This window comes from Citrobacter telavivensis (assembly GCA_009363175.1).
GTDB classification, from domain to species: domain Bacteria; phylum Pseudomonadota; class Gammaproteobacteria; order Enterobacterales; family Enterobacteriaceae; genus Citrobacter_A; species Citrobacter_A telavivensis.
In genome coordinates, this window is sequence record CP045203.1 from 111517 (window position 1) to 222319 (window position 110803).

The following is a 110803-nucleotide window of genomic DNA, read 5'->3' on the forward strand; positions in this document are numbered from 1 at the left end:
TACCGATACAACCGAAAGCCAGCTGATGGCCCGCTTTGAAAACCAGAATGCCGGGCCGTGGTATAGCCATGCGTTTACCATCGCGTTCAGTGTTGAATACCCGGCGAAGAGTAGCGATGACATTCCACCAGCGGAATTACACCGTGCATTGATGAAGCGGGCCAGAGAGTTTACCGGTGATCTGGATGCGCTGGTGGAAGCCTGCGGGGCATCTTATGACAGTTATCAGATGGGGTAACTCCTGCTGGAAATGACCGCATTCTGCTGGCGTTTTCAATGAGATATCGCCAGCCGCTTTGGTAGAGTTTTCCAGATAGCAAGCGAACATCATAGCCAGTGGCAAGAGGTAAACCTATATGAATTCTGTCTGTCTTGATTACGAGAAAGTGGATTTTCTGGCGAATCTCCTGATCCCCACCCTCGCCAGACACCCCATCAGTAACAGTTTCCCGGAGCGCGGCCTCGCACTTAAGGAAAAGCACCCTGAGCTGGTGGGCTGGCCCGAGCGCAAACTGGGTGAAGTGGAAAATTACCAGAATGCACTGTCCAGACAGCTACCGAGCCTGAACAGCATGTCCTTGCCGGAGTTTATCGACTTCATTCTCACCCCGCATGTCGCGGAGTATGTTCTTGAGCAGGTTGGCACTCCGCTTGCTGAAGAAACCATGCAGCTGTTTATGGCGAAAGTGAAGGCATAACGCGGTTTTCAGCCCCATATACTCCAGATCATAACCGGCCTTAATGGTCGGTTTTTTTTGTGAATTTTCTGCCCCGAAAGCCTTCGTCACCTGCGGGGAGCGTGGTTAACTGGTTATGTAAACAAAACGAACAACACACATAACTACAGGGGTCTACCATGTTAAATCCAGCTATCTGCGCCATGTTCATGTTTCAGGGCTTCCAGCATGAAGTCTCCCGTCTGACCGCATTATCAGTGGCTAATCCTATCCCCCTCACCTTCAACTGTGACAGCGTACAGACAATGATCTGTGAAACGCTGGCTGGTGGCGAAATTGAATGTGCTCACTGGATGTTGGATGCCGCAGAGCAGATCTGTAAAGCCTGCGAACCTGCGTATCAGGCATCTGAAGAACCGGGAGTCTGGTACTACGACATTGCTGAACGTCTGGGCGCTGAAGTGGCCTGCCGTTGCGTAAAAGGTGATATCAGCACTGACCAATTGGTCGCTGTTGCAGTTAACCTCACTGAGTCATGGAACACGCTGAGCGAAGACAGCAATCAGGAGCCTGATTGCGGATCATATGAAAATACCGTCAGGACGTTGGTAGAACGTGCTGATACAGCAGAAGCGGCTTGCGTAGAAGCAGTCAGAATCCTTGATGGTGGTGAGCGGCAGGCGTTATCAAAGGCGATAGCAATTCTTCGCCCTGTGGCCGCAACGTTGCAGTAGATAGTGGCAGAACACCAATACACACAACACTCACTACAGGAAAATGACCATGAAACTCACCGTATCGACTCGCCCGGTAAGAATTGAAGGGAATTATGTCTCTGTCGTCTTTAATCGTTCCCATAACTCCATGCCGGAAACAGCAGAGGTTAAAAATGCCGATCAGGCGCGGGCATTCATCAACGATTACATCGCCCGTAATATCAACGAAACGCCGATGCATCTGGTGCTGACAAAAGAGGGCCGGGCATTTGGCGGGTTCGACGCGCTGAATAGTAGCCTTCCGCCCGCGATTGAATCATCAACCCGTTTGTAATGACTGACTGGTGGCGCTCAGTGAGGAGCGTCACCCGGCATCACGGAGGGAGTTGCAAGAGTTCTGATTAGCCTTTCCTGACCCACGCCCAAAGCATCGCACCCGCCAACACCGTCAGCATCAGAGCAAACACGGAACCAACCAGACTCGCATCGCCATTCTTGCCGGAGTAACCGCAGGTTTGAGATGCGTCACCAACTGCCTGACAAATTGAATCGGGATCAAGTCCCCAGTAGACAAAGGCGAACAAGGCAATTACAGAGATAAACGCTTTAGCGACTTTCGCTTTCTGAATCATCAGAGACACCTCAGTTCGTCAATGCCGGGGAGTTGCCTGTGTGTTATTTCAGGCGGGAATCAAACCGGAACGGAATTTTCTTAACCGTAGCCATCAGGTCAAAGAGTTCAGGGTGTGCCGGATTCAGCAAGTAGTTAAATTCAACCGGAGACAACGCACTTGGAATACGCAGCGCGATAGAAGAACCGCTTTCAGCCCAGTTATCACCGTAGAGCGCCAGCTCAGCAGGAGCATCCTCACTCGCCCAGTTATCAGGGAGACGGCTCATGTCGAAGGTCTGGATCTGATCATCCGGTACATCAAGACTCAGCAGTGTAAAGTCGTCCAGTAACTGCGGCGCGTGAATGTGTACCAGCGTTTCAAGCATGGTAAGGCTGGCCGTTTCAGACAGGTAGACCATTGCAGTGCCTACGCTGTTCCAGCGGCCCCCCGCTTCTTTCGCACCCAGACCAGACCACGCAGTCATCAGATAACGGGTCTTGGTCAGTCGGTAAAGGATCACGAGTATACCCCGTGCTCAATACGCGTAATCAGGCGCATCACTTCAAGCGCACCTGTCTCAGAAGAAACAAGCTCTGCCGGTGATTTCCAGCTCAGACCACGGTTCGCTTCGTTCAGCCATTTGTGCGCCGCTTCTTTGTCACCTTCAAACAGCTCTACAGCGCGTTCAATTACGCGGATAATGCGCACCAGACGTTCGCTCTGATCGGCAGTGAAACGGTCTTTGATGCTACGATTAAACGTCGTATTAGGTATACCCGACATTTTGCGCAGCTCAGACGGCGTGATGTTAGCCCATTCAGAAATGTGCTTAGCTACTGTGCCATCGAGACCGTGATTGATTTTATCCATCAGCGCGATACCGTCATTATCCAGCCCAGCAACCTGCCATAAGCAGTGCTGATTCGTTTTGGTAACGTCTGGAGAAAAAACTTTCATCGTCATAACTAGCCCTCCCATTTGGTAATTCAATTATACCATATGGAACACTAACGGCAATCTTTTAACCATCAGACAACCTCAGCGCCCTTCGTCACCAGCCCCACCTGCCAGATAATAGGTCAATAACGACAAAACTATGACAGGGGGCATCATGCCGAATCTCTTACGTTATGACCAACTGGACTCCTCACGTCAGCCAGCAGCGCGGGCATCAGCCGCTAGTGGCGAATTATGGTGTGCCCGCAACAACGTAAAAAAGCAGGCGGCAGCGTCAAAGGCCGCAATTCACCAGGCAATCAATGATCAGCACCGCATTACCCGGCTGCGAAACACCTTTTCGCTCGCGAAGGATATGCGTGAAAAGCCGGTCGTCTGGATTGAAAAGCGCATCCTCGAAAATCTGTGCATGTTCAATGAGCAGGGCGATATGTACCTGTTCACGCAGCAGAACTTTGTCAGCAAACTCTGAACCTCCGGCCCGGCTCGTCGGGCCATTAAAAGGAAACCGATATGACAGACTTCATTGATAAACTGGCAGCGAATGGTGTGGCCTTTACCCTTCAGGACGGACGAATCATCGTTGAAGGCGATCTTCGTGTCGGGTTTACGCTTGAGCCAGAAGATCCGGCAATTCCCTGCGACTATATTCCCGCGAATCTGACCGTGACGAACACCCTGACCATTCTGTCGGGCATTCATAGCATCCCTGCCGGGCTGGTGGCCCGCAATCTGTTTATCAGCTACTCTGAGCTGGAATCTCTCCCTGACAACCTGACCATTACCGGTACGCTCATGGCGAATTCTTCACGTCTTAAGTATCTGCCGGAAAATCTGACGGTGGGCCGCGTTCTGGACATCATGTGTACTGATATCGCCTATCTGCCGGATACGCTGAAAGTAGCTGGCAGTATGATGCTGTCAAACACCCGTATTACCACTTTGCCGGATAACCTGCATCTTGAAGAAAATCTGGCCCTCGAAGCCATGCCGTTGCAAGCGTTGCCAAAAAACCTGAAAGTGGGCCACAGCCTGTATCTGGATGCTGTGGCTCTGAAGCGGATCCCTGAGTGTATATCGTGCCCCGTGATTAACCTGGTTAACCCTGGTAATTTTGAAAATGTCGCGTCAGTCACCGGTATCGGCGGAAAGCCTAACCGCCATGTCTATGCGCTACGTACAGCGCTTGGCGTTCGCGTATGCATGTACGATTTGTCTGTAGACCCGGAAATATTTGGTCTGCTGGTACGTGGCATCTATGATGAACCCACGGCTGAACTACTTGATAAGGCCGCACAACAATGTATTCAGCGTCTGGAGGATATGTATGCTTCTGAAAACGCAGTTCGGCACTGACTCGGGTATGATTTATACCCGGAAGGTGTATCTGCATTACACCGACACTGACGGGCATTCACGCAGCAAGCTGATAAAAGGTTACTACTACCCGGGCGAAGTCCCGGTTGAGTCGTTTTCAGAGCGGGCACTTGCTCCTGGTATGCGCCAGCTGTTGAGTTGCCGCTGCGGCGCAATAAACTGGGTCGCAACTGGTGGTATCAACGAATACCAATGCGACTGCTGCGCAAAGGAAATAACCGTTTACTGACGGTCTGCACGGGGATACCGTTCGACCGGCATACCCATGACAATAAGAGCAGGTGCTAAATGACAAAAGAAGAATCACAATTTTATGCTGGTGCAATCTGGGCCGCATCGACCATTTACCGGATGCATTCTGACTCGGTGGTAGCGAAAGATTTTCTCCGTGAAATTAACGATCTGGATGTGGCAGCAAAATGTGGTGCTGAGTACGACGTTCTCCCATTACGCCTGTTTGTTTTGCGCGATTTACCATTGGGCCACGATGCGGATTATGAAGCCATCAGCTTCGGGCCGGTAGACCGTCACGGCAATATCATCTGCGATCACTCTCAGACTTCGGTCACCGATATCTCCGGCCAGCGAGCGTATGGGGTTTATGCCCGCCGTGCGGGTGAGTCGAATCTGACGCTCATCGACAATCTTGATGATGAAGAAGAAGCCGAACCACTGGCGAAGGTGCTGGCTGAACAGCTCCAGCAAATCAAAGAAGGTCGCTACGATATTTAAGCGTTAGACCACGTACTGCTGGTGGCAATACACTGGCGATTAAGGGGGTTAAGTGACTTAAATGATCCACTGACCTGTCTGTGTAAAGCCTGTTTATCCCAAAGCCGTCTGGTTCACCAGGCGGTTTTTTTATGCCCGGAATAGCAAGCACAACACAAAACGAAACCGATATTATCTTTCTGAAAATACAGGGCTTTTTATGCCCTGGTTTTCTTCGTCACCTGAGTCACTCACCAGATACTGGATACAGAAGCCACAACATGTAACCCGTTATCAGGAGCGACCCATGAAAGCACAAGCTGTTCGTAATCACTCTTTTGGCTCACTGAAGCTCAGCGCAAGCAATGCGGCAGCAGCCGCGCTGGCGCACCCGGTAACCCATTTCTTCATGCTGTTCGCCATCGTGATGTACCTGGTCTATGGCGGTGTAGTACTCGGCATTAAGCCGTAGCATTCCCTGTGGCCGGTCGCCCAACCGGCTTTGCCTCCAACCCTTCTGGAGGTAGTTGTTAACTTCCCCGGTAAACCGGGGATTTTTTTACCCGTAGTTCCAGCGTTCGCCACTGGAGCTAAAACCCACCAGAGCGAATTCCGTAACATAAGCGCTTCTTCTACGTCCGATCAGTACCTTACCCTATGAGCAACCCGTCACACTCTGCTAGCCTTCCTCCCGGAATGAACGACACTCTGATGTCCCTATATATCGAACCGGATATGCCTGGTATCGATGATCTCGTTATAACAATTATTCGGCTTCGGCGTGAGGGCTGGACAGCATCTGAACTGACTTTCCGTATACTTTCGTCAGTTGCATATCAGGTGATTCCTCCAGAGGCGTTTACCGACCCTAAGCATCACCTCCTGAAAGAGTATGTCAGTTTGTCCCGTGAGTTCGGCCTAGTAAGCGGGGCAAGACATAATGCTCACCTCCGTGGTGTCATTCGCAGAGGGATAATGTCGGGAATAGATAGAGCAGAGGTAATACGCCGCGTTCTTTTCTCCCCGCACTATTCAGAACATGAGGAAGATAACCAATCTGATTCGTTCCCTCGTTCGTCGTAACAACCGGGTGGCATTAACGCTTTTTCCCCGAATGTTCCGGTACAAAGCCTTTGGCGTGGTTGAAACAGGATCTGGTTATCCGCGACGGCCTGAACATCAGGAATCCAAAGTTTGTCTACTGGCAGGATATCTCAGAGTCCAGGAAGAAATTCGTGCTTCTCAGGCCCGTCTGGCTTTACTAAATACTGAAATCGAAAAGGAGAATGCTCAGGAGTACGCACGTAACAAAATTCCGGCATCACGGTTGGCTCACTTCAGGCTCTGGTTCACTCGCCGATTTGGTAATGACACATCCCGTTTGATTGAGTCCGTGGACACCTACTGCGAGGAGCAGAATCCAGTAATGGATGAGCAACCGGCTGTATTGCCATTACCACGCGGTCACCTCCCCCATGCAGATATCCGTATGCGCTCCCCGAGCTTCCGCCGAGAGGTTAGCGTTCGCGATGTGCATGTCCAGTCTCAGTTCCGTGAGTTGGTGGATAAGAATTTCGGAAGCCTGTGCGCGGTATCGGGCAAACACCTCAACGGTGTGCTGGAGGCAGCACATATTGAACCAACATCCGTAGCAGGCTGCTATAACGCCAGTAACGGCATTTTGCTATCACCAACATTCCACAGGCTGTTTGACACAAACATGATGGGTATTGATCCTGATACACTACAGATTCACTTCGCCAGCGGTATAGAGTTCCCTGAGTATGAAGGGGTCTGTATAAAACCGTTGTTCTACAATCTGGATAAAAACAGGCTCGGGGCAAGATGGCTTGAATTTAAAGTGAAATCACCTGCGGAGTAAGCCCTCTCCCCTCTTCCATCTCCCTGCCCTATCCAATCTATTTATTGGAAAGGCATAGCAGCATGGAGATAAGTAGCACACAAGTAACTCACCGATAATTCACATAAAAACCATATCAAAACAAATCAATCAGTTTATCGCATTTCCTAGCGCACTTTTAATTCACATTTTATGGACTTTTAATCCAATCCTCTCCTGTTCACTTTGAATTTAAGTGATATCAGTGAATGATAAGGTACGAATAATTCACTAAATAACAACTATGTAAATTCAACAGCATAAAAACCAGAGCGCTATCTTCGGACTGGTTCCAGTAATTGATGGTTTGAGTCCGGCCCGCATGTCATACTGATTTATATCTTTCGTGTAGCCCTGCGGTAGGCACGATTTCATCCCAATACATCCAGTGGCATGTGACTATATGATCGACCAAGCAGAGTTAATGAAGAGTGTTTTAGCGGTTCTGCAAGCCAGAAACGTGTCATTATCAGAGAGCCCTACGCGAATTCTGATGATGCTTCCAACACGGTTACGCGTGAATGTCACTGTAATCGATGCTCAAAATGAACCGTTAACCGCGACACTGATGCTGGATCAGGAAGGTCAAGTGACCTGTAAGCTGGCAACAGACCCCGCTGATACCGTCGTTGATATCAGTCGATATAGAGTATGATTTAAATCTTCGCGTTCCAGCCAGCCGTTCCCAGCTTCGTTGTAGAATATTGCAATAAGCCAATCCCCAGCCAGCCCTGTAATGTAACCGAAGAAAATCGTGCGCAATGCGCACGTAAAAATGTCTGCCCGCCACGCGGGCAATCGCCGTCCAAAAGCTTCGCTCTCAAGCGAAGCAGGCACGACATGTAAATTCGAATAGAGCCCTCACGGGGCGATTAGGCGAATTCGCGGCCCGCTAGGGCAAAGTCTCAAAGCGTATGGGGGTTAACACCCCCAAAACGCTGTGGAGACTGTTGTGGCTTTTCGGAACTACGATCCCGAAGTACTGACTAAGGGTTGCGGCTGCCACCAGCCCGGCTATCAGGCGACCCAACAATTATTTCTCCGTATCACTTCGTCACCTGCTCAAGGTGATTGAAAATAGAATCACAATTAGAAAGCGGGGAACACACAATGAACACTCAGACAAGAATCAAATTGAAAGGCCTCAAAATCTATACTGGCATGAGCCAGGAAACAGTCTGCTTTAACGCTACTGTCCTCTTCGACGGGCTGAGCATAGGTACAGCTGATAATGATGGGCATGGTGGCGAAACTCGCGTACTGTTCGAACCAGGAAAAAAAGAGCTGTTCCGCCAGGCCGAATCATATGCGAAGGGTCTTCTGCCAATCTGCCTTGGCGAACACAATGGCAAGCCATTTCTCATAGACTCAAACCTGATTGAAGTAATCGACCAGCTTGTCAGTGACGAGGAGCGTAACCGGAAAACTAAATCAAGTTTCAAGAAGGTTTACCGCAAGAAAATCTGCGTCTTACGCGAAGGTAGACTTTGGACAGTGGGCTACAAAAGCCAGGCTCAATACGCTTCATACATCGCACAAATCAAAAAAGAACATGGCCCTGATATCGTTATCCTGGACGATTTGGAACATGATGAAGCTTTCGAGCTGTACAGTAAGCACTTATACGCCTGACCATCAAGCGTGGTAGAATTGGATAATTCTAGCGCAGAGGATCACTATGAAAGTTAAAGAGCTTATCGCCCAGCTTCAGCTACACGACCCTGATGCTGTTGTCGTAATTGCCGGATTTGAAACCCAGAGTACTGGACTGGTTGCCGAGGCCGATACTATTAAAGAATGCGTGACAGTTCCTGTCCAAGCGGACAGCATGACGGGTGACCGTTCGTTGGCAAAGGAGGGTTCACCTTCTGTCTGGTTGGGATGGGGGAATGATTACCGCACGGAGTTCTTCGTTAGTGCCATCAACGACCCGGACGAATTAGCCTAACTATATCGAATACCCAAGAGCCTCTACTTCAGAGGCTTTTTTATTTGATGGGTCTTACGGGAAACCTTGTCATTCATTTACCAATAGTTGCAGGGCGTATCCTCCAGCGCTAAGTCACTTAACCCCCTTAATCGCCAGCCAGCATCTCCGGGTTCTGCCCGACCCGTGGATTACTTAACACCCTTAATCGCCAGTCAGCCTCTCCGGGTTCTGCCCGTACCGTGGGTCACTTAACCCCCTTAATCGCCAGCCAGCCTCTCCGGTTTCTGCCCGTACAGTGGGTCACTTAACCCCCTTAATCGCCAGCCAGCCTCTCCGGTTTCTGCCCGTACAGTGGGTCACTTAACCCCCTTAATCGCCAGCCAGCATCTCCGGGTTCTGCCCGACCCGTGGGTTACTTAACCCCCTTAATCGCCAGTCAGTCTCTCCGGGTTCTGCCCGCCCCGTGGATTACTTAACCCCCTTAATCGCCAGAAGAGAAAGATGATGTGTCATTGAACTGCATTTCGAGATCGCAAAATGAAGAAAAAACAAAATAGAATGTTAGCGTCTCAATCTGATTGCCGTTACAATTATACGCATAGAGCGTCATTTTACGCATTATACGTAAAGTATACGCATATGCGTTTAAATTCATAATTCAGGTTTGAGGGTATGACGAGAATGAATCTAATAGATAAAATTGCCCTTGTCGGGCAACGCATGAAGTCCGAACAAATTTCATTGAAAGAATCGTTACTGGCTTCTTCCCGGGTATCTGTATCAGATGACAGTGTGGAGGGGGTAGATCGCCTTATCTATAACCACTGCCTGAATAAAAAAAATCTCTCCGACTTCTTTGGAAAATCTCGAGTTACCTTCAATAAAATTCTCGCTGATCTCGAAGAAAAAAGGCTGGTGGGTCAACCTATTTATCAGAACAAAAACCACCTTTATACCCGCTGGGATGTCCAGAATATTATGGATGCCCTGGGTTATCCGCGCTATAGAGATTACTACCAGAGCCGAACAATCATTGTTCAGAATCATAAAGGTGGGACAGGAAAAAGCACGACCTCAGTGGCTCTGGCTGTAGCAGCAGCACTTGATCTCCAGTTGAATGCCAGAGTTTTAGTAATTGAATGGGATCCGCAAGGCTCTATTGGTAGCGGTATGATTCAAAGCGTATCTGAAGACGACGTATTCCTGACTGCAATCGACGCAATCCTGGGCGTGTATGAAGAAGGTTCTGAATATAAAAAATACCTCGACATGGGTTACTCTGAGGCTGAAATCATTGAGAATATGCCGTTCTCAACCCATCTGCCAAATCTTGATGTAATTACTGCGTTCCCAACCGATGCGAGATTCAAAGATAAATACTGGCAGTGCAGTAAAGAAGAGCGCACTCAGTTGTTGCTACGATTCAAAGAAGTGATAATGCCAGTCCTGAAAGCTAAGTATGACCTTATTATCTTCGATACCCCTCCAGAAGACTCGCCAATTATCTGGGCCGCTGATGAGGCCGCTGACGGTATTCTTGTCGCAGTTTCTCCGCGAGAATACGACTATGCATCCACAACTGATTTTATGCTGACGATCAGTGAGCGATTCCGTCAGTCTCCCAATAAAGGTGAAAATATTAAATGGTTTAAAGTACTGGCCGTTAACGTCGATGATAAAAGCCCATACGAAAAAATAGTCCTCGATAAGTTAATTCGAACCGTTCAAGACCTGTTTATGGCAACCAATATCAAAAACTCTGAAGCATTCAAAGCAGCTGCGTCACGGGGTAGGTCGGTTCTCGATATTAAGAAATCTGAAGAGTTATGTTCACCAAAGCAGCTGGATATTGCCGAAGAATCCGTAATGTCCGTATATCAACAGTTTATTAATGAGATAAAGAGTTTTTCAGCGAAGGAAGGAGTTAACGCATGAGTGATGAACAGCATATCGGAAACGATAAATCGCGTTATCTAAATACGCCAAAGCGAACCGATGTAGGCCACCGTTCCGGGTTAGCTAACCTTAAGAGTCCCCCTCGCATTAAGAAACTCTTTACCCTTCATAACGGGCGAAAACTTGAAGCTGAGCACGTCACTGTAGCAGCTGAAAATGTCGCTACTGAGACCGCCGTTCACCCAATGAACCCGCGAAATCAGGAAGCGCTTACCACAAACGCAGTACGAGATATCCTGCAACAAATTGAGTCAAGGGGTGTTGATACTGAAGGTGTTGCCGTTAAACGTGATGGCGTGTACCTGCTTATTGAAGGTAGCCGCAGACGTTTTTGCTGTATTGCGGCTCAAAAAGATCTGCCTTTATGGGTGCTACCAGATGATCTATCAGCTGAGGACATCAAGGCGATTATTACCGCTGCACAAACATCACGCCGATTCTCATACCGAGAGGTTGGGCTTCAGTATCTGGAACTAATGCAGGAAAAAGGATTCACCAAAAATGAAGAGCTTGCCCTCTTTCTTGGCATAAGCCATGTGTCAGTCTTTAAACGTATTCAGGCGGCGCGTATTGACGGTTCGTTGATAGCTCTGTTCCCGGATTATGAAGGTATACCAAACTCCTTCTACAGCCGGTTGTCCAAACTTCAGAAATACGTAGAGAGCAACCTTTTCATTCTTGCAGATGTAGTTGATAGGGTGAAAGAAGAAATTGCTAATCTGGACATCAGTGACATCCCGGAAGCGCAGAAAATTGTCATGGCGCAGATCACAAAGGCGGTTGAATTACTCGATCAAAAGCCACCTGCAAAAAGTTGGGAAACCCGTGATCTGGCTAATTTTGCTAATAAGGACAAATACGCCCGTATCAGCAAAAATGCATCAGGCCGTAAAGTTCGCTTTGAATTTAACCGAATGAGTACCGAGCTCATGGCAGAAATTGAAGCATTTATTACGGATAAACTGAGTAGCGAAAAATAACAATTCGCCATTGCTTGATTATCGAAACTGCACCTCCTGGTGCAGTTTTTTTTTGGCCGCAAACCTATTCGTCAGGAGGAGACACCGGTTGATAATAGGAAAAAAACAGCTCATGAGGTGGCTATGCTTTCGGAAAAAATTGTAACCCTGTTTTCAAATGACGCATTAAAGCGTTTCACGATTCTTGAGGCTTACGCCGAGCTAAAACGTCAGGGTACTTTTAGCGTTTTCCTTTCGTTCATCGATCCTCGTACTGATTGTCTCGTAGAGGGTAACTTTCAATTCTACCCGAACCCCGTTAAGACCTACTCAAACATGGGAGTATGCTATCTCACTGAACATCTTGGGCTAACGTTAAAAATCCCAAGCTCTATGGAATGGTGGGCTACACATGAAAAGTCAACATTTCATAACCAAGACATCACCTATCTGAAGGAGGGTGAATACGTAAAGGCAACCATTAAACTGGAAATAGGCTCGCGGATCAGAGTTCCTAATGCGTTCGAAGTTGCCCCTTCCATGTGAACTTAAGGCATATCAAAGTAAATTACTGACGAGGACGGCTATGGCACTCACGATAAAAACAGAAACACTAAAAGCTACCACAAGCCCAACATTTGAGGCTTTACGTAATCGTTATAGCCACCGTAGTTCTGACGATGAGATTGCCGTCGATCCGCTATGTTTATCTCGGGATGATCTGAATGAACTTTTACAGGCATGTCGTGGTGATGGAGAGTCAAAAAATCGACGAGCTCTTGAATCGATCATCACTGCACTGGAAGGTGATTTCGATAAGCCTGTGAGCAGTTTTCCGGCATTCGGTCGTGTGTTACTACAGTATCTGAAGTCAAATCGAATTGATGGCTGGATATACCGACGCGGTCATGACGGCAACCTGTACCCCGGTCTTGTTACAGCAATAAAAGAAGTAAAATCAGAAAAAAACTCTGACCGTCCCCCATCACTATTGTTACAAATCAGCTGGTATGGGTTCGGCGAATATTCGCACTCCAAAAAGGTTTACGGAACCCAGCTTACCGCCCTGAATTTCGAGCCTAATGAGGTGGCGCGGCGCAGTGTCGCTAAGACACTGGCCGACCGTGATATCTACCATGAAACGCATGAGCTGAAACAAGAGTACCTGGAACAACTAACGCGGTTTAAGGAAGTGGTCGACGGGCAATTTGGCAATCAGTTTAAAGCAACCGGCAGGGCTGTCAGAATGGAATCGTATAGCTACAGCGACCGGAATCTGGAAATAGCAGGGCATAAACTGATACACGATTTGCCTGATAGTGAGTGCGATGCCTACGGTGCAGAAGTGGAGTCGCCTCTTTTTGAAGATGACCAGTTTGGCCTTTTACCCGAAATTCCTGTGCAGCGTTATTTTGATCTCTCGCTGCAAGACTTTATCTGGATACATGCCAATAACGTAGAACCATACAAGTATGATAAAGAACTGCCAAAAAAGATGGTTTTGCCGGAAGACCACCGTGATTTACTCGATATACTGACCACGGATATCAGCGCTTTCACCAGCGATATTGTTGAAGGGAAAAGCGCGGGTAACATCATCATGTGCGTGGGCTCACCCGGACTTGGGAAGACATTAACTGCTGAAGTGTATGCAGAGGTCATTGAACGGCCCCTGTACTCAATTCATGCTGGCGCACTGGGAACCAACGCCGATGACATTGAGAAAAATCTGCGGACGATTCTGACCCGGGCTAAACGGTGGAACTGTGTCCTGCTTCTGGACGAAGCCGATGTGTTTGTCATGCAGCGTGGAGCATCACTGACTCAAAATGCCATCGTTGCGGAGTTCCTCCGTACACTGGAGTATTTCGATGGGTTGATGTTCATGACAAGCAACCGGGGTAGTGACATCGATGAGGCTATCATACCAAGATGCGCTGCAATCATTCACTATGATGTGCCGGAGAAATCAGATGCCCAAAAGATCTGGAAGATTATGGGTGAGAACTTTGGCGTGAACATTCCTGATGAACTGGTCAGATCACTTGTAAACACTTACCCAGAACTTCCACCACGTGACATCAAGATGTTGCTACGGCTCACGTTGCGAATGAGCGTGAAAGAGCAGGGGAGTGGTAGCATCCCGACACTGGATATTGTGCGGAAATGCGCGATGTTTCGTGGGATAGAACGAAAGGGAAAAGAAAAAGCCCTGTGATAACGATGCCGGGTTCGCCCGGCATACAACCTGCTGGCCCAGCCCAAAGCAATCCGAGTTCTTCAGCAAAAGCAGCAGCGTGTCGGAAATAACTGTGTTATAACAATTCAGGTGATCATGATGAGAAGTTGATAACAATGTTTAAGCTAAGTCCCATAAGAAAAAAAACAAACAAGCTGCATAAACTCCTTAATAACGGCTATCGTTTCGTAATCATGCATGAAGATGAAATTATTGAACCCTTCCGCTACGAAATAGAAGCCAGACGAAAACTATTCTTTGGCAGAAAACTCCTTTCTATTTCCGACCTCATCGACTCAATAAACGATAGTGTAAAAACCCAAGCAAAACGCGCCCCTTAACTATTCGTCACCTGAATAACTCCAGCTATGATAAACATTATTATCAAGCTTAAAGGTGATACTTATGAAACCGTTTGGGATTTTCTATTCAGTAGAAGGCTGCACTTGTTCACTGTGCCGCTCGCGTGGCTATCGTAAAAACAATGCATACGATAGATCTCTTCGTGTAAGCAAACACCGCGCCCGTCAGCAGGCCAAGCGTGAAATCCGCTCCGCCGTATTCAGCATCGACAATTAAGAAAGGTTGATGATAAATAAGAAGAATAACGAGGATAACAAATGACTGATGAAAACCAAATAAAGGTGCTGTTTTGCATTCTGCGTCGTCGATTCGTGGATTATGTCCCTGAGTTTGAAAACTGTGTAGAAGAACGGGAAGTCATCAATGAAACGCCGAAGGGTTACCGTATGTCCGTCTCCTACGGCACATCAGTTTACCTGCACGCGGATTATGAGTTTTTCGAATCACGTCAGGCAGCGTATCAATGGTGCGCCCGCCGTGTGACCGCTAGCATTGAGAAGATGAAACAAAAAATGCAGGCGGCAGAAGCAACAAAAATAAAACTGATAGAAGCATCCGGGAACTGTGGCGAATAAGATGACACCACGTCAAATTATCCTCTCACATATTACAGCTGAGAAAGCACTCCCACGAGGAACGCTGATCTGGTTATTCTACGAGAATGCCGATGATTTAATCAGCCTGAATGAAGTGGGCGATAATCTTGAAAGGTGGCATCAACGAGTTGGGTCGCCTGAAGAAATTCAGGTGATACTGGATATGCCTGATGACGATTCAGAAGTCTGGCTATTCAGCCCAACAAAATTATTCTCCCCACGGGTAAAAACCCCCGTTCTGACAGCCAGAGATAGGGCAGTTGCTCGCTATGGCGTTTCTCGCGTTATGACGGCGGAGAAAGTTGTTTTTCTGTATTCAGGGTATCTTCTGCACCTCTATAGACAGGCATATGGTTTCACCGGCCCTGCGCCTGAAGTTCGGGTCAACTGGAGTGCCAAACATTCATGGGGCGGCAGGAGCTCAATCACTATTTCACCATCGTCCATTTATCCTGACAGTGATACACCGCGCTATCGCTACCATGAGTACGCACATATAGAGCAGCGTAAGGACATCGGAGCATTTTATTCAATCAATCAACTGGATCATATCAAAGGCGTAGTGGCACATGAGCTTGCGCACTTTTGCCAGCGCCACACTGGAAAAGATAATTTTAAATTTGGTTTTCCGGTACTCCCTGAAAAAGATTTCAGAACGGCTCATGGTGATGGGTGGCAGTTCTTGTATGCATTTTTCAGAACAGAATTAAATAAAAGAATTCAGCGATAACCCAAAAAAAGGCATAACCAATGTACCTTCTTTCCATTTTATTATTTACATTTGTTTATCTGTTATCCTTTAATTCTGTTATAGAGGAAAATAGAGACCGCTATTCCATACAGACTTTTGCAATAGTGATGATCACGATATTCCTGATATCAATGCCAGTAACAACAACTTTTGTGTCGTTGATGCTTGAAGAAAACCAGAGAGAGCATCGTGATTTGATTTCCTTCCTGCAAATCAATTCCGTTTGGTTCGCAGGAGCCGGGGGGCTGGTGGCTATCTTCTTGTCAGCCCTGACAATGGTTCGCCTGAAGCAAAAACGTATCCGTCACAAAACATCGAACCTTAACCTCATCGTTGTGGGCCTTTTCGCGGGCGTAGTCTCTTTTGCCAGCGCGTATAAGCATCTAGCTTTCTTCAGTGGGGATGATGCGGGAGTGTTTTTATATGAGGCTATACCAGCCATCGATGACATCGACTGTAACGCGCCAATACTCCTGGTGAAATGGGAACCTGACTCAAAGAAGCCAACTGCATGGCGATGCCCTACGGGCGTTGCATTCAATATCAATAGTCCTACTCCATTCCTACCTTGGGGTTCATATGAGGAAGGGGAGAGTTCAAAACTAAATGAAGTGATGACAATTTTGATGAAAAATGCGGTCAAAATCGAAAAACGTCGCCATCTTGATGTCATCATTACGAGCTAAGGCCTTGTAATCACTGGATTACAGGGCTTTTTTATGTACCCGAAAAAAAAGAGACATTTTGTCCCCAAATACGCTTCGTCACCTGTTTGGTGTGTGTTTAACTGGATTTACAGCAAGCAACGAACCTCGCGACACAATAACTAAAGCGGAGAAACACCATGAACACCGACGTTAAAGCTATCTTCGAACAAAGCCGTACCCTGGAAAATCTGGAAGGCGCTGCGGTACTGATGCGCAGCTTAGACAAAGCGCCATCATCACTCCGAGCACTGAGCGATTTCGTAACCAAAGCGCGTAAAAGCGGCAATACGGAACAGTTCGAAGAAGCCGATATCGGGCGTAACAACGTCTTTGCGGTGAGCCCGTACTGGTTGTTTGTGGAAGAGGGACTGAACCTCCGCGACGTAAATTATGACCGTGCGGTAATGTTCAAACACGCTTATCTGGAACGTCCTCAGTCAGTGCCTGTCATCCGCGTTAAACCAGTAGTAGTGGAAGGCGTAACCCGCCTGAAAATCATTGATGGCCACCACCGTTTTGCTGGCCTGATGATGGCGATTGCTGAGGGCGCGAGCTTCCAGAAAATCACCGTCGAGGAATTTGAAGGCGGCAAGGACGAAGAAGTCTACAACATGATCGAGAGCGCCAACTCCCTTCAGTTGAAGATGGTGGAACGCGCTGAAGGCTTCAAGCGCCTGATTGGCTGGGGTCACACCATTGAGTCGATTGCTCAGCGTCTGGGTGTCTCTCTGGTCACCGTTCGCCGCAGTATCGTGCTGGCAAACGCTGACTTCAGCATCAAGATGCTGGTGAAAGAAGATAAGGTATCTGGTGACGTTGCCGTTGACGTTATTAACGAATGTCAGGGTACTGACCGCGACCCGTATGAAGTCCTGATGGAATCCCTGAAAAAGGCAGAAGGAGCTGGGAAAACCCGCGTCACTGCCAAATTCGTGAGTTCCAAGAAAAAGACTGGCCTGAAACCGAAAGTTATCCGTAAAACCTTCGACAGCCTGTTGCCAACCCTGAGCCAGCTGCGCGACCAGATCCCGCCGCAGCCGGAAGGTGAGCATGAAAATCAGATCGAAATTACGGAAACCGTGCCGGAAGAAGTCGTCTTACGCCTGACTCCTGAAATGGCCCGTACTCTGATGGCTACCCTGGCTGAACTGGAATCAGCAAAACAGGCAGAAGATGCTGAAGCTAATGGTGACAACGACGGTGATAGTGCTGAAAACAACGGCGGTGCTGACGATGCGACTGATGCCGATACCAATGGCGCTAACCAGCAGAATGGTGAAACTGAAGAGACTCAGCTGCACCCGGTGTACTAACCTCCCAGCAGGTCTTTAACAGACCTGCATAAAATTCCTTTTCATTCTGATGGGCCGGATAAACCGGCTCATATTTTTGCACATATAAATGGCCGCATTTTGCTGTCTTAAATTTTTCGATGATAGACAGGAGCGCATTAAAATATCAGGGTTATAGACTTTTTTGGATAGCAATGGGGGTCGCGTTGAATATTCAGACTAATTATATCGAGCTGCAAAATTGGCTCGAAAAGGCAAAAAGTATTTATTCCTCCGCAGGATGCCCGCACGAAAGAGTTGATGATGGCATTTTAAAAATTGCAATGCAGGTAGCGGCTATTAGAAAAACAAAACCAGATATGCTGCATGTATTCCTTCAGGAGTTAATTACTGAGTTCAAGGGTTATAAACTCATTCAGTGCCGATTCAATAAATCCAATTATGAGCATTTTGTTATGACCCCGGAAATTCAGATTCTGATCGGTGGTCTTATGGATAAAGCGTCAGAGGGAATAATGCTGGCTTCTATCTGCCACATGCTACAGGTAGATACGTTATCCGAACTTCTAAGCCTAATCCCAACGGGAATGCCAGACACCGATGTACTGGATGCGCTATGGCGTGATCAGAAGACGCCCGCAGGACTGAACCTGCTTGATGACTTCGTACTTCTGGATACCGTTGCGCTGGCTAATAAGCGGGGGATTGCTGCATGAATGTATCGGCGTTGATTAGTAGCCTCTATGTGACCGTTATCGCCGGGCAGGAGCTGGAAGCAAAAGCTCTGGAGCATCACGAACGCCGTACAGCTGGTCGATTTTGCCGAAAAACACTTTCTGTCCACGCGGTGAAGCGCAAGCCCGGGGTGGAATTTCTGGCGCGGCTGAAAGTCAATTACGCCCGCGCCAACCTGACAAACTGCGACCCCGGTACAGTAGCCGAGCTGAGGCTGGTGGGCCGCTCTGATGAAGCGAATGAGCTCTCTGAAGCAATTCTAAAGGCAATAGCATCCAGTTACCCGGAGTTGGTATCGGAATGCGCACGACAATTACAAAAACAAAAGCTATTCCAGAACCTCTGAGGCCACTTATGACTATGGCGGACATCTCGTTTACCGAAACAGGTGAGACAAAGCAAACAGCTGAATACAGCTTAAAAACCCCTCCGCAATCGATAGAAGCGGAACAGTCCGTGCTGGGCGGGTTAATGCTTGAAAACCAGAGATGGGATGATGTGGCAGAAATCGTTAGTGAGCAGGATTTTAGTTCTCGACCGCATCGCTCAATTTTCTCTGCAATGAGATCGCTCGTTGCGAATCAATTCCCGATTGATTTGATAACCCTCGCTGAGCACATCGAAAACGAGGGAGAAGGTAAGCTGGATAGTCTCGGCGGTTTCGCCTATCTGGCAGAACTGTCAAAAAATACGCCCAGTGCGGCAAATATAATTGCCTACGCGCAGATCGTCAGGGAACGTGCCGTAATCAGGGAAATGATAAAAGTTGCCAACGAAATAACCGAGGCCGGTTACAACCCGGAAGGTAGGACAAGTGACGAATTGCTTGATCTTGCAGAAAGCCGGATTTTCCAGATTGCAGAGCAAAGGGGAAATAAAAGCGGTGGGCCGGAAAATATCAGCAGCATTCTGGACAGAACCGTTACCAAGATTGAAGCCTTGTTCCAGCGTCCCCATGACGGGGTCACTGGAGTTGATACCGGCTACGTGGACGTGAACAAGAAGACAGCCGGTCTACAGCCCTCGGATTTGATTATTATCGCTGCCAGACCCTCAATGGGGAAAACTACGTTTGCAATGAACATCTGCGAGAATGTATCGCTGACAAACGATAAGCCCGTCATGATTTTCAGCCTGGAAATGCCTACGGAACAGCTCATGATGCGCTCACTGGCATCGCTATCACGCGTCAACCAGACCAGCATCCGAACCGGACAGCTCGATGACGAGGACTGGGCCCGGTTATCCGGCACAATGGGACTGCTGCTGGAAAAAAAGAACATTTACATTGATGACAGCTCTGGCCTAACACCTATGGACGTTCGCTCCCGGGCGCGTCGATTGTCCCGCGAACACGGTGGGCTTAGCCTCATTATGATCGACTACCTTCAGTTGATGCGTGTACCGTCGTTATCTGACAACAGAACTCTGGAAATTGCTGAAATCTCCCGATCTCTGAAAGCACTGGCAAAAGAGCTGAATGTACCGGTAATCGCTTTATCGCAACTAAACCGCTCGCTTGAACAACGTGCCGATAAACGTCCGGTAAACTCAGATTTGCGAGAGTCAGGCTCCATTGAGCAGGATGCTGACCTGATCATGTTTATTTACCGTGATGAGGTCTATCACGAAAATAGCGATATGAAAGGTATAGCCGAAATTATCATAGGTAAACAGCGCAACGGGCCTATAGGGACAGTACGTCTCACATTTAATGGTCAATGGTCTCGATTTGATAATTATGGTGGCCCTGAGTATCATGATGACGACTGACCATAAAAGCTACTGACCTTATCCTGATATTTAATTAAAGGTTTTCGACTGTTTAATTTCGCCAGCTGATTGGCCCGATAGATAATGGTTCTACGGACAGCAATCTTTTATATAGGTGTAAAATGAAAACGATACTCTCAGCTTTATTATTCGTTGTTTCATGGAATGCACTGGCACAGGATGAGGGAAATAGTGGTGATAAAAAGCAACAGGCAACGGCAACTATTCAAATTTCGATTACAATTTTACCCGAACCGGTAAAACCAAAGATCACCAAAGAACAGGTGAGTGATACGCTAACCGTCATTTCTTATGAATGGTAGCATCCAGACAACCAACGGTTAAGCCTGCTCCAGCAAAGAAAAGTATCTTTCTGAACATCACTTCGTCACCCGAATGCCTCGTGATTTAATAAGTAAACAAACCGGACAATATTCACGAGGTGTTTTATGACAAATGAAACTCAGAACAACGCATCCGCACCTGAAGAGTTAATCACGCGTATATCGCAGGTCATTAAACGCAAGGATGGATCTGAAGTGAAAATTACTGCTCAGGCTGCGTTCGGTGCAGGGTTAACTCGCTCTATCGATGTATATGTTCTTCGTCGGGATAATGCTGATTCAAACTGGCAAGGTTGCAGTAATCGACCAAAAGCAGGATGGCGGAATATGTCTGTAGATGAATATATCCGTGAAGGGCGCTCTGAAATGCTTAAGGCAGTTACGCCGGGAGAAATTCTAAAGCTCACAAATGCCATTGGCAAACCAATGAGTTGTCTTGATCAATTATTTCCATCCCCGATTACTAAATAAATCATTAAATAATACCGCTGGCCTTATTCGTCAGCTGGTACGCCCGTGTTTAAATAAATATACAAAACGAATAAATAAACAGGTGAACCATGCAACAGGTAATCGACTTTGGCACATCAGAACCGACCCTTGCCCCAATCCTTACCGGGGATAAATGGGATACGGTTTGGCAAACACTGGCTAATGACGAAGACCTGAATTATGTCGATGCCAGCACTGGCACGAGCATGGCCAATCTTATCACCACCGGCACAAACGCCATTTATAAAGCGCTTACTGACGGCTGGACTATGAGCCTGGCGTATTCATCAGGAAAGGACTCTGAGTGCGTTCTGCACCTCTTCCTGATGGCGCTGGTAAGGGCTACCCGCAATGGCACAAACATCAGCCAGCATCACTATGTGATCCACACCGACACGGGCATCGAGAATCCAGCCGTCCGCTGGCTGGCAGACACAAAACTCGCCGAACTTGAGGCATTCGTTGAAAAGCACCAGTTACCGCTGAGCATTGTAATTGGTAAGCCTGGACTGACATCTGGGTGGACTGGCCGCATCCTTTCAGGGCGAGGATTGCCAACATTTTCAAATAGTTCCGCCAGACAGTGCTCGATCGACTTGAAGGTCGATCCTGCACGTCGGGCCCGTGCCGAGTACATGCGAGGACTGCCTAAAGCCGTTCGTCAGCGCGTTTGTCTGCTGCTGGGTTCCCGTGTACGCCCCGCTCTCAATAGCAGATTTAAGGCGTGGGTATTCCACCCATAACACAAAGCTTGCAGACTCTTCATCTACGGTAACTTCGTTATCTTCGCTGAAACTGACAACACGACGGTGGCCGTCTCTTGTCTTGATGACACGTGCGGCGCGTTCGTCATCTCCGCCGTCGAAATAGGTCATTTCCGCAACAGGATCAGCCAGCCCATCAAATAGTGAGTCATCGCCAAATTTCCCCACCTTCAGCCAGACTGCTTTAGGGATTGGGGACTGAGGGACTACAGGCATCGTCGGTTCATCAGTCAACAGATCCAGCTCGCCGTGGGCCCAGACGCGGTGGTAGATCTCCAGTGCCCTAAAAGGCTTGTCATTGAAATGATGGAAAGCCCACATGAAATCGACATGCACAACGGCTTCTTCGCTGACGATGCGGAACTGAGGCCGGGACATGCGACGGTTATGCGCATTGTCTTCCAGCAAGCCGTAAGCGAGTTTCTCGGCAACGTCATCGGCGCGTTGCTGCTCTACGTAGTCGGCGCTACAGCAGATGTGTAACAGACGTTCCAGGAATTTCGGCGAGTATACATCTGGCTGGATCTTAATATACCCACCTTCGTATACCGTGCGGCCCACTGGATGGCGGTCTTCCCAGGCATAACGGCGTTTGGCAATGAAACGCTGAAGCCGGTTCAGGATAGCCATATAGCCATATTTCTCCGGGTCGGCATTCAGCAGGTTTTCCATAGAGCGGTCGAGCCCTACAGCCTGGCAAAGGTAACAGCCAAATCGTGAACCACAGGCGCTTTTTGCTTTTTCAGAACCCGTCCAGACACATTCGCCCGTAGCCTCTTTGTAGAGCTCAGCAGTTTCATTATTGTTAGGCAGGTAACTGGGTAACGCAAAACGAGCCTCATCCCCGGACGATAGCAGGAATTCCTGAAGTGGTTTACTGAATTTGGCCACCTGAACAGAGGTGATATGCTCACCTCAGAACAACACAGGTGTCATAATGAAAAAAAGAAATTTCAGCGCAGAGTTTAAACGCGAATCCGCTCAACTGGTCGTTGACCAGAACTACACCGTGGCAGATGCAGCCAGCGCTATGGATGTCGGCCTTTCCACAATGACGCGATGGGTGAAACAATTACGTGATGAACGGCAGGGCAAAACACCAAAAGCCTCCCCCATTACCCCGGAACAAATTGAAATCCGTGAGCTCAGGAAAAAGCTACAACGTATTGAAATGGAAAATGAAATATTAAAAAAGGCTACCGCGCTCTTGATGTCAGACTCCCTGAACAGTTCTCGATAATCGGGAAACTCAGGGCGCGTTATCCTGTGGCCACTCTCTGCCATGTGTTCGGGGTTCATCGCAGCAGCTACAAATACTGGAAAAACCGTCCTGAAAAGCCAGACGGCAGACGGGCTGTATTACGCAGTCAGGTACTTGAACTGCATGGCATCAGCCACGGCTCTGCCGGAGCAAGAAGCATCGCCACAATGGCAACCCAGAGAGGTTACCAAATGGGGCGCTGGCTTGCTGGCAGACTCATGAAAGAGCTGGGGCTGGTCAGTTGCCAGCAGCCGACTCACCGGTATAAGCGTGGCGGTCATGAGCACGTTGCTATCCCGAATCATCTTGAGCGACAGTTCGCCGTAACGGAACCAAATCAGGTGTGGTGCGGTGATGTGACCTATAGTGTGCCCGGAGTTCAGGGCGGGCATGGATGCTTAAATGAACCGCGAGTCTGTCTGGAATATTGAACCGGTAACTCACGATGAGAAACCCAACAATCCCACCGGGTGTGACGGTGGAGAACCTGAGCGGCAGTGACCTGCGGCATGCCCGCAGGGTGATGTAACCCGCTGACAACGGGGATTGAGGCGAGATCACTAAGCCGAGATGATCCTCAAGGTTAAGTACTGAAAGGCTGAAGAACATGAACCCGTTAATCCGCCTCTGTGGGTTGAAAACGTCACCACGGCCTACGTGATCTGACAGGCCGTGCAGGAGGAACTGGCAGTGATACGTAAGCACTGCCGGTCGAAGGTGTTTTGACATGTATGCGAAACACCGGGGCAGCAGCGTCTATCACGCTTGCGTTGCTGACTTCTGCCAACTTGCGGCAAGCAAGGATAAAGAGTGCGACGGGCAGCCTCCTCAGTATGCCTGAGTCCAGGCAGGTAAACCGGGGAAGGTCAGCGACGGATGTTAAGGGGGCATGGCTCCGATGACGCGCTGGCTGGCGGAGCTTCCGTAGTAGTCCGCGATGGGGAAAGCCCATTACATGGCGAAGGGAAGCAGTTTGAATGTGTTTGCGACGTGAATTAACTGACCTAACGAGGTGAAGACCTTTGATAATCAGCGAAATGCAACGCAAGCTTGCCACATGGGCAGCCACCGATCCGTCCCTACGGATTCAACGGCTGCTGCGTCTGATAACACAACCAGAATGGCTGGCTGAAGCGGCGCGGATCACGCTTTCATCAAAGGGGGCGCATACCCCCGGCGTTGATGGCGTGAACAAAACAATGCTACAGGCCAGACTGGCTGTTGAGCTGCAAATCCTCAGGGATGAATTACTCTCAGGCCACTACCAGCCCTTGCCCGCCAGACGGGTTTACATCCCTAAAAGCAACGGCAAACTGCGACCACTGGGTATCCCCGCGTTGCGGGATCGTATTGTTCAGCGGGCCATGCTGATGGCGATGGAGCCGATATGGGAGAGTGATTTTCATACGCTCTCATATGGCTTCCGGCCTGAGCGCAGTGTCCACCACGCGATCCGCACGGTGAAATTACAGCTCACAGACTGCGGTGAAACCCGGGGACGCTGGGTGATTGAAGGCGACCTGTCCAGTTACTTCGACACCGTACATCATCGACTGCTGATGAAGGCTGTACGCCGCAGGATCAGTGACGCACGTTTCATGACTCTGCTGTGGAAAACCATCAAGGCGGGACATATCGATGTCGGTCTCTTTCGGGCGGCCAGTGAAGGTGTGCCACAGGGCGGTGTTATATCGCCGCTATTATCGAACATCATGCTGAATGAGTTCGATCAATACCTGCATGAGCGCTACCTGAGCGGGAAAGCCAGAAAAGATCGGTGGTACTGGAATAACAGTATCCAACGGGGCCGAAGTACGGCGGTCAGAGAAAACTGGCAGTGGAAACCCGCGGTGGCGTACTGCCGCTATGCCGATGATTTTGTCCTCATCGTCAAAGGCACCAAAGCACAGGCGGAAGCCATCAGGGAGGAGTGTCGGGGTGTGCTCGAAGGCAGTCTGAAACTCAGGCTGAACATGGATAAGACTAAAATCACCCATGTTAATGACGGCTTTATCTTTCTGGGGCACAGGATCATTCGCAAACGCAGTCGTTATGGCGAGATGCGAGTGGTCTCAACGATCCCGCAGGAGAAAGCCAGAAACTTCGCCGCATCGCTGACAGCACTGTTATCAGGCAACTACAGTGAAAGCAAAGTCGATATGGCTGAACAACTCAACCGAAAACTGAAAGGCTGGGCCATGTTCTATAAGTTCGTTGATTTTAAGGCCAAAGTCTTCAGTTATATCGACCGTGTCGTGTTCTGGAAGCTGGCTCACTGGCTGGCCCGCAAATACCGTACAGGTATCGCTTCCCTGATGAGGTGGTGGTGTAAATCACCGAAACCGGGTCAGAGCAAAACGTGGGTTTTATTTGGTAAAACCAATCACGGCAAGCTCAGCGGCGAAATACTGTACCGGTTGGTGGGGCAAGGCAAGAAGCTGTTCCGCTGGCGGCTACCCGAAGGTAATCCCTATCTGAGGACGGAGACCAGAAACACGTATACATCGCGCTTTACAGAAGTGGCAATGGCGTTCGCCAGCATTTAAATGGAGAGCCGGATGCGCTGAAAGGTGCACGTCCGGTTCGGGGAGGAGAGGCAGGGAAATAGTCCGACTACGCCCTGCCTCTTACTCTACTCTGGACGGGTAAGCGCTGGGCGTACCTCGCCGTTGTTCTCGACCTGTTCGCAAGAAAGCCAGTGGGCTGGGCCATGTCGTTCTCGCCGGACAGCAGGCTCACCATGAAAGCACTGGAAATGGCATGGGAAACCCGTGGTAAGCCCGTCGGGGTGATGTTCCACAGCGATCAAGGCAGCCATTATACGAGCAGGCAGTTCCGGCAGTTACTGTGGCGATACCGGATCAGGCAGAGTATGAGTCGGCGTGGAAACTGCTGGGATAACAGCCCAATGGAGCGCTTCTTCAGGAGTCTGAAGAACGAATGGGTGCCGGCGACGGGCTATGTAAGCTTCAGCGATGCAGCTCACGCAATAACGGACTATATCGTTGGATATTACAGCGCACTAAGACCGCACGAATATAATGGTGGGTTAACGCCAAACGAATCAGAAAACCGATACTGGAAAAACTCTAACGCGGTGGCCAGTTTTTGTTGACCACTTCATCCCATACGTTCCCCTGATGCCAGTGACGGATCGGATAGAGCTCACCGCCCTCTTTTGTCTGTTTAACGTCTTCAGCGCTCCCGCCTTTTTTTTCGATGTTCATGGCACGGGTTGTGCTCTCTGCATCACCGCTGGGAGCGCGGCGCAGTTCTACCTGCGTTTCGGCACGGTATCTCTGTGCAAAGGTAAGTCAGCCTTGTATCACAAAATGATGCAGCGTGGTCAAACCTACCATCGACTCGGCCTGACCGGATTCCAGTCGATGGAAGGGATCACAGCTCGAAAAGACCTTCGCATCCTCTCGACCGAGAAATACCAGCATGTTCTGAAAAGAACGCTGGAGGCCCGGATCATTCGTTTTAAATGGTGGGCTATCGCCGGTACGGTGCGATGTCCCGTCCTGATCAGAAGAAATTCAGCGACAGGGTATACTTCAACTGCATGGAGCGGTGTGTCGTCACCGGTGTGAAGACAAAATGCAGGGGAGAAGCAGCACATCTGATTGAGCATCATAAAGCGGGCTCTGACCACTGGAGTAATGGCCTGTGGCTTCGGGCAGACATACATCGGTTATACGACAACGGCCTGTGTGTGATTAATCCCAGCACCCTGACAATCCATTTCCACCCCACTATCCTGGCTAAGGATGACGATCTCATCGCGTATGAAGCTCGGCCAATATTACCGACAAGAAAACCTGTAAACCCTGCCTGGTTAAAATCCCGGTGGGATGAACTTACCTGGCCGAAGTAAGCATCGTGTCTGACAACGGTAGTGAGGCCTAATCATTACCGTTGTCGTAGCAAACGGGCTTCAATGCTTGGCTCATTATCGTTGTCACCAGTCTGGTCAGCTCATAACTATTGCCATCGGCACTGAGATGCCGTCCTGCGCATCGAACTCACATCCATTGTCACTCGATTTTTGAATCTGCCGGGAGTGTAACCAGTGACAATGGTAATGATCACCTTCACATAATTAACGAACCGTTACTACTGGTAAGAGGGTGCATGGTCGACAACGGTAATGACAATTAAGGAAAGTACCTTTCTGTAATGACAACGGTAGTGACTTAATGGTTAACCCTTGTCTGGTTACCGGCAATCAAGTACAGGAACTATGACAATGGTAGTGAGTCATTACCATTGTTATGGCTCATCATACTATCCCTATATACAGCAAGTAGACGGCGTTGCTCACTACCATCGTCATTGGTTGCATGGGTAGCAGAATGTTAGATGACAACAGTAGTGATTCTGGTGCTTCACCATCCGCCTGGTGACAACGGTAATGAGTGATCGAGATCACTATCGTTGTCGCAGCGTTCGGTATGGCTACAACCGGCAAGTTGTGCCTCGACAATGGTTGTGATCCCGCACTCACTTGATTCGTCATCGCCGGAACGACCCCACTGAAATGTACTTGGAAACGATGACAATGGTAGAGACTTGAAAAAATCACATCCATTGTCATTGACCAATCAGGTTAGCTACGACAGCGGTTGGACTCATTTCCATTGTCACCGACAGGCCATGTATTCATACAACGACAACGACAGGGAGTGACGCGGTCACTACCACGGTCATTCATCCCGCCCCTCAAGTACGAGCAGACAGTACGGCGAGTGAATCCTTACCATAGCTACCTGAAAGGCCTGATTAACCTGGAATGCATATGACAACGGTAATGACCAACAGAACTCATTTCCGTTGTCATTGTGCTGGTGGAGCAGTAAGAACTTGGTCTGAATCATGAATGACAACGGTAGTGAGTATTCTTAGTCAATACAGTGGTCATTCAAATGCGCCGGGAGCAAATGACAGCGGTAGTGAGTCAAATCACTCATTACCGTTGTCATTGTGTCATGGGAATCAGCGATAAATCCGTACTGACGATGCCGACAATGGTAGTGAGCGGTATGAGGTCTTCTCCGAGAAGCTGCTCTGGAGAGTTGTCGATGATGACAACAGCAGTGAGCTGCCAAGACTCATTGCCGATGTCATGGTGTCATGGGTATCAGCGATTTGTCTGTACCGGCGATTCCGACAATGGTAGTGAGCGGTGTAAGACCTTCCCTGAGAAGCTGGTCTGGAGAGATGTCGATGATGACAACAGTAGTGAGCTATCTAGTCTCATTACCATTGTCATGAGTGGTCACCCCGCAATGACAACAGTAGTGACCGCGTCACTCAATACCGTTGTCATTAAGCTAAACAGGATTCTCTGACGATGTGCAGGGAGGGAGGGTTCCAGGCCGTCATCTGACAGCCCGGAGGGAATGCTAGCTGGCGGGATTGTTCTTTTTCTGGCTTCTAAGGCTGCGAATGTAGTGAAGTTCTTCAGCTGTTAAGTCATGGATGGTTAACGTTTCATCCCCATCAATGGGCTCATCTGGTGGGCACAATTCACCTTCCAGTGGCTCACCATTATTTTTACCCGACGTGCCATTGTTCTCCTCATCAGCATCACCCTCGCCATCACCATCAGGTGGTGGTTGGATATTGTTCAGATTCAAATCAGGATCGCGTTTGTGGATCTGGAAATAAACCTTCCCATCTTTTTTTACTTCGGTGTACTGAAGGTAACCAATGGATGCCAGCTCCTCCAATGCCTTACGTACTGTGGCGTTCTGGCTGTTGGCACGGGTCTTAAGATTTAATCGGTTCTTAAGTCTCGTTAAGGAGATCGGGATTGGATTTGGTGGAAGTGACTCAATGAACGTGTAAAGCGCCTGTGCGCTCTCTTTTTTCGCCAGTTCCTTGATAGCCTTCAGCTGCATCAAAACCTTGTGGTCGTACTGATACAACTCGAATATCTTAGGGTCTATCTGTAGCTCTACCTGATCAGAGTCCGGGTCAAGCAAGGCAGACTGCACCAGGTGCGTCGTATACACCTTTGACGAGTGGGTGCTGGTGAAGGACAACATCACGGATGCCAGCCTGCGTAACGACGCGTCGATACGCTTACGGGATGCGGTAGAGGAACGATAATTTTCAGGGTTACAGAGCTTCAGAAACTCAGTAAATTTGAGGCTGATCTTATCGTTATCAATCGGATGGTTAGCTAGCGTTCGGATGATTCCCATCCACGTTTTGAAGTCAACAGACATATCGAGGCGCTGACCCACGATCGAGATATTGGTGAAACCCTCGCTCTCCATCAAAGAAAGTGTCTGTAGTTCTTTCGTGGCATCAAAGCCAACAGTTTTGTATTCACGACTCTGACGGCCAACGCTTTTTGGTGATGGCACAAACAACCCAAGGCGCATGAGCGCGATAGACTGAACCGTCCTGCTGCTATTAGGACGTAAAATAATTTCTTTACCTGTCTCTCTCTCTGTTACAGAGAAAGCCCTGGTAACCATCTGGCCTTGCTGCTCAGAATCTTTCTCATTGGTCATAGTGGTTTATCGACTGTATTAATCAACAGATTATTGAATACTATCGCCCAAAGCCCTCAGTGTCACTTAAGGGATCTCTGCGACGATCTCAGATTGTGCATAAGTCCAGGCTAAAAAAACGCCACGACTAAATATAAAACTCTGAAATTCACATAAAAACAAATACATACGTAGTTTATCAACAAAGGATCAATTCCGGTGAAAAAGATCCTTTAAAAAATCACTACCATTGTCGCCGCAATCACTACCGTTGTCAAAAAACTCACTACTACCGTTAAAAAACTCACTACCAATGTCAAAATAATCACTACCGTTGTCACCGATTGGCTTCCAGGCCTTGTGCCGTCTGGCTTCCGAGCTGCGGGGATCTCTTGTGATCTATGGGAACTCGTAAGGTACTAATTATTGGAACTACCTTGTGGAAAATGGGGATAAATTCTCTCTTCGAGTTAAATCAACATCGAATAGCTAAATTGTCGAAAATATGTACGGGCATGAAAGGAAAATGCGTATAGAAAACAGTGGATAAGATTTTAATAATTTTGTTTCATCATACAGGTGATAGATGGTATCTATATGAATTATAATAGAAATATACTCAAAACTCTTTAAGAGTTATACCTTCAGATCACACAATAAAACTCACTACCATTGTCACAAATACTCACTACTAACGTCGAAATAGTCACTACCAATGTCATTTTAATCATTACCAATGTCAAAAAAGTCATTACCATTGTCATAAAATGCCCTTGAGCCCAGTAACCATGCGGCTTGCAGCGTACAGGGATCTCTTTTGTACTCCGTTGCACCTTTGGGATCTCTTTATTGGAACTGTCCTGTGGAAAAGTATCTTTTTTGCCTTCGTCAGCTACTGACTCGGTGCTTTACTGATTGTGTAAACAAAACGATAAGAGGCACTCACATGTACGCAACTGCAAAAGAAATTATCGCAAAGCTGCAAAAAATGAACCCTGACGAAAAGGTGCTAGTCCGTGTCTGGTACAAGTCTGATGTTCAGGAGTTAGCAATAGACCGAAACATGCCGCAGGTTTCAGCTAGCGAAGCTGAGTCGACCTTAGCGTTGATAGACCGAACTCACGATGGTGATATCGGTATCAACTGGGATGTTGTTCAGAGTGGTATTGAGACAGTTCGTAGTGGCCAAATTTAAGCAACCGAGTAACAAGGACGTGACTCAACTAATCCACATATCCACCGGGTAGATCAACAGATCGATCCAGATTAAGACCAAATAGAACCAAAAAGATCCCCGCTCCCGCAAACCCGCAGCTGGTAAGCTCTGAAGACCTGCCCCGGTGGGGTTGAGAGGGAAAAAAGTGAGCTCTGAAGGGCTGTCGGTGGGGTTAGCCTGGTAGCTGGTGGTGTTCAAAGGGAATAACGGTGGGATTGGAAGGGGAAAGGAACTTAATTATCAACATCTGCTGTGCTAATGAAAACATCAAATAAAAACATAATCATACGTAACAAATCTCAAAAATAGGTGATCGGTATTCATTTTTTGTCCACACTGGCAGCAGATCAAAAATTTGATGTCAACGACATTTATCCGATTCATCTCTGAAATAACGTATTGATTTAGTACAAATAAAAACCAATACCCGATAAATGGGGACTAAATGACCCCTATTTCTCATGATCAATAAAAATCACCGTGATACATTCGCCCGGACTGGGCATTCCAAGATACCCGGAAAATAACAATAAAACTGGGGGATCCACACGATGAACTCGAATGAAGTTCTTCTTTTCAAGGACGCTATTCCCGACTTCAATCAGCCGTCGACTGGAAAGCTGACGGTGACAAAAAATTCATCAGTACAACCTGTATCACTGCTCCGCCTGGGCGTTTTTACTCCCAGTTGCCGAACAGAGGCAACGGTCACGCTAAACGTGACGGAAGCGCTATCCAGTCTGGAAATTGCAAAACAGGAAGGGTACACGGACATAAAGATCACCGGCCCGATGCTGAATTATTTCCAGGACTTCCGGTGCTGGACAGCAATCGTCCATTCCTTCAGCGTATCGCCTGATGCGCTGAAAGGTAACCGGATTAAAATGCCCTTTAGTGAATTTGCCAAACTCTGCGGCTACCCATCAAAACGCTACAGCACGAAACTGCGCAATGAGATAGCCGATTCGTTGACGAAGATTCGCTCAAAAAGCATTCGGTTTGAGAAGAACCCGGGGATCACCAAGTTCAAAGTAGCCGGGTTGCTGAAAGAGGCGGAATTTGATGGTGAAAGTGATTACATCATCCTGGAAGCCGACGAACGACTCTGGGATTTGTACCGTTCAGATCATCTTACTCTGTTGCGGAAGAAACCCCTGGAGCTACTTACCAGGAATGAAACGGCTCAGGCGCTCTATACATTTTTTGAAGCGCTACCTCAACATCCAGCCCCGATCACCTTTGACAGACTTCGACAGCGTTTACTGCTCAATGGGCGCATTGCCGAACAGAACCGGAAAATGCGAACTGCTCTCGATGTGCTTGCCAGCATCGGTTACCTGAAATTTTACTACCTGGTGGACACCAGCGTACCCACCATTCAGATCACGGATCGGAATCCCAAACTAACAGGTTCCTGATGTTTGAAACGTCTTTTTGCCCGGTTCCGGGAATGTGCTGTCTCATTCCCACCGGTCAAAAACACTAAGTTGACGTTTCCCTCTCAAACCCACCCGTGATTTTGTAGTCGCTAAAGGATAAATAGTCCCATTTACATCTGAAAAGCTGATGGGGCGCGTCAGGCCTCTATTGAATACAACTTGTATTACCATGAAAAATAAAGAAAATAACACTCCTCTTTATAATTACTGCTGTTCGCCTAATCCCAAAAAGATACTTTTTTAATCTGCACAGTTTTTATCGCCGGTGGGAACGAGAGGGAAGGGGAAAATATACCCGGTGGGATTGAGAGGGAAGGCCTGTAGAAAACAACCCGACAATCTTTTGTCGGCTGGAATGACCAGGGTAAATTAAGTTCTGGAGGATAGTTATGACTTCGACATTTGGTAAGCAGCTGAAGCTTTATGCAGACCGGCAAACGGGCGCAAAACGTACTGCTCTTGATTTTCAATATGTGGTTTCGCCTGGTAAGGATGCGTTTCCCACGGTGAACATCACTATGGCTCCGATTGCTGATGGCGCAAAAGAAGCCCAATGGGAGCTTAAGCGCGTCATCCAGCTGAATCGCTATGAATTAACTCAATGTTGCGCGGTATTGTTCGGGCTGGAAAAGGAGATGAGGGCAAACTTTCACGGAACCGATAAAAACAAAGGTTTTACGCTCATCAACAATGGTGCATCCGGCTGCGGGATAAACTTTTCTCATGGTGGGGATATGCTGACGCATATGTTGAACCATGCCCAAAGAATGGAAGTAGGGGCATTTATTCTGAAACGGCAGGCGGATGCGTGGGATATGAGTGTCAGTGACGTTCTTGCACTTTTGCGTCAGTCCGTGGCCATCAAACGGGCATAAGATCACGAAGCAGGTTCAAGAACAGGCTTACCGTACAACAATTTTCAAATCCAAACTGACCCTACTTAACTTCAACTGGAAGGCGCTATGACAGAACATCAGCAGAATAGAAATGTTTGTGAAGTCGGGTTAGCCTGTGAAGCCATGACGATTGATCCCAAAACCATTCAGTCAGCAGTAATGCGTAAAGAAGCCACGCAAGTTGTTATTCCTCACTTTAAGGGGGTTTGTCCTGCTTTTGTCGAATGGGCTGAACAATGCTTACCTGGCGATAAACTTCCTCGTGGGAAATTTTTTAGGTCACGAGAATGGATGCGTCAGTTCACCACTTGCCAGATAAACTACAAGACAGATCATCCAGATGAAGGAAAGTATGGATGGCTTTTTGAAGGAACCAAATATTGAAAAGTTAAGGAGATATGATTAATGCTAATTTATGCCGCAGATCTGATTTTACCCTTAAAAATTCTGCTGGTGGTATTTGTCGTGACTATCATAGGCGCTACCATCGGGTTGAAATTTGTACGCTCCGAAAACAAGATCGTTTGCATGTGGCTCGTGCCAATAGGCTGTCTTGGGGGAATTTTTGCATTGATGATGTTTCCATCAATTACCACAAATGATTTGTTGCTCGGCAAGAGATGGTCGGAAGATTGTCGCGTGGTCGAAAAATACGAACGCCACGCTTTTGAAGCACCGACGAACCGGCTGATTTGTTCGGGGGTTGATGAGCATGTTAATTCAGAAAGTTATGCGGTATTAACGAAAGCTTACCGGGAGCGGGGGGGAGAACTTATTTCGGGATCCCATAGTGTTGAAAACTAGCCTTCAAATCTAATGCTACGGAGTTTGTTAGCGCCAATGATATAAGACGGTAATTCACCATTTGAATTGTCCGCTCCACCCAACATGTTGTTTCCTTGAGGTTCTCACACCAGAAAGGACATCGACATGCTGAGCAGAGAGGACTTTTACATGATAAAACAAATGCGCAAGCAGGGTGCGTACATTATCGATATTGCAACTCAGGTGGGTTGCTCTGAACGCACCGTCAGACGGTATCTTAAATACCCTGAGCCACCGGCCAGAAAGACGCGCCACAAAATGGCCAAACTGAAGCCGTTTATGGATTATATCGATACACGTCTGGCCGAAAATGTCTGGAATGGCGAGGTCATCCTCGCAGAAATCAAAGCGATGGGTTACACCGGTGGTCGCTCCATGCTGCGCTATTACATCCAGCCCAAACGCAAAATGCGTCCGTCGAAGAAAACGGTCCGCTTCGAAACCCAGCCCGCTTACCAGTTGCAGCACGACTGGGGCGAAGTTGAGGTGGAGGTCGCCGGGCAGCGATGCAAAGTTAACTTCGCGGTTAATACGCTGGGGTTCTCCCGTCGCTTCCATGTCTTCGCCGCGCCAAAGCAGGATGCGGAACACACCTATGAGTCGCTGGTTCGCACCTTCCGCTACTTTGGTGGCAGTGTGAAAACCGTGCTGGTTGATAACCAGAAAGCGGCGGTGCTGAAAAATAACAACGGGAAAGTGGTGTTCAACTCCGGGTTCCTGTTGCTGGCCGACCACTATGACTTCCTGCCGCGTGCCTGTCGTCCGCGCAGGGCCAGAACCAAAGGTAAGGTGGAGCGGATGGTGAAATATCTCAAGGAGAACTTCTTCGTCCGCTATCGCAGGTTCGACAGCTTCGCTCATGTTAACCAGCAACTGGAGCAATGGATGGCTGATGTGGCTGACAAACGGGAGCTTCGCCAGTTCAGACAGACCCCGGAACAGCGCTTCGCGCTCGAGCAGGAACATCTGCAGCCGTTGCCTGATACGGACTTCGATACCAGCTACTTCGACATCCGCCATGTCTCCTGGGACAGCTATATCGAGGTTGGCGGCAATCGCTACAGCGTTCCCGAAACGCTGTGTGGCCAGCCGGTCTCGATACGCATATCGCTGGATGATGAGTTGCGGATCTACAGTAATGAGCAGCAGGTGGCATCACACCGGCTCTGTTCAGCATCATCTGGCTGGCAAACGGTGCCGGAACATCATGCCCCGCTCTGGCAGCAGGTCAGCATGGTGGAGCATCGTCCACTGAGTGCGTATGAGGAGCTGCTGTGATGCATGAACTTGAAGCGCTGCTGAGTCGCCTGAAAATGGAGCACCTGAGTTATCACGTGGAAAGTCTGCTGGAGCAGGCAGCTAAAAAAGAGCTGAACTATCGGGAGTTCCTGTACATGGCGCTGCAGCAGGAATGGAACGGCAGGCATCAGCGCGGTATGGAGTCCCGGCTGAAGCAGGCTCGTCTGCCGTGGGTCAAAACGCTGGAGCAGTTCGACTTCAGCTTCCAGCCAGGCATCGATCGTAAGGTCGTCAGGGAGCTGGCCGGTCTGGCGTTCGTGGAACGCAGTGAGAACGTGATCCTGCTGGGTCCTCCCGGAGTGGGGAAAACCCACCTGGCTGTAGCCCTCGGCGTGAAAGCGGCGGATGCAGGTCACAGGGTGTTGTTCATGCCACTCGACAGACTGGTAGCAACGCTGATGAAAGCGAAGCTGGAAAACCGGCTGGAGCGTCAGCTACAACAGCTGAGCTATGCGCGTGTGCTAATCCTGGACGAAATAGGCTACCTGCCGATGAACAGAGAGGAAGCCAGTCTGTTCTTCCGCCTGCTGAATCGCCGGTATGAAAAAGCGAGCATAATCCTGACATCAAACAAAGGCTTCGCAGACTGGGGAGAGATGTTCGGCGATAACGTGCTGGCAACGGCGATCCTGGATCGGCTGCTGCACCACTCAACCACAGTGAATATAAAAGGAGAAAGTTACCGGTTGAAGGAAAAACGCAAAGCCGGAGTGCTGGCTAAAAACGCAACGCCAATCAGTGATGATGAAATGGCGGAAAGCGGACAACAGAAGTGATCAAATAGCGGACATTAAAAATGGCGAAAAACGGCCATAAATCTTGGCGTTGACAAGTTTTCATGAATAATAATCACAATGTTTTTCCTTGCAATGAATTGGGTATGGGTGATTCCAAATCGGAATTGGAAAGACTCCTTGAATTATGTGAATCCACTCCGCAAACAGGCGAGCCTAACCCCCAGATAGCTAATATGCAAGCATTTTGGAATCGATAACTGGTGGCTCATCTCATATCACTGGCTTCAATTTTTGCTCTCATATTCTTAATGGCCGTAAATTTTCCACACTCAACGATGCAGAGATAAAACAGCTAACATCTCTTCGCAATGAGGGGCGAAAAGACGGTTTTGTGGTCAGAATTCAACCTGTTGATGTAACCCCTGAACTTCAGCTTGAAAGGTATCTTGCGTCAAGTTGGGAAAGCGAAATCGAGATTTATAAACGCGTACCGTCGATTGTCGTGATCTGTAAAATCTCAGGTCTGTCTGCATTGGCAGGCTCGGGGAACAAAATGTTTTTAAATATGGATTACTTAAGTTGCGGAACTGAAACTGATGATCAGGATTGCCAGGATTAAGTCACTGATTGGCGGTTGCAACGAGCTTTGGGTTTGTTAGACTGGCCTGACATACCTTCCCCCATCGCGGGGTGCGTTGTCGGAGTATCAAAATATTGTTTTCCCCTATGCGGGGTTTAATTAGTGAGTAGCGACTGCCCGGGTTAGCGCCTGACCCGTGTCAGACTTCTGAAGGATATTTTGATATTAACCGTCCAGCTGGACGGTTTTTTTTCGTCTGTTTTTAATTTGGATAGTGGTATGGGTAGAAAAAAACAATCAAACCGCAGTGTATCAGCGCCAGCTGTTGATGCTGAAAAAGAAATTATCGACCCGAGATGGAACATCTTTTTCTTTGCGGCAATTGACCGACCGTGGGTGCTTAACCCGCATCTTTTTTACGCTGAACAAGCGCAGGAACGTTTGCTGTCGCAGTTCAGTGATGTGGAGATCAGGAGTGAAGCGACAAAGAAAGGCGAGTCATTTATAGAGTCAGCTGGAGACTGGTTCAATCCTGATTACCACGACGAAAGTGACGTATACGAGAATATTGAACAGATTGAAGCTTGCCACTGGGTTGCGTTGCGGGAAATGAAGGTCACGGTCACGCTTTCCCTGACCGCTGGGATGTACCACCAGTTTGACAAGGCATTACGAGATCTGCTTATCCGGGAGGCCAGAAGCTGGCGGTGGCTCGACATGGTTGTGATATCAGATTTGATCTGGAACCTCAGTTTTCCGAGGCTTATGGATTTGATGGAATGGCTGGGTATTGAAGTACGAAACATGCCATGTTTCCCGTTAATCAGTGCATGTCATCAGGTTGTCAACGTTTATAAACATGGAGATGGTGATGCCCACCAGAAACTGGTTAATGCTCACCCGGAGTACTACTCAGTATGGCAATGCGAAGGTTATCCGCAAGAGAGACCAGCTCGCCACGAAGAACTTGAAGTTTCCGAGGAACAGTTTAGAGAATTTGCCGAGGCGATAACGGTGTTCTGGAAGAGTCTGCCGGAAGGACTATCTTATTCGGGGATGGGAAAAGAGCCTAAGTGGTTTGGCAAGGCTTATGAAAAAGTGAAGTGCGACAAAGAAAAACGCGAGCGTAAAGCGGAAGAATAGTGGGGCACTCTAGCCCCACCGAAACAAAAGGAGAGTCAGACAGCCGGTGACGGTTGCCAGCCTGATTGAGTCTGGATCCATTTGCCTACGGAAATCATGTCGTAACCACCGTTCCCGTAGGACGACTTCACTTCTTCTATTTCGACTGGAACCGCCAGCTCGATGGGGCGGAACCAGCCATCATCACCGACTGTATACCGGCCTTCATGTTCCTTGCTCATTTCGCAGACCCGGCTGGGTGGAAGCCAGAAACCTTCATTTGCTCTTTCGGATGCGATACGAATAGCTTCATCCACGGAAGCGACTTCCCGGATGTGTTCGTTATGCGCGTTTGACATTTTGATCAGAAATGACTTCATAGAACCATTTTCCTCAGCTTAGGCCGGTAACGTTAATCGTCGGGGCGGTCGGTAATATTCCGGCGATAGTGTCCTCATATTGTACTCTGGCATGATGCATAACAGAAATTTGAGAGCGCGGGATTGAGAGGCGAAGTAGTTTGATGATAATCGCTGCGGGTGTACTATCAGCCTGATTCCTGGACTGAAGCCGAACGTCCAGCCGTGGTAAAACTGGTGAACGATGTTAACCTGGCATCGAGATATCGAGACCGTAACCATCTGACTGAATAAGGAGCTTTTATGCCGAATGGGAGAGTGATTTTTAACAAAAGAGGCCGATGGGACTGGCTTGATAGCGGTTGTGATATAGATGAGGATGAATTAAAGCAGGAAGAGTGGTTTGTTGGCGATATGTATTATCCGCCAGACTTTGAATACGATACGTCAATGCATGATCACCAGATTACAGAGTGGTTGTCTAAACCTGAAGAGCTGGTGCGGTATGAGCGAGGGCGTTAACTCAATTTGCTTATCTGAACTGGCTACATGATCTTTCAGCGTGGCCATTTCGGTTCTTCACATTTCCCTGACTCCCTCCTGACAGAACCGACTATTTCATCCATGAACCGCAAGAGCGGTAACTAAATGCCATATCGTGTGGCAGAGTGGTTTGCTCCAGTACCCGTCAAAATAGTCCAACATACAAAAACAGGGTAGCCTGCCCCGGGCTTCACCCGGGCCAGGCTACCCGGAGTCGAACCGTTAACCCGGAGTCGTGGGTGAGTAACGTCGAGTGCCCGCCTGAATTCCGTGCGGCCACCAGCATTGGCTTCACCTTTTTCCGACCGACACTTTCGTGCTGGTTTGCGGCCGCATCTTCGCCGGGCCGGAACACCCTGCATTTTGTGCCGGTGGCCATCACCGGTATTAGGATAAAGGGAAGAATATCGGTGATGGATTCCGGGATAATCGCCGGGAAAACCCGGGCAGAATTGGGGTTTGGGGAGCAATGGAACCAAAAACCAACGTAAGCTCTGAATCCCACCGTAAAGGGGCTTTCCGATCTCCAGCTCACCCGCCAGGCATTACTCTCTGATCAGTGCCTCGATGATCGGGCAGATCGTTCCGCCGTCTCCCGCATCACATTGCTGCACCAGTTCGCCTAACAGTTGCTGCATGACGACCAAGTCGGCCATCTTCTGCTCGATCAACGCGAGCTTGCGTGCAGCCCGTGCTCGCGTTTCGGCACAGGCGCACGACTCATCCAGCGTCAGCAGTCCACCGACTTCCGAGAGCGTGAAACCCAGCGCCTGAGCCCGCTTGATGAAACGCAGTCGCTTCACCATGTCCACCGGATAGCGCCGATGGCCACCCAAGGGTTTGGCTGGTTCATCCAGCAGCCCGCGTCGCTGGTAGTAGCGGATCGTCTCGACGTTCACCCCGGCGGCGTCTGCCAGCTTGCCAATGGTCAGCTCTGTGGCCATCACTTTCTCCTTGATTCCGTACTTTGGTACGGAGTTTAGAATAGCACCTAGGCAATCAGGCTCAGGAGATGGGAATGGGGATGCAACTCACCGGGAAAGGCTCGCTGGTCGCGAGTTCGCTGACCGCCATCGGTGCGTCGGTGTGCTGTGTCGGGCCACTGGTGCTGTTGGCACTCGGTGTCGGCGGTACGTGGGTGGGCGCTCTGACCATGATGGAGCCACTACGCCCCCTCTTCATCGGGTTGACTCTACTGTTCCTGGGATTGGCATTCCGCAAGCTCTACCTGGTGCCACAGGTTTGTACGCCAGGTACACCCTGCGCCGATCCGCGCACGCTCGTGCGACAGCGACTCGTGTTCTGGATCGTCAGCGTGCTGCTGCTCGGCCTATTGGCCGTGCCGTGGCTCGCCCCGCTGTTCTACTGAAGGAGATTAACCATGCGCAAACTGCTGATCGCCGTGCTTTTCGCCTTGCCCTTCGTGGCGCTGGCGGCTCCCCCGAAAACCGTCACGCTCGACGTGCAGAACATGACGTGCGGACTCTGTCCGATCACGGTCAAGAAGTCGCTGGAGAAGGTGTCCGGCGTGAGTGACGTCCAGGTCAATTTCGACCAGAAGACGGCGACCGTCACCTACGATCCCGATAAGGCCCAGCCCGAGGCACTGACTGAGGCGACCGCGAACGCGGGATACCCCTCCACAGTGCAGAAGTGAGGTCACGATGAGCGCCATTGTCCTTGAGTCCGTGCTGACTTGCCCGCGCTGCGGCTTCGCCAAGCCGGAAACCATGCCCACGGACGCCTGCCAGTTCTATTACGAGTGCAGCAACTGCAAGGCGCTGCTGCGCCCCAACCCAGGGGATTGCTGCGTTTTCTGTTCGTTCGGCTCGGTGAAGTGCCCGCCGATCCAGCAGCAGCTTGGGTGTTGCTCATAGCGTTTAGGGGGATCACAGGTCGTCGTCTGGATTACGCAGTGGCCGCAGCTCGCCGCGCGCAACTTCTTCCGGTACCGCAAAGGAATACCGCCCGAGCATGTTGATGTGCTCGTAGATCAGCGGCGATAGCCGGGCCAAATCCTCTTCCAGCACTGGATAGCCGTGCTGCTTGAGCCGTTCCACGGCCGCCGTCATGTAGAGGGTGTTCCACAGCACGATGATGTTCACCACCAGGCCCAGAGCACCGAGCTGGTCTTCCTGGCCTTCGCGGTAGCGCTGGCGGAGCTCGCCGCGTTTGCCGTGGAACACGGCGCGGGCCAGGCTGTGCCGGCCTTCGCCTCGGTTCAACTGGGTCAGGGTGGCGCGGCGCTTGGACTCGTCGTCGATATAGGTCAACGTGTGCAGAGTCTTTTCGATCCGCCCGAATTCGGCCAGCGCCTGGGCCAGCCGGGTGGGTCTATCTCCCGTTTGCAGCGTGCGCATGATGCCAGTCGCCGGCACCCGGCCGAGTTTGAGCGAGCCGGCCAGGCGCAGCAGGTCGTCCCAGTGCTCGGCGATCAGGTCGAGTTTGACCGACTGGCGGGCCAGCCCGTTGAGCTTGCCGTAGTCCGCGTCCGGGCGCGTGCGCCAGAAGCGGGTACCGCCGACATCGGCCAGCCGCGGACTGAAGTGGTAGCCAAGTAGGCGGAAGAGCCCGAACACCACATCGCTGTAGGCCCCGGTGTCGGTCATGATTTGCGTCGGCTGCAACTCGGTCTGCTGTTCCAGCACGACCGCCAGCAACACCAGGCTGTCGCGCAGCGTGCCGGGCACGGTGATGGCGTTGAGGCCGGAGAATTGGTCGGAAATCAGGTTGTACCAGGTGACACCCCGGCCGGTGCCGAAATACTTCGGATTGGGGCCGGCATGCACGGTGCGCACCGGTACGACGAAGCGCATGCCATCGGCGGAGGCGACCTCGCCGCCACCCCAGACTTGGGCCAGTTCCAGTTGGCTTTGCGCTCCGACCAGGATGGCGTTAGCCGCTGACAGGGTGTCGTCGCGGATATAATTCTGGCTGACCCAGGACAGCCGGTCACGGCGCAGCGCCGGGTTGTCGGTGCGGATCAAGGGCTCCAGGCCGGTGTTGCAGGCCCCGCCCAACAGCACCGCGCAGAGGCTGGTGACCAGGTTGTCGGCGCGTGCATTGCGTTCGGAGACATGGGTGAAGGCCTCGGAAAAGCCAGTGCGGGCGGCGATTTCCAAGAGGATTTCCGGCAGATCGACACGCGGCATCAGGTCAGACACGGCCGCCCGCAGTTGCAGCAACGAGCAGGGCTCGTCCAGCTTGTCCAGCGCCCCGAGCGACAGTTCGGTCTTGCCCTCGGTGTTCTCGCTCAGTTGAATCGCCGGGTTGTCGGGCAGGCGCGCGGCTACTGCCAGCCAGGTTGCATCCAGCTCGACGGACAAGGCGTCCAGGGTGGTTTTGGCGTCGATGGTCAGGCCCAGTGACCGGCAGATGATCGGTCGCGCCGCCAGCCATTCGGCACCGTCGAGCAGGCCAAGGCGCGGGTCGGCATAGCGCCAACTGGGCGAGACGAAGACATCGCGGCGGCGCAGGGCCGTGCGCAGCGCATCGAGCGTGCAGAACACATAGGCACCCATGTCGAGGGAGCCATCTTCGCGGGTGATGTGCTTCTGCCAAGCCTTGGCCACGATCTCCTGCGGCGCGTCATCCTCTGGCTTCCGGCGCGGCAGGTTCAGTTGCAGCCACTCCAGACTAGCCGCCACGCCCTTGCCGGCCGGGCTGAAGCCGAAGCGGATGTGCTTGAGCAGGTCGGGCAGGAAGCGGCGCACGCTGCGGTAGCGCGCTTCCAATGCAAGAAAATAGACGTCATCTACCGGGCGGATCAGCGCGTTGACCTCTTCCAGGGCCTTTTCCAGGGTGGTCCTCGGCAGGTCGTTGAACAGCCGGGCGCGCACGTTGTCATCGCTGATCGAGCTGTCCAGCACGACCTTGCACGCGGCGGCGAGCGTCGCGGCCGACCGATCCAGGTCTTTCAGGCTGCGCATGCGGGCTTTCTTGTCGGCCTTCTCCGCGTTGCTGAACAGGTCGCGCAGCAAGGCCTCCAGGACTTCCAGTGCGTCGTCGTGCGCAGTCGCCTCCAGGCAGAGTGCGAAGGCCACCAGTGTCGCCATCCGCCGCGACGCCGGCAGCCGATTAATCGCGGTGACCTTGGCCGTGTTGGCGAAGCGGGCCAGGGCGGCGATACGGCTGGGAGGGATGTGCGCCGCCGCCGGCAAGGTGATGCCGATGCCGCGCACGTCATCGAGCCGGCGCAGTGCCCGAATCAACGCGGGGCCACTGACCATGACCGGGCCGGAGCGCAATTGATCCAGCCGGGAGCTGCGGTTGCCTTCGGCCACCGTCAGCAAGTCTTGCAGTTGCAATCGCTGTTCCTCAGTCACGCTGCGGCCCAGCGTAAACCAGAGGCGTTCTTCGACCCGACTGCGCAACTGGGCGATAAAGCGCTCTAGTTGAGACACACCAGGCAGGAGGACTTTCTGTGTGAACAGCCACGAGGTGGCTCGCTCAAACAGCACTCCCGGCCGGTCGGTGCCCGTCCAGCAGAGGGCATACAGCCAGCGGCTCAAGCGAAAGCCGATGCCCGGATCGGTGAAATGACGATAGCCAAAGCGGTTCTGAATATCGGTGGCATGTATCCAGCGGCGATGATCGCTATAGCGCTGGAGGCAGTCGGGGTCTGGAATCGCCAGTTGTCGGCAAAGCACCTGCAGGACTTCCACCGGCACGGCGGCGGGCTTGTCCGGCAGAACGCCAACGAAGCGGACGGTGGTCAGCAGAACGGCATAACCCAGACGGTTATGGTTACCCCGCAGCACCTGGATGGCTTCACGGTCTTCATCGCTCAGGTGGAAGTAACGTTCCAGCTCTTCACGGCTGGGCGAATCAACATAGCGGCCAAAACCGTCGCGTTGCTCTTGAGTCAGAAAACCGACCGGCATTGATCACAGCACCTCGACGCAGAACACGGCGGGCGTGACGATCCGCGTGCGTTCGATGTGCCCGCGTTGCAGCAGGCCGGCGCGGCGATCACCGGTTACCAGGTAGTCCGCATCGCCCGCCAAGGCCATGGCCAGCAAAAACGAGTCATCCGGATCATCGGCTTCGACCTCGATGGTCAGGCGCTCCAGTACCACAGCCCGTTGCAGGTTATTGATCATGGCGCCCACCTTGGCGGGCTGTAGGATGGCCTGAAGCTTGGGATAGCGGCTGGCTCGACGAATTTCATCGAGTTGCATCCGCGAGGTCACCACCTCGAAACGCGCCGCCCGTCAGGCACGGTAGATCGCATCGGGCGCGCCATGTGGCGAGATCAGGGCGCTGAACAGGATGTTGGTATCCAACACGACCCGCATCAGCGCTTACGTGCCCAGTCGAGCGCTTCGTCAACCGCGTTGGTCAATTCTGCCTCACTCAGATGGGCGTTAGCGGCCTTGGCCTGCTCAGCGCTCAGCTCCAGGATGTGTGCCCGTACCGCTTCTTCGATGAAGCGCGACAGGTCGCCCTTACGGCCGCCGCCCTGGCTGGCCAGAAACATCCGAAGCGACTGGTCGGTGTCGGCCGAGACGGCGACATTCCAGCGAATGGTATTCATAGCGTTCTCCGCTAATAGGTGTTTGTGTGTTTATACGCCAATCACAAAGGGCGATGCAATGGTTCGACAAAACGAAGGTTTTGCCGAACTCTATCGAGGAATGGCTCGTGTCGTTTTCAGAAGGCGCCTGCGCCCGACCGGCTGGCCGAGCGGGCGCGGGGGCAGTCGCCGCTTGAGGCCGCCGTTGACCGCTATTCGCGGGCCTATCAGTCGATCGACCAGCACCGGCGCGAGGGCTTGCCGGTCCTCGACATGCAGCGGCAGGAAATAGGCGATGCCGGCCGGCAGCTCGACCAGGTGCAGGGCGGCATGAAAGATTTGCTGCGCTCGACGTTGCAAAACGACCCGGCGACGGTGCGCGCCATGACCGAGCTTTCCGGCCGGGAGCGTGTCGCGCAGGTTATCGACGGGATGAAGCGCGAAAACGCGGCGCTGCAAGACCCGAATATCAGGGCCGAGCGGTTCGTTGAACGCTGGCAGGAGCTACAGGGCCAGCGCCGGGAGCTTCGCGGCTGGCAGCACGACGATGCCCGCGCCAAGGTCGAAAGCCAGATGAACGGCATGACCAAGAGCCTTGAGCGTGACCCGCAGGTAGATTCCATCCTGCGCAATCGCCGTCAGGAACTCGGAATCGGGCAGCAGCAGCGCCGGGGGCAGAGCATCGCCCACGAGCTGCAAGAGGAAATGTCACGCAGCCGGCAACTTAGCCGGGGCATCGGTTTGGGAAGGTAGGCACGGAGAATATGGCGGAGCTGGACGACGACAGGGAAGGAATCGAGCCGGAAGCACTGGACGAGGACGCCGGCGACCCGGCCGCCGCGTTCGACGCGCTCCGGCGCACGATCGAGACGCAGGGCGCGCAGATCGGCGCGGAAATGACCGTGATGCGGCGCGGGCTGGAAGCGGCTTTCGACCAGCTCGAAAAGATCGAGCCGGCGCAGGACTACAAGCCCCAGCTCGCCCAGCTCGTGCAGGCGCTCGACAATGTTGCGGAGCGGCTGCACGGCGTAGAGCAATCGCCTATTCTCCGGCAGGGTGCGACACACTATGCGGCGCTCCTCGAGCGCAGCGGCGAGGCCCTGATACGCACCGCCGCGCAGCAGCTCGAGCGGCAGGCGTCCGACCTCGAGCGCGCCGGCCGGAACCTCGCCGCTCATACGAAAAGCGCCTACGACCGGAAAAGTCAGGATTTCCGCATATGGATGGCCGGCCTTGTCGGGCTGTTCGTCGGCATATTCCTGATTTTGCTGTTGCCGCGTTTCCTGCCCTTCTCGGCCGACACCCATGTTGCGGCGACCGTCATAGGTCAGGACCGATGGAACGCCGGCGTCACCATGATGCGGGTGGCCGATCCCCGAAGCTGGCGCGGCGTGGCCGATTCCTCGCAGCTCGTGCGCGACAATGCCGAGGCGATCGGGCAATGCGCCGAGGCCGCGCGCACGGCCGGTTCAGATCAGCAATGCACCATCACCGTGAAAGCGCCGGCAGCACCGGCGCAGTAGGGTTGTGGGGGGACACCAGTTATTTCGGGAGGTTTTCTTCCGCCTCAACAGGTCCGGCGGCCATCGCGACGAGGCGCGCCGCGATACGCTTGCGCAGTTGCTCGGGGAGCGGGCGCGACGACAGCGCCTCGTGAATCCACAGCCCATCGGCGGCAAGGCGCGAAATGAACCTGTCCAACTCGGCAGCGTCGTTTCCAATCGGCGCAGGAGGTGCCCAGCGGTCGATGACCTGTTGCCACAGATCGCCAAGCTGCCGATTGTCGGAGCTTTCCAGCATGAGCAGTAGTTCGACCCGCCGGGCAGCTCTTGCGCAGGTGTTGATGTAGGCGGCGTGTCGTTCGGCGTCTGTCGCCCTGTCCGAGGTGTTGCCGGCGCTCGCTTCCAGCTCCTGTTCCCATGAGCGAGTCAGATGCTCATGGGTGGCGAGGATCAGGGCTTCGCGCGACGGGAAATGATACAGAAGGCCGGCGCGTGTCATGCCGGTTTCGAGCGCTACGGCGTCGAGGGTGACGGCGGTGAGGCCGTCACGCTCGATGATGCTCACAATGGCTTCAAGCACTTCGAGGCGCTTGCTGGCTCTCGCCATGTCGGCTTCCTTAGTGTTGTGTGGGATAGGCTGACGATTGCGAGCCGGGACCGTAGCGCCGCAACAGGATGCCGGTGATCAGGGCACCCACGGCCAGAACACCCGCCGCCACGTACATGACGACCGTATAGGCGTGGTCGAATGCGATTCCTGCCGCTTGACGCACGACAACACCATCGGCCCCCGCCTCGTTGGCAAAGACCAGCGCCGACGCCATGCTGTCGCGGGCCGCTTCCGAGGTTCCGGCGGGGAACACGACGTTGACCGTATAGAGGTAGGCCAAAAGACTTCCGAGAATTGTGACAGCGAACAGACTGCCAAACTCGTAGGACACTTCCTCGACCGACGACGCCATGCCGGCGCGATGCACAGGCACATTGCCCACAATAGCCGTTGATGCCACCGACATTGTTGCACCTACGCCGGCACCGGTCAGCGCCAGACCGGCGATCAGCCAGCCAAGGCCATGAGTGATGCCCCATGTCGCAAGCAGGACCGCCAGCGATCCCGCCGCAAGCCCGCCAGCTATAAGGATACGTAGGCCAATACGATGCAGGAATGCACCACCGAGCAGCGCAGTCGGCAATGATCCGAGCGCCGCCGCCGAAACCAGCATCCCGGCTTCCAGCGGCGTGAAGCCCGCAACGAGCTGGAAGCGTTGCGTCGTAGCAAGCTCAACACCGCCGATGGCGAACAGGGAGAACGCGGCCGCTAGAACGCCCGATGTGAACGCGGCATTGCGGAAGATCGAGAAGTCGAGCAGCGGGAACGGCAGGCGCAGTTGCCGGCGGACGAACAGCGCTCCGGCGAGGATGGCAACCAGCAGCGAAATAGCGGGGACGGCCCACGACTGCCCGGCATGGGCAGATTCCTTGATCGCGATCACAAAAGCCGACAGCGCCACCAATGCCTGAAACGACGACACCACGTCCCAAGGCTTGGTCGCATCGCCGGCCACCTTCGGCGCAACGATCAGCGCCGAAATGAAGGCAGCGACCACTACCGGCACATTGATGAGGAACACCGACCCCCACCAGAAATGGCCGAGCAGAAAACCGCCGATGATCGGTCCGAGCGCAGCGCCGACGACCGACAACGACCCCCAGATCGCAATGGCGATGTTGCGTTCCCGGTCATCCTCGAAGGTGACGCGGATGAGGGCGAGTGTCGCGGGCATCATCGCCGCCGCGCCGACCGCCAGAAAGGCCCGCGCCCCGATCAGGATTTCCGCTGTAGGCGAATAGGCCGCCACAATCGACGCGACACCGAACAGCACGAGGCCGATGAGGAACATGCGCCGGTGACCGATCCTGTCACCCAGCGTCCCGGTGCCGAGCAGCAGGCCGGCCATGACGAGGGGGTATGCGTTGATGATCCACAACCCTTGCGTTGCCGTCGCGCCAAGCTCGCGCGTCAGGGTAGGCAGGGCCGTGTAGAGGACCGAATTGTCCAGAGCGATAAGCAGGAGACCGGCGGCGACGGTCACCAGAAGAACCCAGCGGTTCGAGTGGGCGGCAGGCATGATAGCACCATTCAGTGAGAGTAGCCAAACTTTACAGACAAGTTAGTAAAGTATCAAGCGCCTGCCCGTGAGGAACTTCAGACAATGGCCGACAGCGGGGCTTCGCATTCCGGGGCGCGATCAATTTGTCGCGAAATTCCTGATTTTTGCGACAAAATCGCCGTGTCGTTTTCAGAAGGCGACTGCACCAGTTCACTGGGCTGGCCGCCGTGTGTGCATAGAACTTCTGACCGGGAACGGTCAGAAGTTCTATGCACGAAGCGCCGCGAGAGATCGGAATTGCTCAGAACTCTTGTGCACGGCGCGACAAAGCCGGAACCGCCGAAAATTCCGGCGATCAACCGGCAAGCTGCTTGATGCGCTCGGCCAGGCGGCCGAAAGCCTCGTTCACGTATTCCAGCACCTTGGGTTCTGCGCCCTGCGTGCGCAGCGAGTCTTTGAAGGCTTCCAGGTCGGACAGCCATTGCCGATGCAGGCGGCCCAGCTCGTCGAGCTGAGGCCGGAAGTCTTGGAGACTGCCGCTCGCACGAAACGCCTGGTAGCCACGCTCAAGCGTGGCCGCCGTGGTCAGCAGTTGCGCGCCCATTTGCTTGTGCTGTTCGGAGAACTCGGCCATGCCGTCATAGGGCCGCGAAGCCTTGCGGCGCTCGGCTTCGGATGCCTCTTCCATGATGCGGGCGTAGCGGTAGAACCCTGGGAACTCGCGGGACAGCGCCATGAGCTGCTGATCGGATGTGCCGACCCAAATCCTGTGCAGGTCAGGCCCGTACCCCATCATGCGATTGATGATGGCATGGGCCTCGCTGACACCCTGGGCGGCAAGCTGCTGCATGTGTTGGTCGATCTTCGCGGCCAGTCGGCGGAATTCGTTCATGCTCATGTCCGTCACAAAAGGCGCGTTGATTGCCCTTGCGCCGTGAGAAGTGCCACCGCCTTCTTATCGAAGGAAACGAAGGTTTCCCCGCCAAGCCAGTTGCCTTCGTAGGCAATGACGCCATCGGCAAAGTCTCCGCCCGCGTCGAGCACCAGCAAGCCAGCCTCCACGGCAGGCCGGTTCACTTCCACATTCGCGGCGGCCAGTAGTGCCCGGATCGCGCTGGCCGCGTCGGCTTGCTGGAAGCCGTAGACACGCAGCAGCACCCAAACAAATTCGCATAGGCACGGCAGCGCGACCGCGATCAACTCGGCGTCGGTCAAGACTGCGGCGGCAACGTCCGCTTGTGCGGGATCGTCACGCACAACCGCACGCACAAGGACGTTGGTATCGACTGCGACCTTCATTGCTTACCTGCCCAGCCTTGCGCCGCCGCCTCGTTGATTTCTTCGATGGTGGCAACCTTCTGCGTCTTGCCCGCGAGCAGGCCGACAAAGTTGGCTATCGTCCCTGCGGGCCGTGCCGCCTTGAGCACGCCCCGACCGTCTGGCAACAAGTCCAGCTCGATCTTGTCGCCTGGCCTGATGCCGAGGTGTTGCAGTACGTCCTTCCGAAACGTCACTTGTCCCCGTGCGGTAACGGTCAATGTGGTCATGGTGGTTTGCCCTCGCAATCAAGGTTGATGCTTCACATAGTAATGCAAAAATGCCTTACCGTCAATGTCCGTCAAACGATCATTAGTCGGCCATGCCGGACACTGTCCAGCAAAGTTATTGCACAACGGGTTGTCGGACATTAAGATAGGCGGACGGAATGACGGACAAGAGAGGCGGCAAATGGCACTGATCGGCTATGCGCGGGTATCGACGGCGGAACAGGACACCGCCTTGCAGACGGATGCGCTACGCAAGGCAGGCTGCGAGCGCGTTTTCGAGGACACGGCTTCCGGGGCCAAGGCCGACCGCCCCGGCTTGGCTGATGCGCTGGCCTACCTGCGCGACGGCGACGTGCTGGCCGTCTGGCGGCTGGATCGGCTCGGGCGCTCTATGCCGCACCTAATCGAAACGATAGGCGCGCTGGAAGCGCGAGGCGTCGGCTTCCGTTCTCTGACGGAAGCCATCGACACCACCACGCCAGGCGGGCGGCTCATCTTCCACGTGTTCGGCGCGCTGGGCCAGTTCGAGCGCGACTTGATCCGCGAGCGCACCAAGGCCGGGTTGACTGCCGCCGCCGCTCGTGGGAGGAAGGGCGGGCGAAAGCCGGTTGTCACCGCCGACAAGTTGCAGCGAGCGCGGGAGCACATCGCCAACGGGCTTAATGTCCGAGAGGCCGCTACACGGCTCAAGGTGAGCAAGACGGCCCTGTACACCGCGCTGCAATCCACCAGTGCAGCCGACTCCTGATATTCCGTGCAGTCGTCTTCTGAAAATGACAGCTCGGTTCGTTAAGCTCCCCGCGCTACGGTTCAAATAACTGGTACGCTTAATCAAAGTTCAACTATTACTAACGTAGTCGAGTAAACAGTACTTTTGATGAAGATCGGTTATGCGCGAGTGAGCACTCGGGATCAGAAAGCCGACCTACAAGTCGATGCCCTGAAACAGGCCGGGTGCGAACGCATCTACCAAGACATCGCCAGCGGCGCGAAAAGCGCCCGGCCGGAGTTGGACAAACTGCTGGCCAACGTGCGGCCGGGTGATGCCGTGGTGATCTGGAAGCTGGATCGCCTTGGGCGTTCCCTCAAGCACCTGGTCGAGTTGGTCGGCGAGCTGGCAGAGCGCAAGGTCGGCTTACAGAGCCTGAATGACCCCATCGACACCACCCACGCCCAAGGCCGCCTGGTGTTCAACCTGTTCGCCTCGCTGGCGGAGTTCGAGCGCGAGCTGATCCGCGAGCGGACTCAGGCGGGTCTGTCGGCCGCACGGGCGCGTGGCCGGATCGGTGGCCGTCCCAAGGGCCTGCCAGCCAAGGCTGAGGCCACCGCCATGGCGGCCGAAACCCTCTACCGCGAAGGTCGCCTGAGCGTCAGCGCGATCGGCGAGAAGCTGCACATCTCCAAGAGCACGCTGTACAGCTACCTGCGCCACCGTGGTGTCGAGATCGGCGCGTACCAGAAGAGCGCCAGGTCACGCGACCAGCAGCCTTCGGCCGCGTCGCCGGCAGAGCCGCCCGCCGCCGAGCGGGTGGCCACCGTCACCCTGCGCCTCGCGGTGGTGAATAACAGCAAGTTCGTGCGCGGCCGGAAGCGGGCCACGGAGAACATTGAGCGCTACTGCCTGGAGCCCTATGGCATGAAGCGGCTGGATGCCGGCCACTATGAGTTGACCATTCCGTATCGGAGCGACGATGAGCTGGACAAGAGCGTGCATGACCTGCTGACCGAGATCAGCCAGGAGGCCGACATGCGCAACTGTTTTGTCGAGATGGGCGCCTGGGAAGAAGACACCGAAAAGCGTTGGTAGGGCTTACGTTGGTTTTTGGTTCCATTGCTCCCCAAACCCCGAATTCACGTAAATCACCCTCTATTAGTCCAACATACAAATAAACTTCCCCTTTCTGCCCCTGCGCTTCGCTTGGGGCAGAAAGGGGAGCCGTACCTGAAACCTCCGTGTCGTTTTCAGGATCGGGCCCGTGCCCGGGGTAACCATTCTGCCCGGGCCCACCATTTTAAAAAGAAACCGCCGTGCCCGGTCTGGCCATTTCCCCCGCCTGCGGCAACCGGGCCGTGCCGGTCTTTCCGTCCGGTTCCTGCAAACCCCACATAGGGACTCCGGTCGCTGGATGAGCCATGCGAGAAAATATGAGAAAAAGAGAGAAAAAAAGAGAAAAAAAAGAGGGGCCGGGGGCGCGAGGGTTTCAGTGGGCATAAAGGTCAAGGGCGCTTTGCAGGGTGGACGCGGGGGTGTTGACCCTGATCGCATTTGTATGTTGGACTAATTTTGCATATATGAAGACAAGAAAAGACGCGCTGCCGACAGAGCAGGTATACTCTCGCCATCAAATGTGCGGCCAGCGGCGGGGGATAGGTAACGACCGCAGGCCTCCGCGACCGGTATCAATGATGATGATGCCCTGCCAGGTAAAGAGTAGTGACGACGAAAGTGAAGGTGAAGAAAACCCGGGCCGAACGTAAGCAGCATAGCCGGGACATGCAGGCCAAACATGAAGCGGAAAAAAAGGCCGCTAACCTGCGTAATATTCTAAAGAGAGACATTCTGGCCACGCTGGGTATCCCTAAAAATCACGGTGGGCGGGCAGCTCTTTCTACATTCATCACCGAGCACTTACTGAAGGGTGAGAGTCAGGTTCAGATTGTTGCCATGCTAACCGGCAGCGAATTGATGAAGCGGGCACAGCTTGCCGAAATCGAGCGCCTGAAGAAGATCACGGAACTGGCCAATCAAACCCGCAGAAACGAGATCACCAACCGGGCGTTTGAGCGCCTGGGTATCACAACCCGGCATCCAATGGGCGATTTAGTGCTGAGCATGGTGCGCGAACTGGCAAACCAGAATTTAAATACCGGTGAGATAGTAGAACGCCTGAATGATAACGAAACCGTACTGGAATCGCGCCGCCTGCACAAAGAGAAGCGAGCGGATCTTGAACGTCAGATTGATGAAGGTATTGCCGAGCGCAAAAAGACCCGTGTTGATATGCGGGAAGTGCTCGCCTACATGGCCCAGAAGAACGGTACAACGTATACGCCTCCCGCAGACACCTGGCGATCTCCTGAACATCCGAATGGCGATTCACCGACCCGGCATAATGGAAAAATCAGAGAGAGCCGTCTGACCGGCGCTGAAAGCACCCAGAAAGAAAACCCACGTCAGTACGGTTTGCCCAACCTGAAAACCAGTAGCGCTTCCATCAACAAGGCCGGAATGAGTGAGGCCATTAAGCTGGTGGGCGGACGTGTGACGGAATTTCGCACCTATCTTTATGAGCATCGCGATACGGGACTACGCGCTGATGTGCTGGCTCGCCGGTTTATGGCTGAGTCAATGCAAGGCAAAAAGATGGTTGACCCTGTGCCGGTCAATGAACCAGATAATCTCCCGGCTCCCACACACGAACCTGCCAAACGTAAATGGACGAAGGAAGAAAAGCAGGAAGCGCGTGACCGTGCGCTGGCCGCAGCAAGCCAGGTCGGAAAGCTTAAAGAAGCGGAAACCAACGGCATTACGCACGATGTAGTGCGAGAATCGCAGCCAGCACCCCAGCCAGCCCTGATCTCCGTCGAAGTTGAACAATCCCGCGTCTCCATGCAGGAACCGTCTGTTGCGCCCCTGGCGCACCCTAAACGTGAAGGCTCTACAACCTGCGTGGTGACCAGGCCGGATCAGGCTGATTTCGCTGCTACCGTCCGTCGAAACTGTAACGACCGCTGCGTGATTACAGGAGCAAGCTTACGCCGCAGGACAGAGGCCGCACACCTGGTAGAGCATAGTGCTGGTGGTCTGGATCACTGGAGTAATGGCTTGCTGCTTCGTATCGATCTGCACCGGCTGTTTGACGACAACGTCCTTGCCATTTGCCCGGAGACGTTGACCGTCCACGTTGACCCTGTCGCGCAGGCCGAAGATCCCGATTTGCAGCAATACGATGGCCATGTGATTACCGGGCTTTGCCGTCCGATAGACCCGGCGAATCTCGTCATGCGCTGGGAGCGTTATCAGCGCCGGTTAGAACTGACCAAGTAAAACCGGTAATCCATCAGGTGCGAATCGTGGGAATGCGCCAGCTCGGTAACCCCACGTCACCGGATTGAACCATCACAAAAAAGGAGCCCACCGGGCTCCCCAAAAACGAATTGTTTTATTGTTCCTGCTTAGTTCTACGTAGGTACTCTTCAGCCTTTATCTTTATTTGCACGAGTTCAGCGTAAAACTCACGTTCCATTTGGTATGTTGGCATCTGAGTATAATACTCTTCCACCTGTGGCCAAATTCGCTGAAGTTCTGCATATAAATCATGGAGAGCTCTATCTGCCCAAGATGACGATTGGTAGGATTCAAGCTTTCTGATAGTGGCGCTAAGATGTACTAAACGCGCCACTAATACTTTAGTGTTTACGTATTGTGTTACGGTTCTATCCATGTGGTTTAAGTTACTCATATTATTCCCTAATGAGGTGCTCGCAGAATTACGAGGCAGAGATAACATAACCTTAAAACCTACATACGTGTAGCCCAATCATTACTTTATAGCTAAAAATGCCAGATTTACTCTATGGCCCCCAATCCCTACAGACCTACAGCAGATCTCGTCCACATAGGTCAGTTCCAGCGCAAACTATGGGATCTGAATGTTTGTCGAACGAAAACTTACGGTAGTGAAGTAATTGCCTGAAACATTGTAAATAACTTGCATAGAAAACGCCCTCAAAACAGCGTCCTTTTTTTATCGAAGTTTCAACGGTTCTGGTAGAGTTGTTTTCTGACAGATTTTATTATTAACGTGAGTGGACGCGTCTGGCGAATAAGCTGGTGCAACTTCCCGAAGCCCTCCAAACACCAGGAGACTTAATTTATGGAACTATCAACAATTTCTGAAGCGTTGATTGGTGGTTTAGTTGGTGGCACTATCGCAGCAGGTTCCATCCGGGTATTATTCATTCCAGAAAAGTTTGAGTGGATATTGTTAGCCTGTGTTGTCCTTGCCACTGTTGTTACCTTTTTCTTTGGCCACTCTATACCAAATCCATTTATGATGATAAGCAACATGTATAGTTATTGAATATATAAGACCGTGCTCGTTAGACGTGCTCTGATTGATTTCCATATATGTTTCAAAAGCTTCTGGCCAGTTTTTTCTGTGTTAGATAGGATAACAGAATATGATGACACTTCTTTTTTCGATTTACTGTTCCCTGGTCATTATCGCGGGCGCTTTCTTTAGCTGGTTTCAACGTGAAACTATCGCTACCCGCTGCATTCTTTTTGGCGGACTGGTGATAGTAGCAGCGATCAAGCTAACAACGGATTTTACGACTGTCGCTGTTTCCACGGTTCTGATTGAGGGATTTTTGCTAACGGCTTATGTTATTGCTGTCCGTTTTATTCAGTGCATTGTAAACAGGGCTGCATAAACAACCCGGACAGAATGCCCATCTATTTATATCAGGCTAATCTACGTGTGACATTTCAATCGCTGCGCGAGCTTCAATGCCCTTCGATAGCAACAAGTTTGCAATGCGCTCTGCGAGGTCTTGATTGGCGCAATGAAAGCGAATAGGCAACTTTTCATGTTTCTCACTATCGATGTAGAACATTACAGAATTGATACTGTATAGCGATGCATATGAAGGACGAGGTTCTATCATCAAATTCAATTCTGGAATAGAAGCTAAAAGTTTAGACATATAATCATCCAGCAGTTCAATACAAACTGGCCGGATAGTTAATAAAGCGGGATTTTCCTCCGAACTAGTCCATTGTCGTGCCTGTAATCTCAAAATATTGAGAAGGTGCAACGATTCATAAGGAATTGTCTTTCCCGTCCGTTCACCCAGGATAACGGATTCCAATGTGTTAATTCGGGATGATAGTCTTCTTATCTTCCGCAACTGATAGATGCTAAGTGTTAATGTTATCACAAATAAAACACCCAAAATAATTGCCATATTTATATCCCATTCGGTTTATTCGTATTATGCCGTGAATATCGATACTCCAGCTATAGGTGTTCGGGACATCCTCTACGCCGGTAGTATCTGCAAAAACTTGTTATTCCATCATATAGTGCATCTCTGAAAACACCTTTTTCGGGTGATACAGCCTTTCATTACTCGGTTCCCCTTTTATGCTGCTACCTGCCTATCAGGTGGTTAGTATGCTTACCAGCCACTTTTTACTATATTGTCCGTTTTGTTAACTGATTTGTTAATGCTTCCATTTGACAGGTCTGGAAAGATACTTTTCTGATTTTAGGGGTTTGAGGGCCAACGATGTAAAAAACCACGTTAATAGGTTAACCTATTGTTTTATTTTAATTATTAGGTGCTGCATTTACAGCTACTCCAATGATCATGGGGCTGATGGTCGATGGAACGCAATACCAAGTAGATTGATTGCATAAAGTTCCTTCAATTCCGATCTGCCCTCCCGTTTTCACATCCTACTTCAGTTCAATTTTGTTGCCATTCCTTTACAACAGCTTCCCAATTGGCCGTTCTCTCGACCAATTTCCCATCAGCATCCTTTCTTGTCCAAACATCCCAGAAATCAGGGTCATCAGAATGGGGTTGCTGCTCTTTCGTCAAATTTTTCATTTTAACTAAGACAGGAAGTTCAGATGCCCAGCCCATCAGTATTGCATGTTGAGATGGCAATGAAGGCAATTCACGGAGTAATCCTCGCAAATTGTCGGGTACCATTTTATGAACTTGCTCCTGATCTTTGTCATTGCTAATTCGATGCAGAAGAAAAGTATTACATTGAGATAAAACTGTAGGTGATAATTCTGATGGTCGTTGCGAAGAAATAACCATACCGAGACCAAATTTCCTGCCTTCTCGTGCAATTTTCTCAAATACTTGACAGCAAACAGCTGCGACATCCTGATTTTCACTGTCCTCACGATACCGTTTAATAAATGTATGTGCTTCTTCAGCAACAAGTACCGTAGGTAAAGATTTGTTATATAGTCGTCTATAACGTTGCAATGATTCAAAAATAATTCTTGAAATGACAGCTGTCACAAGATGAGTAATTTCAGTTGGTACTAAAGAAAGATCAATAATTGAAACGCAGCTATCACCATCACCATCTTTCCCAATATATGTTTCTAACCAATTAGCCAAGTCAACTCTATGCTCTGAGTCATTGGTTATGGGTTTCATTCTTGTATCCGCAAGCATTGTGCGTATTCTAGCTACTAGATATTCAACATATTGCTCGCTACCATTTTCTTGTGCTAACGCCTCTAAATAGGAGACTAAATTATTTCCGTCAAAAGGGACGGGGATATCCTCGTTTTTAGGAAGGAGTTCACACTCATCGCCTCCAAGGCTCTGAAATGAAGATAACACTCCATTTATGATGTTATCAACTGCGCTAACTTTAGCATTGTAATCTGGATATCTGCCTTCTCTTTGCCCACAAAAATCTTGAATAGAGATGATTAATTTATCTAACTCAGGGCATGGTGTAGTTAATCTCGCTTTGTATTCTTCCAGACTCTGACGCCAAATATTAATTTTAGCCAAAAGATTTTTGGCTCCAGGGAAATCATTAAGTGCCGCTGCTCCTTTAGATTTATCCGCTTTTAAAGAAACCAAAATTGTACCTAGGTATTTTTTAACTTCTATATCTATATTCTTTTGTAAATCAAATTCTTCATTTCTCATTGCTCTCAAGGAGCGTTTTAGTAATGGAAGTTGTGCTTTAGGACTTGCTTGCGTGAATGATGCCCACTCCGAACTATTCCAAAACCATGAGGGTACTTGTAATTGGTTTTCACTGCCTTCAGCCTCAACCTTAAATACTCTACCTTTAAATTTCGTCGTTGGCCCCAAAGCACGTGCATACTCGCCGTTGGGGTCTAGGATGATAAATCTGGCATTTGGTTTTATTTGTGATTCCAATGCAGATTCGAGTGACCACTGGATTAATCCAGATACAGAGCAAGACTTACCGCTACCAGTATTTCCGAGCACTGCTATATGACGACCAAATAATCTATCAGGATCTACAGCTACATTTGCATTGTTCGCAAGTGGACTTTGTCCAATGATCACTCGCCTATTATTTCCAGATTCGACTATTGATCTAAGTTGTAAATCTGTCGGTAGTAAAATAGCAGCCCCAATAGAAGGAAACGATTCAGAACCTCGTTGAAATCTGAAATAATCAGTACCATCTTTGGACAAACGTTTAAGCATTCCCACCGGATTCAAACTTATTTTTTTTCGGGGGAATGGTAGATTTACTAAACCAAATTCTTGAACATCTCTTTGTTTTGGATAAGGCGAATGTTCTACAGCAAGCCACTCTATTTGCCCAACTAAGTAACCATTATCACATGATATTAATACATAACTGTTTACTCTTGGAAAGTTTCTAGGCGTTCCTGCATTCAAAGCAACAGTATCAGGTGAGTCAATCTCTAATATTGCTCTAATTTCATTAGGTGAAACAAAATCTACAGTGCCGACCCTGAGTTGCTCACCTTGTTCAATCGGAAATGAGTTCATTCAGCATCCTCGCTATTATTTGAAATTGTTGTACGATATAAACCCCTTGATTTCAATAGTTCTGCCATACGAATTGATGATCTGTCTATCGCTGCTTTAGGAAGATAAAAATCCACTAAATTCTTGATATCTCCAAAGTGGTCACCAAGTAATAAAGATATTTGAGCTTTTCTTCCACTTTCGTTTACAAAGCGCATAATTCTACCGAGTGGATCGCCGTAGGCAATTATTACTATATGCGTTGAGGGTATTGTCAGCATGTCAATAATAACACGGTTTATATGTTCATCTCCAAAACTATAACCATATGTTACCAAAGTACTATTAGGACGACATGTTGCAGATGCTAAGTCTCTGAATAGTTCAACATAAGGGTATTCTGATGTTTCTCGGTCTTTAACCGAGTTTGGATAAATCATTAATTGATGATAGTTCGCTGCTCCAGCAGCCTCCACTTGTAAAAAGGGTTCCACCGAACTCGCACCAAAAGGTAATCCAAATCGCCTTATGGCTCCTTCGGTAGTATACCAGTCCAATGAGCCATGTAATTTAGTAAAGCGCGCCACACCTTCCAAATATCTTGGTTCACCACGAATACCCGGTGGATTATAATGATAGTCGACTTCTAGTCGCGAAGATCTGAAAATAGGCGCTATAGTACCAACAAATCTGTCAATTAGTCGAATACCTGCTATTTCAGCTCCTGCTTCAATTATCCTGTCGTAATTCGTCGTGAAAATATGTAATCGATCCCTTGTCGCTGTTCGACTTGAAAAACTCATCAAAAAACTTACTAAATAATTAAACGTTTGTGTTTTTAAATCGTTTTTTGCATCGCGAATTAACTTTTCCCCATTACTAACTGAATCTGAGAATAATTTCAAACATCTTGTTAGCTCATTATTTAAATCAACTAACTCACTTTTTAAATTTCGATATGGGAGAGCACCAGGAGGCGGTTCTGGAAGTGGGAGATTTTGCGCAGTTAAAATCTCTAATCCTTTAATTAACTCATTAATTGAACGGATTTGGTCTTCAATATTACCTCTTCCTCTTCCTGAGGCTTCAGCTGTTTTAGCTACATAACTATCTATTTCAGCCTTGCAAACTTTGAGATCATTAATCCATCCCATGCCTTGAGGTTTCGTGCCTGTCGCTGACTCTTGGATTGCTGAACTAAGTCCCGCGCCAATAAGTATATTTAGGTGTTCAGACTGAAAAAGAGCAGTTAACCAAGGTTCTATTCTTAAACGCAAAAAATCAGGAGTGATTTTATCTCCTGGTTTTGCCCATGAGCAGTGTCCAACAACTTTAAATGCACCAACTTCGCTGTGTGGATCCAACTGAACCGGAGACTGGTCATCTCCAAGCTTTAAGTATTGACTCACTTTGAATTCATCCTTCGTTAGAGTTAATAGCTGTTTTTCTTTTCAGCCTAAAATAGGTCGCCCTTGATATACCCGTTTTTTCCATTACTTCCTTAACTTGTACGTCCTTATTAATCAATTCATTAGCTAATTCAGCCTTCTTGTGAGGCTTTCTTCCGAATTTGACCCCCTTAATCATAGCGGTCTTCCGCCGGCACTGTTGCAAAGTTAGCGATGAGGCAGCCTTTTGTCTTATTCAAAGGCCTTACATTTCAAAAACTCTGCTTACCAGGCGCATTTCGCCCAGGGGATCACCATAATAAAATGCTGAGGCCTGGCCTTTGCGTAGTGCACGCATCACCTCAATACCTTTGATGGTGGCGTAAGCCGTCTTCATGGATTTAAATCCCAGCGTGGCGCCGATTATCCGTTTCAGTTTGCCATGATCGCATTCAATCACGTTGTTCCGGTACTTAATCTGTCGGTGTTCAACGTCAGACGGGCACCGGCCGTCGCGTTTGAGCAGAGCAAGCGCGCGACCATAGGCGGGCGCTTTATCCGTGTTGATGAATCGCGGGATCTGCCACTTCTTCACGTTGTTGAGGATTTTACCCAGAAACCGGTATGCAGCTTTGCTGTTACGACGGGAGGAGAGATAAAAATCGACAGTGCGGCCCCGGCTGTCGACGGCCCGGTACAGATACGCCCAGCGGCCATTGACCTTCACGTAGGTTTCATCCATGTGCCACGGGCAAAGATCGGAAGGGTTACGCCAGTACCAGCGCAGCCGTTTTTCCATTTCAGGCGCATAACGCTGAACCCAGCGGTAAATCGTGGAGTGATCGACATTCACTCCGCGTTCAGCCAGCATCTCCTGCAGCTCACGGTAACTGATGCCGTATTTGCAGTACCAGCGTACGGCCCACAGAATGATGTCACGCTGAAAATGCCGGCCTTTGAATGGGTTCATGTGCAGCTCCATCAGCAAAAGGGGATGATAAGTTTATCACCACCGACTATTTGCAACAGTGCCCGCACAACAGCATGCCCCGTACGCAGGTAAAGCTCTTGCGTAAGTACATTCGTGATTTCCGGATGTCCCCGACGTACAGCCACGGCGTAATCATCAGTGAAACATGACATGGATTCGATACCGTTCCGGGAATGTTTTTCTTCTTCTTCAAAACCTAATGCAAAATCGACTTTACCAGAGAGCAGGTCGTCGTTGGCGTTAAAGTCACGCGAATAGATAAGCCTGATAGTTATCCCTGGCGCAAGATGGTTAACCCGGGCAACCAATGCAGGCAGGATCACTGCAGCGGTGTAATCTGTTGCCGCAATTGTAAATGTCGCCTGGCTATTTTCTGGCTCGAAGCGTTCAGAATCATGCAGGCAGAATGAAATGCTTCTCAGTGCACTGGAAATGTTAATGGCCATCCCTGTCGCTTTCACCGTCGGCAACATGCGCCCCCCAGTCCGAATAAACAGCGGATCCCCTAACGCCTGCCGTAAGCGGTTAAGCGCATGACTCAACGCGGAAGGACTGAGAGCGAGTTCCCGGGATGCTTCTGCCACACTTCCATGGCGATATATTGAATCGAAAATAAGCAACAGATTTAAATCCACTTTTCGCAGTGCTGACGACATACTGATTCCCTCTAACATTTTATAAATACTGTATTCATTGAACAAAGCACGCCAGGCTGAGACACCGGTTGCAGGCAGCCGATTCACAGAACATGATCTGTAACAGTCCCGATCGCGGTGTGCCGAAAAAAGAGCCCTACCTTCTGATATCAGCAGTAAAAAACTGATAACGGGCATCACTGACCCGGAGTGTAACGACCTGCCAGCAGTAGAATACAACATCGCTTGCAATCTACCTACTAGATGGTTAGAATTGATTCATGGTCATGAAACACGCATCTGTTTGGTCAGAGTCAAAAATCAGAGGGGTGTATGAGCGAACTAAAGAAATACGACGAAAATAATTTTTGTGAAATTGAAAGGTACAGCGGTGTCTCGGTCGTGCGGCTTTATGCTGACTGGTGTGCACCGTGCAGGCAATCAGATGTTTTTTTCAGGGAGTTCGCACGCCAGCTTCCGGAAGATATCAGGACAGGGGTGGTTAATGTCATCCTCGCGCCAACACTGACTTGGAAGTATGATATTGCAAGTATCCCGGTTACCTTATTTTTTCGGCAGGGACAGTTAGTGAAACGAGCTTATGGCCCCAAAAGTATCAGCGAACTCAGCAGAGACCTGATGGGTGCCAAAGACCAACAAGCTTATCATTAGGATTTCCATCCAGTCATGAGCTTGCAGCGACTGTTATGAAAATAGGGAATCTGGGTAATTCTTTTAATGATTTCCTTAAGGAGTAACCAATGGCTGTGATGACTCGTGATAAAATTCTGTTTGAAGCAAATGCGCTTATGTGTGGTAAAGGATATTCTTCATTCAGTTATGCGGATTTATCTAAAATAATTGGAATTACTAAGGCAAGTATTCATCATCACTTCCCGACGAAGGATATCTTGGGCGAAACAGCTATACTGGAATCGTTGCAAAAACAGGAGCAAAGCCTCACAGCAATCGACGAAAATAATAAAAGCTGTGTAAATCGTATCAGAGCATATATTGACTTGTTTATTGAAAGTTTTCGCAACTCCCAATTACCACTTTGCTGCGCACTGTCCGCAGAGTTGGATAATTTGCCGGTAAACATGAAAGAAAAGGTAACGATTTATTTTGATTGTCAGGTGAACTGGCTTGAAAAAACGCTGAACGAAGGTGTTGATTCTGGAGAAATTAAATCTGAAATTAACATCCATCAGGCAGCTATGATGATTCTGACGTTGTGCGAAGGTGCTTGCATTGTCGCGCGACCGGTCAGAAATGAAGACGTGTTCAGACAGAGCTTTGAACAAACTCTTACGCTTTTAATCAATAAATAGGAAAATAGATATGAACTGGAATGAATACCGTAAAGAAACACTGTCTAATGTATCTGATTTTGCAAAGGCCGCTCCTGAAACAATGAAAGCACTGATGGCTGTGTCTGCTGCACCGCAAAAAACCGGCCATCTTGATGAAAAAACGCGTGAGCTGATCTCCGTCGCTGTAGCCATCACCACGCGCTGCGATGGTTGCATCGCCGCTCATGCTGAGGCTGCTGTTAAAGCTGGCGTGACGGAAGAAGAATTAACCGAGGCACTCAGCGTGGCGATAAACCTGAATACGGGTGCCGCAATGGTATATTCCTCCCGTGCACTTGCTGCAGTTCGTCAGGTTCAGAAGTAAGTTTTACCCTCATATAGTTGCCACTCATTTTTATTAAGCCATCGTTAAAAATTTCGATGGCCCTGCATCCCTAATGAAACCTCATTCATAAGATGTGGGCCGGGGGCGGTCATGGAAAATGTCTCAGATTCTTTCTCATCTCATGATTGCCATATTTGGAGCACTCCCGGGTGCTCATTTTTTTAACATATAGCTATCTGAAAATTTATTTATACTGGTGATGTTAGATAATTTATCATTTGGTTCTTCCCAAGGTGATTACCTGGACAAAAAACAGCCCTGCCAAAAACTATAATTATTTTTCTTATATCACAGCGGAATCAATAATTTCCCTGTTGCTGGCATCAAGCACTTCGCTTTTTGTAACATACATCATCAGTGTCATCTTTATTAATGATTAAACTTTTCAGCATTCTTGTTTAAAAAATTTAAAAACTTAAATTACCGGTTCCGCATTCAGTTTAAAGATCTAAAAATTTCCTTATTGTATTTTCGAATGATGCTTGTTCGAAATAATAAAAGGCTCTCAGACAAGCAACTGGACCCAGAGATGATTATCCGATAATTATTTTTTCAGTCTGCCAGTCCTGAGTTTCTTCACTCATTCGGGGCTGGCCAGAAAGATTCCTAACCTGATCAAGTAATTTTATTTTATATAAGCAGTTAAATGGAACACAAATGACTAAGACACGATTCACATTTACCAATAATGAAGGACATGAACTTTGTGCGCTGCTGGAAGAACCCGTGGGAGAGATAAAAGCTTACAGCCTGTTTGCACATTGTTTCACTTGCGGCAAGGACTTGCGCTCTGCTTCCCGCATTACACGACAACTACTCGCACAGGGAATTGCGGTTCTGCGTTTCGACTTTACAGGACTCGGAAACAGTGAGGGCGATTTTAGTAATACTAATTTTTCCTCCAATCTCAGCGATCTGCGTTCTGCAATCGATATGCTTCGACTGAAATATCAAGCGCCCGCATTGTTGATTGGTCACAGTCTTGGCGGCACCGCGATTCTTGCTATCGCAGGCGAAGTGCCGGAAGCCAGAGTGGTTACCACGATCGGTTCCCCTGGGGAACTGTCGCGATTGACGCGATTGTTCGAAGATGACATTAAACACATTGAAACAAACGGGTCTTTCCCTGTCAGTCTTGCTGGACGTCAATTTACAATAAAAAAGCAAATGCTGGATGATCTTAAACGACATAACGTTGCGGACAAGATTTTTATGATGCAAAAACCACTGCTTATATTTCATGCTCCTCAGGACGATACGGTCTCAATCGATCAGGCTGAAAAGATCTATGCGGCTGCGAAACATCCAAAGAGCTTTATTTCACTGGATGATGCCGATCATCTTCTCAGCAAGCCAGCTGATGCTGATTATGTGGGGTCGTGTATAGCATCTTGGGCATTCCGTTATCTCTAAGAGATTAAATTCTATGAACTGGCACAGCGCATTGTTAACCCGGGACACCGTTGTTGACCTTTCTTACAACAATACGCAGAACGTTCGTCGTTTCATGAAGGCGGAGTGCAGTAAGGCGTTTCGATTTGACCGGGAATTTATAGCATGGGTGCGTAACGGCGAACCGAAAACGTTGGGATATGTGGTCAATGAATGGAAGCAGAGGTCATGAGTTTATCAAGCCTGACTCTCAGATTGTACGACAAAATCAATCAGAACTATTTCGATCTGCATGTGCCAGTGCGAATAGCTCTGGCACATTTCGGTTAAGGCCCTCAAAGTATCGGCTTAAGGTTATGAGGTTAAAGCTCTGCTAACTCTTTTCATCCCTGGGCCCCAGGAAATAAAAGCCAAAGGGCAGTGAGCCTACAATCGTAAACATAAGGGTGTAAATGGCCACCCATGCGCCCTGGATGATAAACAGGGATATGTCCCAGGTTTCCATTGGCAGATTGTACTGGTTTTCCACACCCTGGAATGCGGCTTTTGACACCACGCATGCCGCAACGATAAACACACAAGCCACAGCAATAAGAAATTTTTTCTCTTCCGGGGTTTTGAGAATTTTCAACATAACAATTTCCTCATCTTTTATGAATAAACAACCCGGCCCTTTCGAACCGGGACCGGTCAGAATGTCACATTAATTTTGCCCCAGAATGTTCTTCCTGGTTCGTTAACGGAGGTATTGGCGGAGTAGCCAGAGCTACTGTTACCCGCCTGGTTGAAATGCTCGCTGTAATCCTTGTCTAGAAGATTATCGACACCGGCGCTCACTTTAAAGTACTTGTTCACAAGGTAAGCGGCATTGGCGGAAACCACGGCGACACCGGCGCTGCTGTCAAAATCTTTGCCATCACATTACCTTCATTAATCGCCACCCGATACTGGCTTCTGACCAGACGTAGCAGCCCGGTGCTGCTCCAGTTACCACTTTCACAGGACAATCCCAGACGGGATTAGATAAGTGGCATTTGCGGAAGGGTTTTACCATCTTCCGTGTTCTGCCCCTGGAATAGGCCAGACTGGCGTCGATTTTCCAGCTGTCGGTCAGCTTATAGCTGATACCGGCCTCGCCTCCAATGATAGTAGCGTTGATATTATCGACCTGGCTGATATACGCATCGTTGGGATCGTAGCGGAAAAGGAAAAATCATTTACGCGACCGACATAAGCAGAAACCCAGGCGTTAGTACGCTTGTCGGAATACTGTGCGCCAATATCAAGCTGGGTCGTTTTTTTGGTTTTCACTTTATCAAACGCGTCTGAGGTGCCGTCAGGCCCGTAGGTGGGGGAAACTGTTCCCAGTAGTCCGGGAAACGTTCTGTATACCCAAGCCCGGCATAAAGCATTAGCGGCATTTCTGCGAGGGTATGCTCGAAACGTACAAACCCGGCAGGAAGAGTGTCCGTCCGCTTCACGCCCTGAGACATTCGACAAGCTTTTTTATGGCTTCAGTAAGGGCGACTTTCGCGCTTCCAGTGCCAGCAAATACTTCGCTTCATCGTACTGGGTCTTGGTCTTCCAGCAGCGGTAAATGATCCTTATCCATTTGAAGGCCAGAGCCCGGATTGCAGACTGGTGAGATTTTCCTTTTTCTCGCAGTCCCCGATAATAAAGTCTGGCCCAGTATGATGAGTTAACCGTCTTGGCAGCCCATTCAACAAAGGTTTGCCGGACGAACTTGGCACACTGCCATCGCCAGTGAACCCAGGATTTCTGGCCACTTCGTTCTGTCACCGGTGCAATACCTGCGTAGTTTTGAATTTCTTCAGCGCTGTTAAACCGGTCACGGTTATCACCAAGTGCAGCAAGCATTCGTGGTCCCAAACACGGCCCCATGCCCGGAAGTGATTTGAACAGCCCCGAATCTGGCAATGTGTCAAACAGCGTTTCGATTCGTTCGTCATAGGTTTTGATGATTTCACTCACGACTTTAATTTGTGTCGCCAGTGCTGTTGCCATCAAAGCATTAGCCTCTATAACACTCGGGTCTGTCGTCAACGGAATGGCGTTATCAATACTCACAACACGCTGCTCGGTAAGGGCCATTGCGCGGCCACCTTTGGCATTGAGAAAGTTGCGGATCGTGTCTCGCCTGGCTCGTTTTAGTTGTTGCAGACTGGGCCATCGCATAATCAGTTCACACAATAGCAAGCTACCCCGATGTGAGAACCACTCCAGGGGCTGAGGATAATACTGTTTGAGTGTGTTGATTAGCCGGTTCACAAAACGGCGCTTATCTTCAACCAACTGACGACGCTGCTCAACCAGTTGCTGGAGTAACCGGATATCGGCATTGTCGGGTTCAATGGCTTTTATCTTTTGGGGATAACGCAGCATTAACTCTAATGCCAGCTCGGCATCCTGCGGGTCATCTTTAGCACCGCTGGGCGAGAAGGCTTGCCGGTAACGAGCCAGAGACAAAGCGTGGACGGGGAAAACGGTGATAAATGGATATTTCTGAAGAGCATACACCACGGGACCTTTCTTCAGCTCAACGGCGATAGCGATCCTGCCTTTTACCTTCTGGTGTAACTCGGTAAGCCAGACATCAAGCGCTTCCGGCGTATGTTCAATCACATGGAATGTGCGTTCACCGTTTTTAAACTGAACACAGACATCGTGCTTTTTATCTGCCCAGTCCAGACCAACGTGCGCAGCAAATTGATTAGTCTCAGTCATCACCAACTCCTTTTTATCGGGGATTGGTATGCATTCCACGCTCTTCGAAAGAAATATAGCCAGCAGTTATCTGCATGCCCTGAGTATTCGTTAGCGAACGTGGAGCACCTACTGGCTCGAAAGAAAAGCGGCGATCATCGCATGATTCTCGCTCAATATTCGTAACCAGTAAGCGCATACCCTGAATCACTTCAAAGTGTAATTCTCAGGGTGCGAATGACTATATTATCGCTCATGGCGACCAAAACGACTATGATACACGCTATTTTATATTAAGGGTATACGGATTTAATGGTTGATGGGGCACCTTCACCCCATCAATCTGATACCACCCTCAGATGGTTGATAGATCGACTCCGTAGTTGAGTTCCTCTGCGAAGTCCGGCAGTCCGTAACCGATGGTTTTCTTGTAGAAAGGAGAGACCTTCGCAGTCGGTGCCTTCTTCTTGTGCTTCGTGGTGTAGAGCATTCGTGCCCGCATCACCTCGAAGGAGTAACCGCGCCCTTCACGGTTCTTGTCCTTGGCCAGTCGGTTGATGGACTCCGTGTAAGCGTTGGTGACGGGCATGTCCGTCTCGAAGTAGGTCATGGTCTCTTCGCGCCAGTTTCCCACTGCCCTGACCAGATCGCTCCAGACTTCCTTTTGGCCCTTCGGGATGGTGGCTATCCACTCGTCCAGGGCGGCTTCTGCCTGGAGCCGTGTGGTGGCGTCCCAGATGCCGTAGAAGCGCTCCTTGTGCTCGTAGGCGGCCAGCAGTTGCGGGAACGCGCCTGTCCAGGTCTCCATGATGAGGCGCTCCCGGTCTGAGACTTCGTGAGCGCGTTTCAGCAGGATTTTCCGGTCTCCCTTGAGAGTCCGGCTCTGGGACGGTTTCAGCTCCTTTCTGAGGCCCTTGCGCACTCTCTCTAGGGCATCGTTGGCCATGCGCACCACATGGGACTTATCGACCACGATACGGGCCTGGGGCAGCACAGCCTTGACCGCTGCCCGGTAGGGGTTCCACATGTCCATGCTGACGATCTCGACCTTCTGCCGGTCTTTCAGCTTCATCAGGTAGTTGGTCACCACGTTCTGGCGGCGGGTGGCCAGCAGGTCGAGCAGGGTTCGCTCCTCAATGTTGGTCAGAATGCAGCGGTAGCGCTTGTTCAGGTATAGCTCGTCAATGCCCAGGATGCGGGGCGTCTCGAAGCGGTGCCAGCGCCCCAGGAACTCGGCGCGGGCGTTGAAGATGTCGCGCACCGTCTTCTCGTCCAGGCCGGTCTGTGCCGCCACAAAGGTGTAGGGGTGGTTGAAGGATTCCTTCTCCACGTACTCATGCAGCCGCAGTGTCATACGGAATCCGTCCACCATCTCCGGTAGCTGGGGCCTGAATGTTGTCTTGCAGGCCCGGCAGGTGTATCGGCGGCGGACCACCCAGAGAGTGACCCGCTTGCCGTGGATGGGCAGATCACGATAGGGAACGTCACGCTTGCCGAACCGTACGAACTCACCCTGCACGCCGCATTCCTCGCAGGCGATGGGATCGGGCACGTCCACCTGGAAGTGCATTTCGTCGTCGGTTGATTTGCAGCCCAGTACTTGGTATTGCGGCAGGTGAAGGATGTTGTCGGGAAGTTCGGTCATGGTGTTGTATAGGCGTAGGTGTCAGTCAGATCCATCCGGCTCGGCATTGGTGTTTGCTTTTTTACCCAACAAGCTGCTGGAAACGAAAAGTAAGGCACCGAGGACAATTGCAATATCAGCCAGGTTGAAGGCCGGCCAATGCCAGTCTCGCCAATAGAAATCAAAGGAATCCACAACATAGCCGCGAAAGACCCGGTCAATCAGGTTGCCCATGGCGCCACCGAGGATAAGACTGTAAGCGATGGCTTCTCCTTTATGACGATTTTCAAGGATCAGCTTGATCAGAAAAATCGAGACCACTACCGCGATTCCGATAAAAAAGTAGCGCTGCCAGCCTCCACCATTCGCAAAAAGACTGAATGCGGCACCGGTGTTCCATAGGTGCACCCAGTTAAAGAACGGGGTCACCGAAACATACTCGCCATAGGCCATTGATGGCACTGTTGCAAATAGTCGGTGGTGATAAACTTATCATCCCCTTTTGCTGATGGAGCTGCACATGAACCCATTCAAAGGCCGGCATTTTCAGCGTGACATCATTCTGTGGGCCGTACGCTGGTACTGCAAATACGGCATCAGTTACCGTGAGCTGCAGGAGATGCTGGCTGAACGCGGAGTGAATGTCGATCACTCCACGATTTACCGCTGGGTTCAGCGTTATGCGCCTGAAATGGAAAAACGGCTGCGCTGGTACTGGCGTAACCCTTCCGATCTTTGCCCGTGGCACATGGATGAAACCTACGTGAAGGTCAATGGCCGCTGGGCGTATCTGTACCGGGCCGTCGACAGCCGGGGCCGCACTGTCGATTTTTATCTCTCCTCCCGTCGTAACAGCAAAGCTGCATACCGGTTTCTGGGTAAAATCCTCAACAACGTGAAGAAGTGGCAGATCCCGCGATTCATCAACACGGATAAAGCGCCCGCCTATGGTCGCGCGCTTGCTCTGCTCAAACGCGACGGCCGGTGCCCGTCTGACGTTGAACACCGACAGATTAAGTACCGGAACAACGTGATTGAATGCGATCATGGCAAACTGAAACGGATAATCGGCGCCACGCTGGGATTTAAATCCATGAAGACGGCTTACGCCACCATCAAAGGTATTGAGGTGATGCGTGCACTACGCAAAGGCCAGGCCTCAGCATTTTATTATGGTGATCCCCTGGGCGAAATGCGCCTGGTAAGCAGAGTTTTTGAAATGTAAGGCCTTTGAATAAGACAAAAGGCTGCCTCATCGCTAACTTTGCAACAGTGCCTTTTCGAGAATCGCAATGCCTTGATTCCCGTGCCGCGCCGGTTGCCTTGGCGGGCTTGTCACAAACCTACGTTTTCAAGAAGAAGGAAACCGCATGCCCCGCCGTTCGATCCTCTCCGCCGCCGAGCGCGAAAGCCTGCTGGCGTTGCCGGACACCAAGGATGAGTTGATCCGTCACTACACGTTCAGCGAAAGCGACCTCTCCATCATCCGGCAGCGGCGCGGCCCGGCCAATCGGCTGGGCTTCGCGGTGCAGCTCTGCTACCTGGGGTCGTCTCAGAATTCGGAAAATAAAGCACGCTAAGGCGTAGTCACCCCGTGACTCCCCCGCGCCGATGCAGCGAGCTTCGTTCCGTCTTGCAGTGACGCAATCAGCGGGCAGGAAACGTTCCCTTTCCGCGCGTGGCAGGCGCACACCAGTTCAGACAGCACGGCCTCCATGCGTGCCAAGTCGGCCATCTTCTCGCGCACATCCTTGAGCTTGTGCTCGGCCAGGCCGCTGGCTTCCTCGCAATGGGTGCCATCCTCCAGCCGCAGTAGCTCGGCGATTTCGTCCAGGCTAAAGCCCAGCCGCTGGGCCGATTTCACGAACCGCACTCGTGTTACATCCGCCTCGCCATAGCGGCGAATGCTGCCATAGGGCTTGTCTGGCTCCGGCAGCAGGCCCTTGCGCTGGTAGAACCGGATGGTCTCCACATTGACCCCGGCCGCCTTGGCAAAAACGCCAATGGTCAGATTCTCAAAATTAATTTGCATATCGCTTGACTCCGTACATAACTACGGAAGTAAGCTTAAGCTATCCAAACCAAATTTGAAAGGACAAGCGTATGTCTGAACCACAAAACGGGCGCGGCGCGCTCTTCGCCGGTGGGCTGGCCGCCATTCTTGCGTCGGCCTGCTGCCTGGGGCCGCTGGTTTTGATCGCCTTGGGGTTCAGCGGGGCATGGATCGGCAACCTGACGGTGCTGGAACCCTATCGCCCGATCTTCATCGGCGCAGCGCTGGTCGCGCTGTTTTTCGCCTGGCGGCGCATCTACCGCCCGGCGCAAGCCTGCAAACCGGGTGAGGTCTGCGCGATTCCCCAAGTGCGAGCTACTTACAAGCTCATTTTCTGGATCGTGGCCGCGCTGGTCCTGGTCGCGCTCGGATTTCCCTACGTCATGCCATTTTTCTATGGGTATACGGATTTAATGGTTGATGGGCACCTTCACCCCATCAATCTGATACCACCCTCAGATGGTTGATAGATCGACTCCGTAGTTGAGTTCCTCTGCGAAGTCCGGCAGTCCGTAACCGATGGTTTTCTTGTAGAAAGGAGAGACCTTCGCAGTCGGTGCCTTCTTCTTGTGCTTCGTGGTGTAGAGCATTCGTGCCCGCATCACCTCGAAGGAGTAACCACGCCCTTCACGGTTCTTGTCCTTGGCCAGTCGGTTGATGGACTCCGTGTAAGCGTTGGTGACGGGCATGTCCGTCTCGAAGTAGGTCATGGTCTCTTCGCGCCAGTTTCCCACTGCCCTGACCAGATCGCTCCAGACTTCCTTTTGGCCCTTCGGGATGGTGGCTATCCACTCGTCCAGGGCGGCTTCTGCCTGGAGCCGTGTGGTGGCGTCCCAGATGCCGTAGAAGCGCTCCTTGTGCTCATAGGCGGCCAGCAGTTGCGGGAACGCGCCTGTCCAGGTCTCCATGATGAGGCGCTCCCGGTCTGAGACTTCGTGAGCGCAGTCCGGCTCTGGGACGGTTTCAGCTCCTTTCTGAGGCCCTTGCGCACTCTCTCTAGGGCATCGTTGGCCATGCGCACCACATGGAACTTATCGACCACGATACGGGCCTGGGGCAGCACAGCCTTGACCGCTGCCCGGTAGGGGTTCCACATGTCCATGCTGACGATCTCGACCTTCTGCCGGTCTTTCAGCTTCATCAGGTAGTTGGTCACCACGTCCTGGCGGCGGGTGGCCAGCAGGTCGAGCAGGGTTCGCTCCTCAATGTTGGTCAGAATGCAGCGGTAGCGCTTGTTCAGGTATAGCTCGTCAATGCCCAGGATGCGGGGCGTCTCGAAGCGGTGCCAGCGCCCCAGGAACTCGGCGCGGGCGTTGAAGATGTCGCGCACCGTCTTCTCGTCCAGGCCGGTCTGTGCCGCCACAAAGGTGTAGGGGTGGTTGAAGGATTCCTTCTCCACGTACTCATGCAGCCGCAGTGTCATACGGAATCCGTCCACCATCTCCGGTAGCTGGGGCCTGAATGTTGTCTTGCAGGCCCGGCAGGTGTATCGGCGGCGGACCACCCAGAGAGTGACCCGCTTGCCGTGGATGGGCAGATCACGATAGGGAACGTCACGCTTGCCGAACCGTACGAACTCACCCTGCACGCCGCATTCCTCGCAGGCGATGGGATCGGGCACGTCCACCTGGAAGTGCATTTCGTCGTCGGTTGATTTGCAGCCCAGTACTTGGTATTGCGGCAGGTGAAGGATGTTGTCGGGAAGTTCGGTCATGGTGTTGTATAGGCGTAGGTGTCAGTCAGATCCATCCGACTCGGCATTGGTGTTTGCTTTTTTACCCAACAAGCTGCTGGAAACGAAAAGTAAGGCACCGAGGACAATTGCAATATCAGCCAGGTTGAAGGCCGGCCAATGCCAGTCTCGCCAATAGAAATCAAAGGAATCCACAACATAGCCGCGAAAGACCCGGTCAATCAGGTTGCCCATGGCGCCACCGAGGATAAGACTGTAAGCGATGGCTTCTCCTTTATGACGATTTTCAAGGATCAGCTTGATCAGAAAAATCGAGACCACTACCGCGATTCCGATAAAAAAGTAGCGCTGCCAGCCTCCACCATTCGCAAAAAGACTGAATGCGGCACCGGTGTTCCATAGGTGCACCCAGTTAAAGAACGGGGTCACCGAAACATACTCGCCATAGGCCATTGATTGTTGCACCAGCCATTTTACGGCCTGATCAGACGCTGCCAGCAGGCCCGATATGGACAATAGGGCATACGGCGAGAGCTTTTTGCCAATAATGAGCATTATTTAACCCTTCAACGCCAAAATGCGTCTGGCACCGTTAAGTACAATGCCCCCCACGATGGTGCCGATAATCAGATCCGGATAATTGGACCCGGTCCACGCGACCAGAGCGCCGGCGGTGATGACCCCCAGGTTGATCACCACGTCGTTGGCCGAGAATATCCAGCTTGCCTTCATGTGCGCCCCGCCCTCCCGATGTTTGGATATGAGCAGCAGACAACTGGTATTGGCAATCAATGCGACGAAGGCGATCGCCATCATCATCAGCGATTCAGGCTCACTACCGAAAACAAAGCGTCGCACCACCTCGACGAGTACGCCGATAGCCAAAATCAGTTGCAGTACCCCTGCCAGATGCGCGGCACGTACCTGCATTTTCGCACTGCGCCCTACGGCATAGAGAGCCAGGCCATAGACGGCTGCATCGGCAAACATATCCAGGGAATCAGCGATCAGGCCGGTAGACTGGGCGATCAGGCCAGCAGTCATTTCCACCACGAACATGATCGCATTGATACCGAGCAACACGCGCAGAGTGCCTGACTCCTGCGTAGCAGAGACTGCCGAGCTCTCAGCGGCCTTGATCGTCTCTGGGTCGGCAATGACGGTTTCCTGAAGCGAGGCGCCTAGCCCCAAGGTCGCCAGTTTCGCGGTAATGGGCTCAGCCTCGCCGTCATGCACGACCTTCAACCGGCGGTTCGACAAGTCGAAGGACAGTGGCCAAAGCCAGCCCCAGCCAGCCAGACGGGTCAGCGCCAGCTTGGGTAACCAATACTGCAATTTAATTTTGATGCTATCCAGCATATTAACCTCGTGAATCGGGGTAAAGGGCGCGCATTGTAACCGTGGCTCCGCCACAGTCAACGCCGCCCGGTATTATCAGCCTGCGGCGTCGGTAAAGTTCTTGCGAACCTTCACGGATGCCATGCTTTCCAGAATGCGATGGTAGTTTTCAAAACGCTCTTTCGCGATATCGCCTTTCTCCATCGCTCCACGGATGGCGCAGCCTGGGTCGGTGTCGTGGCGGCAGTCGCGGAATTTGCAACCGCCCAAATAGTCACGGAATTCGACATAGGCTTGAGTCACTTGTTCCGGCTCCAGATGCCACAGACCAAACTCACGCACACCCGGTGAATCGATCACATCGCCGCCGTGCTGGAAATGGTACAGCCGCGCGGCGGTGGTGGTATGTTGCCCGAGGCCTGAGACATCGGAAACCTGATTTACCAGAATTTGCTTATCGCTCGGTGGCAGCAGGGCATTCAACAGGCTGGATTTACCCACCCCGGACTGGCCGGCAAAGATACTGATGCGATCAACCAGCGCTTGTTCAAACGCTTCCATGCCTTCACGCGTCTGGCTGGAGACTTCCAACACCCGATAGCCAATATGGCGATAGATATCCATCATGCCGTCGACGTGCTTGCGTGCTTCGGCATCCAGCAGATCGATTTTGTTAAGTACGATCAGCGGTTCGACCTCCAGTGTTTCACAAGCCACCAGGTAGCGGTCGATCATATTCAGTGACAGCTCTGGCAGGATCGCGGAAACGATGACGATCTGATCGATATTGGCAGCGATGGGTTTCACGCCGTCGTAAATGTCGGGACGATTCAGGACGGAAGTGCGTTCATGCACGGCCTCGACGATGCCTTTGACCCCTGCATGGGTGCCGACGCCTGGGCGCCACACTACGCGATCGCCGGTCACCAGCGAACGCAATGTCCGGCGGATATTGCAGCGGTGCTGGGTGCCATCCGCGGCTTCAACGTCGGCGTGCATGCCGAAACGGCTGATGACGATGCCGTCTTGCGGCTCGCCCAGTTGGGAATCATCCAATTCCGGTTTCTTATCTGTGCGTTTCAGACGACGTTGATGGTTCGCCTGCACGCGGCGTTCTTGACCTTTGGACAGTTTGTTCTTGCTCACTGCGCCTCACTTGAATCCGCTTCACGCCCTGAGACATTCGACAAGCTTTTTTATGGCTTCAGTAAGGGCGACTTTCGCGCTTCCAGTGCCAGCAAATACTTCGCTTCATCGTACTGGGTCTTGGTCTTCCAGCAGCGGTAAATGATCCTTATCCATTTGAAGGCCAGAGCCCGGATTGCAGACTGGTGAGATTTTCCTTTTTCTCGCAGTCCCCGATAATAAAGTCTGGCCCAGTATGATGAGTTAACCGTCTTGGCAGCCCATTCAACAAAGGTTTGCCGGACGAACTTGGCACACTGCCATCGCCAGTGAACCCAGGATTTCTGGCCACTTCGTTCTGTCACCGGTGCAATACCTGCGTAGTTTTGAATTTCTTCAGCGCTGTTAAACCGGTCACGGTTATCACCAAGTGCAGCAAGCATTCGTGGTCCCAAACACGGCCCCATGCCCGGAAGTGATTTGAACAGCCCCGAATCTGGCAATGTGTCAAACAGCGTTTCGATTCGTTCGTCATAGGTTTTGATGATTTCACTCACGACTTTAATTTGTGTCGCCAGTGCTGTTGCCATCAAAGCATTAGCCTCTATAACACTCGGGTCTGTCGTCAACGGAATGGCGTTATCAATACTCACAACACGCTGCTCGGTAAGGGCCATTGCGCGGCCACCTTTGGCATTGAGAAAGTTGCGGATCGTGTCTCGCCTGGCTCGTTTTAGTTGTTGCAGACTGGGCCATCGCATAATCAGTTCACACAATAGCAAGCTACCCCGATGTGAGAACCACTCCAGGGGCTGAGGATAATACTGTTTGAGTGTGTTGATTAGCCGGTTCACAAAACGGCGCTTATCTTCAACCAACTGACGACGCTGCTCAACCAGTTGCTGGAGTAACCGGATATCGGCATTGTCGGGTTCAATGGCTTTTATCTTTTGGGGATAACGCAGCATTAACTCTAATGCCAGCTCGGCATCCTGCGGGTCATCTTTAGCACCGCTGGGCGAGAAGGCTTGCCGGTAACGAGCCAGAGACAAAGCGTGGACGGGGAAAACGGTGATAAATGGATATTTCTGAAGAGCATACACCACGGGACCTTTCTTCAGCTCAACGGCGATAGCGATCCTGCCTTTTACCTTCTGGTGTAACTCGGTAAGCCAGACATCAAGCGCTTCCGGCGTATGTTCAATCACATGGAATGTGCGTTCACCGTTTTTAAACTGAACACAGACATCGTGCTTTTTATCTGCCCAGTCCAGACCAACGTGCGCAGCAAATTGATTAGTCTCAGTCATCACCAACTCCTTTTTATCGGGGATTGGTATGCATTCCACGCTCTTCGAAAGAAATATAGCCAGCAGTTATCTGCATGCCCTGAGTATTCGTTAGCGAACGTGGAGCACCTACTGGCTCGAAAGAAAAGCGGCGATCATCGCATGATTCTCGCTCAATATTCGTAACCAGTAAGCGCATACCCTGAATCACTTCAAAGTGTAATTCTCAGGGTGCGAATGACTATATATCGCTCAAAGCTGCCTGTCAAAGTGGTCAAGCTTCACATAGCTCAGAGGTACAAAAAATGGCACTGTTGCAAATAGTCGGTGGTGATAAACTTATCATCCCCTTTTGCTGATGGAGCTGCACATGAACCCATTCAAAGGCCGGCATTTTCAGCGTGACATCATTCTGTGGGCCGTACGCTGGTACTGCAAATACGGCATCAGTTACCGTGAGCTGCAGGAGATGCTGGCTGAACGCGGAGTGAATGTCGATCACTCCACGATTTACCGCTGGGTTCAGCGTTATGCGCCTGAAATGGAAAAACGGCTGCGCTGGTACTGGCGTAACCCTTCCGATCTTTGCCCGTGGCACATGGATGAAACCTACGTGAAGGTCAATGGCCGCTGGGCGTATCTGTACCGGGCCGTCGACAGCCGGGGCCGCACTGTCGATTTTTATCTCTCCTCCCGTCGTAACAGCAAAGCTGCATACCGGTTTCTGGGTAAAATCCTCAACAACGTGAAGAAGTGGCAGATCCCGCGATTCATCAACACGGATAAAGCGCCCGCCTATGGTCGCGCGCTTGCTCTGCTCAAACGCGAAGGCCGGTGCCCGTCTGACGTTGAACACCGACAGATTAAGTACCGGAACAACGTGATTGAATGCGATCATGGCAAACTGAAACGGATAATCGACGCCACGCTGGGATTTAAATCCATGAAGACGGCTTACGCCACCATCAAAGGTATTGAGGTGATGCGTGCACTACGCAAAGGCCAGGCCTCAGCATTTTATTATGGTGATCCCCTGGGCGAAATGCGCCTGGTAAGCAGAGTTTTTGAAATGTAAGGCCTTTGAATAAGACAAAAGGCTGCCTCATCGCTAACTTTGCAACAGTGCCCGGCTGAGTGATACCGACCGCCGCTTCCAGCCCGGCCACATTCGCTTCCCCCAGGCTTAACTGACACATCAACAGCAACCGGTCGCTGTTGGCCAGTCCCCGTAAGACATCTGCTGCCCTCAGGGCCGCATTCTTCATATCTGTCTGACGTTTTGTGTCTTCATTCATGAGCATTGCTGATTTCTCATACTATGTGTTTTTATATAATATAATTTAGTATACTGACGGTATCGTAATTTTGCCATCGTGTTCGTCAGGTCTGCAGCGTCCTGCCGGCCCGGGGAAACGATTATATCTGGCAGGCATTTTTGCCCCGGGTGAACAGAGAGGATGTAATGAAAATAGTGATTGTTGGTGGTGTTGCCGGCGGGGCATCCGCTGCAGCCAGAGCTCGTCGGTTATCAGAGGATGTCAGTATTGTTGTGTTTGAACGGGGAAGCGATGTCTCTTTCGCCAACTGTGGATTACCTTATCATATAGGCGGAAAAATTCCTTTAAGGCAGTCACTGATTCTGAAAACCCCGGAGGATTTTAAATCCCGCTTTAACATAGACGTCCGTATCTGTCATGAAGTGACGTCAGTGGATCCGGTTAATAAAACGGTGACGGTTAAAAATCTGACCTCAGGGGAGGTCTATAGCGAAGAATGGGATCGTCTGCTCCTCAGTACCGGCGCCGCTCCGGTTGTCCCTCCTTTGCCCGGGCTACAGGAAGAGGGTGTCTTTACGCTGCGAAATCTTACTGACATGGATGCTATCCTGGGGTGGATTGAGCAACATCACGTAGCTCACACCACGCTTGTCGGGGGGGGATTTATCGGACTTGAAGTGATGGAGGCTCTGAGCGAACGGGGGATCAGTGTGACCCTGCTGGAGATGGGGGAACAGGTTATGGCTCCGGTTGATCCTGAAATGGCATCTGCCCTGCATCAGGAAATCCGGAGTCATGGCGTGGATCTGCGTCTCAGAACGGCGCTCACCGAGGTACTGCGGACAGAGACGGGATTCCGCGTTGCACTGTCTGAGGGTGGGTTTCTGCAGACCGACATGGTTATTCTCGCCATCGGGGTAAAACCTGAGAACAGCCTTGCCACAGGAGCCGGGCTCGCAGTGGGTAAACGGGGAGGCATAAGCGTCAATGCCTGTATGCAGACCAGTATCCCTGACATCTACGCCGTGGGGGATGCCGTTGAAACCCCAGACTTTGTCTTTCAGGAACCCGCTAATTTTCCTCTGGCAGGGCCCGCCAACCGCCAGGGACGCATTGCTGCTGATAACATGCTAGATCGTCACAGCCTTTACCATGGCAGTCAGGGGACATCCATTTGTAAGGTATTTTCGCTGAGTATTGGCAGCGTCGGTGCGAATGAAAAGCAGCTGAAAGTTCATGGCACCCGATACGAGAAGGTTTACGTCCATGCCGCTGATCATGCCGGTTACTACCCGGGGGCAACGATGATCAGTCTGAAACTGCTGTTCAGCCCCGATACCGGTAAAATTCTCGGGGCTCAGGCATCAGGGAAAAAAGGGGTTGATAAACGCATCGATGTCCTGTCTGTCGCACAGCGCGCGGGGCTTACCGTCAACGATCTCGAACATCTTGAGCTGACTTATGCTCCACCTTTTAACAGTGCAAGGGACGTCGTTAACCAGGCTGGTATGGTGGCGACAAATGTAATGAAAGGAGATACGGTCATATGTCATGTCAGCGATGTGTTACAACGGGAACCGGGCAGTTATTGTTTACTTGATATTCGCTCTCCTGCCGAACTGAAACAATTTGGTGAATATCCTGACGCGCTATCCATCCCTCTTGATTCCCTGCGGGAAAACCTTGGAAAATTGCCTAAAGATAAAGAAATTTTTATAGGATGTCAGAGTGGCCTGCGCGGGCATGTGGCATACCGTATTCTGCAGGCTCACGGCTTCCGGACATATAATCTGAGTGGTGGTTTCATAACCTGGCAGACGGTAACGGAGTCAATGAGTAAATAAGAGATGAAGTGCCATACACACATGGCACTTCATCTCTCCAGATTCGTTGAAAACACATATTATATGGAATAGAAAATCTACAAAAATTATTAACGCCTTGAATGGCAGCTATAAGCGCATACCCTGAATCACTTTAAAGTGATTCAGGGTGTGAATGACTATTTTTGGATTTGGCACACAGCGTACTTCCAGGCTGCTAGTCATTAACAAGCCCTAACTATGACGCCTATGCAATGATCGCAATAAACACCGTTATTCCAGCCTTTCAGGAAAATTCATTATTTTTATACAGCGCTTGTATCCGACATACCTGCGAAGCACTGTAACCTGTTGCATCTGCGGTTTCACGAATACTCAATTTCTTAACCTGCCGATAATACAGTACTTTCTGGTGACGCTCCCGATCAGCTTGCTTACCTTGGTATTTACCTAGTGTATGAGCCCGTTCAATCCCCTGTTTTTGCCGCTGGCGGCGGCTCAGCCAGTCCTTATGCGACATCGCGGCCATCAGGTCGATTAGCATGTTATTGATGGCGGTTATTACTGCGCGAGTAATCGGGTCCGCCTGCGAAGGATCTTTATCTGACAGCGCCTGCCATGAGGTGGGCACATCAAGACTGACAATCCGCAGCTCATGTTTTTCTATCTGCTTTTTCAGCGTCATCCAGTCGCTGTTGCTCAGACGGGTCAGACGGTCTATCTGTTCGACCAGCAAGATATCATTGTGGTGACTGTCCATCAGTAAGCGCCCCAGCTCAGGGCGATCAAGTTTTGTGCCGCTGATATTCTCCCGGTAGTAGCTGGCGATTTTATGTCCCCGCTGCTGAACGAACTGCTCCAGCATCTCTTTTGCCCGGTCAGCGAACTGATCTTCCGTCGATGCCCTTAAATAAGCTCTGATGAACATTTTTCCGCCATAATATCGCATTTAAGTTATTGCATTTAATCTATCGCATATAGGTTATGGCATAAATCGTGTGATGTCACGTTTTGGTTATACCGTCAGGGTGTACCCTTATGCGATAACCATTTTTGTTAAAAATAACGCATCGAATAATTTATGAGGAAAACTATATGGCAAGGAGGCAGATTCTTTCTCTGTCGGAAAGAGAATCATTACTGGCATTACCGGACGATGAGTTAACGCTGACCCGAATGGCCTATTTCAGTGAGCATGATCTGGCGCTTATCAGTGCTCACCGTAAACCCGCCAGCCGTTTTGGTTTTGCCGTCCTTCTTTGCTATCTGAAAAATGTCGGCTTTGCCCCGGATAAAAAAATCTCTCCCTCTGATGCGCTGCTGAAGCATATCGCCAGCAGGCTAAAGCTTACCGGGGATCTCTGGCCTGCTTACCTTTCCGGCCGGGATACGACCCGGCGTGAGCATTTAACCGAACTGTACCGCTATCTTGGCGTAAAGGCGTTCACCGGCAAAATACAGCAGGACTGTATTACGCACCTGTTATCGATGGCGACGCGCACCGATAAAGGCATTCTCCTAGCCGAAGAGTTACTTGTCTATCTCCGGCAGAACAACGTGATAATCCCCGCGATTGATGTCGTGGAGCGTACCTGTGCTGAAGTCATGGCAGGCGGCGATAAAATCGTATTTCATACCCTGAATGCCCCGTTAACTCCGGCTCACAGGGATGCCCTGGATCATTTACTTGAGTCATCAGATAATCAGCCTTCCAGGCTGACATGGCTTCTGCAACCGCCGGGTAAAATCAATGGTAAGAACGTGCTGCAACATCTTGATCGGCTCAGCAGCATTGAATCGCTGGCATTACCTGAAGGTATAGATCGTACCATTCACCAGAACCGGTTGCTGAAACTGGCGCGGGAAGGCCGAAAGATGAGTAGCCGGGATTTGACCCGATTTTCAGCTGCCCGGCGTCATGCGATCCTGGTGTGCGTGCTGGAAGAAGCCAGAGCCACACTGACAGACGAAGTGATTGAGCTGCATGAGCGAATGCTGAATAGTCTTTTCAGCAAAGCCAAACGAACACAGGCTGAGCGCCTTCAGCAGACCGGAAAGCTGATCCAGTCAAAACTGAGGCAGTACATCGATGTCGGTCAGGCGCTGTCTGATGCCCGTGATTCCGGTGGCGATCCCTGGCTCGCAATAGAAAACATACTCCCATGGGCTGAATTTGTCGCCAGTCTGGATGAAACACGCCATCTCGCCAGAAAAAATAATTTTGACCCGCTGCATATTATTACCGAGAAATACAGCACATTACGGAAATATACCCCACGCATGTTGTCCGCTTTACAGTTAGTCGCAACCCCGGCAGCGCAACCTCTGGCTGATGCACTGGTTGTGATCAAGGATATGTACCGGAAGCAGTCACGTAAAGTTCCGGCGGCAGCGCCGCTTGAGTTTGTCCCTGAAAGCTGGCGCAAGGTGGTGATTACACCTGTGGGTATTGACCGGCAGTACTATGAGTTTTGTGCACTCAGCGAGCTTAAGGGGGCGTTGCGCTCCGGGGATATCTGGGTTAAAGGCTCGCGCCGCTACAAAAATTTTGATGATTACCTCATACCCGAGAAGGACTTTGACAAACTCACACCGGCACTGCCACTGCCCGTATCTGCTGATTATCATGAGTACATTACCAGCCGTATGACCCTGCTTCAGTCCAGACTTGAAGAGGTCAATGCCATGGCTGCCCTTGGTGAACTGCCCGATGTGGAAATATCCGACAGGGGCGTAAAAGTCTCTCCGCTGGATAACTGCGTTCCGGCGCAGGTTTCACCGCTGGCAGAGCTGGTTTACAGCATGCTACCGCGACCTAAAATCACGGAAATTCTCGATGAGGTAAACAGCTGGACGACGTTTACCCGACATTTTTCGCATATAAAAAATGACATTACCCGTCCCGATACCCGCTTGCTCCTCACCACCATTCTTGCGGATGGCATCAATCTTGGCCTGACCAAAATGGCAGAAGCCTGCCCCGGGAGCACCAAATCATCACTCGAAGATATTCAGGCATGGTACATCCGTGACGAAACCTATTCAGCCGCTCTTGCAGAGCTGGTAAATGCGCAGGGGAAAAGACCGTTGGCGGCATTTTGGGGAGACGGAACAACGTCATCATCAGATGGACAAAATTTCAGAACCGGCAGCTCAGGCCGCTACGCAGGGCAGGTTAACCCGAAATATGGGCAAGAGCCTGGACGTCAGTTTTATACCCATATTTCGGATCAATACAGCCCGTTTTACACCTGCATAATCAGTCGGGTCAGGGATTCAACCCATGTTCTCGATGGCTTGCTGTACCACGAAAGCGACCTGGAAATCAGGGAACATTACACCGATACCGCTGGTTTCACCGATCATGTCTTTGCCCTGATGCATCTGTTGGGATTTGCGTTCTGTCCGCGAATCAGGGATCTCCACGACAACAAACTGTTTATCAAAGGGAAAGCAGAGAAATACCCGGCGCTTCAGTCACTGATATCAACGACCAGCCTGAATCTGAAAGAGATCGAAATCCACTGGCGTGAAGTGCTGCGTCTGGCAACCTCGATAAAGCAGGGAACCGTGACGGCATCCCTGATGCTGAAAAAGCTTGCCAGCTATCCCAAGCAAAACGGACTTGCCAAAGCACTGAGAGAAATTGGCCGCATTGAGCGAACCCTGTTTATGCTCGACTGGTTCCGCGACCCGGCTCTGCGTCGGCGGGTACAGGCGGGGCTGAATAAAGGCGAAGCCCGTAACGCGCTGGCGCGTGCGGTATTTATGCACCGACTGGGAGAAATCAGGGACAGAAAACCGGAAAATCAGAGCTATCGCGCCAGTGGACTGACGCTGCTGACGGCTGCCATATCCCTGTGGAATACCGTCTATATGGAAAGAGCGGTCGATGCCCTGAAGCGTAAAGGGGTGAAGATCAACGAGCAACTGCTGTCGCATTTGTCGCCGTTGGGCTGGGAACACATCAATCTGACAGGTGATTATATCTGGAAAAGCAACCGGATACCGGCTTCTGGTAAGTTTCGTCGGCTAAGACCAGCTAAAGTCGAAAGGTCAAAAAACAGCCTTAACGAATGGAAGGGACTTCCCCTGATTATGCGCCTGATTAACTCTTGTGCAATCATGGGGTACACATCGTCCCGGAGGAATTCGTTATGACTATCACGACTGTCGGTATCGATCTTGCTAAAAATGTGTTTGCTGTTCACGGTGTTGATCAAAATGGTAGAACTGTTCTGGTTAAGCCTAAAGTATCGCGTGCTGCACTTCCTGAGTTAATTGCAAGTTTGCCTCCCTGTGTTATCGGGATGGAAGCATGCTCCGGGGCTCACTACTGGGCAAGATTGTTTCGGCAGTATGGTCATGAGCCACGTCTGATGGCTGCTAAGTTTGTATCGCCTTATCGTATGGCCGGAAAATCAGGAAAAAATGATGCAGCTGATGCTCAGGCTATCTGTGAAGCTGTTCGTCGTCCGCATATGCGGTTCGTACCAGTGAAAGACGAAAGCCAGCAGGCCATGCAGTGTTTACATCGTACCCGTCAGGGTTTTATCGAAGAGAAAACAGCAACGTATAATCGTCTGCGAGGATTGATATCTGAATTCGGTGTCATCGCGCCACAAAGTGCTGATGCCCTGCGCCACATGGTTTCTGTGCAGAAGAGCTCTTTACCGCTTCAGGTTCAGCAATGTGTTGATGATTTGATGGAACACGTTGATCGCATTGAAGCTAACATCACTGAATATGACCGAATTTTGTCCCACATAGCCAAAACAGATCATCGCAGTCAGCGGCTGATGGAGCTAAAGGGCGTTGGTCCCACAACGGCCTGTGCACTGGTCGCCAGTATCGGTAATGCACATGATTTTAAAAATGGACGTCAACTGGCAGCCTGGCTGGGGCTGACGCCATCACAATACAGCAGCGGGGGAAAGTCGAAACTCGGCAGGATCACAAAAGCCGGTGATTCGTATCTGCGAACGCTTCTGGTTCAGGGGGCTCGTTCAGTGCTTATTGGCGCCGGGAAAAGGACTGACTCATTCAGCCGTTGGGTTTGTATGTTGGTTGAGCGCAGAGGGTACTGGCGGGCTGTTGTGGCCATCGCCGCCAAAAATGCGCGGCTGTGTTGGGCATCACTACATTACGGTGATGATTTCCGGCTGTACTCAGTCAACTAAAGCTCGAAGCTGTATAACCATCTGACCTGCAATTCGTTGATGATAAAGGGTTAGACCCCGTGAGGCCTATCTGGCTATTGTACAGGATATACGTATCCGCTTAACGAACAAGAACCTCACGCGCGTCTTTCATCAGGGCCCGAATCGATGACGATTCATCATGGCCGTTTATAGTACCGCAGTCTCTCCCCTTTATTTTTACTGAAGAGCAGACAGAAACCATAAATACCGGCTTTGACATGCCGGGGAAGTCCTTATAGTACAATAATTTTCGATATCCAAACTGACCCCCCTTTCAGCGTTCTGCTCAATAATTTGTCGAGCATCCACATCCATTGCGGCCAGATCAGCGTCAGAGAAAGGGGATTTATCAAAGTCGGCCAGCATTTGTTGAGTTGCTTCATTTGTAAACTGCTTCATCGTTATTACTCCTTATAAAATGTATGGGTAAATGCCGGATTGTAAACGAAACAAGCACGAGTAAATTCTGAAAATGAACTAAAGAATCATATGGTTGCAATTTGTTATGTGCAGTTACCCACTTCTGGACAAGTGATAAGAAACACCTGAAGAGTGATAGCGGAAAATAACTTTCGGAAAAGGAGGTGTGAAAATTCCTAGCCCCTGCTTATAATACTGTATAGATATACAGCACCACGAAGGCAGAGCATTATGAAACTTATCCCAGTGACACAACAATCACCTGGTCAATACCCGCTATTCAGTCAGGCTGTACCTGCTGGCTTTCCCAGCCCGGCAGATGATTACATAAATGAATTCATAGACTTAAACGAACACCTTATCAAACACCCATCTGCGACCTATTTTCTGCGGGTTACAGGTTCATCAATGATTGATGCACGTATTCACGAAGGTGACCTGGTGATTGTGGATAGCTCACTTGAGGCAAAAGAGGGGGATATTGTGATCGCGACCGTCGATGGCGATTTCACCATTAAGCGGTTGCAGCTAAGCCCGGCTCCCGCGCTACTGCCAATGAATAGCCGGATGTCACCGATCTATCTGAAAGAAGGCGAAGAACTGGCCATTTTTGGCGTGGTGACCTTCATCGTATACAAGGCCTTGTGATGTTCTGCCTGGTGGATTGCAACTCATTTTACGCATCCTGCGAGAGAGTCTTTCGGCCCGATCTGGTGAACAAACCAATTGTATGCCTTTCGAACAATGATGGCATGGTCGTGGCACGTTCAGCGGAAGCTAAAAAATTAGGTATCCAGAATGGTGACGTGTACTTCCAGAAGAAAGCATTCTTTGAAGCTAACGGTGTACATGTTTTCAGTTCTAACTATGCCTTGTACGCGGAGATCTCCCGTAGGGTGTGTGAGACATTATTTAAATTCTCAAGTAATACTGAGGTCTACAGTATTGATGAAGTTTTCCTTTCGTTTGAAGGAATGCAGAAAAATTATAATTTTGATGACTATGGAAGAGAAATAAAGAAAACCGTATTAAAGAGCACCCATATACCTGTGGGGGTGGGCGTATCGACAACTAAAACTTTGGCAAAACTAGCAAATAAAGCTGCAAAAACATGGACTAAAACAGGCGGAGTGGTTGATCTTAGCAGTCCAGAAAGACAACGCAAATTATTGCCATATATTGATGTAAGCGATGTCTGGGGGGTGGGCCGGAGATATGCCACCAGACTGAACAGCATGGGCATCAGGACAGCTCTCGATCTGGCCAATGCGCCAACATCGCTTATCCGTAACACATTTGGAGTCGTTCTGGAGCGAACTCAGCGCGAATTGAATGGCGAGTCCTGCATAGCCCTGGAAGAGGTGAGGAAGGTTAAGCAGCAGATCATCAGCTCGCGTTCATTCGGCCAGAAAATAGAGCACTACGAAGCAATGCACCAGGCGGTGTGTGAGTATGCCGAACGTGCAGGCGAGAAGCTGCGCGAAGAGAAGCAATACTGTCGCTGCATAACGGTTTTTATTGGCACAAGTTACTATTCGAAAACGGCCCCTTACAGTGGCCAGCAGACGGTCAAGCTGGAAAACCCCACCGCCGATACCCGGGAAATCATTGCGGCTGCGGTCGCAGGGCTCCGGCATATCTGGCAGGAGGGATACCGATACCATAAAGCCGGAGTGATGCTATCTGACTTTTATGATAGCGCCACCAGCCAGCTCGATTTGTTTGGTGAGAACCGGCTCTTTGCCAATGGTGAAGCGTTGATGGGCGTGATGGATAGAATTAACCGGTCAGGCCGGGGGAAATTATGGTTTGCGGGCCAGGGCATCGACAAAGACTGGGCGATGCGGCGGGAGTTATTGTCACCATCCTATCTCACTAATATTAACGAAATCCCTCGCGTCAGGATTGGCTAATCAGCAGTGAAAACTTCATTCGTCATCGATAAAATTCGCCTGTAAACAAAACGAACTTGATATACTCGGTTTCGCTTGTTATGAGTATGTATGTACATACAGTCCTCCGTGCAGCGGAGGGAGTTTAGAGCCCTTTTTCGGGGATAGAAATGAATATCTCAACAACTTTCCAGACGCTGGAGAGCGAGATCACACAACTGCGTGGAGTGCTGGGTTCCCGGCTTCCGCTCAAGGCGAGTGTCTGCGTCCTGCCAGCCGTTGCTGATGGCGAAGAAGATATGGCCATCGAACACATCATGCCTGAGCTGAAACAGGGACACGATGCTGTCCATGCTGCCTGCGCGGCATACGCTGACCTGCATATCAGGGATGGCTATTCGCAGAAGTCAGCCCGGCGCACTACCGGCGTATTATGGTACGACAACACGGATGCGGAATTCTCTCAGCTGGTTACCCGGTTGGTGACATCCATCAACCAGCATAAAGAGAGCATTCAACGCCACATCATCGAAAACTACGGTGGTGATCGCCGACCGGAATACATGCGCTTCAACGCGCTGCATAGCGCCTGCCCTGGTGTCATGACCCTGCATCTCTATCGGCAGTTGCGCATGTTTGATAACGCTAACGTCAATCTGGTTAGTTTCGGCTGGAGGCAAAAGACGCTTTTTAGCAGGGTTAACAAAATCGAGTTGCTCCAGAAAATGGGCAAGGACATCGAGGAAGATGAAGATAAATCAGTCAGACTCAACTCGTTGATTAAAGCTATTGCGCGTGTACCGGAAGAAAAGCTTCGCTTACGCCGTCCGGTTAAAGTGCATCCAGCTGCAAACATCGCGATGGCTGATCCTGAACAACCCGACCAGGTACTGCGTCTTTCTGCCGCTTCATCTATGCCGTTCATTATCATTCAGGATGAGCACGTGAAAATTCGGCCATTGCCGGAGTTCGTGGCCAATGAAGTAAAGCCGAGGAGTAACCGCCTCAAGACAGATGTGATCGGTATATTCCACGGCGAAAGTATCGAAATGATTCTCTGACCACACCGGCCAACGGACTGGCCGTATTTCCCCCTCATAATTTCGTCACTCGCCGTCCATGCCATACCCTGAAACTAATATTGAAAATTCATTATGTTCAGCAAGGAATGTGGCGTGAAATACTATGAATGTGCGCTCAGGTTCAGAATCGCCCCAGGTGACGTGTATGGGATCCACCAGCAACTGGATAAGGTAGTTCAGGAACGTTCTGGGTCGCGACTCCCGTACACCTTCTACTCCCGCAAACAGAGTGCCTCAGACACCCAAGTAGTGCTGAGAACGGCTGTTGCACTCGGGCTCCCTGGCGAAGTCATGAAGGAAATAATGTTTGTGCCTGGTGAGAAAATTCGGATCTTCGGCTCGCTGGCCACCATTCGACGCGAGGAAGTTGGTGGCCGGAAAAGAGAGATTTGTCCACCTGCCCATGAGCTCCCGGATTACATCCACTATCACCTGGAACGGGCCGGGGTGAACTGCGAACGGTTACGTATCGTTCGTAGCACCAGGTTCCATATTATTAAGCCCGGGAGCGGTGACGGTACATCCCACAAGATCATTGTACCGATGAGCCAGTACGATGCTGAATGCGTGATTGAGGATGTCGGCGCACTGGAACAGGCATATGCTTTCGGGCTCGGAAGAAAGCGGATATTCGGCTTTGGCTATATGAACAGCATCGAAGTGCTTCCCTGAACAGACCATTAAGCATAGTTAATATCTGAATTTCTAACCGGCTCCCAAACTTACAGCATTAACACTTCTGATACACCCTTTAAATGCTGTAAACTGTTGTAGCCCTTACTAAATCGTAAGAGTGGGGATTTGCAGCCCCGACTAATGACACGCCGTTCATGCATTTGAACGGTTCGCACTCGCTCGCCTGTTTTTTATCAATGGTGGGTCGGGGCGTGGGAGCCTTACGGCTCGCCAGTCGTCATTAGCTGGTACTGCAAACCATGTTCCGATTCACCACCAAAGGAAATGGAGATGGAAAAACAGGACTGGCATAAGGCAGACATCATAGCTGCGCTACACAAGAAAGGTTTGTCACTTGCCTCACTGAGTAGGGCTAACGGTCTTTCAAGCAGCACCCTGGCAAATGCACTGACACGTGACTGGCCAAGAGGTGAGATCATCATCGCTAATGCAATTGGTGAAGAACCTCAAGAAATATGGCCATCCCGATATTTTGATAAGGCAGGAATGCCAATCAAGAGAATCATAAGAAAACCGGTTTAAACGAAAAAGGCTGGCATTTTGCTGGCCTTATATACATCTTGACTCTGCTACTGAGAAACATCGATACCGGCCAAATGGCCATTAGCGAAATACCCCGCTCGTTTCTATTGACCTCTTTATCTCCATGTAATCAAATTGATTGAATAATAACGGTTATGAGAGACAAATTGATGACGGTGTTATCTGCCCCTGAAATGCGCTTTGGAACCAAACAGGATATACCCTTTATCATAGCGGTGATTCGCGACGGTATGAGGGATGGGTATTTTAACTTTGATGATGATGACGGACTGTCTCAGTTCGAAAGTCAGATCTCAGAAGCCATTGCCAGGCGGGAACGGGGAGAGAATTGCGCCGATTTCTTGTTTGTATTTGATGACCCAAATAATGGCGCAGCGATAGGATTTGCCCTGCTGACTGGCAAAAATGGCGCAAATGGACTTGCTTCACATTTGGAAATCAGGATGTTTGGTGTTACCAGGAGTGAAAGACAAAAAGGATTTGGGCGATCTATGTTGCAAAGTATTCTGGGTGCTACTCCCGGCCATAAACTGGAAGCATCCTGTCTTCCTGCATCAGTTGTCATGGCCAGATTGCTGACCAATACGGGTTTTCACGTTAAAGAAATAAGCCCATTTGGAAAGCGTACTTTCCGGCGCTAATGCGAAATTCAGATAAAAAAACCGGCTGGTGAATCCAGTCGGTTTAGTAATCCTGCAAAAGGACGCTGGACAGCGACGGACGACTTCAGAGCTGTGGCAATGGCCCCTGGTTGTCTTCCGCCGCAGACTGGTCTTTATCCGGGGTGGCCGTTGCAGTCCGCGAAGCATCAAAAGAGACCGTTGGGTCGCTGAGTGTCAGGATGCCAGTGTCTTCAACTTCGCGTGTTGTCAGCGTAAGCTCCGATTTACTGTCATCACACTTATTCGTTTTCTCCGCCAGTGCCTTGCACCAGATATAACGACCGCTCTGGGCATCAGAGACTGAAGGCTCACCATATTTCTCGATCGCCGACTTCAGTAGGAGATCAGGATTGCTGAATGAGAAGCGGATTTTGTAAGCGACCGGCTCAATGGGGTCAACTGCCGTATCGGGTATAAAATATACCACTGTCTCCTGGTGTGCATCTCCCCAGAAAATACTATTCAATGAGTTGTTGCTGTAGCGCTTTTGAATTTCTTCACCAGCTGACTGACCAAGTTTGTCAGTGATAGCAGTGATCGCTTCAGAAGCTGTCATCCGCAGGCTTACCGGCCCTATAGAGAAAGACATAACATCAAAGCTATTCAGGGGGGTAATGGCGTTTTCTGGAGCGGTAGATGAATCGGGCACGTCATCACTGTACAGACTGTCATCCCCCGGAGGAGGCGTTGCGGGTGCTGAATTTTGGATGTCAGGTGTGTAGCTTGGATCGGGAGCGTATAGGCCCATTGTATCATTCTGTACAGCTGAATATACCGAAGCGGTCGGCAGGACGGTAAGGAGCGCAAGGGCGCAGTATCCAAGGTATCTGGTCATATTCACCTCGTCAGTAGCGGTTGTCCTACTGTAACAGTGCGAGGTTTGAGAACATCATGAAAATGGGGTCAAAGCGGGGCGAAAAACAAGCCTGGTACACATGGCTTACGTTGCAGCGGGGAGATCTTCTTAAGTCGGAGAAAATGAGTGAGAAAACGCAAATATCGAAAATGGAATGAAGTACTTAATTACCTGACAGGGGGTACATGTTAACCTGACGAGCATTGCTTACTGTCTATTTGTAGATTCAGGCTACAGGGAGAATCCAAGTGCCAAACTGCATACCCCTTAATCCGGTATTACCTAAAAACTTCGACGATACACCTAATGAAAAGCGGTCAAAGTCTCAGCTTGATGCCTGGTGGGATCATCCATATGGCATTACTCGCCCGGACGGGAAAATCACTGTTCGATGCCTGAATGGAGGAGCTTGGGATCGTTCAACAGTGCTGGGAGTAGCGGACAATTACGAAGAAGCCTGCGAGCTCGCAGAGCGCGAGCAATCAGCATGGGTCAAACGCCGTGCGGAGCCAATATTCTACTATAGTGTTGAAGCTCCATTCAGAGCGGTAAGGGATGCACAACGTCCTGATCAGGAGCAGACCTTTGTCGCGTCTTTTGACACGCAAGATGAGCTAATCAGCTGGCTTAATAGTCAGAAAACCAGTTAATACCAGGTCTGGAAGTCTGCTTCTCACCAGACTTCCACGTTAGATTATCAAGCCACCCCATAATTGGGGTTCGGTATAAACATTCCATTTCGGTCTATTCCCCATCATTACATTCCTCTATCCGTAAATTTCGTCAGCCTGCACATCGGGGTGATACTGATGTCAGGTAAACAAAACGGATGCAAAAATGCAGACATGTTCGGAAGCCCTGGCGATTGAATTATTCAACCAAGTTGGACGTGAGGCAGCTATTGCTCGATATAACTTAATTTGCGAAATAGCCCAGCGACGTTTCGAAGACAGCCTGGCCAAATATGGTTCCGTGCCAGCTGGTTTCACCGCGCTCAATTTCCTCCATCCGGCAGAACTTCAGGAGCGTTACATCCTGGGGTTGGGAATTCAACTTTGTATCGATGAGCAGCAGGAAGCCAGGGAACGGGTTTTAGCTCGCTGCCTGGCAAGAAAAATGGCCGCATAAACAGGTGATAAAACAACTCAGCTATAGCTGAACACGCACTAATTGGCTATGTTAACAAAACGAACAAGGTGGCGATTATGTACAGTGAATCTATCGATCGTGCTATCAGTATCCTCAAGGACGCGGGCGAAAAAATCGGTATGGAACTGGGTAATAATGTGACATCTCAGGAATCAGAACTACTTGAGGATGCGCTGGTGGGCCTGACTAAAGTTAAAGGTCAACTCTGCGGTAATCACTCCTTAACTGATGTAAAAGCGGACGTCGTGCCTTTTAGTCTCAGTTCGACGAAGAACGTCGATAGCCCGCATTAATTAACAACCACCAGCTGGACGGAAGGGATATGACTGAAGACAACGCCGGTAGTGTTTCTGGAAAAGAACAGAACGCCCCAAAAGCAAATGCCCACCTGGACAGGCTCTTTGATTTTATTGTTACAGAAATCAAAGAGCAGGGTGCAGCACCGTCTTACGAGCAGATCTGTTCTTCTCTGGGGTATTCAAAAGGTCTCGTTTCCCGGCGTATCCGGCAGCTGCATGACCAGGGACGAATCATTATCGATGGCGACAGAAAGTCTATGACGCTGCGCGTGGCGAAAGGGCAAGGACATGATGACATTGCCGAACTACCGGACATGACCAGCGATAGGAAAGCGATCATCTCCTACGTCAAAAAATACATGAACAGAAATGGTGGCCGTGGCCCATCAGTTCACGCAATAGGTAAAGCTCTCGGCTTCTCGAATAACAAGGCGCGTAGACATGTGGACTATCTCGACGAAGTAGAGAAGGTACGTTACAGCCCTCATCTTAATGAAGTAATCGTTATCAATCAGGGTGATTACGTTAAAATTACACAGGACAACGATGAACCACAGAGCCCGGCAGAAGGTTAGCCATGATTCGCATGTGGAGAGAAGTTGTAAACGTAAAGGTTCAGGACGGGAGCCGTAACGGACGAATCTGGTTTCTTGAACTTTCGTGTGGGCATCATGCTGTCAGACGTATACCTCGATTACGTCTCCATAATCTGACCCAGTTCGAACGACTTGAGCCACCAGCTAAATGTCACTGTGTATTGTGTGAAATGGATGCTATTGCAGGACAAAAATAGCAATAAACACAACATAAAAGCCCTCAATTTGTCCCCATTGTTTTTAGCCTGACAGCATTGGTACTGATAGCCTAATCATATTTCAACGCATAACCCTATGGTGGACATATGAAAAAAGCTGTTTTTGGCCTTTTAGCACTATTGCCCTTCATAACCAGCGCAGAATCGATCGATCCGAACGATTTCTATGCTCAGCAGCCTTCTCAGAACTACCAACAACCTGCTGCCAGCGAGCAACAGGACGATGCTGACAATTCCAGTGACCAGACAGCTGCGATCGTATTGAACCTAGAAAGTTACAAACCGCTGGGGAATTTTGTAGTCCCCCAGGGAGTGGAACGCCCATTCATTAGTCTGATTAACAGCAAAATTTTCATACTGTCTGAGCAACCAGATAAACGCTTGGCTGGCCTATGGATAGGTCGTAGTCAGGATGGTCGTGAAGCACTTTGTGGTTACCTGAACAACAGTATGCAGGTCAGAAAATGTTATTACATCTTATATCGTGAGTAAAAAATGGGGCCGTAGCCCCATTTATTTTAATGTTTGAATGAGGGTATAAAGGGTATTACTGGATTTGTTCCTAGCGAAGCTAATTCGTTAGGCGCAAGATAACGTCGCAGTTCAGTAATCAATATATCAACTGATTTATCCCAGCCATCTCTCACAATGTTTAGAATGTGCCGAGCTGGATAATGTGTTAGAAAAGGATGGTTGGGGCCAAATTTATTAAGGTGTTCAATAGTACCTATTGCATCGAGATAATCTGTAACAAGATGGTGTTCTGACTCAAAAATAGCGACAAATTTATAACCATCAGCAGCGTTTACCCACTGGCAAGTACAGTCATTAAGCTGAAATTGATTAGAACGTTTTTCCCCCTTGGGTTTAGGATTGACTCCAATACCAAAAGACAAATACAAACCTTTCCTTCCCCAGAAGGCCGGTCTCTTCAAGTCCTGACCATTGTTTCCTTCGACCTCTCCAAGAATGCCAAACAAAGTAGCTGATTCTTGGTTAGGATTCGTTCTCATACGGAAAAGAATGCATAGATCTGCAAACTTTAAGCTATTATAAACTGAATTATAAAAGACATTCTCATGGCCAAGTAGATAAGGATTATGCTCTACCGCAAAATTAGTGCCACTTCTAAAGTCACGGCAGCTAATGAATACACCAAACTGGCTCATATTAGCGAGGATATCGACATTGCGATAATCAGACAAATTAATAAGTATAGTATTTAAGACTTCTCTACCTTCATAACTCATCAGATAGTGGCAGAGCAAATTTTGTAGACCGAAGTTTCTGAACTGATCTTTAATTAAAGAAAAATATCCTTCACCAGCTAATGAAACTAGGTTTCTCATTGTTGGTGTATGTTTCCCCATGAGAGGGGAATTAAAACGTACCTTCATCCGGTTATTATCATAAAGGGTTTCAATAATTGAGCAAAAGTGCATCGCCCAATACGCGTTGTTATCACCAATTAAACCGGGTTTCACTACAGTAGTTTTAGAAAAATCCATTCTGTCTCCAAAGCAGTAATCAGTCACTCATAACACGATATTTGCAGTGAAAGTTATATCTGTAAGCAAATTTCGTCAGCTGTTAGCGTCGTATTAGGCTTAGTAAAAAGCCGGAGGTAGATATGCCTAAAGACGATGTTGCAACAATCATAATCCAGAATGGGTTGACGCATAAAGTAAATGTGATCTGCAAATTCAGCGCACAAATCAACAATCAAATGTTCTCATTCATCATCCATCGCACATTAAGCGTATGTCGATATGCGCTTGTCTGTAAGGCAACAGGCCAAAGAATTGCAGTTCTTGATACCAGTCGAGTAAAGGCACTTGGTATGGAAGCAGCAGGTAAACTAGCGCTATCAGATCTGGCCTCATCATTAGGCGAGACTAGACTTGCTGCGATTCTGACAAATTCACTTCAGAGCAGGAGCGCGGCAAGTGAGTGATTTAATCGACGATAACTTTATTATTCCTGCACTGAGTAGCATAGCAGGCATCACCACGCCACTATCAGGACAAACGTACAGGAACGCTCCAGATATCGACATATCTTGCTATGACGTGATAATCATTTGCCTTAGCGGCGGAAAAGACTCCATAGCCTGCCTTCTCCACTTAATTGACATCGGGGTCGATCTGTCCAGGGTGGAACTCTGGCATCACGATGTTGATGGCCGCGAGGGAAGTACTTTAATGGACTGGCCATTTATGGCCGACTACAACCGCAAAATAGCTTCAACATTTCAGATACCGTTGATGTTCTCCTGGCTTCAGGGAGGAATGGAAGGTGAGATGCTGAAAGAGAATGGCTACAGTCGCCCGCAATGTATCGAAACCCCAGATGGATTAATAATCGCGGAACGTGATATCCAGCGAAGCACTCCCGCCACGCGACTTCGGTTCCCTCAGCAATCACCAAGCCTTAAAACACGTTGGTGCTCATCAGCACTAAAAATTGATGTTGGTCGGCGAGCACTCACAAATCAGAGACGCTTTGACGGAAAAAAGGTGCTTTTTATTACGGGGGAAAGGAGAGCGGAAAGCTCTAATAGATTCAATTACTTACAACTGGAGCCACATACCAGCAGTTGCAAAAAAAGACAAGTTGATGCCTGGAGGCCAGTACTTGAATGGTCTGAAGAACAAGTCTGGGAGATTTTAGCAAAACATCGTGTTACAGCCCCAGTACCGTATCGTCTTGGATGGGGTCGCAGTTCATGCTTAACGTGTATATACAACAGTGCTCGCATATGGGCAACCATCAAACATTATTTCCCCGAGCGTATTCACGCAATGGCCAACTATGAAAACCGCTTTGGGGTCACTATCAGTCGTAAACGAATAAATGTTCTGGATCTAAGCCAGAATATTTCTCCTATTAATATCACGGATGAGGAAGCGCTGCTGCAAGCGGTAAATCCGGTCTATACATTGCCCGTCATTAACATGTCAAAAGAATGGGTGCTACCTGGTGGGGCGTACAACCGGGAGAAATGCGGGTCAGACTAATTAGCCATCAGCGATTTATAGCTGAGATTTCGTCACCTGAATATTACGTGGAAAATAGATATCAAATAGCAACATTGATACAGGCTTAACCGCCTCTGAAGGAAATATTATGACGATGGTAACGGCCAGAAATTGTACTGAAACACGGTTCAACCAGTTATGGGATGCTCTGCATGAAAAAAGCAGTGCGGAAAACGAATCCTTGTTTCAGCAAGAATTGCATCGCTGCCGCAGTAAACGTCAGCGAAGTAAACTGGCCGGGCGATTCGCCGGTGCCTGGCAAACCTTATTCGATGCCTTCTGTGAAGGTCGGGTCTTCTGCTCACTTCTGGACTCGGTTATCCACCAGGAGAGTATCAGCGAATGGCAGGTTGAAGAGTTAATCTCATTCACTTCTGCCCAGATGTCGACTCTATACAAAGGGTAGAGGTAGATATGGGACAAAGAAAATGTGCAGCAGCGTTCCTGCTCGCTGAAGAAATGTACCAGATACCAGCGACCAAATCGGTGATACTTGCCCGGGACCTGGAAGAAAGAGGGTTGTATCTCCGCGCTGCCAGGCAATGGGGAGAGGTCATGTTTGAACATACCCAGTGTACTGAGTACATTGTTGAACAACGGGAACGTTGCATTCGGTTATCCAATTCTCGCCATGAAGACCGTATCAGACAGCATGAGCAGGCAAGTGATCTTCAATATATTCACAAGCATATTAATGATGTATACACACGGATGGGACTAAAAGACGATGGTGTCTTTAATACCGCCTGATTTGTCGACCTTTTCCGTTCATTAAAAAATGAAACTGAGGAGAATGAGCGCACTCTTGACTGATTTTGACGGAGGATTACGTAAGTGGTTAAACAAAGTTTATTTGACCTTATAGGAGCTACCACGGGCCCAGAGCGAGATCTGTTGATCGTAAGCCTTCAGTCTCTACATCGTGAACGAGTAAGCTCATACAATGCATTGTGTACAGCCTGCTCAATCTCTGGAGATAAAGTCCCGCCAATGTCTTTATTCGGCATAGACGAGGTTACTGATGCACTACGCCGGTTAGGTGCATTACCGATCAGATAGTTCTTCAAGTAGTCAGGGTGAACAGGTTTGAATTGATACAAACGGCCTATGCTGAAGAGGAACAGAGATAACTGATGAAAACAAACGAAAACCTGCTGAACAGCATTGGAAAAAGTATTCGAATGTGGCGAGATAACTGCTTCCCTCCATTTCAGCGAGCGTATGGAACATGGTTATTGGTTCTGGTTTCGGTTAATGCCGGGATATGGTTTTACATAACCTCTGACTGGTCTGTACAGTTCGTCGGCAATATAGCAGGGCTCTTGGTTTTCCCAATGCTGGGTCGAAAGGTTTTTACAAAACGCGCCAGATCTTGGCAAGAAGAACTGGATATTAAGCTGGCAAAATACAAACCGCATAACATAGCTGCATGGAGGGAGTTGCAGGCTTATGCCTTGGAATCCAATACGCTATCTTCACAAATTGTTGAACGGTGGTATTTCAAAGAGCGGGAATTTATCAAGACGGCCCAAAAAGGGAAGCCGGGTAGTTCTGAACTCAAATTTCTCAAGAATAATACTGGATCAAAGCCTTAAGGAATCTGAGAGCCGGTGCGTAATGCAGAACCCACAGCCGAAGGGTTTTGGGAGTTAAACTGATACAGCTTTTACCGTGAGGTGGGATTTATGTCGAATGTCTTGCAGAAAGAAAACATCATCATGTCTCTGCCTCATCGTGACTGGAGTTGTGAAGTCATCGAGTGCCGATTAAAAGTGTGCCCCGTACCTGACGAACTCGACAGGGGGAATAACATCTTTTTCATCGTGGAAGACCTTTACCAGCTACGCGAGAACAGTGAATCACTTAACGTGCTTGGACAAATTCTGGCGAAACGTTTCCCACACATACCACCAAAAAGAATGCACCTTGTGCTGCACCGACGTGATGTGCAGAAAGCTCATGGAGTAGCCATCCACCTCTACCGCTTCATGCGTAGCGAGAAAGAAAATAACCGTAGTATTTTCATTGGTCGTAACCCTACTGAAGTTTCCCAGAAGACGGCATACGCCTCGATGTGCATTTTCTGACCACCAGCTGTTGAATCGTCACAATAGCCGACATAGTCGGCTATTTTTTTACGCTAAGAAAAACCATTTATGCCCACAAATTGCGGTTGAAAAAGCTATTTATTTTTGGGTGCAAAACGTCCTCATTCTCACTGTAACAATAAATTTCAACATGTGATTATAGTGAGAGTCGAAGCTGAAACATGAATGGTGGCTACATATGCATGATCTCCAGAATTCGTTAACTAGCAAAAATACCAACATTATCCGTGCTGAATTTGAAAATATGCTTTCTGCGCGTGGAACATCTATCGTGCGTTTTGATACCAACGCAGGGGCGAACAGCGGCGAGTATATAGGAAAAGGAATTCAACGTGAGTGGGTTGGGTATTTGCTAAACCATACGAGTTCTGGCCATACGGTCAAGGCATTTGAACCGGTGTATTCTATTCCTTTAAAAATCAGGCCAGACCTTCAATCCAGAAATATTGCAGACCACCAGACTAAAGTAAAAAAGTTATTTGAAAGTTATGATGAAGCGTATCTTACAGCCGCTATAGACTCAGAAGAGTATTGCAAGCCATTCTGGGTTTATCAGAATGCAGATGACGGTCATTACTCGATCAGTACTCGCGGTTTCAAAAATGCAAATGCACCTGCAAGCATTCCGAGCGATAATCGCATTGATATCGCTCAGATGAAAATGGGATATCCCATGCTCGATTATTGCCATAACATTATACCGTCCTCAGTCGTGCGATTAGGATTTAATGGGCGAGTGTTTACGCAAGGTAAGTATTATTACACCAATGAAGAGGTTTTCAGTTGGTTGTCCCGGAACCCGGATAGCGCAGTTTTCATTACGTTCCCAAAAGTTAACCAGACTGATAGATCTGAATTGATGTCAATTATGAAACGAGAATTCCTGAATTCGTGGGGTTTATTCTCATATTATCGCTGGCTGGGACGCAGCACCGCATTACTGGCATTGAGCCCGGTCAGTTCTAATGCTTCTGTTAAGTTAAGAAGTAGCAATGCACACTTCTTCAAAAATGCAATGCTGGCTGTTAACACGATCATTCCTAAAGGTAACGGAATTTCGTAATCGGAATAGTTACCGTTAGAGTGATTTAAAGATCGATTCATTCTGGAAATTGAACGAAGAAAATTTAATGGGAGTAACTATGACTGCACTACGCCGTATCTCAACAGAACCAAGCTGGACTCCAGTTGGCATCCGGGGCGAAGGGTTACCGACTAAAGCAGGTGTATACCGTTTTATTGTTCCCCGGGAAGCCGATAGCTCAGAACATATTGAGTTTCTGGCGTTAGTGCGCTGGCGTAAACACGGTGTTCATCAACTGTTATTTCCCACCTTTGAATACATCGTATGCGACGAGAATATCGTGCTCCCAGAAGGCACATGCTGGCGTGAACGCGAACCGTGGGATCCAGATACGCTGGGGGAAACCGAGTTCATCATCGTTCCTGAAATGAGCGCGGGTGCTCAACGCTGTCCGTTCTGCAAAGAAGTTCCGCGCATCGTTGGTGATAAATACAACTTTGAGTATAAGGAAAACTACATCACGAAAATGCCTCACCGGTTTAACCGCCTGTGGTTCAGCTGCTGTAAATGGGTTGCTCCTGTGCCCACTTCTGGGATTCAGTCACTGATTACGGCCTGGAACAAAATGCTCGGGTCATCCCGGTAGGAGTAATGATGAAATGTGCGTACCTACGAAAGTTTCTGATCATTGCTTTCATAACCGGCATTAGCGGATGCCAGAGTCTCGGAATAGGGTTAAGCCTGGATGAGCGCTACCAGAAGGCTTATCAGAAAGTACTGGCTGACCCTAATGACGATAACATTAAGACTTTCATGAAACTCAGCCAGGAAAAAGGCGAAAGAGACATGCAAGAGGCAAATTCAAAAGCCGCAGCCGACACTCGTGAAAGCGATAAGGGGTTTACTGAGTATTTTAAATCATATGGCAACGATGGATTTAAGCGGGCCAGACAATAAGAAAGAGGTCATATGTCATTACAGCAATCGCATGAAAATCTGGAGTTCCTGAAGGGGGCGGTCTGGTGCGCCGCAAAACTCGTTCAGGAAATTGGCGATTCAAAAGGTGCAGCTATTCTTATCACAAACTTGCCGGTTGGAATTTTCCCTCAATGTAGCGAAAGGGATTTATTTGTTCTGAGGCAATATGTCAGGAAAGATCTGCCACTTGGTATTGATGCCGAATATAGCGATATCAGGCCGGTCTTAATTGATTATCTGGGAGAGCCAGTAGACCTTCCTGAGTGTGAACTGGATAATTATGAACCGGCTCCTGGTGAAATGCTCCGCTGGGGAGTAACTGGAGATCTCAGTTCCGGGACACGATGTGTGCTGGTGGATAATCTTGCTTATCTCGCTGAAGCAATTGGTATCAGCAACGCACTAAGGCAACAGGCCGCAGAGTCAATCCAGCGCACCCTGTGATTAGTGAGTCGCCCCGAATTTCGTAAGCAGCATAAATGCCCTTAATCTTTATCCTACATATTTCAGGTTGTTGGGGTTTACCATGTACAAAGACCATTTTCCACAAGCGTGTCCTTCATCGATAAAAGAGGGCCAGTCATGCTGGCGGGTATTTATTGATATGGACGTAGACAACCCGTCGAAAATAAAAACCAGCGTCGAATTAATAGAAGTTGGCGTAAAAACAATTCGAATGAAAAAGAATGCGGCAGAAGGCAGTGAAAAAACTGTTTTTCTTGTGGATAAAATCCCTGGAATCACATTTATCAAAATTCGGCCTAGCGACAAAAAGCCAAGCGTCTGGAATACAAGCATCAGCAGTTTCTATAAACATGACGTGGAAATCGGGAAAACATTCCCCGTTGGTATCAGAACGACTAAAAGCGCTGCGTTTCGTACAGCAACAAAAAAAGTTGAACAGAGTATGCAAGAATACACTGATACTATAGCTAAGCTTGAAAACGACTATGTTAAGAATGAGACGGAGATTGCTGAGTACAAAAATGAACTCGCTGCTTACCAAACAATACTCCAAACCCTAAAACGTATGGCAAAAAGGCATCTCAAGCAATAATACATTTCGTCTCTTTTCAGGTAAACAAAATGGAAACACAATGTATTTTCATTGCAGGTTTCAAAAATTGTTTCACTCTGGGCCATACATGTTTAGTATGGGGACATAACAAAGAGAACGCTGGCGAGTACGCTGGCATAAAGATCACCTTTCCCGGCCTGGCCGGGATTTTTTTTGTCTGATGTGCCGTCCTTCTCACCACAAACTTAATATCCTGACTATTTTTATGGATGTGCAGTGCAATTATTTAACGAATTACCATTCGTCACCAGACCGGACAGGCTGATAATAATGTCATCCGATACAGAGCTGGGGAGGGTGTATGACTAATCGTGGCTATAGCAAAGTAATTATCGAAGGTACTGTAGGCCGTGAGCCTGAAATCCGACAACACCCTACCCACGGCATCTACGCAAAGATTTATGTAACAACATCTGAGTCCTCAATGGAGGATAAATCTGGTCTGGAGAAAATTACGGAAGAACACTATCAGATCATTTTGCTTGGTCAATTTGCTGATGTGGCCCGCAATCATCTTCATGTCGGGACAGGAGTGTACCTGGAGGCCCAATTGCGTACCCGCCTAATCAAGGAGGATGGTAAAGAACGCTTCTTTATGGACGTACTTGTCAACCCCGTGAAGGGGCATGTTCTTCGCAAAGTCAATGTAGGCGGTAATAAACTGGTGAGTCGTCACCTCCAGCAGAACCGTGGGCAGGATCACCGGCAGAATACCAGTTATAGCCGCAGGCCACAAAACACGAACGCGAGGCCAGCAACACCACGCAACTCGCCCCCAACAATGGAAAATTATTATTTGGGAAATCAGGATGAAGTTCCAGGAAGCACTGGTGCTTATGGAACTGAGATAGCCTTTTAATGATTAGCAGCATATCTGTTTTAATTTGTATCATAACTAATGGGGAATTATTGCCGTGAATGAATTCAATAACGCACTCCAGACGATACTGGAAAATGGGTCTATGTCATATGGCCAGGCTGCTATTTATGCCGGTGGTGCAATTTGCGTTGCGGCCCTTTTTTCGGCGATACTCAGAAGTGGACTACTGGTAATTTTGGGAATTGTCTCAGGCTTTTATCTGTTCAGTCTCAACACTCCAGACAGTACACTGGCGTATACTGCTGCTGCCTCAGACCGTCTCATCGAGCAGGTTAAAGCTGTCGGTGGATGCGCCACTAGACACATTGAGGATGCGCAAACTCTGGGTATCATCATAAAAAATGGCGATGTTATCGAGATAGCAAAGCAGTGCGGTATTATAAAATAATAACCGTAGCATATTATGATTGATGAATGCCTGAATGGTAATCTGCTCGCGGATTACCATTATTTTTTGAGATGTCTTATAGAACTTATCTAAAATTACATACGACTGTCATGACAGTATAAGGTCTTTATGAAAAACGTCGTCAAAACTTTACTACCCTCAGTGAACACTGGTGATCAAGACGAAAGCGTAAAATCGGATACGCTGACTGGCACTACTAAACCCTGCGACCACGGACTGGTTCATAATCATCTTTTAGGGCAGGAGGCCTGTTACTATGCCAAACACTAACGACTCGCTGACAGGACTCAACGTCGAGCTCGTTGGTGCATCGAAACAAGAGTTTACTCTCCTCACTGAAAACCATCTGATGCGCCGCATCATAGTGGCTTTATCTGAGTTAATGCGTAACGCGGAAGGCGTGATGATTGATTCTCATGTTTACCCGTGGGATCAAGTTCTCCCTGCTGCGATGGACATTCCATCATCCAACGCTTCTGATGAAGAGATACAGAACTGGATGATCAGTGCCTGTAAGGAGTGGCAGTGCGAATACAATCGCCGGGTTCAGTCGTTTACCGCATCAGAAGTAAAAAGCAAAAGCGACACCGAGAACGATAACCTATTCCTGCTGAATATCACCAACCTAGCCCATATGCTGATTGACCGGTTACTGCCGTTTGTCAGTATCGAGGAGATTAATCATGAGGATCCAGATTTACTCCCCCAAGTTATTGATATCGTGAATTATATGGTTGGTGTTATAAATGGTACAACCAGCACACAACAAGTCAGACAAGAATTGTTTACTGCCGGTGCTGATGACGCAGTATTTGCACTCAAACTAAAGCACAAAGAGCTAACCAGCCGGGGTGAAGATGCTGGATGGCTTGAAGAGGCAATGAAGATAATCGAAGAAAACAAACGCCAATCCATCGACTTTATGCAGCGCAGCTAATCGTTCCCATAATAAAAGGGTAATGCTATGAGTAAACATCTGTACTGTATTAAGGGTGTTTTAAAACCCAGGAAATTTTCTGTAAGTCTGATAAGAAATAAACTTAGCTCATTTGGTTTAAGGGGAAGTACTCTTCGTAGCGAAACCGCTCGCATTCTTGCCGGGCCAATAGATGGTATTAAGGGTACGTATCCCTTCGGCTGGTCAGAAGAACATTTTGACCGCAGGATGAAACGCATATTCATTCGCGCCGGTAATGCTTCCAGACTTTCTGATAATCGTCCATTTGCATTAAAACGACGCAGCGCTTTAACTATCAGTAAAAAGTATCTTTCTGTGTAACCACCAGCAGACGAGTTTTACTCGTCTGCCTGGCCCCATGCCTCTAATCTTCGCACCCGAAATGAAGTTGCCTGGAGTTCTCCTGATGAAGTTAACTCAAATGAAACTGTAAGATCGTTTTTGTTCCGGTACTTCCATACATAGCCATTTTGCTGCAATGTTTTGAGTGACTTACGTAGGTTGGGCTCAGCTACATCCTGGCTGTCTGGAACAGAGTTAATAAACCCCAGCAACCTGGTGAATGGCACTATCGCAGTGCCTTTTTCTTTGCACAAAAGAAGAAGTACCAACGCATCCTTCTGAATACGGGAAAAGCGCTCCAGGCGATGTTCAGTACCATCTCCCTGCATATTGGCATTGTTCATAATCAACCTAATCATATGGGATATGATTAAGGTTAAAAAACACCCCCCGTTTTGTCACCCTTTTTTTTTCTTACTCACCACTTAAAGCAGTAAGCTCAGTTCGATAAATCTGAATTAAATAAGGCGAGGTTATATGAAAACGAAATTATTGCTGGCGCTAATTGCGGGATCGACTTTCTGCATCAATATTGCTGAAGCCAATATTCCTCTTAGAGCAGATGGAAGTCCGGCAGCGGGGCAGACACCAACTCAGTTCATTCAGCTTAAAAATGAATGTCCTGAATGCGTCATGGTCGCAACTGATGTAGTAAAGATGCGTAGCGATAGCTGTAAACAGCAGGCATCCATCGATTCTACAATCCTACAGGATCCTGTTTACGCATATCTCAACAGTATCCGTCTGGTAGTTGCCGGGAATGGTGGTTATGCAAGTCCAATCTATACATCCGCCCGTCAGGTCGTAGCGTCAAACATCAATTGCAGTGATGCAAACGACTGGGTAGCGAGAAGTAAAACGGTAATGGATAACACCTTCAAAACGCCGTAAACAATCCCTGAATATTTCGTTGCAGTAATGCTATCCCGTAGTATGACGTTAAAGGCGGAGCTTTGAATCGGGAAAAAATAACTACTGCACTTAGAGGTATTTATATGGGTCGTCACTTTACTGGTCTGATTGATAGTTCGCAGCAAAATTTTACAATGCCAATCCGTCCGTATGGACGGAGCCGCATGGCTGCAAAATTAAAAGGAATCTCCCGATTGAAAAAATCTGAAAAGCATGACGATGAATATCCTGATGAACTCTGGAAATTTATGAGTCCTTCAGAGAAAGCTAAATTTCTGGTCGCGGATGTATTTTCACGCAGTAGTAAAGACTCTTCCGCCATTCAACCGGGAGAACATAAGCAAAAGGAGCATGATAATGAGCACTGATAATTTACTAGCAGAACTCACTTCAAAAACAGGCCTGACAGAAACGGAACTTAATCGGCAGGCATTGATTATCGGTTTGATGGCATTGTGCCACCCGGATGCTATTGCCGGTGATTTGGTGAGCGCGGCACTTACGGGGTCATACTCAGATAGTACTGATAAACTACTTACCCGTGGTGATAACGCATCAGACAGTGTGTTGATGTCCATGCGTATCTTACTTCACCGGTTGAGTAAGTATGAAGGGTCTGATGGCAAAGTAGGTCAGATCAATAAAATGATGCACCGACTCGGCTACTTTAAGGCATCCGATGTGTTACGCGAGGCTCAATAAAGAGGCTCAATTTATGTTCACCATGACGAATTTCGCGTCCAATATTCTTGACATGGTTTTTCTATCAGAAATGGAAGGGGAACTCATTTATATAAAAGCGCTTAGCGGCGTTACTGGTTACGTTCCTCAGATCCATCTTTTCCGCCTCCAGCTTATCGCATTTGATATAGGTTGGTACTACGAGTACAGATTGAATTCAGGCAACCTCATTATAAAGGAAATTGTTGAGGCCATCACATCTCTTGGATGTGCTTTAAATGAATACCAATGGCAGTTCGCGTTTGAATTAGGTTATCGCCGTCACCACAAATAAACTTCATTTTTTCATAATTTGCTATTCGTCACTTGATTGACCGGGGGTACGATTAATTTAACACGGATAATTATGGGAGACAGTAAAATGACAGACGCATCTACAATAGACGCAGTTCAACCAAAGGCAAGACGCTTATCATTTAAAGAGCTTCCAGGGTTTGATATTTCTGCTGAAGCACTTCTCAAAATTATCGAAATGCCGTGTATGGTTATTCGCCGGTCTCCTGCAATGAAAGTACTGGAGATGATCACGCTGCGGTTACGTGGGGATTGTCTTTCTGCCCTTGGCATTGACTTAAACTCTGCCCAAATTACCAGTAAAGGGACGGTATCGGGGGGCAATGGTGATATGGACGTATCAGTACCTGCAACACAACTCTTTTCTTTAATCCGCAACATGCGCGGCGAAGATGAAATTAACGTCCGCTTCCATGCGGCAAAAAACCATCTTGTCATTCGCACCGACAAAAACTCCTATAACATCCCGGTTTGCTTAGACCATATACCCGAAATTCAGGCTGAGACGCTGGAACATAATTACAGCGTTTACTTTCCAACGCAGATGCTGAGTCAGATTATCAAGCGTGTCAGCCACGCTGCGGCTCAGAACGATGTCCGCTTTTATATGAATGGGGTCTACCTCGGTATCGATAATGGCCAATTTATTGCTGTAGCCACTGATGGACATCGTATGGCCGTCAGTTCTCATGATATCGACTTCAGCGATGACGTGGGCGATGAGATTCAATCTCCGACAGCTCCTACCTCTATCAGTAACACGAATGCAGGTGTGATTTTACCCAACGGGGTTTTCCCCGTGCTCCATAAAATCCTGAGCGGTAGCCAGGGTCAATTCAAAATTGACTACAGCAACCGTAACCTGACATTTACGCTCGGAAGCCATACAGTCATTTCAAATCTTGTCGATGGCCGTTACCCGGACTGGAAGCGCGTGGCCAGCACGGTAGCCAAAAATACTGAACTGTTTAAGGTTGATCCTTCTGAACTCACCACCGCACTAAAACGCGCAACCCCATTGCTTAAAGAGGGCTCGCCAAACAACACCAGTGTTTGTGTGATGTCATTCAAAGACAACGCCCTACAGCTTAAGTCGCCCGGCTCAAATGCAATCAGTTGCAAAGAGGTGATGGACATTGCGAAAGAGGCAGGCGAGCCCGAAACAATTGTTGATATCGGTATGAATGCCGATTACCTCCTGGAATCACTGGCAAGCCTGGGGGCGTGTTCGGAAGAAGGAGAAGCCGCACAGATTGCTTTGCGTGATACAACGACCGGCATATTGATTTCAGTAAACAAAAACAATTACGACATCATCATGCCTGTCCGTGTCTGACAAAACGCTCTCGTTTTGTCGGCCTTTTCGAAATAGCCAATTTCATGGGCGTGATAACGTTAAAACAAGCTTCCTGACGGGATGGCTATATGCCATCTCGCTCCCATTGGTCGCGATCACTGCGTCCTAATATTCTGGAGCCAGAATGAAATGAAAAGCGTTCTGAAGTGGGTAGGAGCCAAACACAACATTATGGCAAGTCTTAAGCATGTACTACCGAAAGGTGGTCGGCTTATTGAGCCCTTTGGCGGTTCAGGCGCTGTAATGATGAATACGAATTACCCAGAATACATTTTGGCCGATATTAATAGCGACCTGATCGATACATACCAGAGTATTTTTAAGTCGCCTGAAAAGGTACTTTCTGAGCTTAAACGCCTTTACTGTCTCGGGCGTTCTGAGGACGCCTATTATGAGCTGCGAAGCCAGTTCAATAATCATGATAGTGCAAGTGACACTCAAGCTGCTCTGTTTATCTATCTGAATAGGTTTGGCCATCGCGGACTATGCCGATACAACCGGAAAGGCATCTTTAACGTCCCCTGGGGTTATTACGCCAACCCCTATCTCCCAGAGACAGAGTTATACGCAATGGCTGAGAAAATGTCCTCAGCAACTTTACTTTGCGCCAGCTTCCAGACCACGCTATCAATGGCCCGCCCGGGTGATGTGGTGTATTGCGACCCACCATATGTTAATCCCGGCAGATTCACGGCTTACCATGCCAGCGGTTTTACACCCGCTATGCAGATTGAGCTTACCAAACTGCTCCAGTTGCTGCCTGAACGCGGGGTTCATGTCATCGCATCATGCCACGATGCGCCTGATATTCGTGAGCTTTATCAAGCCTTCGCTATTCATGGTGTGACTGCCCGGAGAAGCATATTTAAAGGCAGCGGGGATGGGAAAAAAGCTTCAGAAATCTTCGCGGTCAAATTAGCGGATAACTCGAAAAAGGGAGCTGCGGCATGAAACGCTTCCATTGTTCTGAAAAGCTGCATAACCCAGAGACTGAGAAATTTTGTCAGGATATCGCCGAACAATATCGGACAGCACCTGATATTGCCGTGGCGCAGTTTAAACAAGTGCTGAGCTCTAAGCCTCTAACTTACTGGGAGTGTGTCGTGATCCGCGAGCGTGTCTCTGACCTTATTAAAATTAATCAAGCAACAGCTGAGGGCCACGATGAGCCAATTTAAACCCAAAAGCCTTGTAGTCTACCGCATCCAAAAAGCTCTGGAATTAGACAAGCTGGATGAACAGTTAAGTGAGTTGAAATACACTCCCTGCGGGCCTAATGATATGGCACGGTCAGGATGGATCCCGCCATTGGGTGAAGATGTCGAGCTGTTAAAGCATGAGTCGAATAATCTCATTCTTCTGACTGTTAAGCACGAATCGAAAATACTTCCTCCCGCGACCATCAAAGAAATTGTGCGAACCCGGGTTCAGAAACTGGAGAAAGAGCAAAACCGCAGGCTAAAGAAAATGGAGATCCAGGCCGTCAACGATGCCGTGCTCGCTGAGCTCATACCAAAGGCTTTCAGCAAATACAGCACTACAAACATTTGGGTGGATACTAAATCACGTCTACTGCTTGTTGAGACCACCAGCCATAAAAAAGCAGATGATGTAACAGCTTTGCTACGTAAAACTATTGGCTCACTTCCAATTATCCCATTCACGCTGGAAACGCCGGTAGAACTGACGTTAACAGAGTGGGTCAAAACAGGAAGTCTGCCGCCTGGCCTAGCTTTATGCGACGAAGCCACGCTCAAAGATGTGCTCGAAAACGGGGGGGTCGTTACAACAAAACGCCAGGATTTGATATGTGATGAGATCGCTCATCACATCGAGGCCGGAAAGCTTGTGACAAAGGTTGCACTGGGCTGGATGAACCAGATGTTTTTCATCCTGAATGACAATTTCATCTTTTCACGACTGACCTTTACGGAAGAACTTATTGAACAGAACGATGACATTTCGCCAGAAGATCACGCCCAAAGATTTGATGCCGATTTCGTTTTGTTTACCTCTGTTGTTATGGAGGTTCTGGACACAATGATAAAAGCCCTCGGGGGTGAAAGCCCAGGACTCATCACAACGCCGTCAGACGAACAACAAGGTGTCGCGGCAGAAGCCAAACAACCAGAAAAAACCTTCCATTAAAGGGCTGAGAGATGATTACAGCTACAGAACTCCAAGAGTTATCACGCCAGGTTGAAAATGCTAACATTGCCCGAGCCCTGGCAGTTAAAGAGTTGGTTAAAGAGACAAGAGATCGTCAGTTTTCATTGTGGGCGCTATTTATTGGTCTCTTCAGAGAGACACCGGCGCGAAAAAAGCTGAACGAATGTGAATTGCATCTTAACCTGCTGCTGCCAAAATGCAGGAGCATCTTTCTTCAATACGTAGTTATGTCCTCGTTGGAAGAAATTTCGAAATCACCAGATTGTGAGATTTATCAGCATCTAGTCAACTGCTGGAAAGAAGCTCAGATAAAATATAACGAGTCAGGCAGACGACTCAAACTTGCAGAAAATGCCCGTGAACTATTAAAAACAGCAAAGGATGAATGTAATAGTGCTTCCACAACTGAATTTCTGGATATGGTTACTACCAGTAAAGCAATATCCATACTTTCAGCAATAGACACATCCTCTGCGAGTAGTTCGTTAAAGAGAGCTATGGGTGCGCTTAAGCGATTAGCAGATGAAATGCCTGCCCGGCAATCACCTATTGATTCAAATTTACCAGATGACACGCTTGATCTGTTTGTCGATCTGACTATAAATCCTGTTATCGATATTCTCTCCTGGTTAAATATTGAAAAGCTGGATAATGCCGAAGTGCAGTGCAGCAAAGCCTTAAAGAAACTTCAGACGTTATTAGGACAACTGGGTGCTGAGCATGATTTGAGAACTAAGGATTATCAATCTCAATTAGATACGCTTAAGAGAATTGAACAACCATACATCAAAAAGGTGATGCGGCATATACCCGAAAATATGAAGTTCAAGGAGCCTGAGTATCTCCAGACTATAGGAATGAACCCATGACTCTAAAATATATAATCGCTCTCGCAATATTTCTGACATTTGTGTGCTTTGCAGCTTTCATACTTATCTACGCGAGTCGAACAAAACGAGAACAACAACAAACTCAGCAACCTTTGGACGAGCATGATCAGCAGGCAGATATTAATGCCGATGCCGACGAGAACGCCGCACTTGATGGGTTGAGCGAGTACTTCATCAAAAAAAATTCGATATTGCCAAAAGTCCTGATGGATCTTTATGTGCGCTTGAGTGCGGTGTTCAATGGTCAGTACATTATCGCACCCCAGGTGCTTGCCCGGGACTTAGTAGAGCTGGAGCTCGAAGATGAACCGGTTGCCCCGGTTGACGTACTTCAGGCGCAACAGTACGCAGATGAATTCGTGTTCGATTTTGTTCTCTCCGATGCGCATACCGGGGAACTAGTGCTAGCAATGATCAATGAAGATGCTATCAGCGCTCAGCCTGAAGGAGAGTTCATTATTGCCCTTTTTAAAAGAACTCACATTCCTGTCTTTCGCTATGAAACGTTGTCAGGCTTGGACGATAACGCCCTGGCAGTCAACATCGCTGAATCAATAGACGATGGCCGATTCTCTTAGTTCCACAAGGAATTTATTATGTCTCTGTCAAAAAAACAAAGAATAGTACTGAGGGCTAAATTTGGTGGTCGATGTGCATATTGTGGCGAGGTACTGAAAGAAAAAGGTTGGCACGCTGATCACGTAGAACCTGTGCTAAGGAAATCCGTCCAGGATATGCAAGCTGCGGCCAGAGGGAAATTTAAGCTTAAGGCTACCGGTGAAGTGTTTAATGAAAGTGCCAACTGCTTAGAAAATCTTTTCCCAGCCTGTGCGCCCTGCAATCTGCTCAAAACAACATATTCACTGGAAATGTTCCGCAAACAAATAAGTTTACAGGTTGAAAGGGCACGGAAGAGTAGTATGAATTTCAGAACGGCAGAAAGATTCGGCCAGATAAGCATTGTAGAGAAACCCATTGTTTTCTGGTTTGAACAGTATTCAGAGAAAAATGGTGCTATCAAATAAACGACTAATTTAACATTATCATGGCGCGTATCGCGCACTGCTTCGTCAAATATTCAGCCGTGATAATATTGTTTAGTAGGCCCATTACGGAGCGTATATGACTAATCA

130 protein-coding genes and 17 pseudogenes (2 of these 147 running past the window's edge) are annotated in these 110803 nt (G+C 49.6%); 104 read left to right on the forward strand and 43 right to left on the reverse strand.

Going from position 1 to position 110803, the window contains the following annotated elements; translation table 11 throughout:
* The 4 genes from GBC03_00655 to GBC03_00670 form a co-directional block, all read left to right on the forward strand.
* Positions 1-238, forward strand: partial view of a hypothetical protein gene (locus tag GBC03_00655; protein ID QFS68817.1) — the 3' portion only. Its footprint begins 206 nt before the window's first position; the window shows 238 of its 444 coding nt (coding positions 207-444); its start codon lies beyond the left edge, outside the window; it ends in the stop codon at positions 236-238.
* Positions 239-356: 118 nt separating this feature from the next.
* Positions 357-698 (forward strand): hypothetical protein, encoded by a 342-nt coding sequence (locus tag GBC03_00660; protein ID QFS68818.1) that lies wholly within the window; start codon positions 357-359, stop codon positions 696-698.
* Positions 699-856: 158 nt separating this feature from the next.
* Positions 857-1411, forward strand: a complete 555-nt coding sequence (locus tag GBC03_00665; GenBank protein QFS68819.1) for a hypothetical protein — start codon at positions 857-859, stop codon at positions 1409-1411.
* 49 nt (positions 1412-1460) lie between these two features.
* A complete protein-coding gene (locus GBC03_00670; GenBank protein QFS68820.1) occupies positions 1461-1727 on the forward strand; it encodes a hypothetical protein in 267 nt (88 codons plus the stop codon).
* A 67-nt stretch (positions 1728-1794) separates the two neighbouring features.
* On the opposite strand, the gene GBC03_00675 is transcribed toward GBC03_00670, so the two are convergent.
* The 3 genes from GBC03_00675 to GBC03_00685 are packed head-to-tail and all read right to left on the reverse strand — an operon-like array spanning position 1795 to position 2970.
* The gene (locus tag GBC03_00675; GenBank protein QFS68821.1) at positions 1795-2025 is read right to left on the reverse strand and encodes a hypothetical protein; all 231 of its coding nucleotides are present in this window, start codon (positions 2023-2025) and stop codon (positions 1795-1797) included.
* Positions 2026-2068: 43 nt separating this feature from the next.
* On the reverse strand, positions 2069-2527 hold the full coding sequence (locus GBC03_00680) for an RES domain-containing protein (GenBank protein QFS68822.1): 459 nt from the start codon (positions 2525-2527) through the stop codon (positions 2069-2071).
* On the reverse strand, positions 2524-2970 hold the full coding sequence (locus GBC03_00685) for a DUF2384 domain-containing protein (protein QFS68823.1): 447 nt from the start codon (positions 2968-2970) through the stop codon (positions 2524-2526). Before GBC03_00685 ends, GBC03_00680 begins: the two co-directional genes overlap by 4 nt.
* 148 nt (positions 2971-3118) lie before the next feature.
* Here GBC03_00685 and GBC03_00690 point away from each other — a divergent pair, with 148 nt between their 5' ends.
* From GBC03_00690 to GBC03_00800, 23 genes and pseudogenes are all read left to right on the forward strand, one after another.
* Entirely contained in the window at positions 3119-3436 is a 318-nt protein-coding gene (locus GBC03_00690) for a hypothetical protein (protein QFS68824.1), read from the forward strand.
* Between the two features lie 41 nt (positions 3437-3477).
* Entirely contained in the window at positions 3478-4320 is an 843-nt protein-coding gene (locus GBC03_00695) for a hypothetical protein (protein QFS68825.1), read from the forward strand.
* On the forward strand, positions 4292-4570 hold the full coding sequence (locus GBC03_00700; GenBank protein QFS68826.1) for a hypothetical protein: 279 nt from the start codon (positions 4292-4294) through the stop codon (positions 4568-4570). The genes GBC03_00695 and GBC03_00700 overlap by 29 nt, the downstream gene beginning before the upstream one ends.
* 59 nt (positions 4571-4629) lie before the next feature.
* On the forward strand, positions 4630-5073 hold the full coding sequence (locus GBC03_00705; GenBank protein QFS68827.1) for a hypothetical protein: 444 nt from the start codon (positions 4630-4632) through the stop codon (positions 5071-5073).
* Positions 5074-6091: 1018 nt separating this feature from the next.
* A complete protein-coding gene (locus tag GBC03_00710; protein ID QFS68828.1) occupies positions 6092-6934 on the forward strand; it encodes an HNH endonuclease in 843 nt (280 codons plus the stop codon).
* Between the two features lie 421 nt (positions 6935-7355).
* Positions 7356-7607, forward strand: coding sequence for a hypothetical protein (locus tag GBC03_00715; GenBank protein QFS68829.1), 252 nt, complete (start codon positions 7356-7358; stop codon positions 7605-7607).
* Positions 7608-8062: 455 nt separating this feature from the next.
* A complete protein-coding gene (locus tag GBC03_00720; GenBank protein QFS68830.1) occupies positions 8063-8584 on the forward strand; it encodes a hypothetical protein in 522 nt (173 codons plus the stop codon).
* Positions 8585-8630: 46 nt separating this feature from the next.
* On the forward strand, positions 8631-8900 hold the full coding sequence (locus GBC03_00725; protein ID QFS68831.1) for a hypothetical protein: 270 nt from the start codon (positions 8631-8633) through the stop codon (positions 8898-8900).
* A 663-nt stretch (positions 8901-9563) separates the two neighbouring features.
* Complete coding sequence (locus tag GBC03_00730) at positions 9564-10817, forward strand: AAA family ATPase (protein ID QFS68953.1); 1254 nt, start codon at positions 9564-9566, stop codon at positions 10815-10817.
* On the forward strand, positions 10814-11818 hold the full coding sequence (locus GBC03_00735) for a peptide transporter (protein QFS68832.1): 1005 nt from the start codon (positions 10814-10816) through the stop codon (positions 11816-11818). The genes GBC03_00730 and GBC03_00735 overlap by 4 nt, the downstream gene beginning before the upstream one ends.
* A 123-nt stretch (positions 11819-11941) precedes the next feature.
* Positions 11942-12343, forward strand: a complete 402-nt coding sequence (locus tag GBC03_00740) for a hypothetical protein (protein ID QFS68954.1) — start codon at positions 11942-11944, stop codon at positions 12341-12343.
* Positions 12315-14015, forward strand: a complete 1701-nt coding sequence (locus tag GBC03_00745; GenBank protein ID QFS68833.1) for an AAA family ATPase — start codon at positions 12315-12317, stop codon at positions 14013-14015. Before GBC03_00740 ends, GBC03_00745 begins: the two co-directional genes overlap by 29 nt.
* Before the next feature lie 137 nt (positions 14016-14152).
* Positions 14153-14377 carry a hypothetical protein gene (locus tag GBC03_00750; GenBank protein ID QFS68834.1) on the forward strand — a complete coding sequence of 75 codons (225 nt, stop codon included), beginning with the start codon at positions 14153-14155 and terminating at the stop codon, positions 14375-14377.
* A 279-nt stretch (positions 14378-14656) separates the two neighbouring features.
* Complete coding sequence (locus GBC03_00755; protein QFS68835.1) at positions 14657-14974, forward strand: hypothetical protein; 318 nt, start codon at positions 14657-14659, stop codon at positions 14972-14974.
* Between the two features lies 1 nt (position 14975).
* Positions 14976-15725, forward strand: a complete 750-nt coding sequence (locus GBC03_00760) for a hypothetical protein (protein ID QFS68836.1) — start codon at positions 14976-14978, stop codon at positions 15723-15725.
* A gap of 20 nt (positions 15726-15745) precedes the next feature.
* Complete coding sequence (locus GBC03_00765; protein QFS68837.1) at positions 15746-16432, forward strand: hypothetical protein; 687 nt, start codon at positions 15746-15748, stop codon at positions 16430-16432.
* A gap of 158 nt (positions 16433-16590) precedes the next feature.
* Complete coding sequence (locus GBC03_00770) at positions 16591-17766, forward strand: hypothetical protein (protein QFS68838.1); 1176 nt, start codon at positions 16591-16593, stop codon at positions 17764-17766.
* Between the two features lie 173 nt (positions 17767-17939).
* A complete protein-coding gene (locus GBC03_00775; protein QFS68839.1) occupies positions 17940-18461 on the forward strand; it encodes a hypothetical protein in 522 nt (173 codons plus the stop codon).
* Positions 18458-18826, forward strand: coding sequence for a hypothetical protein (locus GBC03_00780; GenBank protein ID QFS68840.1), 369 nt, complete (start codon positions 18458-18460; stop codon positions 18824-18826). The genes GBC03_00775 and GBC03_00780 overlap by 4 nt, the downstream gene beginning before the upstream one ends.
* A gap of 8 nt (positions 18827-18834) precedes the next feature.
* A complete protein-coding gene (dnaB, locus tag GBC03_00785) occupies positions 18835-20253 on the forward strand; it encodes a replicative DNA helicase (GenBank protein QFS68955.1) in 1419 nt (472 codons plus the stop codon).
* 122 nt (positions 20254-20375) lie between these two features.
* Entirely contained in the window at positions 20376-20576 is a 201-nt protein-coding gene (locus GBC03_00790) for a hypothetical protein (GenBank protein QFS68841.1), read from the forward strand.
* A 126-nt stretch (positions 20577-20702) separates the two neighbouring features.
* Positions 20703-21068 carry a hypothetical protein gene (locus GBC03_00795; protein ID QFS68842.1) on the forward strand — a complete coding sequence of 122 codons (366 nt, stop codon included), beginning with the start codon at positions 20703-20705 and terminating at the stop codon, positions 21066-21068.
* Between the two features lie 89 nt (positions 21069-21157).
* Positions 21158-21781: pseudogene (locus GBC03_00800) on the forward strand (phosphoadenosine phosphosulfate reductase).
* Here GBC03_00800 and GBC03_00805 read toward each other — a convergent pair.
* Positions 21779-22717, reverse strand: a pseudogene (locus GBC03_00805) (phosphoadenosine phosphosulfate reductase). The pseudogenes GBC03_00800 and GBC03_00805 overlap by 3 nt on opposite strands.
* Before the next feature lie 73 nt (positions 22718-22790).
* Between GBC03_00805 and GBC03_00810 the strand changes: the two are divergent.
* Positions 22791-23479: pseudogene (locus tag GBC03_00810) on the forward strand (IS3 family transposase).
* On the opposite strand, the pseudogene GBC03_00815 reads toward GBC03_00810, so the two are convergent.
* Positions 23475-23843, reverse strand: a pseudogene (locus GBC03_00815) (hypothetical protein). The pseudogenes GBC03_00810 and GBC03_00815 overlap by 5 nt on opposite strands.
* Positions 23844-24151: 308 nt before the next feature.
* Between GBC03_00815 and ltrA the strand changes: the two are divergent.
* The 4 genes and pseudogenes from ltrA to GBC03_00835 all read left to right on the forward strand — a co-directional run bounded on the left by ltrA (position 24152) and on the right by GBC03_00835 (position 26991).
* Positions 24152-25660 carry a group II intron reverse transcriptase/maturase gene (ltrA, locus tag GBC03_00820; protein QFS68956.1) on the forward strand — a complete coding sequence of 503 codons (1509 nt, stop codon included), beginning with the start codon at positions 24152-24154 and terminating at the stop codon, positions 25658-25660.
* An 80-nt stretch (positions 25661-25740) separates the two neighbouring features.
* Positions 25741-26229, forward strand: a pseudogene (locus GBC03_00825) (IS3 family transposase).
* 136 nt (positions 26230-26365) lie between these two features.
* Positions 26366-26629, forward strand: a pseudogene (locus GBC03_00830) (phosphoadenosine phosphosulfate reductase).
* Positions 26608-26991, forward strand: a pseudogene (locus tag GBC03_00835) (HNH endonuclease). The pseudogenes GBC03_00830 and GBC03_00835 overlap by 22 nt, the downstream one beginning before the upstream one ends.
* 1528 nt (positions 26992-28519) lie before the next feature.
* Here the strand turns inward: GBC03_00835 and GBC03_00840 are convergent.
* The gene (locus GBC03_00840; protein ID QFS68957.1) at positions 28520-29602 is read right to left on the reverse strand and encodes a RepB family plasmid replication initiator protein; all 1083 of its coding nucleotides are present in this window, start codon (positions 29600-29602) and stop codon (positions 28520-28522) included.
* Between the two features lie 961 nt (positions 29603-30563).
* Between GBC03_00840 and GBC03_00845 the strand changes: the two genes are divergently transcribed.
* The 9 genes from GBC03_00845 to GBC03_00885 all read left to right on the forward strand — a co-directional run bounded on the left by GBC03_00845 (position 30564) and on the right by GBC03_00885 (position 37752).
* Positions 30564-30812, forward strand: a complete 249-nt coding sequence (locus GBC03_00845; GenBank protein ID QFS68843.1) for a hypothetical protein — start codon at positions 30564-30566, stop codon at positions 30810-30812.
* A gap of 572 nt (positions 30813-31384) precedes the next feature.
* The gene (locus GBC03_00850) at positions 31385-32251 is read left to right on the forward strand and encodes a repA protein (GenBank protein QFS68844.1); all 867 of its coding nucleotides are present in this window, start codon (positions 31385-31387) and stop codon (positions 32249-32251) included.
* Between the two features lie 410 nt (positions 32252-32661).
* The gene (locus GBC03_00855) at positions 32662-33147 is read left to right on the forward strand and encodes a hypothetical protein (protein QFS68845.1); all 486 of its coding nucleotides are present in this window, start codon (positions 32662-32664) and stop codon (positions 33145-33147) included.
* Positions 33148-33234: 87 nt separating this feature from the next.
* A complete protein-coding gene (locus tag GBC03_00860) occupies positions 33235-33552 on the forward strand; it encodes a hypothetical protein (GenBank protein QFS68846.1) in 318 nt (105 codons plus the stop codon).
* A 21-nt stretch (positions 33553-33573) separates the two neighbouring features.
* Positions 33574-33972 carry a hypothetical protein gene (locus tag GBC03_00865; protein ID QFS68847.1) on the forward strand — a complete coding sequence of 133 codons (399 nt, stop codon included), beginning with the start codon at positions 33574-33576 and terminating at the stop codon, positions 33970-33972.
* Between the two features lie 126 nt (positions 33973-34098).
* Complete coding sequence (locus GBC03_00870) at positions 34099-35271, forward strand: IS21 family transposase (GenBank protein QFS68848.1); 1173 nt, start codon at positions 34099-34101, stop codon at positions 35269-35271.
* Positions 35271-36068 carry an AAA family ATPase gene (locus GBC03_00875; GenBank protein QFS68958.1) on the forward strand — a complete coding sequence of 266 codons (798 nt, stop codon included), beginning with the start codon at positions 35271-35273 and terminating at the stop codon, positions 36066-36068. Before GBC03_00870 ends, GBC03_00875 begins: the two co-directional genes overlap by 1 nt.
* Positions 36069-36420: 352 nt before the next feature.
* On the forward strand, positions 36421-36648 hold the full coding sequence (locus GBC03_00880; GenBank protein ID QFS68959.1) for a hypothetical protein: 228 nt from the start codon (positions 36421-36423) through the stop codon (positions 36646-36648).
* A 180-nt stretch (positions 36649-36828) separates the two neighbouring features.
* Positions 36829-37752 (forward strand): hypothetical protein, encoded by a 924-nt coding sequence (locus GBC03_00885; GenBank protein QFS68849.1) that lies wholly within the window; start codon positions 36829-36831, stop codon positions 37750-37752.
* A gap of 35 nt (positions 37753-37787) precedes the next feature.
* Here GBC03_00885 and GBC03_00890 read toward each other — a convergent pair whose 3' ends face one another.
* Complete coding sequence (locus tag GBC03_00890; GenBank protein QFS68850.1) at positions 37788-38111, reverse strand: hypothetical protein; 324 nt, start codon at positions 38109-38111, stop codon at positions 37788-37790.
* A gap of 282 nt (positions 38112-38393) precedes the next feature.
* Between GBC03_00890 and GBC03_00895 the strand changes: the two genes are divergently transcribed.
* Together GBC03_00895 and GBC03_00900 are read left to right on the forward strand one after the other, a co-directional pair.
* The gene (locus tag GBC03_00895; protein QFS68851.1) at positions 38394-38612 is read left to right on the forward strand and encodes a hypothetical protein; all 219 of its coding nucleotides are present in this window, start codon (positions 38394-38396) and stop codon (positions 38610-38612) included.
* 260 nt (positions 38613-38872) lie between these two features.
* Positions 38873-39124 carry a hypothetical protein gene (locus tag GBC03_00900; GenBank protein QFS68852.1) on the forward strand — a complete coding sequence of 84 codons (252 nt, stop codon included), beginning with the start codon at positions 38873-38875 and terminating at the stop codon, positions 39122-39124.
* Positions 39125-39178: 54 nt separating this feature from the next.
* Here the strand turns inward: GBC03_00900 and merR (GBC03_00905) are convergent, their stop codons facing one another.
* Positions 39179-39577, reverse strand: a complete 399-nt coding sequence (merR, locus tag GBC03_00905) for an Hg(II)-responsive transcriptional regulator (protein QFS68853.1) — start codon at positions 39575-39577, stop codon at positions 39179-39181.
* Between the two features lie 74 nt (positions 39578-39651).
* On the opposite strand from merR (GBC03_00905), the gene GBC03_00910 reads away from it, so the two are divergent.
* Genes GBC03_00910 through GBC03_00920 form a run of 3 tightly spaced genes read left to right on the forward strand, consistent with a single transcriptional unit; the run spans position 39652 to position 40510 of the window.
* Complete coding sequence (locus tag GBC03_00910) at positions 39652-40002, forward strand: mercury transporter MerT (protein QFS68854.1); 351 nt, start codon at positions 39652-39654, stop codon at positions 40000-40002.
* 12 nt (positions 40003-40014) lie between these two features.
* The gene (gene merP / locus GBC03_00915) at positions 40015-40290 is read left to right on the forward strand and encodes a mercury resistance system periplasmic binding protein MerP (GenBank protein QFS68855.1); all 276 of its coding nucleotides are present in this window, start codon (positions 40015-40017) and stop codon (positions 40288-40290) included.
* A 7-nt stretch (positions 40291-40297) separates the two neighbouring features.
* Positions 40298-40510 carry a hypothetical protein gene (locus tag GBC03_00920; protein ID QFS68856.1) on the forward strand — a complete coding sequence of 71 codons (213 nt, stop codon included), beginning with the start codon at positions 40298-40300 and terminating at the stop codon, positions 40508-40510.
* 12 nt (positions 40511-40522) lie between these two features.
* On the opposite strand, the gene GBC03_00925 is transcribed toward GBC03_00920, so the two are convergent.
* From GBC03_00925 to GBC03_00935, 3 genes and pseudogenes are all read right to left on the reverse strand, one after another.
* The gene (locus tag GBC03_00925; GenBank protein QFS68857.1) at positions 40523-43516 is read right to left on the reverse strand and encodes a Tn3 family transposase; all 2994 of its coding nucleotides are present in this window, start codon (positions 43514-43516) and stop codon (positions 40523-40525) included.
* Between the two features lie 3 nt (positions 43517-43519).
* Positions 43520-43930: pseudogene (locus GBC03_00930) on the reverse strand (putative toxin-antitoxin system toxin component, PIN family).
* On the reverse strand, positions 43930-44169 hold the full coding sequence (locus GBC03_00935; GenBank protein ID QFS68858.1) for a methionine repressor-like protein: 240 nt from the start codon (positions 44167-44169) through the stop codon (positions 43930-43932). The pseudogene GBC03_00930 and the gene GBC03_00935 overlap by 1 nt, the downstream one beginning before the upstream one ends.
* Before the next feature lie 252 nt (positions 44170-44421).
* Here GBC03_00935 and GBC03_00940 point away from each other — a divergent pair, with 252 nt between their 5' ends.
* Together GBC03_00940 and GBC03_00945 are read left to right on the forward strand one after the other, a co-directional pair.
* Entirely contained in the window at positions 44422-44901 is a 480-nt protein-coding gene (locus GBC03_00940) for a TraA (GenBank protein QFS68859.1), read from the forward strand.
* An 11-nt stretch (positions 44902-44912) separates the two neighbouring features.
* Positions 44913-45671, forward strand: coding sequence for a hypothetical protein (locus GBC03_00945; GenBank protein QFS68860.1), 759 nt, complete (start codon positions 44913-44915; stop codon positions 45669-45671).
* A gap of 19 nt (positions 45672-45690) precedes the next feature.
* Here GBC03_00945 and GBC03_00950 read toward each other — a convergent pair whose 3' ends face one another.
* The 5 genes from GBC03_00950 to GBC03_00970 all read right to left on the reverse strand — a co-directional run bounded on the left by GBC03_00950 (position 45691) and on the right by GBC03_00970 (position 49308).
* A complete protein-coding gene (locus GBC03_00950) occupies positions 45691-46257 on the reverse strand; it encodes a TetR family transcriptional regulator (GenBank protein ID QFS68861.1) in 567 nt (188 codons plus the stop codon).
* A gap of 10 nt (positions 46258-46267) precedes the next feature.
* On the reverse strand, positions 46268-47779 hold the full coding sequence (locus tag GBC03_00955) for an MFS transporter (GenBank protein ID QFS68862.1): 1512 nt from the start codon (positions 47777-47779) through the stop codon (positions 46268-46270).
* A 337-nt stretch (positions 47780-48116) separates the two neighbouring features.
* Positions 48117-48653 carry a transposase gene (locus GBC03_00960; protein ID QFS68863.1) on the reverse strand — a complete coding sequence of 179 codons (537 nt, stop codon included), beginning with the start codon at positions 48651-48653 and terminating at the stop codon, positions 48117-48119.
* A gap of 11 nt (positions 48654-48664) precedes the next feature.
* Positions 48665-49060, reverse strand: a complete 396-nt coding sequence (locus tag GBC03_00965; protein QFS68864.1) for a PIN domain-containing protein — start codon at positions 49058-49060, stop codon at positions 48665-48667.
* Complete coding sequence (locus tag GBC03_00970; GenBank protein ID QFS68865.1) at positions 49057-49308, reverse strand: AbrB/MazE/SpoVT family DNA-binding domain-containing protein; 252 nt, start codon at positions 49306-49308, stop codon at positions 49057-49059. Before GBC03_00970 ends, GBC03_00965 begins: the two co-directional genes overlap by 4 nt.
* Positions 49309-49489: 181 nt before the next feature.
* Here GBC03_00970 and GBC03_00975 point away from each other — a divergent pair, with 181 nt between their 5' ends.
* The 3 genes from GBC03_00975 to GBC03_00985 all read left to right on the forward strand — a co-directional run bounded on the left by GBC03_00975 (position 49490) and on the right by GBC03_00985 (position 53356).
* A complete protein-coding gene (locus GBC03_00975) occupies positions 49490-50056 on the forward strand; it encodes a recombinase family protein (protein QFS68866.1) in 567 nt (188 codons plus the stop codon).
* Between the two features lie 129 nt (positions 50057-50185).
* Positions 50186-51115: a recombinase family protein gene (locus GBC03_00980; GenBank protein QFS68867.1), complete on the forward strand. Its 930-nt coding sequence runs from the start codon at positions 50186-50188 to the stop codon at positions 51113-51115.
* 627 nt (positions 51116-51742) lie between these two features.
* The gene (locus GBC03_00985; GenBank protein ID QFS68868.1) at positions 51743-53356 is read left to right on the forward strand and encodes an HNH endonuclease; all 1614 of its coding nucleotides are present in this window, start codon (positions 51743-51745) and stop codon (positions 53354-53356) included.
* Positions 53357-53471: 115 nt separating this feature from the next.
* Here the strand turns inward: GBC03_00985 and GBC03_00990 are convergent, their stop codons facing one another.
* Positions 53472-53771 (reverse strand): hypothetical protein, encoded by a 300-nt coding sequence (locus tag GBC03_00990; protein QFS68869.1) that lies wholly within the window; start codon positions 53769-53771, stop codon positions 53472-53474.
* A gap of 414 nt (positions 53772-54185) precedes the next feature.
* Between GBC03_00990 and GBC03_00995 the strand changes: the two genes are divergently transcribed.
* Both GBC03_00995 and GBC03_01000 read left to right on the forward strand, forming a co-directional pair.
* The gene (locus tag GBC03_00995) at positions 54186-54392 is read left to right on the forward strand and encodes a hypothetical protein (protein ID QFS68870.1); all 207 of its coding nucleotides are present in this window, start codon (positions 54186-54188) and stop codon (positions 54390-54392) included.
* Between the two features lie 100 nt (positions 54393-54492).
* On the forward strand, positions 54493-54744 hold the full coding sequence (locus GBC03_01000) for a hypothetical protein (GenBank protein ID QFS68871.1): 252 nt from the start codon (positions 54493-54495) through the stop codon (positions 54742-54744).
* A 36-nt stretch (positions 54745-54780) separates the two neighbouring features.
* Here the strand turns inward: GBC03_01000 and GBC03_01005 are convergent, their stop codons facing one another.
* From GBC03_01005 to GBC03_01030, 6 genes and pseudogenes are all read right to left on the reverse strand, one after another.
* The gene (locus tag GBC03_01005) at positions 54781-55278 is read right to left on the reverse strand and encodes a hypothetical protein (protein ID QFS68872.1); all 498 of its coding nucleotides are present in this window, start codon (positions 55276-55278) and stop codon (positions 54781-54783) included.
* A gap of 504 nt (positions 55279-55782) precedes the next feature.
* Complete coding sequence (locus tag GBC03_01010) at positions 55783-57849, reverse strand: DUF87 domain-containing protein (protein QFS68873.1); 2067 nt, start codon at positions 57847-57849, stop codon at positions 55783-55785.
* Positions 57846-59237 (reverse strand): hypothetical protein, encoded by a 1392-nt coding sequence (locus tag GBC03_01015; protein QFS68874.1) that lies wholly within the window; start codon positions 59235-59237, stop codon positions 57846-57848. Before GBC03_01015 ends, GBC03_01010 begins: the two co-directional genes overlap by 4 nt.
* A gap of 7 nt (positions 59238-59244) precedes the next feature.
* Positions 59245-59427, reverse strand: a pseudogene (locus GBC03_01020) (recombinase family protein).
* A 54-nt stretch (positions 59428-59481) separates the two neighbouring features.
* Positions 59482-60186: an IS6-like element IS26 family transposase gene (locus tag GBC03_01025; protein QFS68875.1), complete on the reverse strand. Its 705-nt coding sequence runs from the start codon at positions 60184-60186 to the stop codon at positions 59482-59484.
* A gap of 11 nt (positions 60187-60197) precedes the next feature.
* Entirely contained in the window at positions 60198-61085 is an 888-nt protein-coding gene (locus GBC03_01030) for a LysR family transcriptional regulator (protein ID QFS68876.1), read from the reverse strand.
* 90 nt (positions 61086-61175) lie between these two features.
* Between GBC03_01030 and GBC03_01035 the strand changes: the two genes are divergently transcribed.
* The 5 genes from GBC03_01035 (at position 61176) to GBC03_01055 (ending at position 64164) form a co-directional block, all read left to right on the forward strand.
* Positions 61176-61514, forward strand: coding sequence for a thioredoxin (locus tag GBC03_01035; protein ID QFS68877.1), 339 nt, complete (start codon positions 61176-61178; stop codon positions 61512-61514).
* Positions 61515-61603: 89 nt separating this feature from the next.
* A complete protein-coding gene (locus tag GBC03_01040; protein QFS68878.1) occupies positions 61604-62173 on the forward strand; it encodes a TetR family transcriptional regulator in 570 nt (189 codons plus the stop codon).
* A gap of 10 nt (positions 62174-62183) precedes the next feature.
* Positions 62184-62519, forward strand: a complete 336-nt coding sequence (locus GBC03_01045; protein ID QFS68879.1) for a carboxymuconolactone decarboxylase family protein — start codon at positions 62184-62186, stop codon at positions 62517-62519.
* Positions 62520-63197: 678 nt separating this feature from the next.
* Complete coding sequence (locus GBC03_01050) at positions 63198-63953, forward strand: alpha/beta fold hydrolase (protein QFS68880.1); 756 nt, start codon at positions 63198-63200, stop codon at positions 63951-63953.
* Between the two features lie 13 nt (positions 63954-63966).
* Positions 63967-64164 carry a hypothetical protein gene (locus GBC03_01055; GenBank protein ID QFS68881.1) on the forward strand — a complete coding sequence of 66 codons (198 nt, stop codon included), beginning with the start codon at positions 63967-63969 and terminating at the stop codon, positions 64162-64164.
* A 141-nt stretch (positions 64165-64305) separates the two neighbouring features.
* Here the strand turns inward: GBC03_01055 and GBC03_01060 are convergent, their stop codons facing one another.
* The 3 genes and pseudogenes from GBC03_01060 to GBC03_01070 form a co-directional block, all read right to left on the reverse strand.
* Positions 64306-64566, reverse strand: coding sequence for a DUF2534 family protein (locus GBC03_01060; protein ID QFS68882.1), 261 nt, complete (start codon positions 64564-64566; stop codon positions 64306-64308).
* 56 nt (positions 64567-64622) lie between these two features.
* A pseudogene (locus GBC03_01065) lies at positions 64623-65410 on the reverse strand (TonB-dependent receptor).
* A 28-nt stretch (positions 65411-65438) separates the two neighbouring features.
* Entirely contained in the window at positions 65439-66677 is a 1239-nt protein-coding gene (locus GBC03_01070; GenBank protein QFS68883.1) for an IS110 family transposase, read from the reverse strand.
* 267 nt (positions 66678-66944) lie between these two features.
* On the opposite strand from GBC03_01070, the pseudogene GBC03_01075 reads away from it, so the two are divergent.
* A pseudogene (locus GBC03_01075) lies at positions 66945-67043 on the forward strand (peptidase M23).
* On the opposite strand, the gene GBC03_01080 reads toward GBC03_01075, so the two are convergent.
* Both GBC03_01080 and GBC03_01085 read right to left on the reverse strand, forming a co-directional pair.
* A complete protein-coding gene (locus tag GBC03_01080) occupies positions 67012-68301 on the reverse strand; it encodes an ISL3-like element ISPpu12 family transposase (protein ID QFS68884.1) in 1290 nt (429 codons plus the stop codon). The pseudogene GBC03_01075 and the gene GBC03_01080 overlap by 32 nt on opposite strands.
* Before the next feature lie 21 nt (positions 68302-68322).
* On the reverse strand, positions 68323-68742 hold the full coding sequence (locus GBC03_01085) for a signal peptidase II (protein QFS68885.1): 420 nt from the start codon (positions 68740-68742) through the stop codon (positions 68323-68325).
* A 58-nt stretch (positions 68743-68800) separates the two neighbouring features.
* On the opposite strand from GBC03_01085, the gene GBC03_01090 reads away from it, so the two are divergent.
* Positions 68801-69505, forward strand: coding sequence for an IS6-like element IS26 family transposase (locus GBC03_01090; GenBank protein ID QFS68886.1), 705 nt, complete (start codon positions 68801-68803; stop codon positions 69503-69505).
* Here the strand turns inward: GBC03_01090 and GBC03_01095 are convergent.
* Positions 69451-69564: pseudogene (locus tag GBC03_01095) on the reverse strand (adenine-specific DNA-methyltransferase). The gene GBC03_01090 and the pseudogene GBC03_01095 sit on opposite strands and share 55 nt — an antisense overlap.
* Positions 69565-69650: 86 nt before the next feature.
* Here GBC03_01095 and GBC03_01100 point away from each other — a divergent pair.
* Positions 69651-69824 (forward strand): annotated as a pseudogene (locus GBC03_01100) (DUF4158 domain-containing protein).
* A 32-nt stretch (positions 69825-69856) separates the two neighbouring features.
* Here the strand turns inward: GBC03_01100 and merR (GBC03_01105) are convergent.
* Entirely contained in the window at positions 69857-70312 is a 456-nt protein-coding gene (merR, locus tag GBC03_01105) for an Hg(II)-responsive transcriptional regulator (GenBank protein QFS68887.1), read from the reverse strand.
* A 71-nt stretch (positions 70313-70383) separates the two neighbouring features.
* On the opposite strand from merR (GBC03_01105), the pseudogene GBC03_01110 reads away from it, so the two are divergent.
* Positions 70384-70731, forward strand: a pseudogene (locus GBC03_01110) (mercuric transport protein MerT).
* A gap of 57 nt (positions 70732-70788) precedes the next feature.
* Here GBC03_01110 and GBC03_01115 read toward each other — a convergent pair.
* The 5 genes and pseudogenes from GBC03_01115 to GBC03_01135 all read right to left on the reverse strand — a co-directional run bounded on the left by GBC03_01115 (position 70789) and on the right by GBC03_01135 (position 75799).
* Positions 70789-72047 (reverse strand): annotated as a pseudogene (locus GBC03_01115) (ISL3 family transposase).
* Between the two features lie 21 nt (positions 72048-72068).
* Positions 72069-72581 (reverse strand): signal peptidase II, encoded by a 513-nt coding sequence (locus GBC03_01120; GenBank protein QFS68888.1) that lies wholly within the window; start codon positions 72579-72581, stop codon positions 72069-72071.
* A gap of 3 nt (positions 72582-72584) precedes the next feature.
* A complete protein-coding gene (locus GBC03_01125; GenBank protein QFS68960.1) occupies positions 72585-73334 on the reverse strand; it encodes a hypothetical protein in 750 nt (249 codons plus the stop codon).
* 126 nt (positions 73335-73460) lie between these two features.
* Positions 73461-74510: a small ribosomal subunit biogenesis GTPase RsgA gene (gene rsgA, locus GBC03_01130; GenBank protein QFS68889.1), complete on the reverse strand. Its 1050-nt coding sequence runs from the start codon at positions 74508-74510 to the stop codon at positions 73461-73463.
* A gap of 50 nt (positions 74511-74560) precedes the next feature.
* Entirely contained in the window at positions 74561-75799 is a 1239-nt protein-coding gene (locus GBC03_01135; protein ID QFS68890.1) for an IS110 family transposase, read from the reverse strand.
* Between the two features lie 349 nt (positions 75800-76148).
* Here GBC03_01135 and GBC03_01140 point away from each other — a divergent pair, with 349 nt between their 5' ends.
* Positions 76149-76853: an IS6-like element IS26 family transposase gene (locus GBC03_01140; protein QFS68891.1), complete on the forward strand. Its 705-nt coding sequence runs from the start codon at positions 76149-76151 to the stop codon at positions 76851-76853.
* Here GBC03_01140 and GBC03_01145 read toward each other — a convergent pair.
* Both GBC03_01145 and GBC03_01150 read right to left on the reverse strand, forming a co-directional pair.
* A pseudogene (locus tag GBC03_01145) lies at positions 76799-76930 on the reverse strand (adenine-specific DNA-methyltransferase). The gene GBC03_01140 and the pseudogene GBC03_01145 sit on opposite strands and share 55 nt — an antisense overlap.
* Positions 76906-77079 (reverse strand): annotated as a pseudogene (locus GBC03_01150) (transcriptional regulator). Before GBC03_01150 ends, GBC03_01145 begins: the two co-directional pseudogenes overlap by 25 nt.
* Positions 77080-77240: 161 nt before the next feature.
* On the opposite strand from GBC03_01150, the gene GBC03_01155 reads away from it, so the two are divergent.
* A complete protein-coding gene (locus tag GBC03_01155; GenBank protein ID QFS68892.1) occupies positions 77241-78899 on the forward strand; it encodes a CoA-disulfide reductase in 1659 nt (552 codons plus the stop codon).
* Positions 78900-79164: 265 nt separating this feature from the next.
* On the opposite strand, the gene GBC03_01160 is transcribed toward GBC03_01155, so the two are convergent.
* On the reverse strand, positions 79165-79806 hold the full coding sequence (locus GBC03_01160) for a resolvase (GenBank protein ID QFS68893.1): 642 nt from the start codon (positions 79804-79806) through the stop codon (positions 79165-79167).
* 167 nt (positions 79807-79973) lie between these two features.
* Between GBC03_01160 and GBC03_01165 the strand changes: the two genes are divergently transcribed.
* Together GBC03_01165 and GBC03_01170 are read left to right on the forward strand one after the other, a co-directional pair.
* Entirely contained in the window at positions 79974-83039 is a 3066-nt protein-coding gene (locus tag GBC03_01165) for a Tn3 family transposase (GenBank protein ID QFS68894.1), read from the forward strand.
* A complete protein-coding gene (locus GBC03_01170) occupies positions 83036-84058 on the forward strand; it encodes an IS110 family transposase (protein QFS68895.1) in 1023 nt (340 codons plus the stop codon). The genes GBC03_01165 and GBC03_01170 overlap by 4 nt, the downstream gene beginning before the upstream one ends.
* Positions 84059-84256: 198 nt before the next feature.
* Here GBC03_01170 and GBC03_01175 read toward each other — a convergent pair whose 3' ends face one another.
* Positions 84257-84478: a hypothetical protein gene (locus GBC03_01175; protein ID QFS68896.1), complete on the reverse strand. Its 222-nt coding sequence runs from the start codon at positions 84476-84478 to the stop codon at positions 84257-84259.
* A gap of 252 nt (positions 84479-84730) precedes the next feature.
* Here GBC03_01175 and umuD point away from each other — a divergent pair, with 252 nt between their 5' ends.
* The 6 genes from umuD (at position 84731) to GBC03_01205 (ending at position 89353) form a co-directional block, all read left to right on the forward strand.
* On the forward strand, positions 84731-85147 hold the full coding sequence (gene umuD, locus GBC03_01180) for a translesion error-prone DNA polymerase V autoproteolytic subunit (GenBank protein ID QFS68897.1): 417 nt from the start codon (positions 84731-84733) through the stop codon (positions 85145-85147).
* A complete protein-coding gene (umuC, locus tag GBC03_01185; protein ID QFS68898.1) occupies positions 85147-86412 on the forward strand; it encodes a translesion error-prone DNA polymerase V subunit UmuC in 1266 nt (421 codons plus the stop codon). The genes umuD and umuC overlap by 1 nt, the downstream gene beginning before the upstream one ends.
* Positions 86413-86561: 149 nt before the next feature.
* Entirely contained in the window at positions 86562-87452 is an 891-nt protein-coding gene (locus GBC03_01190) for a DNA replication protein (protein QFS68899.1), read from the forward strand.
* 114 nt (positions 87453-87566) lie between these two features.
* The gene (locus GBC03_01195; protein QFS68900.1) at positions 87567-88145 is read left to right on the forward strand and encodes a hypothetical protein; all 579 of its coding nucleotides are present in this window, start codon (positions 87567-87569) and stop codon (positions 88143-88145) included.
* Positions 88146-88433: 288 nt separating this feature from the next.
* On the forward strand, positions 88434-88691 hold the full coding sequence (locus GBC03_01200; protein QFS68901.1) for a transcriptional regulator: 258 nt from the start codon (positions 88434-88436) through the stop codon (positions 88689-88691).
* A gap of 170 nt (positions 88692-88861) precedes the next feature.
* Positions 88862-89353: a GNAT family N-acetyltransferase gene (locus GBC03_01205; GenBank protein QFS68902.1), complete on the forward strand. Its 492-nt coding sequence runs from the start codon at positions 88862-88864 to the stop codon at positions 89351-89353.
* A gap of 85 nt (positions 89354-89438) precedes the next feature.
* Here GBC03_01205 and GBC03_01210 read toward each other — a convergent pair whose 3' ends face one another.
* The gene (locus tag GBC03_01210) at positions 89439-89930 is read right to left on the reverse strand and encodes a hypothetical protein (GenBank protein ID QFS68961.1); all 492 of its coding nucleotides are present in this window, start codon (positions 89928-89930) and stop codon (positions 89439-89441) included.
* A 548-nt stretch (positions 89931-90478) separates the two neighbouring features.
* Between GBC03_01210 and GBC03_01215 the strand changes: the two genes are divergently transcribed.
* The 5 genes from GBC03_01215 (at position 90479) to GBC03_01235 (ending at position 92984) form a co-directional block, all read left to right on the forward strand.
* Complete coding sequence (locus GBC03_01215) at positions 90479-90880, forward strand: DNA-binding protein (protein ID QFS68903.1); 402 nt, start codon at positions 90479-90481, stop codon at positions 90878-90880.
* 187 nt (positions 90881-91067) lie between these two features.
* Positions 91068-91358: a hypothetical protein gene (locus GBC03_01220; GenBank protein ID QFS68904.1), complete on the forward strand. Its 291-nt coding sequence runs from the start codon at positions 91068-91070 to the stop codon at positions 91356-91358.
* Positions 91359-91435: 77 nt separating this feature from the next.
* Positions 91436-91672 (forward strand): hypothetical protein, encoded by a 237-nt coding sequence (locus GBC03_01225; protein QFS68905.1) that lies wholly within the window; start codon positions 91436-91438, stop codon positions 91670-91672.
* A 29-nt stretch (positions 91673-91701) separates the two neighbouring features.
* Entirely contained in the window at positions 91702-92253 is a 552-nt protein-coding gene (locus tag GBC03_01230; protein QFS68906.1) for a DNA-binding protein, read from the forward strand.
* Positions 92254-92579: 326 nt separating this feature from the next.
* A complete protein-coding gene (locus tag GBC03_01235; GenBank protein ID QFS68907.1) occupies positions 92580-92984 on the forward strand; it encodes a hypothetical protein in 405 nt (134 codons plus the stop codon).
* 26 nt (positions 92985-93010) lie between these two features.
* Here the strand turns inward: GBC03_01235 and GBC03_01240 are convergent, their stop codons facing one another.
* Positions 93011-94000, reverse strand: a complete 990-nt coding sequence (locus GBC03_01240) for a hypothetical protein (protein QFS68908.1) — start codon at positions 93998-94000, stop codon at positions 93011-93013.
* A 122-nt stretch (positions 94001-94122) separates the two neighbouring features.
* Between GBC03_01240 and GBC03_01245 the strand changes: the two genes are divergently transcribed.
* The 13 genes from GBC03_01245 to ssb all read left to right on the forward strand — a co-directional run bounded on the left by GBC03_01245 (position 94123) and on the right by ssb (position 101577).
* Positions 94123-94446 carry a hypothetical protein gene (locus GBC03_01245; protein QFS68909.1) on the forward strand — a complete coding sequence of 108 codons (324 nt, stop codon included), beginning with the start codon at positions 94123-94125 and terminating at the stop codon, positions 94444-94446.
* Complete coding sequence (locus GBC03_01250; protein QFS68910.1) at positions 94439-95509, forward strand: phosphoadenosine phosphosulfate reductase family protein; 1071 nt, start codon at positions 94439-94441, stop codon at positions 95507-95509. Before GBC03_01245 ends, GBC03_01250 begins: the two co-directional genes overlap by 8 nt.
* 115 nt (positions 95510-95624) lie before the next feature.
* Complete coding sequence (locus GBC03_01255; protein ID QFS68962.1) at positions 95625-95936, forward strand: hypothetical protein; 312 nt, start codon at positions 95625-95627, stop codon at positions 95934-95936.
* Between the two features lie 8 nt (positions 95937-95944).
* Positions 95945-96280: a PerC family transcriptional regulator gene (locus tag GBC03_01260; protein ID QFS68911.1), complete on the forward strand. Its 336-nt coding sequence runs from the start codon at positions 95945-95947 to the stop codon at positions 96278-96280.
* Positions 96281-96391: 111 nt separating this feature from the next.
* A complete protein-coding gene (locus GBC03_01265; GenBank protein QFS68963.1) occupies positions 96392-96589 on the forward strand; it encodes a hypothetical protein in 198 nt (65 codons plus the stop codon).
* 74 nt (positions 96590-96663) lie between these two features.
* The gene (locus tag GBC03_01270) at positions 96664-97125 is read left to right on the forward strand and encodes a hypothetical protein (GenBank protein QFS68912.1); all 462 of its coding nucleotides are present in this window, start codon (positions 96664-96666) and stop codon (positions 97123-97125) included.
* Between the two features lie 90 nt (positions 97126-97215).
* Positions 97216-97617 (forward strand): hypothetical protein, encoded by a 402-nt coding sequence (locus GBC03_01275; protein ID QFS68913.1) that lies wholly within the window; start codon positions 97216-97218, stop codon positions 97615-97617.
* A 199-nt stretch (positions 97618-97816) separates the two neighbouring features.
* On the forward strand, positions 97817-98701 hold the full coding sequence (locus GBC03_01280) for a hypothetical protein (GenBank protein ID QFS68914.1): 885 nt from the start codon (positions 97817-97819) through the stop codon (positions 98699-98701).
* A gap of 79 nt (positions 98702-98780) precedes the next feature.
* Complete coding sequence (locus tag GBC03_01285; GenBank protein ID QFS68915.1) at positions 98781-99308, forward strand: hypothetical protein; 528 nt, start codon at positions 98781-98783, stop codon at positions 99306-99308.
* 5 nt (positions 99309-99313) lie between these two features.
* A complete protein-coding gene (locus GBC03_01290) occupies positions 99314-99619 on the forward strand; it encodes a hypothetical protein (protein ID QFS68916.1) in 306 nt (101 codons plus the stop codon).
* A gap of 12 nt (positions 99620-99631) precedes the next feature.
* Positions 99632-100084 (forward strand): hypothetical protein, encoded by a 453-nt coding sequence (locus tag GBC03_01295; protein QFS68917.1) that lies wholly within the window; start codon positions 99632-99634, stop codon positions 100082-100084.
* 82 nt (positions 100085-100166) lie between these two features.
* Positions 100167-100697, forward strand: a complete 531-nt coding sequence (locus GBC03_01300) for a hypothetical protein (protein ID QFS68918.1) — start codon at positions 100167-100169, stop codon at positions 100695-100697.
* A 322-nt stretch (positions 100698-101019) separates the two neighbouring features.
* A complete protein-coding gene (gene ssb / locus GBC03_01305; protein ID QFS68919.1) occupies positions 101020-101577 on the forward strand; it encodes a single-stranded DNA-binding protein in 558 nt (185 codons plus the stop codon).
* A 271-nt stretch (positions 101578-101848) separates the two neighbouring features.
* Here the strand turns inward: ssb and GBC03_01310 are convergent, their stop codons facing one another.
* Complete coding sequence (locus tag GBC03_01310) at positions 101849-102046, reverse strand: hypothetical protein (GenBank protein ID QFS68920.1); 198 nt, start codon at positions 102044-102046, stop codon at positions 101849-101851.
* A gap of 217 nt (positions 102047-102263) precedes the next feature.
* Between GBC03_01310 and GBC03_01315 the strand changes: the two genes are divergently transcribed.
* Together GBC03_01315 and GBC03_01320 are read left to right on the forward strand one after the other, a co-directional pair.
* On the forward strand, positions 102264-102944 hold the full coding sequence (locus GBC03_01315) for a hypothetical protein (GenBank protein ID QFS68921.1): 681 nt from the start codon (positions 102264-102266) through the stop codon (positions 102942-102944).
* A 27-nt stretch (positions 102945-102971) separates the two neighbouring features.
* Positions 102972-103286, forward strand: coding sequence for a hypothetical protein (locus tag GBC03_01320; GenBank protein QFS68922.1), 315 nt, complete (start codon positions 102972-102974; stop codon positions 103284-103286).
* A gap of 17 nt (positions 103287-103303) precedes the next feature.
* Here the strand turns inward: GBC03_01320 and GBC03_01325 are convergent, their stop codons facing one another.
* Positions 103304-103651, reverse strand: coding sequence for a hypothetical protein (locus GBC03_01325; protein QFS68923.1), 348 nt, complete (start codon positions 103649-103651; stop codon positions 103304-103306).
* A gap of 133 nt (positions 103652-103784) precedes the next feature.
* Between GBC03_01325 and GBC03_01330 the strand changes: the two genes are divergently transcribed.
* The 12 genes from GBC03_01330 to GBC03_01385 form a co-directional block, all read left to right on the forward strand.
* Positions 103785-104198, forward strand: a complete 414-nt coding sequence (locus GBC03_01330; GenBank protein ID QFS68924.1) for a hypothetical protein — start codon at positions 103785-103787, stop codon at positions 104196-104198.
* Positions 104199-104383: 185 nt separating this feature from the next.
* A complete protein-coding gene (locus tag GBC03_01335; protein ID QFS68964.1) occupies positions 104384-104587 on the forward strand; it encodes a hypothetical protein in 204 nt (67 codons plus the stop codon).
* Positions 104577-104921, forward strand: a complete 345-nt coding sequence (locus tag GBC03_01340) for a hypothetical protein (protein ID QFS68925.1) — start codon at positions 104577-104579, stop codon at positions 104919-104921. Before GBC03_01335 ends, GBC03_01340 begins: the two co-directional genes overlap by 11 nt.
* A 13-nt stretch (positions 104922-104934) precedes the next feature.
* Positions 104935-105234 (forward strand): hypothetical protein, encoded by a 300-nt coding sequence (locus tag GBC03_01345; GenBank protein ID QFS68926.1) that lies wholly within the window; start codon positions 104935-104937, stop codon positions 105232-105234.
* 198 nt (positions 105235-105432) lie between these two features.
* Complete coding sequence (locus GBC03_01350) at positions 105433-106590, forward strand: DNA polymerase III subunit beta (GenBank protein QFS68965.1); 1158 nt, start codon at positions 105433-105435, stop codon at positions 106588-106590.
* A gap of 150 nt (positions 106591-106740) precedes the next feature.
* Positions 106741-107562, forward strand: coding sequence for a Dam family site-specific DNA-(adenine-N6)-methyltransferase (locus tag GBC03_01355; protein ID QFS68927.1), 822 nt, complete (start codon positions 106741-106743; stop codon positions 107560-107562).
* Positions 107559-107789 carry a hypothetical protein gene (locus GBC03_01360; protein ID QFS68928.1) on the forward strand — a complete coding sequence of 77 codons (231 nt, stop codon included), beginning with the start codon at positions 107559-107561 and terminating at the stop codon, positions 107787-107789. Before GBC03_01355 ends, GBC03_01360 begins: the two co-directional genes overlap by 4 nt.
* Complete coding sequence (rdgC, locus tag GBC03_01365; protein ID QFS68929.1) at positions 107776-108759, forward strand: recombination-associated protein RdgC; 984 nt, start codon at positions 107776-107778, stop codon at positions 108757-108759. The genes GBC03_01360 and rdgC overlap by 14 nt, the downstream gene beginning before the upstream one ends.
* Positions 108760-108770: 11 nt before the next feature.
* On the forward strand, positions 108771-109649 hold the full coding sequence (locus GBC03_01370; GenBank protein ID QFS68930.1) for a hypothetical protein: 879 nt from the start codon (positions 108771-108773) through the stop codon (positions 109647-109649).
* A gap of 113 nt (positions 109650-109762) precedes the next feature.
* Positions 109763-110248 carry a hypothetical protein gene (locus tag GBC03_01375; protein ID QFS68966.1) on the forward strand — a complete coding sequence of 162 codons (486 nt, stop codon included), beginning with the start codon at positions 109763-109765 and terminating at the stop codon, positions 110246-110248.
* Positions 110249-110266: 18 nt separating this feature from the next.
* Positions 110267-110695, forward strand: a complete 429-nt coding sequence (locus tag GBC03_01380; GenBank protein ID QFS68931.1) for an HNH endonuclease — start codon at positions 110267-110269, stop codon at positions 110693-110695.
* A 97-nt stretch (positions 110696-110792) separates the two neighbouring features.
* Positions 110793-110803: the 5' end (the start) of a hypothetical protein gene (locus GBC03_01385; GenBank protein ID QFS68932.1), read on the forward strand. It continues 472 nt past the right edge of the window; 11 of the gene's 483 nt are visible here — the first part of the coding sequence; the start codon lies at positions 110793-110795; its stop codon lies off the right edge, out of view.

Coding starts and splice junctions, on each gene's coding strand:
- GBC03_01225 (QFS68905.1), top strand. CDS start 91,436: ATGTACAGTGAATCTATCGATCGTGCTATCAGTATCCTCAAGGACGCG.
- GBC03_00840 (QFS68957.1), bottom strand. CDS start 29,602: ATGGTTACCAGGGCTTTCTCTGTAACAGAGAGAGAGACAGGTAAAGAA.
- GBC03_00705 (QFS68827.1), top strand. CDS start 4,630: ATGACAAAAGAAGAATCACAATTTTATGCTGGTGCAATCTGGGCCGCA.
- GBC03_00980 (QFS68867.1), top strand. CDS start 50,186: ATGAAGATCGGTTATGCGCGAGTGAGCACTCGGGATCAGAAAGCCGAC.
- GBC03_00870 (QFS68848.1), top strand. CDS start 34,099: ATGCTGAGCAGAGAGGACTTTTACATGATAAAACAAATGCGCAAGCAG.
- GBC03_00735 (QFS68832.1), top strand. CDS start 10,814: ATGAGTGATGAACAGCATATCGGAAACGATAAATCGCGTTATCTAAAT.
- GBC03_00910 (QFS68854.1), top strand. CDS start 39,652: ATGGGGATGCAACTCACCGGGAAAGGCTCGCTGGTCGCGAGTTCGCTG.
- GBC03_01060 (QFS68882.1), bottom strand. CDS start 64,566: ATGTTGAAAATTCTCAAAACCCCGGAAGAGAAAAAATTTCTTATTGCT.
- GBC03_01170 (QFS68895.1), top strand. CDS start 83,036: ATGACTATCACGACTGTCGGTATCGATCTTGCTAAAAATGTGTTTGCT.
- GBC03_01245 (QFS68909.1), top strand. CDS start 94,123: ATGCCTAAAGACGATGTTGCAACAATCATAATCCAGAATGGGTTGACG.
- GBC03_01325 (QFS68923.1), bottom strand. CDS start 103,651: ATGAACAATGCCAATATGCAGGGAGATGGTACTGAACATCGCCTGGAG.
- GBC03_01380 (QFS68931.1), top strand. CDS start 110,267: ATGTCTCTGTCAAAAAAACAAAGAATAGTACTGAGGGCTAAATTTGGT.
- GBC03_01025 (QFS68875.1), bottom strand. CDS start 60,186: ATGAACCCATTCAAAGGCCGGCATTTTCAGCGTGACATCATTCTGTGG.
- GBC03_01190 (QFS68899.1), top strand. CDS start 86,562: ATGAATATCTCAACAACTTTCCAGACGCTGGAGAGCGAGATCACACAA.
- GBC03_01220 (QFS68904.1), top strand. CDS start 91,068: ATGCAGACATGTTCGGAAGCCCTGGCGATTGAATTATTCAACCAAGTT.
- GBC03_00660 (QFS68818.1), top strand. CDS start 357: ATGAATTCTGTCTGTCTTGATTACGAGAAAGTGGATTTTCTGGCGAAT.
- GBC03_00780 (QFS68840.1), top strand. CDS start 18,458: ATGAATGTATCGGCGTTGATTAGTAGCCTCTATGTGACCGTTATCGCC.
- GBC03_00860 (QFS68846.1), top strand. CDS start 33,235: ATGACAGAACATCAGCAGAATAGAAATGTTTGTGAAGTCGGGTTAGCC.
- GBC03_00990 (QFS68869.1), bottom strand. CDS start 53,771: ATGAGTAACTTAAACCACATGGATAGAACCGTAACACAATACGTAAAC.
- GBC03_00875 (QFS68958.1), top strand. CDS start 35,271: ATGCATGAACTTGAAGCGCTGCTGAGTCGCCTGAAAATGGAGCACCTG.
- GBC03_01135 (QFS68890.1), bottom strand. CDS start 75,799: ATGACTGAGACTAATCAATTTGCTGCGCACGTTGGTCTGGACTGGGCA.
- GBC03_01175 (QFS68896.1), bottom strand. CDS start 84,478: ATGAAGCAGTTTACAAATGAAGCAACTCAACAAATGCTGGCCGACTTT.
- GBC03_00725 (QFS68831.1), top strand. CDS start 8,631: ATGAAAGTTAAAGAGCTTATCGCCCAGCTTCAGCTACACGACCCTGAT.
- GBC03_00845 (QFS68843.1), top strand. CDS start 30,564: ATGTACGCAACTGCAAAAGAAATTATCGCAAAGCTGCAAAAAATGAAC.
- GBC03_01255 (QFS68962.1), top strand. CDS start 95,625: ATGGTAACGGCCAGAAATTGTACTGAAACACGGTTCAACCAGTTATGG.
- GBC03_00670 (QFS68820.1), top strand. CDS start 1,461: ATGAAACTCACCGTATCGACTCGCCCGGTAAGAATTGAAGGGAATTAT.
- GBC03_00970 (QFS68865.1), bottom strand. CDS start 49,308: ATGACCACATTGACCGTTACCGCACGGGGACAAGTGACGTTTCGGAAG.
- GBC03_01350 (QFS68965.1), top strand. CDS start 105,433: ATGCCGTGTATGGTTATTCGCCGGTCTCCTGCAATGAAAGTACTGGAG.
- merR (QFS68887.1), bottom strand. CDS start 70,312: ATGCAAATTAATTTTGAGAATCTGACCATTGGCGTTTTTGCCAAGGCG.
- GBC03_01035 (QFS68877.1), top strand. CDS start 61,176: ATGAGCGAACTAAAGAAATACGACGAAAATAATTTTTGTGAAATTGAA.
- GBC03_01080 (QFS68884.1), bottom strand. CDS start 68,301: ATGACCGAACTTCCCGACAACATCCTTCACCTGCCGCAATACCAAGTA.
- GBC03_01360 (QFS68928.1), top strand. CDS start 107,559: ATGAAACGCTTCCATTGTTCTGAAAAGCTGCATAACCCAGAGACTGAG.
- GBC03_00960 (QFS68863.1), bottom strand. CDS start 48,653: ATGAACGAATTCCGCCGACTGGCCGCGAAGATCGACCAACACATGCAG.
- GBC03_00995 (QFS68870.1), top strand. CDS start 54,186: ATGGAACTATCAACAATTTCTGAAGCGTTGATTGGTGGTTTAGTTGGT.
- GBC03_01370 (QFS68930.1), top strand. CDS start 108,771: ATGATTACAGCTACAGAACTCCAAGAGTTATCACGCCAGGTTGAAAAT.
- GBC03_01235 (QFS68907.1), top strand. CDS start 92,580: ATGAAAAAAGCTGTTTTTGGCCTTTTAGCACTATTGCCCTTCATAACC.
- GBC03_00965 (QFS68864.1), bottom strand. CDS start 49,060: ATGAAGGTCGCAGTCGATACCAACGTCCTTGTGCGTGCGGTTGTGCGT.
- GBC03_00925 (QFS68857.1), bottom strand. CDS start 43,516: ATGCCGGTCGGTTTTCTGACTCAAGAGCAACGCGACGGTTTTGGCCGC.
- GBC03_00935 (QFS68858.1), bottom strand. CDS start 44,169: ATGAATACCATTCGCTGGAATGTCGCCGTCTCGGCCGACACCGACCAG.
- GBC03_00665 (QFS68819.1), top strand. CDS start 857: ATGTTAAATCCAGCTATCTGCGCCATGTTCATGTTTCAGGGCTTCCAG.
- GBC03_01290 (QFS68916.1), top strand. CDS start 99,314: ATGATGAAATGTGCGTACCTACGAAAGTTTCTGATCATTGCTTTCATA.
- GBC03_00675 (QFS68821.1), bottom strand. CDS start 2,025: ATGATTCAGAAAGCGAAAGTCGCTAAAGCGTTTATCTCTGTAATTGCC.
- GBC03_00770 (QFS68838.1), top strand. CDS start 16,591: ATGAACACCGACGTTAAAGCTATCTTCGAACAAAGCCGTACCCTGGAA.
- GBC03_01315 (QFS68921.1), top strand. CDS start 102,264: ATGCCAAACACTAACGACTCGCTGACAGGACTCAACGTCGAGCTCGTT.
- GBC03_01335 (QFS68964.1), top strand. CDS start 104,384: ATGGCTGCAAAATTAAAAGGAATCTCCCGATTGAAAAAATCTGAAAAG.
- GBC03_00695 (QFS68825.1), top strand. CDS start 3,478: ATGACAGACTTCATTGATAAACTGGCAGCGAATGGTGTGGCCTTTACC.
- GBC03_00765 (QFS68837.1), top strand. CDS start 15,746: ATGTACCTTCTTTCCATTTTATTATTTACATTTGTTTATCTGTTATCC.
- GBC03_01000 (QFS68871.1), top strand. CDS start 54,493: ATGATGACACTTCTTTTTTCGATTTACTGTTCCCTGGTCATTATCGCG.
- GBC03_01275 (QFS68913.1), top strand. CDS start 97,216: ATGTCGAATGTCTTGCAGAAAGAAAACATCATCATGTCTCTGCCTCAT.
- GBC03_01120 (QFS68888.1), bottom strand. CDS start 72,581: ATGCTCATTATTGGCAAAAAGCTCTCGCCGTATGCCCTATTGTCCATA.
- GBC03_01005 (QFS68872.1), bottom strand. CDS start 55,278: ATGGCAATTATTTTGGGTGTTTTATTTGTGATAACATTAACACTTAGC.
- GBC03_01155 (QFS68892.1), top strand. CDS start 77,241: ATGAAAATAGTGATTGTTGGTGGTGTTGCCGGCGGGGCATCCGCTGCA.
- GBC03_01300 (QFS68918.1), top strand. CDS start 100,167: ATGTACAAAGACCATTTTCCACAAGCGTGTCCTTCATCGATAAAAGAG.
- GBC03_00750 (QFS68834.1), top strand. CDS start 14,153: ATGTTTAAGCTAAGTCCCATAAGAAAAAAAACAAACAAGCTGCATAAA.
- GBC03_00745 (QFS68833.1), top strand. CDS start 12,315: ATGCGTTCGAAGTTGCCCCTTCCATGTGAACTTAAGGCATATCAAAGT.
- merP (QFS68855.1), top strand. CDS start 40,015: ATGCGCAAACTGCTGATCGCCGTGCTTTTCGCCTTGCCCTTCGTGGCG.
- GBC03_00795 (QFS68842.1), top strand. CDS start 20,703: ATGACAAATGAAACTCAGAACAACGCATCCGCACCTGAAGAGTTAATC.
- GBC03_01040 (QFS68878.1), top strand. CDS start 61,604: ATGGCTGTGATGACTCGTGATAAAATTCTGTTTGAAGCAAATGCGCTT.
- GBC03_00790 (QFS68841.1), top strand. CDS start 20,376: ATGAAAACGATACTCTCAGCTTTATTATTCGTTGTTTCATGGAATGCA.
- GBC03_01200 (QFS68901.1), top strand. CDS start 88,434: ATGGAGATGGAAAAACAGGACTGGCATAAGGCAGACATCATAGCTGCG.
- GBC03_00955 (QFS68862.1), bottom strand. CDS start 47,779: ATGCCTGCCGCCCACTCGAACCGCTGGGTTCTTCTGGTGACCGTCGCC.
- GBC03_01270 (QFS68912.1), top strand. CDS start 96,664: ATGAAAACAAACGAAAACCTGCTGAACAGCATTGGAAAAAGTATTCGA.
- merR (QFS68853.1), bottom strand. CDS start 39,577: ATGGCCACAGAGCTGACCATTGGCAAGCTGGCAGACGCCGCCGGGGTG.
- ltrA (QFS68956.1), top strand. CDS start 24,152: ATGCAACGCAAGCTTGCCACATGGGCAGCCACCGATCCGTCCCTACGG.
- GBC03_01010 (QFS68873.1), bottom strand. CDS start 57,849: ATGAACTCATTTCCGATTGAACAAGGTGAGCAACTCAGGGTCGGCACT.
- GBC03_00730 (QFS68953.1), top strand. CDS start 9,564: ATGAATCTAATAGATAAAATTGCCCTTGTCGGGCAACGCATGAAGTCC.
- GBC03_01345 (QFS68926.1), top strand. CDS start 104,935: ATGTTCACCATGACGAATTTCGCGTCCAATATTCTTGACATGGTTTTT.
- GBC03_01320 (QFS68922.1), top strand. CDS start 102,972: ATGAGTAAACATCTGTACTGTATTAAGGGTGTTTTAAAACCCAGGAAA.
- GBC03_01260 (QFS68911.1), top strand. CDS start 95,945: ATGGGACAAAGAAAATGTGCAGCAGCGTTCCTGCTCGCTGAAGAAATG.
- GBC03_01045 (QFS68879.1), top strand. CDS start 62,184: ATGAACTGGAATGAATACCGTAAAGAAACACTGTCTAATGTATCTGAT.
- GBC03_00775 (QFS68839.1), top strand. CDS start 17,940: ATGGGGGTCGCGTTGAATATTCAGACTAATTATATCGAGCTGCAAAAT.
- GBC03_00950 (QFS68861.1), bottom strand. CDS start 46,257: ATGGCGAGAGCCAGCAAGCGCCTCGAAGTGCTTGAAGCCATTGTGAGC.
- GBC03_01205 (QFS68902.1), top strand. CDS start 88,862: ATGACGGTGTTATCTGCCCCTGAAATGCGCTTTGGAACCAAACAGGAT.
- GBC03_01165 (QFS68894.1), top strand. CDS start 79,974: ATGGCAAGGAGGCAGATTCTTTCTCTGTCGGAAAGAGAATCATTACTG.
- GBC03_01310 (QFS68920.1), bottom strand. CDS start 102,046: ATGGTAATCCGCGAGCAGATTACCATTCAGGCATTCATCAATCATAAT.
- ssb (QFS68919.1), top strand. CDS start 101,020: ATGACTAATCGTGGCTATAGCAAAGTAATTATCGAAGGTACTGTAGGC.
- GBC03_00685 (QFS68823.1), bottom strand. CDS start 2,970: ATGACGATGAAAGTTTTTTCTCCAGACGTTACCAAAACGAATCAGCAC.
- GBC03_00760 (QFS68836.1), top strand. CDS start 14,976: ATGACACCACGTCAAATTATCCTCTCACATATTACAGCTGAGAAAGCA.
- GBC03_01090 (QFS68886.1), top strand. CDS start 68,801: ATGAACCCATTCAAAGGCCGGCATTTTCAGCGTGACATCATTCTGTGG.
- GBC03_01280 (QFS68914.1), top strand. CDS start 97,817: ATGCATGATCTCCAGAATTCGTTAACTAGCAAAAATACCAACATTATC.
- GBC03_00690 (QFS68824.1), top strand. CDS start 3,119: ATGCCGAATCTCTTACGTTATGACCAACTGGACTCCTCACGTCAGCCA.
- GBC03_00975 (QFS68866.1), top strand. CDS start 49,490: ATGGCACTGATCGGCTATGCGCGGGTATCGACGGCGGAACAGGACACC.
- umuC (QFS68898.1), top strand. CDS start 85,147: ATGTTCTGCCTGGTGGATTGCAACTCATTTTACGCATCCTGCGAGAGA.
- GBC03_01050 (QFS68880.1), top strand. CDS start 63,198: ATGACTAAGACACGATTCACATTTACCAATAATGAAGGACATGAACTT.
- GBC03_01285 (QFS68915.1), top strand. CDS start 98,781: ATGACTGCACTACGCCGTATCTCAACAGAACCAAGCTGGACTCCAGTT.
- dnaB (QFS68955.1), top strand. CDS start 18,835: ATGACTATGGCGGACATCTCGTTTACCGAAACAGGTGAGACAAAGCAA.
- GBC03_01240 (QFS68908.1), bottom strand. CDS start 94,000: ATGGATTTTTCTAAAACTACTGTAGTGAAACCCGGTTTAATTGGTGAT.
- GBC03_01160 (QFS68893.1), bottom strand. CDS start 79,806: ATGTTCATCAGAGCTTATTTAAGGGCATCGACGGAAGATCAGTTCGCT.
- GBC03_00920 (QFS68856.1), top strand. CDS start 40,298: ATGAGCGCCATTGTCCTTGAGTCCGTGCTGACTTGCCCGCGCTGCGGC.
- GBC03_01355 (QFS68927.1), top strand. CDS start 106,741: ATGAAAAGCGTTCTGAAGTGGGTAGGAGCCAAACACAACATTATGGCA.
- GBC03_01055 (QFS68881.1), top strand. CDS start 63,967: ATGAACTGGCACAGCGCATTGTTAACCCGGGACACCGTTGTTGACCTT.
- GBC03_01230 (QFS68906.1), top strand. CDS start 91,702: ATGACTGAAGACAACGCCGGTAGTGTTTCTGGAAAAGAACAGAACGCC.
- GBC03_01210 (QFS68961.1), bottom strand. CDS start 89,930: ATGACAGCTTCTGAAGCGATCACTGCTATCACTGACAAACTTGGTCAG.
- GBC03_00890 (QFS68850.1), bottom strand. CDS start 38,111: ATGAAGTCATTTCTGATCAAAATGTCAAACGCGCATAACGAACACATC.
- GBC03_01140 (QFS68891.1), top strand. CDS start 76,149: ATGAACCCATTCAAAGGCCGGCATTTTCAGCGTGACATCATTCTGTGG.
- GBC03_00710 (QFS68828.1), top strand. CDS start 6,092: ATGAGGAAGATAACCAATCTGATTCGTTCCCTCGTTCGTCGTAACAAC.
- GBC03_00700 (QFS68826.1), top strand. CDS start 4,292: ATGCTTCTGAAAACGCAGTTCGGCACTGACTCGGGTATGATTTATACC.
- GBC03_00945 (QFS68860.1), top strand. CDS start 44,913: ATGGCGGAGCTGGACGACGACAGGGAAGGAATCGAGCCGGAAGCACTG.
- GBC03_01295 (QFS68917.1), top strand. CDS start 99,632: ATGTCATTACAGCAATCGCATGAAAATCTGGAGTTCCTGAAGGGGGCG.
- GBC03_00855 (QFS68845.1), top strand. CDS start 32,662: ATGACTTCGACATTTGGTAAGCAGCTGAAGCTTTATGCAGACCGGCAA.
- umuD (QFS68897.1), top strand. CDS start 84,731: ATGAAACTTATCCCAGTGACACAACAATCACCTGGTCAATACCCGCTA.
- GBC03_01330 (QFS68924.1), top strand. CDS start 103,785: ATGAAAACGAAATTATTGCTGGCGCTAATTGCGGGATCGACTTTCTGC.
- GBC03_01070 (QFS68883.1), bottom strand. CDS start 66,677: ATGACTGAGACTAATCAATTTGCTGCGCACGTTGGTCTGGACTGGGCA.
- GBC03_01030 (QFS68876.1), bottom strand. CDS start 61,085: ATGTTGTATTCTACTGCTGGCAGGTCGTTACACTCCGGGTCAGTGATG.
- GBC03_00720 (QFS68830.1), top strand. CDS start 8,063: ATGAACACTCAGACAAGAATCAAATTGAAAGGCCTCAAAATCTATACT.
- rdgC (QFS68929.1), top strand. CDS start 107,776: ATGAGCCAATTTAAACCCAAAAGCCTTGTAGTCTACCGCATCCAAAAA.
- GBC03_00715 (QFS68829.1), top strand. CDS start 7,356: ATGATCGACCAAGCAGAGTTAATGAAGAGTGTTTTAGCGGTTCTGCAA.
- GBC03_00755 (QFS68835.1), top strand. CDS start 14,657: ATGACTGATGAAAACCAAATAAAGGTGCTGTTTTGCATTCTGCGTCGT.
- GBC03_01340 (QFS68925.1), top strand. CDS start 104,577: ATGAGCACTGATAATTTACTAGCAGAACTCACTTCAAAAACAGGCCTG.
- GBC03_00740 (QFS68954.1), top strand. CDS start 11,942: ATGCTTTCGGAAAAAATTGTAACCCTGTTTTCAAATGACGCATTAAAG.
- GBC03_00940 (QFS68859.1), top strand. CDS start 44,422: ATGCAGCGGCAGGAAATAGGCGATGCCGGCCGGCAGCTCGACCAGGTG.
- GBC03_00865 (QFS68847.1), top strand. CDS start 33,574: ATGCTAATTTATGCCGCAGATCTGATTTTACCCTTAAAAATTCTGCTG.
- GBC03_00895 (QFS68851.1), top strand. CDS start 38,394: ATGCCGAATGGGAGAGTGATTTTTAACAAAAGAGGCCGATGGGACTGG.
- GBC03_00850 (QFS68844.1), top strand. CDS start 31,385: ATGAACTCGAATGAAGTTCTTCTTTTCAAGGACGCTATTCCCGACTTC.